Source organism: Streptomyces sp. NPDC059201 (assembly GCF_042754585.1).
Lineage (GTDB): Bacteria > Actinomycetota > Actinomycetes > Streptomycetales > Streptomycetaceae > Streptomyces.
On record NZ_JBHZBB010000004.1, the window covers coordinates 450,020 to 561,561 of the forward strand.

103 protein-coding genes (2 of these 103 running past the window's edge) are annotated in these 111,542 nt (G+C 73.1%); 43 read left to right on the forward strand and 60 right to left on the reverse strand.

What is annotated here, in order from left to right; all coding sequences use genetic code 11:
- The 4 genes from ACFXMG_RS16490 to ACFXMG_RS16505 form a co-directional block, all read left to right on the forward strand.
- Positions 1–2,220 carry the 3' portion of an acetate--CoA ligase family protein gene (locus tag ACFXMG_RS16490; protein WP_383822739.1) on the forward strand. 3 nt of this gene lie to the left of the window's left edge, so only the last 2,220 of its 2,223 coding nucleotides appear in the window; its start codon lies off the left edge, out of view; it ends in the stop codon at positions 2,218–2,220.
- Between the two features lie 9 nt (positions 2,221–2,229).
- Entirely contained in the window at positions 2,230–3,021 is a 792-nt protein-coding gene (locus ACFXMG_RS16495; protein WP_383822742.1) for an enoyl-CoA hydratase/isomerase family protein, read from the forward strand.
- Positions 3,022–3,115: 94 nt separating this feature from the next.
- Positions 3,116–6,775 (forward strand): hypothetical protein, encoded by a 3,660-nt coding sequence (locus tag ACFXMG_RS16500; RefSeq protein ID WP_383822745.1) that lies wholly within the window; start codon positions 3,116–3,118, stop codon positions 6,773–6,775.
- 60 nt (positions 6,776–6,835) lie between these two features.
- A complete protein-coding gene (locus ACFXMG_RS16505) occupies positions 6,836–7,441 on the forward strand; it encodes a flavin reductase family protein (RefSeq protein ID WP_383822747.1) in 606 nt (201 codons plus the stop codon).
- Here ACFXMG_RS16505 and ACFXMG_RS16510 read toward each other — a convergent pair.
- The 3 genes from ACFXMG_RS16510 to ACFXMG_RS16520 all read right to left on the reverse strand — a co-directional run bounded on the left by ACFXMG_RS16510 (position 7,428) and on the right by ACFXMG_RS16520 (position 10,516).
- On the reverse strand, positions 7,428–7,898 hold the full coding sequence (locus tag ACFXMG_RS16510; RefSeq protein ID WP_383822749.1) for a hypothetical protein: 471 nt from the start codon (positions 7,896–7,898) through the stop codon (positions 7,428–7,430). The genes ACFXMG_RS16505 and ACFXMG_RS16510 overlap by 14 nt on opposite strands.
- 7 nt (positions 7,899–7,905) lie before the next feature.
- The gene (locus ACFXMG_RS16515) at positions 7,906–9,186 is read right to left on the reverse strand and encodes an MFS transporter (protein WP_383822752.1); all 1,281 of its coding nucleotides are present in this window, start codon (positions 9,184–9,186) and stop codon (positions 7,906–7,908) included.
- A gap of 79 nt (positions 9,187–9,265) precedes the next feature.
- Positions 9,266–10,516, reverse strand: a complete 1,251-nt coding sequence (locus ACFXMG_RS16520; protein ID WP_383822755.1) for an MFS transporter — start codon at positions 10,514–10,516, stop codon at positions 9,266–9,268.
- 61 nt (positions 10,517–10,577) lie between these two features.
- Here ACFXMG_RS16520 and ACFXMG_RS16525 point away from each other — a divergent pair, with 61 nt between their 5' ends.
- Positions 10,578–11,585: a GlxA family transcriptional regulator gene (locus ACFXMG_RS16525; protein ID WP_383822758.1), complete on the forward strand. Its 1,008-nt coding sequence runs from the start codon at positions 10,578–10,580 to the stop codon at positions 11,583–11,585.
- On the opposite strand, the gene ACFXMG_RS16530 is transcribed toward ACFXMG_RS16525, so the two are convergent.
- From ACFXMG_RS16530 to ACFXMG_RS16545, 4 genes are all read right to left on the reverse strand, one after another.
- Complete coding sequence (locus ACFXMG_RS16530; RefSeq protein WP_383822760.1) at positions 11,522–12,106, reverse strand: hypothetical protein; 585 nt, start codon at positions 12,104–12,106, stop codon at positions 11,522–11,524. The two genes, ACFXMG_RS16525 and ACFXMG_RS16530, sit on opposite strands and share 64 nt — an antisense overlap.
- Positions 12,106–13,335, reverse strand: a complete 1,230-nt coding sequence (locus ACFXMG_RS16535) for an MFS transporter (RefSeq protein ID WP_383822788.1) — start codon at positions 13,333–13,335, stop codon at positions 12,106–12,108. The genes ACFXMG_RS16530 and ACFXMG_RS16535 overlap by 1 nt, the downstream gene beginning before the upstream one ends.
- 78 nt (positions 13,336–13,413) lie before the next feature.
- On the reverse strand, positions 13,414–14,463 hold the full coding sequence (locus tag ACFXMG_RS16540) for a Zn-dependent alcohol dehydrogenase (RefSeq protein WP_383822762.1): 1,050 nt from the start codon (positions 14,461–14,463) through the stop codon (positions 13,414–13,416).
- A 38-nt stretch (positions 14,464–14,501) separates the two neighbouring features.
- The gene (locus ACFXMG_RS16545; RefSeq protein WP_383822764.1) at positions 14,502–15,416 is read right to left on the reverse strand and encodes an SDR family oxidoreductase; all 915 of its coding nucleotides are present in this window, start codon (positions 15,414–15,416) and stop codon (positions 14,502–14,504) included.
- An 84-nt stretch (positions 15,417–15,500) separates the two neighbouring features.
- Between ACFXMG_RS16545 and ACFXMG_RS16550 the strand changes: the two genes are divergently transcribed.
- The gene (locus ACFXMG_RS16550) at positions 15,501–16,427 is read left to right on the forward strand and encodes a cyclase family protein (protein ID WP_383822766.1); all 927 of its coding nucleotides are present in this window, start codon (positions 15,501–15,503) and stop codon (positions 16,425–16,427) included.
- Positions 16,428–16,631: 204 nt separating this feature from the next.
- Here ACFXMG_RS16550 and ACFXMG_RS16555 read toward each other — a convergent pair whose 3' ends face one another.
- From ACFXMG_RS16555 to ACFXMG_RS16570, 4 genes are all read right to left on the reverse strand, one after another.
- On the reverse strand, positions 16,632–17,075 hold the full coding sequence (locus ACFXMG_RS16555) for an ATP-binding protein (protein WP_383822768.1): 444 nt from the start codon (positions 17,073–17,075) through the stop codon (positions 16,632–16,634).
- A 316-nt stretch (positions 17,076–17,391) separates the two neighbouring features.
- Positions 17,392–18,282: an acyl-CoA dehydrogenase family protein gene (locus tag ACFXMG_RS16560; protein WP_383822771.1), complete on the reverse strand. Its 891-nt coding sequence runs from the start codon at positions 18,280–18,282 to the stop codon at positions 17,392–17,394.
- 8 nt (positions 18,283–18,290) lie between these two features.
- Positions 18,291–19,424, reverse strand: a complete 1,134-nt coding sequence (locus tag ACFXMG_RS16565; RefSeq protein ID WP_383822773.1) for an acyl-CoA dehydrogenase family protein — start codon at positions 19,422–19,424, stop codon at positions 18,291–18,293.
- Positions 19,424–20,614, reverse strand: coding sequence for an amidohydrolase family protein (locus ACFXMG_RS16570; protein ID WP_383822776.1), 1,191 nt, complete (start codon positions 20,612–20,614; stop codon positions 19,424–19,426). The genes ACFXMG_RS16565 and ACFXMG_RS16570 overlap by 1 nt, the downstream gene beginning before the upstream one ends.
- A 167-nt stretch (positions 20,615–20,781) precedes the next feature.
- On the opposite strand from ACFXMG_RS16570, the gene ACFXMG_RS16575 reads away from it, so the two are divergent.
- Positions 20,782–22,371, forward strand: coding sequence for a class I adenylate-forming enzyme family protein (locus ACFXMG_RS16575; RefSeq protein WP_383822778.1), 1,590 nt, complete (start codon positions 20,782–20,784; stop codon positions 22,369–22,371).
- Here ACFXMG_RS16575 and ACFXMG_RS16580 read toward each other — a convergent pair.
- Entirely contained in the window at positions 22,295–22,759 is a 465-nt protein-coding gene (locus ACFXMG_RS16580) for an STAS domain-containing protein (RefSeq protein WP_383822780.1), read from the reverse strand. The genes ACFXMG_RS16575 and ACFXMG_RS16580 overlap by 77 nt on opposite strands.
- Positions 22,760–22,984: 225 nt before the next feature.
- On the opposite strand from ACFXMG_RS16580, the gene ACFXMG_RS16585 reads away from it, so the two are divergent.
- Together ACFXMG_RS16585 and ACFXMG_RS16590 are read left to right on the forward strand one after the other, a co-directional pair.
- Positions 22,985–23,563 (forward strand): sigma-70 family RNA polymerase sigma factor, encoded by a 579-nt coding sequence (locus ACFXMG_RS16585; RefSeq protein ID WP_383822782.1) that lies wholly within the window; start codon positions 22,985–22,987, stop codon positions 23,561–23,563.
- Positions 23,560–24,774: a maleylpyruvate isomerase N-terminal domain-containing protein gene (locus ACFXMG_RS16590; RefSeq protein WP_383822784.1), complete on the forward strand. Its 1,215-nt coding sequence runs from the start codon at positions 23,560–23,562 to the stop codon at positions 24,772–24,774. Before ACFXMG_RS16585 ends, ACFXMG_RS16590 begins: the two co-directional genes overlap by 4 nt.
- Before the next feature lie 431 nt (positions 24,775–25,205).
- Here ACFXMG_RS16590 and purU read toward each other — a convergent pair whose 3' ends face one another.
- Complete coding sequence (gene purU, locus ACFXMG_RS16595) at positions 25,206–26,057, reverse strand: formyltetrahydrofolate deformylase (protein WP_383818194.1); 852 nt, start codon at positions 26,055–26,057, stop codon at positions 25,206–25,208.
- 67 nt (positions 26,058–26,124) lie between these two features.
- Positions 26,125–26,628, reverse strand: coding sequence for a hypothetical protein (locus ACFXMG_RS16600; protein WP_383818193.1), 504 nt, complete (start codon positions 26,626–26,628; stop codon positions 26,125–26,127).
- A gap of 143 nt (positions 26,629–26,771) precedes the next feature.
- Here ACFXMG_RS16600 and ACFXMG_RS16605 point away from each other — a divergent pair, with 143 nt between their 5' ends.
- Complete coding sequence (locus ACFXMG_RS16605; RefSeq protein ID WP_383818191.1) at positions 26,772–28,052, forward strand: ABC transporter substrate-binding protein; 1,281 nt, start codon at positions 26,772–26,774, stop codon at positions 28,050–28,052.
- Positions 28,053–28,088: 36 nt separating this feature from the next.
- Here the strand turns inward: ACFXMG_RS16605 and ACFXMG_RS16610 are convergent, their stop codons facing one another.
- Positions 28,089–29,561, reverse strand: a complete 1,473-nt coding sequence (locus ACFXMG_RS16610; protein WP_383818189.1) for a hypothetical protein — start codon at positions 29,559–29,561, stop codon at positions 28,089–28,091.
- A gap of 171 nt (positions 29,562–29,732) precedes the next feature.
- Positions 29,733–31,115, reverse strand: coding sequence for a transcriptional regulator (locus ACFXMG_RS16615; RefSeq protein ID WP_383818188.1), 1,383 nt, complete (start codon positions 31,113–31,115; stop codon positions 29,733–29,735).
- A gap of 292 nt (positions 31,116–31,407) precedes the next feature.
- On the opposite strand from ACFXMG_RS16615, the gene ACFXMG_RS16620 reads away from it, so the two are divergent.
- The 3 genes from ACFXMG_RS16620 (at position 31,408) to ACFXMG_RS16630 (ending at position 34,648) form a co-directional block, all read left to right on the forward strand.
- On the forward strand, positions 31,408–32,088 hold the full coding sequence (locus tag ACFXMG_RS16620; RefSeq protein WP_383818186.1) for a bifunctional DNA primase/polymerase: 681 nt from the start codon (positions 31,408–31,410) through the stop codon (positions 32,086–32,088).
- 86 nt (positions 32,089–32,174) lie between these two features.
- Positions 32,175–33,026, forward strand: a complete 852-nt coding sequence (locus ACFXMG_RS16625; protein WP_383818184.1) for an ABC transporter ATP-binding protein — start codon at positions 32,175–32,177, stop codon at positions 33,024–33,026.
- Positions 33,023–34,648, forward strand: coding sequence for a transporter (locus ACFXMG_RS16630; RefSeq protein WP_383818182.1), 1,626 nt, complete (start codon positions 33,023–33,025; stop codon positions 34,646–34,648). The genes ACFXMG_RS16625 and ACFXMG_RS16630 overlap by 4 nt, the downstream gene beginning before the upstream one ends.
- A gap of 98 nt (positions 34,649–34,746) precedes the next feature.
- Here ACFXMG_RS16630 and ACFXMG_RS16635 read toward each other — a convergent pair whose 3' ends face one another.
- Positions 34,747–35,124, reverse strand: coding sequence for a hypothetical protein (locus ACFXMG_RS16635; protein WP_383818180.1), 378 nt, complete (start codon positions 35,122–35,124; stop codon positions 34,747–34,749).
- A 210-nt stretch (positions 35,125–35,334) separates the two neighbouring features.
- On the opposite strand from ACFXMG_RS16635, the gene ACFXMG_RS16640 reads away from it, so the two are divergent.
- On the forward strand, positions 35,335–36,669 hold the full coding sequence (locus ACFXMG_RS16640) for a hypothetical protein (protein ID WP_383818179.1): 1,335 nt from the start codon (positions 35,335–35,337) through the stop codon (positions 36,667–36,669).
- Between the two features lie 39 nt (positions 36,670–36,708).
- On the opposite strand, the gene ACFXMG_RS16645 is transcribed toward ACFXMG_RS16640, so the two are convergent.
- Together ACFXMG_RS16645 and ACFXMG_RS16650 are read right to left on the reverse strand one after the other, a co-directional pair.
- Positions 36,709–37,200 (reverse strand): hypothetical protein, encoded by a 492-nt coding sequence (locus ACFXMG_RS16645; protein ID WP_383818178.1) that lies wholly within the window; start codon positions 37,198–37,200, stop codon positions 36,709–36,711.
- Between the two features lie 116 nt (positions 37,201–37,316).
- Positions 37,317–37,751 carry a winged helix-turn-helix transcriptional regulator gene (locus tag ACFXMG_RS16650; protein WP_383818176.1) on the reverse strand — a complete coding sequence of 145 codons (435 nt, stop codon included), beginning with the start codon at positions 37,749–37,751 and terminating at the stop codon, positions 37,317–37,319.
- 213 nt (positions 37,752–37,964) lie between these two features.
- On the opposite strand from ACFXMG_RS16650, the gene ACFXMG_RS16655 reads away from it, so the two are divergent.
- The 3 genes from ACFXMG_RS16655 to ACFXMG_RS16665 all read left to right on the forward strand — a co-directional run bounded on the left by ACFXMG_RS16655 (position 37,965) and on the right by ACFXMG_RS16665 (position 40,717).
- A complete protein-coding gene (locus ACFXMG_RS16655) occupies positions 37,965–39,437 on the forward strand; it encodes an MFS transporter (protein WP_383818175.1) in 1,473 nt (490 codons plus the stop codon).
- 77 nt (positions 39,438–39,514) lie between these two features.
- Positions 39,515–40,015: a pyridoxamine 5'-phosphate oxidase family protein gene (locus tag ACFXMG_RS16660; RefSeq protein WP_383818174.1), complete on the forward strand. Its 501-nt coding sequence runs from the start codon at positions 39,515–39,517 to the stop codon at positions 40,013–40,015.
- A gap of 30 nt (positions 40,016–40,045) precedes the next feature.
- Positions 40,046–40,717 carry a ScbR family autoregulator-binding transcription factor gene (locus tag ACFXMG_RS16665; protein WP_383818172.1) on the forward strand — a complete coding sequence of 224 codons (672 nt, stop codon included), beginning with the start codon at positions 40,046–40,048 and terminating at the stop codon, positions 40,715–40,717.
- On the opposite strand, the gene ACFXMG_RS16670 is transcribed toward ACFXMG_RS16665, so the two are convergent.
- Positions 40,657–41,463: a BTAD domain-containing putative transcriptional regulator gene (locus ACFXMG_RS16670; protein ID WP_383818170.1), complete on the reverse strand. Its 807-nt coding sequence runs from the start codon at positions 41,461–41,463 to the stop codon at positions 40,657–40,659. The two genes, ACFXMG_RS16665 and ACFXMG_RS16670, sit on opposite strands and share 61 nt — an antisense overlap.
- 51 nt (positions 41,464–41,514) lie before the next feature.
- Between ACFXMG_RS16670 and ACFXMG_RS16675 the strand changes: the two genes are divergently transcribed.
- On the forward strand, positions 41,515–41,751 hold the full coding sequence (locus tag ACFXMG_RS16675) for a hypothetical protein (RefSeq protein ID WP_383818169.1): 237 nt from the start codon (positions 41,515–41,517) through the stop codon (positions 41,749–41,751).
- Here ACFXMG_RS16675 and ACFXMG_RS16680 read toward each other — a convergent pair.
- The 4 genes from ACFXMG_RS16680 to ACFXMG_RS16695 all read right to left on the reverse strand — a co-directional run bounded on the left by ACFXMG_RS16680 (position 41,723) and on the right by ACFXMG_RS16695 (position 45,748).
- Entirely contained in the window at positions 41,723–42,181 is a 459-nt protein-coding gene (locus ACFXMG_RS16680; protein ID WP_383818168.1) for a glutaredoxin domain-containing protein, read from the reverse strand. The two genes, ACFXMG_RS16675 and ACFXMG_RS16680, sit on opposite strands and share 29 nt — an antisense overlap.
- Before the next feature lie 140 nt (positions 42,182–42,321).
- Positions 42,322–42,531, reverse strand: coding sequence for a hypothetical protein (locus ACFXMG_RS16685; RefSeq protein WP_383818166.1), 210 nt, complete (start codon positions 42,529–42,531; stop codon positions 42,322–42,324).
- Positions 42,532–42,690: 159 nt separating this feature from the next.
- Positions 42,691–43,716 (reverse strand): alpha/beta fold hydrolase, encoded by a 1,026-nt coding sequence (locus ACFXMG_RS16690; protein WP_383818165.1) that lies wholly within the window; start codon positions 43,714–43,716, stop codon positions 42,691–42,693.
- Between the two features lie 1,342 nt (positions 43,717–45,058).
- The gene (locus ACFXMG_RS16695) at positions 45,059–45,748 is read right to left on the reverse strand and encodes a metal-dependent transcriptional regulator (RefSeq protein WP_383818163.1); all 690 of its coding nucleotides are present in this window, start codon (positions 45,746–45,748) and stop codon (positions 45,059–45,061) included.
- A gap of 184 nt (positions 45,749–45,932) precedes the next feature.
- Between ACFXMG_RS16695 and ACFXMG_RS16700 the strand changes: the two genes are divergently transcribed.
- The gene (locus ACFXMG_RS16700) at positions 45,933–46,733 is read left to right on the forward strand and encodes an SIS domain-containing protein (protein WP_383818161.1); all 801 of its coding nucleotides are present in this window, start codon (positions 45,933–45,935) and stop codon (positions 46,731–46,733) included.
- Between the two features lie 39 nt (positions 46,734–46,772).
- On the opposite strand, the gene ACFXMG_RS16705 is transcribed toward ACFXMG_RS16700, so the two are convergent.
- The 3 genes from ACFXMG_RS16705 to ACFXMG_RS16715 all read right to left on the reverse strand — a co-directional run bounded on the left by ACFXMG_RS16705 (position 46,773) and on the right by ACFXMG_RS16715 (position 50,280).
- Positions 46,773–48,098 (reverse strand): PAS domain-containing protein, encoded by a 1,326-nt coding sequence (locus ACFXMG_RS16705; RefSeq protein ID WP_383818160.1) that lies wholly within the window; start codon positions 48,096–48,098, stop codon positions 46,773–46,775.
- Between the two features lie 109 nt (positions 48,099–48,207).
- Entirely contained in the window at positions 48,208–48,870 is a 663-nt protein-coding gene (locus tag ACFXMG_RS16710) for a response regulator (RefSeq protein ID WP_383818159.1), read from the reverse strand.
- Between the two features lie 117 nt (positions 48,871–48,987).
- Entirely contained in the window at positions 48,988–50,280 is a 1,293-nt protein-coding gene (locus ACFXMG_RS16715; RefSeq protein WP_383818157.1) for a sensor histidine kinase, read from the reverse strand.
- A gap of 106 nt (positions 50,281–50,386) precedes the next feature.
- Between ACFXMG_RS16715 and ACFXMG_RS16720 the strand changes: the two genes are divergently transcribed.
- A complete protein-coding gene (locus ACFXMG_RS16720) occupies positions 50,387–51,325 on the forward strand; it encodes an ABC transporter ATP-binding protein (RefSeq protein ID WP_383818155.1) in 939 nt (312 codons plus the stop codon).
- 1 nt (position 51,326) lies between these two features.
- Positions 51,327–52,070: an ABC transporter permease gene (locus ACFXMG_RS16725; RefSeq protein ID WP_383818153.1), complete on the forward strand. Its 744-nt coding sequence runs from the start codon at positions 51,327–51,329 to the stop codon at positions 52,068–52,070.
- A 324-nt stretch (positions 52,071–52,394) separates the two neighbouring features.
- Here ACFXMG_RS16725 and pdxH read toward each other — a convergent pair whose 3' ends face one another.
- On the reverse strand, positions 52,395–53,033 hold the full coding sequence (gene pdxH / locus ACFXMG_RS16730) for a pyridoxamine 5'-phosphate oxidase (protein ID WP_383818198.1): 639 nt from the start codon (positions 53,031–53,033) through the stop codon (positions 52,395–52,397).
- A 224-nt stretch (positions 53,034–53,257) separates the two neighbouring features.
- On the opposite strand from pdxH, the gene ACFXMG_RS16735 reads away from it, so the two are divergent.
- Entirely contained in the window at positions 53,258–54,358 is a 1,101-nt protein-coding gene (locus tag ACFXMG_RS16735; RefSeq protein ID WP_383818152.1) for a citrate synthase 2, read from the forward strand.
- 24 nt (positions 54,359–54,382) lie between these two features.
- On the opposite strand, the gene ACFXMG_RS16740 is transcribed toward ACFXMG_RS16735, so the two are convergent.
- Positions 54,383–55,444, reverse strand: a complete 1,062-nt coding sequence (locus ACFXMG_RS16740; protein ID WP_383818150.1) for an isopenicillin N synthase family dioxygenase — start codon at positions 55,442–55,444, stop codon at positions 54,383–54,385.
- A 304-nt stretch (positions 55,445–55,748) separates the two neighbouring features.
- On the opposite strand from ACFXMG_RS16740, the gene ACFXMG_RS16745 reads away from it, so the two are divergent.
- Positions 55,749–56,708 (forward strand): threonine/serine dehydratase, encoded by a 960-nt coding sequence (locus ACFXMG_RS16745; RefSeq protein WP_383818197.1) that lies wholly within the window; start codon positions 55,749–55,751, stop codon positions 56,706–56,708.
- A gap of 439 nt (positions 56,709–57,147) precedes the next feature.
- Here the strand turns inward: ACFXMG_RS16745 and ACFXMG_RS16750 are convergent, their stop codons facing one another.
- Genes ACFXMG_RS16750 through ACFXMG_RS16760 form a run of 3 tightly spaced genes read right to left on the reverse strand, consistent with a single transcriptional unit; the run spans position 57,148 to position 60,096 of the window.
- On the reverse strand, positions 57,148–57,780 hold the full coding sequence (locus ACFXMG_RS16750; RefSeq protein ID WP_383818149.1) for a TetR/AcrR family transcriptional regulator: 633 nt from the start codon (positions 57,778–57,780) through the stop codon (positions 57,148–57,150).
- Complete coding sequence (locus tag ACFXMG_RS16755) at positions 57,768–58,496, reverse strand: enoyl-CoA hydratase family protein (RefSeq protein WP_383818148.1); 729 nt, start codon at positions 58,494–58,496, stop codon at positions 57,768–57,770. Before ACFXMG_RS16755 ends, ACFXMG_RS16750 begins: the two co-directional genes overlap by 13 nt.
- Positions 58,497–58,506: 10 nt before the next feature.
- A complete protein-coding gene (locus tag ACFXMG_RS16760; protein ID WP_383818146.1) occupies positions 58,507–60,096 on the reverse strand; it encodes an AMP-binding protein in 1,590 nt (529 codons plus the stop codon).
- 926 nt (positions 60,097–61,022) lie between these two features.
- On the opposite strand from ACFXMG_RS16760, the gene ACFXMG_RS16765 reads away from it, so the two are divergent.
- Entirely contained in the window at positions 61,023–61,868 is an 846-nt protein-coding gene (locus ACFXMG_RS16765; RefSeq protein ID WP_384338800.1) for an NmrA family NAD(P)-binding protein, read from the forward strand.
- A 25-nt stretch (positions 61,869–61,893) separates the two neighbouring features.
- Here ACFXMG_RS16765 and ACFXMG_RS16770 read toward each other — a convergent pair whose 3' ends face one another.
- From ACFXMG_RS16770 to ACFXMG_RS16795, 6 genes are all read right to left on the reverse strand, one after another.
- Positions 61,894–62,574 carry an excalibur calcium-binding domain-containing protein gene (locus tag ACFXMG_RS16770; protein ID WP_383818144.1) on the reverse strand — a complete coding sequence of 227 codons (681 nt, stop codon included), beginning with the start codon at positions 62,572–62,574 and terminating at the stop codon, positions 61,894–61,896.
- A gap of 146 nt (positions 62,575–62,720) precedes the next feature.
- Positions 62,721–63,854: an acyl-CoA dehydrogenase family protein gene (locus ACFXMG_RS16775; RefSeq protein WP_383818143.1), complete on the reverse strand. Its 1,134-nt coding sequence runs from the start codon at positions 63,852–63,854 to the stop codon at positions 62,721–62,723.
- Positions 63,851–65,749 (reverse strand): acetyl/propionyl/methylcrotonyl-CoA carboxylase subunit alpha, encoded by a 1,899-nt coding sequence (locus ACFXMG_RS16780; protein ID WP_383818141.1) that lies wholly within the window; start codon positions 65,747–65,749, stop codon positions 63,851–63,853. The genes ACFXMG_RS16775 and ACFXMG_RS16780 overlap by 4 nt, the downstream gene beginning before the upstream one ends.
- A 7-nt stretch (positions 65,750–65,756) precedes the next feature.
- On the reverse strand, positions 65,757–67,361 hold the full coding sequence (locus ACFXMG_RS16785) for an acyl-CoA carboxylase subunit beta (RefSeq protein WP_383818139.1): 1,605 nt from the start codon (positions 67,359–67,361) through the stop codon (positions 65,757–65,759).
- A gap of 31 nt (positions 67,362–67,392) precedes the next feature.
- On the reverse strand, positions 67,393–69,078 hold the full coding sequence (locus ACFXMG_RS16790) for an acyclic terpene utilization AtuA family protein (protein WP_383818137.1): 1,686 nt from the start codon (positions 69,076–69,078) through the stop codon (positions 67,393–67,395).
- A complete protein-coding gene (locus ACFXMG_RS16795; protein ID WP_383818135.1) occupies positions 69,075–69,869 on the reverse strand; it encodes a TIGR03084 family metal-binding protein in 795 nt (264 codons plus the stop codon). The genes ACFXMG_RS16790 and ACFXMG_RS16795 overlap by 4 nt, the downstream gene beginning before the upstream one ends.
- A gap of 273 nt (positions 69,870–70,142) precedes the next feature.
- On the opposite strand from ACFXMG_RS16795, the gene ACFXMG_RS16800 reads away from it, so the two are divergent.
- The gene (locus tag ACFXMG_RS16800; protein ID WP_383818134.1) at positions 70,143–71,546 is read left to right on the forward strand and encodes a VanZ family protein; all 1,404 of its coding nucleotides are present in this window, start codon (positions 70,143–70,145) and stop codon (positions 71,544–71,546) included.
- Positions 71,547–71,663: 117 nt separating this feature from the next.
- Positions 71,664–72,236, forward strand: a complete 573-nt coding sequence (locus ACFXMG_RS16805) for a dihydrofolate reductase family protein (protein WP_383818133.1) — start codon at positions 71,664–71,666, stop codon at positions 72,234–72,236.
- 12 nt (positions 72,237–72,248) lie between these two features.
- On the opposite strand, the gene ACFXMG_RS16810 is transcribed toward ACFXMG_RS16805, so the two are convergent.
- On the reverse strand, positions 72,249–72,425 hold the full coding sequence (locus tag ACFXMG_RS16810) for a DUF1272 domain-containing protein (protein ID WP_383818132.1): 177 nt from the start codon (positions 72,423–72,425) through the stop codon (positions 72,249–72,251).
- An 87-nt stretch (positions 72,426–72,512) separates the two neighbouring features.
- A complete protein-coding gene (locus tag ACFXMG_RS16815; protein ID WP_383818131.1) occupies positions 72,513–73,475 on the reverse strand; it encodes a DMT family transporter in 963 nt (320 codons plus the stop codon).
- 142 nt (positions 73,476–73,617) lie between these two features.
- Between ACFXMG_RS16815 and ACFXMG_RS16820 the strand changes: the two genes are divergently transcribed.
- Positions 73,618–74,520: a LysR family transcriptional regulator gene (locus tag ACFXMG_RS16820; protein ID WP_383818130.1), complete on the forward strand. Its 903-nt coding sequence runs from the start codon at positions 73,618–73,620 to the stop codon at positions 74,518–74,520.
- 4 nt (positions 74,521–74,524) lie between these two features.
- Here the strand turns inward: ACFXMG_RS16820 and ACFXMG_RS16825 are convergent, their stop codons facing one another.
- The 3 genes from ACFXMG_RS16825 to ACFXMG_RS16835 all read right to left on the reverse strand — a co-directional run bounded on the left by ACFXMG_RS16825 (position 74,525) and on the right by ACFXMG_RS16835 (position 78,517).
- Positions 74,525–74,782 carry a DUF397 domain-containing protein gene (locus ACFXMG_RS16825; RefSeq protein WP_383818129.1) on the reverse strand — a complete coding sequence of 86 codons (258 nt, stop codon included), beginning with the start codon at positions 74,780–74,782 and terminating at the stop codon, positions 74,525–74,527.
- Complete coding sequence (locus tag ACFXMG_RS16830; RefSeq protein ID WP_383818128.1) at positions 74,760–75,590, reverse strand: helix-turn-helix domain-containing protein; 831 nt, start codon at positions 75,588–75,590, stop codon at positions 74,760–74,762. The genes ACFXMG_RS16825 and ACFXMG_RS16830 overlap by 23 nt, the downstream gene beginning before the upstream one ends.
- A 140-nt stretch (positions 75,591–75,730) precedes the next feature.
- Positions 75,731–78,517 carry an FAD-binding and (Fe-S)-binding domain-containing protein gene (locus ACFXMG_RS16835; RefSeq protein WP_383818126.1) on the reverse strand — a complete coding sequence of 929 codons (2,787 nt, stop codon included), beginning with the start codon at positions 78,515–78,517 and terminating at the stop codon, positions 75,731–75,733.
- A gap of 51 nt (positions 78,518–78,568) precedes the next feature.
- Here ACFXMG_RS16835 and serC point away from each other — a divergent pair, with 51 nt between their 5' ends.
- Positions 78,569–79,687, forward strand: a complete 1,119-nt coding sequence (serC, locus tag ACFXMG_RS16840) for a phosphoserine transaminase (RefSeq protein WP_383818124.1) — start codon at positions 78,569–78,571, stop codon at positions 79,685–79,687.
- A gap of 75 nt (positions 79,688–79,762) precedes the next feature.
- Here serC and ACFXMG_RS16845 read toward each other — a convergent pair whose 3' ends face one another.
- Positions 79,763–80,587 (reverse strand): ABC transporter permease, encoded by an 825-nt coding sequence (locus ACFXMG_RS16845; RefSeq protein WP_383818122.1) that lies wholly within the window; start codon positions 80,585–80,587, stop codon positions 79,763–79,765.
- Positions 80,584–81,624, reverse strand: coding sequence for an ATP-binding cassette domain-containing protein (locus ACFXMG_RS16850; protein ID WP_383818120.1), 1,041 nt, complete (start codon positions 81,622–81,624; stop codon positions 80,584–80,586). Before ACFXMG_RS16850 ends, ACFXMG_RS16845 begins: the two co-directional genes overlap by 4 nt.
- Before the next feature lie 110 nt (positions 81,625–81,734).
- On the opposite strand from ACFXMG_RS16850, the gene ACFXMG_RS16855 reads away from it, so the two are divergent.
- The gene (locus ACFXMG_RS16855) at positions 81,735–82,484 is read left to right on the forward strand and encodes a TetR/AcrR family transcriptional regulator (RefSeq protein ID WP_383818118.1); all 750 of its coding nucleotides are present in this window, start codon (positions 81,735–81,737) and stop codon (positions 82,482–82,484) included.
- Here the strand turns inward: ACFXMG_RS16855 and ACFXMG_RS16860 are convergent.
- A complete protein-coding gene (locus tag ACFXMG_RS16860) occupies positions 82,459–83,469 on the reverse strand; it encodes a YncE family protein (RefSeq protein ID WP_383818117.1) in 1,011 nt (336 codons plus the stop codon). The genes ACFXMG_RS16855 and ACFXMG_RS16860 overlap by 26 nt on opposite strands.
- 71 nt (positions 83,470–83,540) lie before the next feature.
- Between ACFXMG_RS16860 and ACFXMG_RS16865 the strand changes: the two genes are divergently transcribed.
- A complete protein-coding gene (locus tag ACFXMG_RS16865) occupies positions 83,541–84,380 on the forward strand; it encodes an alpha/beta fold hydrolase (RefSeq protein WP_383818116.1) in 840 nt (279 codons plus the stop codon).
- A gap of 75 nt (positions 84,381–84,455) precedes the next feature.
- Positions 84,456–85,139, forward strand: coding sequence for a GDSL-type esterase/lipase family protein (locus ACFXMG_RS16870; RefSeq protein ID WP_383818114.1), 684 nt, complete (start codon positions 84,456–84,458; stop codon positions 85,137–85,139).
- Here the strand turns inward: ACFXMG_RS16870 and ACFXMG_RS16875 are convergent.
- The 3 genes from ACFXMG_RS16875 to thpR form a co-directional block, all read right to left on the reverse strand.
- Positions 85,124–85,816, reverse strand: a complete 693-nt coding sequence (locus ACFXMG_RS16875; protein ID WP_383818113.1) for a PH domain-containing protein — start codon at positions 85,814–85,816, stop codon at positions 85,124–85,126. The two genes, ACFXMG_RS16870 and ACFXMG_RS16875, sit on opposite strands and share 16 nt — an antisense overlap.
- Positions 85,817–85,938: 122 nt before the next feature.
- The gene (locus ACFXMG_RS16880; RefSeq protein WP_383818111.1) at positions 85,939–86,928 is read right to left on the reverse strand and encodes an aldo/keto reductase; all 990 of its coding nucleotides are present in this window, start codon (positions 86,926–86,928) and stop codon (positions 85,939–85,941) included.
- Between the two features lie 157 nt (positions 86,929–87,085).
- Positions 87,086–87,679 carry an RNA 2',3'-cyclic phosphodiesterase gene (gene thpR, locus ACFXMG_RS16885; RefSeq protein WP_383818110.1) on the reverse strand — a complete coding sequence of 198 codons (594 nt, stop codon included), beginning with the start codon at positions 87,677–87,679 and terminating at the stop codon, positions 87,086–87,088.
- Between the two features lie 34 nt (positions 87,680–87,713).
- Between thpR and ACFXMG_RS16890 the strand changes: the two genes are divergently transcribed.
- A complete protein-coding gene (locus ACFXMG_RS16890; protein ID WP_383818108.1) occupies positions 87,714–88,226 on the forward strand; it encodes a GNAT family N-acetyltransferase in 513 nt (170 codons plus the stop codon).
- A 16-nt stretch (positions 88,227–88,242) separates the two neighbouring features.
- Here the strand turns inward: ACFXMG_RS16890 and ACFXMG_RS16895 are convergent, their stop codons facing one another.
- From ACFXMG_RS16895 to ACFXMG_RS16905, 3 genes are all read right to left on the reverse strand, one after another.
- Positions 88,243–88,746 (reverse strand): lamin tail domain-containing protein, encoded by a 504-nt coding sequence (locus ACFXMG_RS16895; protein WP_383818106.1) that lies wholly within the window; start codon positions 88,744–88,746, stop codon positions 88,243–88,245.
- Between the two features lie 125 nt (positions 88,747–88,871).
- Positions 88,872–90,227, reverse strand: a complete 1,356-nt coding sequence (locus tag ACFXMG_RS16900) for an MFS transporter (RefSeq protein ID WP_383818105.1) — start codon at positions 90,225–90,227, stop codon at positions 88,872–88,874.
- Between the two features lie 26 nt (positions 90,228–90,253).
- On the reverse strand, positions 90,254–90,697 hold the full coding sequence (locus tag ACFXMG_RS16905; RefSeq protein ID WP_043226797.1) for a MarR family winged helix-turn-helix transcriptional regulator: 444 nt from the start codon (positions 90,695–90,697) through the stop codon (positions 90,254–90,256).
- 167 nt (positions 90,698–90,864) lie between these two features.
- On the opposite strand from ACFXMG_RS16905, the gene ACFXMG_RS16910 reads away from it, so the two are divergent.
- On the forward strand, positions 90,865–91,110 hold the full coding sequence (locus tag ACFXMG_RS16910) for a ribbon-helix-helix protein, CopG family (RefSeq protein ID WP_383818103.1): 246 nt from the start codon (positions 90,865–90,867) through the stop codon (positions 91,108–91,110).
- Here ACFXMG_RS16910 and ACFXMG_RS16915 read toward each other — a convergent pair.
- Entirely contained in the window at positions 91,080–92,531 is a 1,452-nt protein-coding gene (locus ACFXMG_RS16915) for an NCS2 family permease (RefSeq protein ID WP_383818101.1), read from the reverse strand. The genes ACFXMG_RS16910 and ACFXMG_RS16915 overlap by 31 nt on opposite strands.
- 156 nt (positions 92,532–92,687) lie before the next feature.
- On the opposite strand from ACFXMG_RS16915, the gene ACFXMG_RS16920 reads away from it, so the two are divergent.
- Together ACFXMG_RS16920 and ACFXMG_RS16925 are read left to right on the forward strand one after the other, a co-directional pair.
- Positions 92,688–92,951 (forward strand): DUF2530 domain-containing protein, encoded by a 264-nt coding sequence (locus tag ACFXMG_RS16920; protein WP_383818100.1) that lies wholly within the window; start codon positions 92,688–92,690, stop codon positions 92,949–92,951.
- 88 nt (positions 92,952–93,039) lie between these two features.
- On the forward strand, positions 93,040–95,463 hold the full coding sequence (locus tag ACFXMG_RS16925) for an HAD-IC family P-type ATPase (protein ID WP_383818098.1): 2,424 nt from the start codon (positions 93,040–93,042) through the stop codon (positions 95,461–95,463).
- A 30-nt stretch (positions 95,464–95,493) separates the two neighbouring features.
- On the opposite strand, the gene ACFXMG_RS16930 is transcribed toward ACFXMG_RS16925, so the two are convergent.
- Together ACFXMG_RS16930 and ACFXMG_RS16935 are read right to left on the reverse strand one after the other, a co-directional pair.
- A complete protein-coding gene (locus ACFXMG_RS16930) occupies positions 95,494–98,628 on the reverse strand; it encodes a sacsin N-terminal ATP-binding-like domain-containing protein (protein ID WP_383818096.1) in 3,135 nt (1,044 codons plus the stop codon).
- Between the two features lie 529 nt (positions 98,629–99,157).
- Positions 99,158–100,093, reverse strand: coding sequence for a DUF3027 domain-containing protein (locus ACFXMG_RS16935; protein WP_383818094.1), 936 nt, complete (start codon positions 100,091–100,093; stop codon positions 99,158–99,160).
- Between the two features lie 440 nt (positions 100,094–100,533).
- On the opposite strand from ACFXMG_RS16935, the gene ACFXMG_RS16940 reads away from it, so the two are divergent.
- The 4 genes from ACFXMG_RS16940 to ACFXMG_RS16955 all read left to right on the forward strand — a co-directional run bounded on the left by ACFXMG_RS16940 (position 100,534) and on the right by ACFXMG_RS16955 (position 104,091).
- Positions 100,534–101,910 carry an MFS transporter gene (locus tag ACFXMG_RS16940; protein WP_383818092.1) on the forward strand — a complete coding sequence of 459 codons (1,377 nt, stop codon included), beginning with the start codon at positions 100,534–100,536 and terminating at the stop codon, positions 101,908–101,910.
- A gap of 102 nt (positions 101,911–102,012) precedes the next feature.
- Positions 102,013–102,501: a DUF2771 domain-containing protein gene (locus tag ACFXMG_RS16945; RefSeq protein WP_383818091.1), complete on the forward strand. Its 489-nt coding sequence runs from the start codon at positions 102,013–102,015 to the stop codon at positions 102,499–102,501.
- Positions 102,502–102,508: 7 nt separating this feature from the next.
- On the forward strand, positions 102,509–103,255 hold the full coding sequence (locus tag ACFXMG_RS16950; protein ID WP_383818089.1) for a futalosine hydrolase: 747 nt from the start codon (positions 102,509–102,511) through the stop codon (positions 103,253–103,255).
- Positions 103,246–104,091, forward strand: a complete 846-nt coding sequence (locus tag ACFXMG_RS16955) for a 1,4-dihydroxy-6-naphthoate synthase (protein WP_383818087.1) — start codon at positions 103,246–103,248, stop codon at positions 104,089–104,091. Before ACFXMG_RS16950 ends, ACFXMG_RS16955 begins: the two co-directional genes overlap by 10 nt.
- A 12-nt stretch (positions 104,092–104,103) precedes the next feature.
- Here ACFXMG_RS16955 and ACFXMG_RS16960 read toward each other — a convergent pair whose 3' ends face one another.
- The 4 genes from ACFXMG_RS16960 to ACFXMG_RS16975 all read right to left on the reverse strand — a co-directional run bounded on the left by ACFXMG_RS16960 (position 104,104) and on the right by ACFXMG_RS16975 (position 108,073).
- A complete protein-coding gene (locus tag ACFXMG_RS16960; RefSeq protein WP_189954685.1) occupies positions 104,104–104,487 on the reverse strand; it encodes a cold-shock protein in 384 nt (127 codons plus the stop codon).
- A gap of 166 nt (positions 104,488–104,653) precedes the next feature.
- A complete protein-coding gene (locus ACFXMG_RS16965; protein WP_383818085.1) occupies positions 104,654–105,037 on the reverse strand; it encodes a DUF6415 family natural product biosynthesis protein in 384 nt (127 codons plus the stop codon).
- A 123-nt stretch (positions 105,038–105,160) separates the two neighbouring features.
- Positions 105,161–106,375 carry a helix-turn-helix domain-containing protein gene (locus ACFXMG_RS16970; RefSeq protein WP_383818083.1) on the reverse strand — a complete coding sequence of 405 codons (1,215 nt, stop codon included), beginning with the start codon at positions 106,373–106,375 and terminating at the stop codon, positions 105,161–105,163.
- An 81-nt stretch (positions 106,376–106,456) separates the two neighbouring features.
- A complete protein-coding gene (locus tag ACFXMG_RS16975) occupies positions 106,457–108,073 on the reverse strand; it encodes a recombinase family protein (RefSeq protein ID WP_383818082.1) in 1,617 nt (538 codons plus the stop codon).
- Between the two features lie 131 nt (positions 108,074–108,204).
- Here ACFXMG_RS16975 and ACFXMG_RS16980 point away from each other — a divergent pair, with 131 nt between their 5' ends.
- The gene (locus ACFXMG_RS16980) at positions 108,205–108,483 is read left to right on the forward strand and encodes a hypothetical protein (protein WP_383818081.1); all 279 of its coding nucleotides are present in this window, start codon (positions 108,205–108,207) and stop codon (positions 108,481–108,483) included.
- Here the strand turns inward: ACFXMG_RS16980 and ACFXMG_RS16985 are convergent.
- Positions 108,480–109,127: an HAD family hydrolase gene (locus ACFXMG_RS16985; protein ID WP_383818079.1), complete on the reverse strand. Its 648-nt coding sequence runs from the start codon at positions 109,125–109,127 to the stop codon at positions 108,480–108,482. The genes ACFXMG_RS16980 and ACFXMG_RS16985 overlap by 4 nt on opposite strands.
- A 126-nt stretch (positions 109,128–109,253) precedes the next feature.
- Between ACFXMG_RS16985 and ACFXMG_RS16990 the strand changes: the two genes are divergently transcribed.
- The 3 genes in view from ACFXMG_RS16990 to ACFXMG_RS17000 are tightly spaced (each overlapping or abutting the next) and all read left to right on the forward strand, a layout consistent with a single transcriptional unit that may run on beyond the window.
- Complete coding sequence (locus tag ACFXMG_RS16990) at positions 109,254–110,258, forward strand: FecCD family ABC transporter permease (RefSeq protein ID WP_383818077.1); 1,005 nt, start codon at positions 109,254–109,256, stop codon at positions 110,256–110,258.
- Entirely contained in the window at positions 110,255–111,364 is a 1,110-nt protein-coding gene (locus ACFXMG_RS16995) for a FecCD family ABC transporter permease (protein ID WP_383818076.1), read from the forward strand. Before ACFXMG_RS16990 ends, ACFXMG_RS16995 begins: the two co-directional genes overlap by 4 nt.
- On the forward strand, positions 111,361–111,542 hold the beginning of the coding sequence (locus ACFXMG_RS17000) for an ABC transporter ATP-binding protein (RefSeq protein ID WP_383818075.1). Its footprint extends 670 nt past the window's final position; the window shows 182 of its 852 coding nt (coding positions 1–182); it begins with the start codon at positions 111,361–111,363; the stop codon falls past the right edge of the window. Before ACFXMG_RS16995 ends, ACFXMG_RS17000 begins: the two co-directional genes overlap by 4 nt.

Consider the following 111,542-nt stretch of genomic DNA (forward strand, 5'->3'; position numbering starts at 1 on the left):
CTTGGATCGACTCACGGCACCTTCACCACCGGTCTGCGCGCCCGGGTGGACGCCTGCGGGGAATCCCCCCGCACGACCGTCCACGGGCACGCCGCCGCGCCCGGCGACCGGGACGTCAGCGGGCGGGCGCTGTACGCCGAGGTCCCCGACCTCGACCGCTTCTTCCGGCCCCGGTCCGTCGCCGTCGTCGGCGCCTCCGACGCCGAGGGGCGGCCCAACACCGGCATCACCAGGCAGCTGCTGGCCTGGGCCGAGCGGGTCGGGGCGGAGCTCGTACCCGTCCATCCGACCCGTACGAGCGTCTTCGGCATCGACTGCGTGCCGTCCGTCAGGGACCTGCCGGGGCCCGTGGACCTCGCCGTCCTCCTGGTCGGCGACCCGCTGCCCGTCATCGAGGAGCTGGGCGAGGCCAAGGTGCGCTTCGCCGTCGCCTTCGCCTCCGGCTTCGCCGAGACCGGCGCCACCGGTGCCGCCGCGCAGGAGCGGCTCGCCGAGGCCGTGCGCCGTACCGGCATCCGCCTCCTCGGCCCCAACACCAACCTCAACGCCTTCGAGCGCTTCCGCGACGACCTCGAAGGCCCCGCCGTCGCCCTCATCACCCAGTCCGGGCACCAGGGCCGGCCCGTCTTCACCCTCCAGGAGCTGGGCGTACGGCTCTCCCACTGGGCACCGACCGGCAACGAGGCGGACCTGGAGACCTCCGACTTCATCTCGTACTTCGCCTCGCTGCCCGAGGTCGGCGCCATCGCCGCGTACGTCGAAGGGCTCAAGGACGGGCGCTCCTTCCTCCTCGCCGCCGACCGCGCCGCCCGCGAAGGCGTGCCCGTGGTGGCCGTGAAGGTCGGCAGGACCGAGACCGGCGCCCGGACGGCCGCCTCCCACACCGGGAAGCTGACCGGCGCGGACCGGGTCGTGGACGCGGCGATGCGGCAGTTCGGGGTGATCCGGGTCGACGGGCTCGACCAGCTCCAGGACACCGCGACCCTGCTCGCCCGCGCCCGCAAGCCGCTCGCGGACGGCGTCGTCGTCTACTCGATCTCCGGCGGTACGGGAGCCCACTTCGCCGACCTCGCGACGGCCGCCGGGCTCACCCTGCCCACGCTCCCGCAGGCGAAGCAGGACGAGCTGCACCAGTGGATCCCGGAGTACCTGAACGTCGCCAACCCCGTCGACAACGGCGGGCACCCGGTGGGCGACTGGCGCGGCCGGAAGATCATCGACGCGATCCTCGCGGACCCGTCGGTCGGCGTCCTGATCTGTCCCATCACCGGCCCCTTCCCTCCCATGAGCGACAAGCTCGCGCAGGACCTGGTGGAGGCGGCCGAGGCCACCGACAAGCTGGTGTGCGTGGTGTGGGGCTCGCCCGTCGGGACGGAGGACGCGTACCGGACGACGCTCCTCGGCTCCTCGCGCGTCGCCACCTTCCGCACCTTCGCCAACTGCATCGGCGCGGTGAAGTCCTATCTCGACCACCACCGCTTCACCGCCGCCTACCGCTCCCCCTTCGACGAGGCCCCCCGCACCCCGTCCCCGTCCTTCCGCAAGGCGCAGGCGCTGATGCGGCCCGGGCAGCGGCTCAGCGAGCACGCGGCCAAGCAACTGCTGCGCGCGTACGGCATCCGCGTCCCGCGCGAGCAGCTGGTGACGAGCGCGGCGGCGGCCGTCCGGGCGGCGGGGCTCGTCGGCTACCCGGTGGTGATGAAGGCGTCCGGCGGGCAGCTCGCCCACAAGACGGAGCTGGGCCTGGTGAAGGTCGGGCTGACGTCGGCGAGCCAGGTCCGCGACGCGTACCGCGACCTCACCGACATCGCCCGCTACGAGCAGATCGACCTCGACGGCATCCTCGTCTGCCAGATGGTGGGCAAGGGCGTCGAGATGGTCGTCGGCGTCACCCGCGACGAGCTGTTCGGCCCGACGGTCACGGTGGGCCTGGGCGGGGTCCTGGTGGAGGTCCTGAACGACACCGCCGTCCGCGTACCGCCCTTCGGCGAGGGCGAGGCCCGCTCGATGCTGGACGAACTCCGCGGCCGGGCCCTCCTCGACGGCGTACGCGGCGCACCGCCGGCCGACATCGACGCGCTCGTGGAGGTCGTGCTGCGGGTCCAGCGGATGGCCCTGGAACTCGACGGCGACCTCGCCGAACTCGACATCAACCCGCTGATGGTGCTGCCGCGCGGCCAGGGCGCGGTGGCCCTGGACGCGCTGGCGGTCTGCCGATAGGAGCCCCCCATGACCGAGGATGTGCTGCACACGGTCGAGAACGGCGTCTCGTGGATCACGCTCAACCGCCCCGAGGCGATGAACGCGGTGACCTGGGACCAGCGGGAGCGCATCATCGCCCTGCTCGCGGAGGCGTCCGCGGACGCGTCGGTACGGGCGGTGGTGGTGACCGGCACGGGCAGGGGCTTCTGCGCGGGGGCGGACCTGCGCGGCGGCCCACCGGCTTCCGCCGACCGGATCGCGGGCGACGTCTCCCGCATGATCCGCCAGGGCGCGCAGCGGTTCATCGCGGCCGTCATGGACTGCGAGAAGCCTGTGATCGCGGCGGTGAACGGCACGGCGGCGGGCATCGGCGCGCACCTCGCCCTCGCGTGCGACCTGGTCATCGCCGCCGAGTCCGCCCGCTTCGTCGAGGTCTTCGCCCGCCGCGGCCTGGTCCCCGACGGCGGCGGCGCGTACCTCCTGCCGCGCCTGATCGGTCCCCAGCGGGCGAAGGAACTGATGTTCTTCGGCGACGCGCTGCCGGCGAGGGAGGCGCAGGCGATGGGCCTGGTCAACCGGGTGGTCCCGCAGGAGGACCTGACCAAGACGGCCCGGGAATGGGCCGAACGCCTCGCCCAAGGCCCCACCCGAGCCCTCTCCCTCACGAAACAACTGATCAACGCCTCCCTGGACACCGACCGCACCACCGCCTTCGCGGCGGAGGCGACGGCCCAGGAACTGAACATGACGACGCGCGACGCCCAGGAGGGCGTGGCGGCGTTCGTGGAGCGGCGGGAGGCGCGGTACGAGGGGCGGTGACGGGGCGTTGGGCGGTTGTCGGGGGCCGCCCTTACAGTGTGTCCGCGCATATGGAGTGCATATGCCGTTCACCTTTCCCGGGGGGGAAATCACGATGTCTCACCCCGCGCGCGCCCGCGCCCGCTCCGGCAGATCCCGAAGAGCCCTCTTCCTGGTCCCTGCCCTGCTCACGGCCCTCCTGGCCCCGGCCCTGCCCACGGCCTACGCGGCCGACCAGCAGCCCCTGTCGACCGCTTCGGCCCCGGCGGAGGCTCCCGAGGCCCCGGCGAGCCCGAAGCCCCAAGAGGCCCCGGCCCAGGCCCCGGCGGAGGCCCCGGCGGAGGCCCCGGCCGAAGACCCGGCTCCGGAGCCCACAGCCACACCCACCCCCACCCCCACCCCCACGCCCACCGGCACCGCCTGCCCCGTCCTCCCGCTGACCCCCCTGGGCGCGACCGGGGACCCCGCCGGAGCGGTGACACTGGCTCCGGAGGAGGAGACCTGCTTCACCGTCACGGCGGAGAAGCAGGGGCTGCACCGCGTGATGCGCGACGGTGAGGCCAACATCCTCATCACCTTCTTCTCGGGCACCACCGAGGTCTCCTGCGAGCGGGACGAAGCCGACGAGCAGCTCTGCCCGCTGAGCCCGGGCACGTACACCGTCCGGGTGCACAACCACGCGTGGGCCGGCTCGCTGCGCTTCGCCGTCGTCCCCCTGATGCCGGGACCCGGCTGCCCCGCGATCCCGGGCACCCGCTACGACGCCGCTCCGGCGACCGGTCCCGGCACCGGCGAGCTGGGCCTCGTCTGCCGGTCGTTCGACGGCTCCGCCGGAGACCGGATCACCACCGAACTGCGCTCCGGTACGTCCTACCTCTTCAGCTGGATCACCGACGACTCCGGCAGGAGGATCTGCCACGCCTGGGAGTACGGCGCCGCCGGCTGCGTCCTGCCCCAGAGCTCCGGCGGCTACCGCGTCCTCGGCGACCTGTCCCAGGCCGCCGACCCCACCGCGGACTACCGGCTCCTGGTCCGTCGGATGTCGAACCCGGCGGGCTGCACCCCGATCACCCCGACCGCCTACGGCACCGCCGCCCTCCCGGCGTCGCCGCCGAGCGGGTGCAGGTCCTTCACGCCGGAGGTGGGCGGGCGCTACGAGCTCCGCGCCGTCGACGCCAACGGCTGGGACCAGGGCCTCGACATCTACCGCCTGGACGGGCGCGAGATCTCCTGCACCGTCATGTACGGCTGCGCTCTCGGGGCCGGCGTCACGTACACGTTCTTCAGCGACGACCTCGTCGAGCTGCGCGACCGTACGTCCACCGAGGGCTGCACCGGGGACCTCGGCCTGTCGGACATGTACCACGGCGGCTTCACCGGCCTGGCCGAGACCGACTGCCTCACGCTGCCGGCCCCGCAGGGCTCCAAGGTCCTCCTCCGTCAGGACGACGCCGTGGACCTGAGCGTGCTGGACGCCACCGGAAAGCAGCTCTGCTCCCACAGGGGGGAAGAGTCGGGCGCGCCCTGCACCCTGTCCGGGACCGGCCCCCACCGGCTGCTCGTCGAGAGAGCGAGGGTCAGCGGCCCGCCCGGCGCGTACCGGGTCCTGGTGGACCGCGTCGACCTGCCGGGCACCTGCCGCGTCCTCCCGTCCGGTGACTTCACGGACGGCACCCCGCGCGGGGAACTGACGACCGGGGACGGCGTCTTCACCGACTGCCTGACGATCCCGGCGGGCGACCACTCCGCGAGGGAGACGATCCAGTTCGGACGGCTCGCGGGAACGCGCGGGGCGGGTCTCGACGTCTTCGACGCGACGGGCAAGTGGGCCTGCGGCATCGAGATCGAGGGGCACTCCTCGAACCGGGGGTGCGCCCTGACGCCGGGCGTGGCGCACACCGTCTTCTTCCAGGGCCATGACGTGCCGGGCACGTACAGCGTGGTCCGCAGGGATGTCACCGCCACCGCCAAGGGCTGTCCGAGCGGCCCCGTGGCCGCCATCGGCGGCCCGTCCCTCGCCGCTCCGGCCGGTCCGGCCGATGCCTTGCGCTGCCACCAGGTGACCGCCGCCGCCGGGGACAGGGTCCACTTCGCCCTCCGGGGCGCCGGGGACACCACCGTGCGGCTCCACGTGTACGACGCGAACGGCGCGGAGGTCTGCGGGATCGACACGACGGCGTGCTTCCCCACCGGTTCCACCCGGTATCAGGTGGTCTCCGTGCCGGAATCGGGGTCGGCCCTGCCCGCCCACCGCGTCGACGCCCTGCGGATCGCCACCGCCGCGGGCCCTCCGCCCGAGTGCGCCCGGCTCTCCGACGTGAGCGACGGCTTCGGTCCTCTCGTCGGCACGCTGAGCGAGGAGAAGTCCGCGCTCTGCGTGGTGCTGCCGACCGCCGCGAACGACGAGTTCACGGTGCGCTTCCCGTCCGCGGGCTCGTCCCCGAACCGGCCCAAGGCGGTGCTGTACGACCCCTTCATCCAGGGGAACGCGTGCGAGCGGTACGCCGAGTACAACACCTCGCAGTACGAGTGCAAGGTGTGGGGCCACGAGCGGGAGTCCCGCCCGACGACCCTCGTGCTCGGGCTGGCCGATCGGCCCTGGACGTCCCCCACCCCGCTCCGGGCGGAGGCCGACTGCACCGTCGGCGAGGGCGTCTGCGGCCTCGTGCCCTGGTCGGTGAGGTCGGTGACCCCGGGCACGGTCGGCGCCGGGAAGATCACGATGACCGTCACCGGCACCTCGCTCAGCAGCCGGACGCAGGTCGTCGTGGGGGCGTACGAGGAGCCGGGCCTCTACTACCAGGGGGCCGAGTCCACCACGGTCTCCGTCGCGGCCGACCGCCGCAGCATGGTCGTGGCGCTGGACCTGACCGGTGCTCCGACGGGGCGCCGGCTGACCCTGCGCGTGGACTCGCGCAGGGGTATGGAGCACCGGGCCGCCCCGATCACCGTCGTGGCCCCGCTCGGCTCGAACGACGCGCCCGCCATCACGGGCACGGTCGCCGTGGGCGCGAAGGTGACGGCCGATCCGGGCCCGTGGTCGGCCACGCCCGAGGGGTACGCGTACCAGTGGAAGGCCGACGGCGTCGCCCTTTCCGGCGCCACGGCCTCCACCTACACGATTCCCGCGGCGCTCCAGGGGAAGCGGCTGACGGTGACGGTGACCGCGCGCAAGGTCGGCCACCCGAACGGGACCGCGACCAGCGGGGCCGTCGTCGTGAAGGGTGTCGCGCCCAAGGTGACGCGGGTGCCCTATCTGTCGGGGAGCGCTCGGGTCGGGGGGCGGGTGCTGGCGATGGCGGGGAGTTGGTCGCCTGTGGCCAGCTCTTACGCCTATCAGTGGCGGGCCAACGGGGTCGCGATCTCCGGGGCGACCGGGTACGCGTACGTGCCGACCGCCGGGGTCCTCGGCAAGAAGCTGACCGTGACCGTCACCGCGCACCGCACCGGGCACCTCAGCGGCGCGGCGACGTCCGCCGCGGCCACCGTCGTGGCGGGGGTCGCGCCGAAGGCGACGAAGGCGCCCGCGCTCAGCGGCACCGTCCGGGTCGGGCGGACGCTCAGCCTGAACCGGGGCGCCTGGACGCCCGCGCCGACCTCGTACACGTACCAGTGGTACGCCAACGGGCGGGCGATCAGCGGCGCGACGCGCGCGACCCTCACGCTCGCCAAGGCGCAGCGCGGGCAGAAGATCACCGTCAAGGTGACGGCCCACCGCACCGGGCACACCTCCGGGTACGCCTGGACCCGCGCGACGGGCGCCGTCGCCGGATAGTCCGCGGTGCCGCCTCCCCGGGTGTTCCCATCTGACGCTGCGTCAGTTTCAATGCTTCGCATGATGGGACACGCGGGGATGGCGGCCACCGCCGTCCGACACCTGAGAGCGGCCGGAGCGCCCACGGCCGTCGAACCCCTCTCCCGGCCCGCCCTGCGGGCCGTGCGCGAGGACGAACGGGCGCCCCTCGACCCGGCGGAGTTCCGCCGCGTGCTCGGCCACTTCGCGAGCGGCGTCACCCTCGTCACGACCACCGACACGACCGGCCCGACCGGCTTCGCCTGCCAGTCCTTCGCCTCGCTGTCGCTCGACCCCCCACTGGTCGCCTTCATGGTCGCCCGCACCTCGACCACCTGGCCCCGCATCGCCGCCGCCGGCACCTTCTGCGTCAACATCCTCGGCGCCGAGCAGGGCCCCCTCTGCCGCGCCTTCGCCGTCAGCGGCGCCGACAAGTTCGCGGGCGTCGCATGGACCCCCACCCCCGTCACCGGCGCCCCCCGGCTCACCGGCGTACCCGCCTGGATCGACTGCACGATCACCACCGTCCACACCGGGGGTGACCATCTGATCGTGGTGGGGCGGGTGGAGGCGCTGGGCGCCGTGGAGGAGGGCGGCGAGCCGCTGCTCTTCCACCGGGGGCGGTTCGGGGGGTTCAGCGGCGGGTGAGGACGCGGCGGCTGTCGGAGGAGCCGGGGTCGGACGTCCAGTAGACGATCTCCGGGGCGGACGGGGTGCCGATCACGTCCCACTGCATCCAGTTCATCCCGACGCCGCAGTCGGTCCCGATGCTCACCACATGGCTCCAGCGCGGACGGGACTCGGTGAACGCCCAGTTCGCGTCCTGGTCATGGCACCGCTTCGGGAAACCGTATCCGGAACCGTCCTCCTTCGTGACCTCGAACATGTACTTGACGCCCGACAGCGCCACCTTGCCGTCCGCCTTCAGCGTCACCACACCCCCGTCCCCGTCCTCGTACCGCCCCACCAGGTCCGCCCGCGACGGCCTCGGCGCGTCCTCAGGGCCCAAGACCCGCGTGTACGTGCCCATTCCGGCGATCGTCGCCGCCGCCGGCACCATCAGGGCCGCCCACAGCAGCCACGGCTTGTTCCGCCAACTCCCCATGCGTCCATCATGCCTGGCGGCGGCGGATGACGAGGGACATGAGGGCGGCGGCCGCGCAGAGGGCGCCCGAGGCGTACCAGACGATGTCGTAGGTGCCGAAGACGTCTCGGGCGACTCCGCCGGCGAAGGCGACCACGGCCGCGCCTATCTGGTGGGAGGCGAGGACCCAGCCGAAGACGATCGCGGAGTCCTCGCCGTAGTGCTCGCGGCAGAGGGCGATCGTGGGCGGGACGGTCGCGACCCAGTCGAGGCCGTAGAAGACGATGAAGAAGATCATCGGCGGGTGGACGGCCGGGGCCAGGAGCAGCGGGAGGAAGAGGAGCGAGACGCCGCGCAGGGCGTAGTAGACGGCGAGCAGGCGGCGGGCCTCGAAGCGGTCGGTGAACCAGCCGGAGGCGATCGTGCCGACGACGTCGAAGACGCCGATGACGGCGAGGAGTCCCGCGGCGGCCGTGACCGGCATGCCGTGGTCGTGCGCGGCGGGCACGAAGTGGGTCTTCACCAGGCCGTTCGTGGAGGCGCCGCAGATCGCGAAGGTGCCCGCGAGGAGCCAGAAGGGGCCGGTGCGGGCCGCCTTGAGGAGGACGGTGACCGCGCGGCGGGCCGCGCCCCGCACGGGGGCGGGCTTCTCGGCGTACTCCCCGCCGTACGGGGCGAGTCCGACGTCCGCCGGGTGGTCGCGGAGCAGCAGCCAGACGAACGGGACGACGGCGAGCGCCGAGAGGGCGACGGTCACGGCGGCCGGGCGCCAGCCGTGGTCCTCGACCAGCCAGGCGAGGAGCGGCAGGAAGACGAGCTGCCCGGAGGCGCCGGCGGCCGTGAGGACGCCGGTGACGAGGCCGCGGCGGGCGGTGAACCAGCGGTTGGTGACGGTCGCGGCGAAGGCGAGTGCCATGGAGCCGCTGCCGAGGCCGACGAGGACGCCCCACAGGAGCACGAGCTGCCAGGCCGCCGTCATCCAGACCGTGAGCACGGAGCCGAGCGCGATGACCGAGAGGGCGACCGCGACGACCCTGCGGATGCCGAAGCGGTCCATCAGCGCGGCGGCGAAGGGCGCCGTCAGGCCGTACAGGGCGAGGTTGACGGAGACCGCGAAGCCGATCGTGCCGCGCGACCAGTCGAACTCGGTGTGGAGCGGCTCGATGAGCAGGCCCGGCAGGGAGGCGAAGGCGGCCGCGCCGATGATCGTGACGAAGGTGACCGCGGCGACGGACCAGGCACGGTGGAAGCGTGGCGTGCGGGGGGTGCGGGCGGGGGTGGAGGGGCGGTGCTCCGTTGTCTGGGCCATGCCATCGAGCATGCTGGCCGGAACCCCGCCCCCACCATTGGCCCGAGTGCCAGCTTTCCAACGGATCGGGCCAAGCCCGCTACACGAGCCGGGGCAGGTTCCTGATCGGCCGGACCGCCAGCAGCGCCGCCACCACCAGCACCGCGATCCCCGCCCCCGTGAGCAGGACCGCCTCCGTGCCCACCAGCCCCGCGACCGGCCCGGACAGCGCGCGCCCGACGCCCATCATCAGCAGGGATCCGGCCACGTCGTAGGCGTGCATCCGGTTCAGCGCCTCCTGCGGCACATGCGTCTGGACGGCCGTCGACCACATGACGAGCCAGTACGCGAACGCCGTACCCGCCACGAACTGCCCCGCCCCCAGCACCGCGACCGGCGCGCCGAGGCCGAGGAGCGCCAGGTTCACCGGGAGCCCGAGGAGGGCGACGGCGCCGGAGGCGAGGGGGCGGCGGGGGCGGATCCGCAGGGCGAGGAGGCCGCCGAGGGCGCTGCCCGCGCCGTTGACCGCCATCAGCACGCCGTACACCGCCGAGCCGTGCTCACCGGTGACCAGGCTCGCGGTCAGCGGCACCATCGGCCCCGCCACGGTCAGCCCGTACACCGTCCAGATGGAGATGACCCCCCACAGCCAGCTCCGCGAGCGGAACTCCCGCCACCCGAGCGCCAGTTCCGCACCGAACGAACCCCGCACCCGCTCGTCGGCGGGGGCGGCCGGGAGCCGCATCAGCAGGAAGCAGACGGCGCTGACGGCGAAGGTCGCGGCGTTGGCGGCGAAGGCCGCGCCCGCGTTCCAGAGCGCGACGAGGAGGCCCGCGAGCGCCGGCCCCGCCATCGTCATCAGCGCCTCCACCACCCGCAGGACCGCGTTGGCGCGCTGCACGTCGGGGGCGATGCGCGGGATGGTCGAGGCGACGCCCGGCTGGAAGAGCGCGGCGCCGACACCGGCCACGACCGAGAGCGTGTACACCGCCCACAGCGGCGGACTGCCGACCGCGAAGGCGACCGCGAGCAGCGCGGCACCGGGCAGCCGCAGCAGATCGGCCGTGATCATCATGCGGCGCGCGGTGAAGCGGTCGGCGAGGACGCCGCCGAAGAGGACGAAGACGGCGAACGCGGCGGTCCACAGACCGAGCGCGTAGCCGACGGAGGAGCCGGGACGGCCCGCGCCGAGGAGTCCCGCGGCGAAGGCGACGGGGACCATCCCCTCGCCGAGCACGGCGGCGGCACGGGCGGTGAAGAAGAGCCGGAAGTTACGGTTCCAGAGTGCGGGCGGCTCGACCGGCAGGGGAATCAGCGCGTCGGCCGCAGACTTGTACGTGTTGTCCGTCACGGACAGTCAGTCGTACCACCGAGTGGTCTGGACCACCACTGCTTTTTCCAGAGGAATGCCCATGCCGCCACCGCCGCACCGCGTCGTCGTCCTCGCCCTGCCCGGGCTGCTCCCCTTCGAGCTGGGCATCCCGCACCGCATCTTCGGCCGTGCCAAGGACCCCCAGGGGCGGCCGCTGTACGAGATCGTGACCTGCGCGGTGACCGCCGGACCGGTGCCGACCGACGCCGACTTCGCCGTGCACGTGGAGCACGGACCGGAGGCGCTGGCCACGGCGGACACGGTCGTGATCCCCGCCTCGTACGAACTGGGCCCGGTCTACGAGGAGGGCAGGCTCACCGCCGACCTGGCCGCCGCCCTCGCGCACGTCCGGCCCGGCACCCGGCTCGTCGCGATCTGCACGGGCGGTTACGTGCTCGCCGCCGCCGGCTGGCTCGACGGACGCCCGGCCACCACCCACTGGGCGTCCGCCGACCACTTCCAGCGGCTCTTCCCGACCGTACGGGTCGACGCCGACGTCCTCTTCGTCGACGACGGCGACGTGCTCACCTCGGCGGGCGTCGCCGCCGGACTCGACCTGTGCCTGCACATCGTCCGCCGCGACCACGGCACGGCGGTCGCCAACGACGTGGCCCGCCGCACGGTCGTCCCGCCGCACCGGGACGGCGGCCAGGCCCAGTACATCGCCCGCCCCCTCCCGGAGACCGGCACCCACACCACGACCGCCGCCCGCGCGTGGGCGCTCGCCCACCTCCACGAGCCGATCCAGCTGCGGGACCTGGCCGAGCGGGAGGCGATGAGCGTCCGCACCTTCACCCGCCGCTTCCGCGACGAGGTCGGCGTCAGCCCCGGCCAGTGGCTCACCCAGCAGCGCGTCGAGCGGGCCCGTCACCTCCTGGAGACCAGCGACCTCCCGGTCGACCGGGTGGCCCAGGACTCCGGCTTCGGCACCGCCCAGTCCCTCCGGGTCCACCTCATGACGGCCATCGGCGTCACGCCGACCGCCTACCGGCGCACCTTCCGCTTGGGCGTCTCCGCGTCGTCACCGTCGTCACCGCCGTCGCCCTGAGCGGTCCGGTCCGTACCGTCGGCGGACGGGACGGAGTCGATCTGCCAGGCGACCATGCCGGTCGCCCCGGCGGCGCCGGTGACCGTGACCCGCAGCCGCGCCGGGGCGTCCCGGATGTGCCGCCGGTCGGCGACCCCGTCGCACTTCACGGTCTCCGGGGCCAGGTCCGCGACGGTCAGCTTCACCGCCCCCGTCCCGACGCAGGCCACCGAGAGCCGGTACGTCCTCCCCCGGACCAGCGCGGCACGGACGTGCCCGCCCTCCGCGACCGGAGCGACCCCGGCCTCAAGGAAGTCCGGGTCCTCCCAGGAGCCGACGGCCTCCCGCGCCCGGTCGCCCTGCTCCTTCTGCACCTTCTGCTTCTCCTGCTTCTTCTCCGCCGGCGCTCCCGTGGCGGACCCCGACGAGGCGGACACCGACGGGGTGGCCGACGGCTTCGGGTCGCCGCCGCTGCACCCGGACACCAGCAGGGACGCCAGGGCGAGGGGCGCGAGCAGGACGGACGGCCTGCGGAGTTCCATCAGGGGTTCCTCACGTCGAGAGCGCGCACGGACTTCTCCTCCTCCGGACGCGGCGCCTCGCGCCGCCGGTTCCGCACGAGGCGCCGCTCGCCGAGGGCCGCGACGGCGACGAGCAGCAGCGTCAGGCCCACCCCGCACAGGATCGCCGTCGACGGCGCCACCACCTTCAGCAGCCCGCCCGCGAGGGTGCCGCTCGCCGCGTAACCGGCGCCCACGGCCGCGTACATCATCGAGTACCCGGCGGCCAGCGCGGACGGCGGCAGCACCCGCCGCAGCGCCAGGTTCCGGGTCAGCATGGCCGGCGCCTGGAGCAGCCCCGCCGCGATCAGCGCGGCGCCGATGACGAGGGCCCCCGGCAGCAGCGCCACCAGCGCGACCCCGGCGGTCACCCCGAGGACGAGCAGGAGCGATTGCACCGCGAGCGGTCCGGGCCAGTCGGAGCGGAGCCCGTACAAGAAGGATCCGGCGACCGAGCCGATCGAGAAGCCGGCGAGCAGGGGGCCCGCCCAGCCGATGCCGATCCCGCGCTGTTCGAGGAGGGCGGGCAGGATCAGCTCGGCGAGCGCGAGCAGCGTCAGCGACGCGGCGCCCAGCACGTACACCGGCCACGCGGCGAGCAGCGCCCGCCGGGCCGCCGGGTCCTTCGCCTGCGCCTGGGCCGCCCACCCGGCGGGCAGCAGCCACATCCCGGCCAGCCCGAGCGCCATCAGCCCGCCCTGGAGCAGCAGCGGCACGGCGGGCCCCGCGCCGAGCGCGAGCCCGGTGGTGAGCGCGGGCGCGGCGGCCCAGATCCCGAAGGTCAGCATGGATTCGAGGCTCAGCGCCTGGGTGACGGACCGTTCCCGCACCATGCTGGTGAGCAGGGCCCGCAGCCCGGCGGAGACGGCCACGGGCCCGGCCCCGGCGAGGAACGCGAGCCCGCCGAGGACCACCGGGTGCGCGCCGGGCAGGAGCCCGAGCGCGACGAACCCCGCCGCGCCCACCGCGAGTCCGGCCGCCATCTGCGGCCGCGCCCGCTCGGCCCGCATCCGCAGGCCGAGCACCGGCGCGGCGACGATCTCCCCGACCACGTACACGGCGGCCAGCACCGCCCCGAGGCTGTAGCCCCCGGGCCCCTCCCGCACCAGGAAGACCAGGGCCAGCGGCGCCATGGCCACCGGCATCCGGGCCGCGGTGGTGACGGCGCACCAGGTGAGGACGGGACGGGTGGCCAGCTCGCGGTACGACATGCCGGTGACCGTACTGATCGACACCGGCCGGTCGCACCCGGAATACGCGGAGTGTGTGAAGAACTCGAAGAAGCGATCTCAGAAGACGAGGACGCCCCGGGCCACCTTCCCGGCCTCCGCGTCCTCGCGGGCGCGGTCGAACTCCTCCACCGGGTAGGAGGCGGTGACGAGTTCGTCGAGGAGGAGGGCGCCGGTGCGGTAGAGCTCGGCGTAGAGCGGGATGTCCTTCTGGGGGCGGGAGGAGCCGTACCGGCAGCCGAGGATCGACTTGTCGAGGAACATCGCGGCCGGCGGGAAGCTCGCCTCTGCCTTGGGTGAGGTCATGCCGAGCAGCACCGCCTGTCCGTGCCGGTCGAGGAGGTCGATCGCGGTGCGGACGAGCCCGGTGTGGCCGACGCACTCGAAGACGTGGTCGGCGCCGGTCGGCAGCACGTCCTTCACGCCGTCCGCCGAGGGCAGGAAGTGCGTGGCCCCGAAGCGCCGGGCCGCCTCCTCCTTGGCCGGGTTGGTGTCGACGGCGACGATCGTGAGCGCGCCGGCGATCCGGGCGCCCTGGATGACGTTGAGGCCGATGCCGCCGGTGCCGATGACGACGACGGTGTCGCCGCGCGCCACCTTCGCCCGGTTGAGTACGGCTCCGACGCCGGTGAGCACGCCGCAGCCGAGCAGGGCGGCGGACGGGAACGGCACGTCCCGGGGGATCTTCACGGCCTGCACCGCCTTCACGACCGTCCGCTCGGCGAAGGACGAGTTCGAGGCGAACTGGAAGAGCGGCCTGCCCTGGCGCGAGAACGGCTCTCCGGGCATCCCGATCGCCTTCCGGCACATGGTGGGCCGGCCGGCGTCGCAGTCGGGGCAGGCGCCGCAGTTGGCGAGCGTGGACAGCGCCACGTGGTCCCCGGCGGCCACGTGCGTCACTCCCTCCCCGACCGCCTCGACGACCCCGGCGCCCTCGTGCCCGAGCACGACGGGCGGCGGGAAGGGGATCGTCCCGTCGATGACGGACAGATCGCTGTGGCAGAGCCCGGCGGCCCTGATCCCCACCAGCACCTCGCCGGGACCGGGGTCCCGCACCTCCAGATCCGTGACGACCTCGACGCTCTTCCCGTCGAACACCACACCGCGCACGCCGATCCCTCCCTCTCCCTCTCCTGAGTGCCGTGGACTTACTGGTTCGGGCGGGAGCCCTCCGCCGCCGCGCGGGCCATCTCCTCCAGCCGCGCCAGCATCGGCATCGGGTCCGTCCCGACCGTCCCCGGCAGGAAGTCCGCGATGCGCTCGGGCGTCCAGGCGCCCCCCTCCGCGTATCCGGCCCGCAGCTCCCGGGGCTGCGCCCAGACCGCGATCTTGGGGCCGGCGATCGTGTAGACCTGGCCGGTGATGGACTCGGCGCGGGCCCGCTCGCTGAGCAGGTAGACGACGAGCGCGGCGACGTCCTCCGGCTCGCCGATCTCCTTGAGCTCCATGGGCACGTTGGCGGACATCCGGGTCCGGGCGACGGGCGCGACCGCGTTCGCGGTGACCCCGTACTTGTGCAGCCCGAGCGCCGCGCTCCGTACGAGCGAGATGATCCCGCCCTTGGCCGCCGAGTAGTTGGCCTGCGCCACGGAGCCCTGGTGGTTGCCGCTCGTGAAGCCGATCAGCGCCCCCGACCCCTGCTTGCGCATCACCGCCGCCGCCGCGCGGAAGACGGTGAAGGTGCCCTTGAGGTGGGTGGCGACCACCGGGTCCCACTCCTCCTCCGTCATGTTGAAGAGCATCCGCTCGCGCAGGATGCCCGCGACGCACACGACCCCGTCGATCCGCCCGTACTCCGCGAGCGCCACGTCCACGAGCCGCTGTCCGCCCGCCATCGTGGAGATGTCGTCGGCGACGGCGACCGCCGTGCCCCCCGCCGCCTCGATCTCCTTGACGACGGAGACGGCCACGTCGCTCGTCGGCTCGGCGCCCTCGATGGAGACGCCGTAGTCGTTGACGACGACCTTCGCCCCCTCGGCGGCGCACGCGAGGGCGACCGCGCGGCCGATGCCGCGCCCCGCTCCGGTCACGGCGACGACCTTGCCCGCCAAGAAGTTCCCCATCTCCGGCCCCTTCCCGCAGTTTCTGACGGTCCGTTAGATTCTATGGGTCGTCAGATACCGGAAAACAAGACCCCGGAGGCCCCGATGTCCCTCCCCGCCGCTTTCCACGAGATCGCCAAGCGCGTGAACAACTGGGGCCGTTGGGGCCAGGACGACGAGATCGGGACACTGAACCTGATCTCCGACGCGGTGGTCCGCGAGGCCGCCGCGACCGTCCGCACCGGCCGCCGCGTCCCCCTCGCCGTGGAGCTGCGGCAGGACGGCGTGCAGACCGGGATGATCCCGGGCCGGGTCAACCCGCTCCACGTCATGGTCCAGGTCAACCAGGAGCTCTTCGGCCCCGGCACGGTCGCCACCAGCGACGACGCGGCGACCCTGGGCCTCCAGGCCGGCACCCACTGGGACGCCCTCACCCACGCCTCGCACTCGGGCCGGATCTACAACGGCCGCCCCGCCGACACCATCACCCCGCACGGGCGCGCCGCCTACAGCGGCATCCACACGGCCCGGCACGTCGTCAGCCGCGGGGTCCTGCTCGACGTGGCGGCGGCGAAGGGCGTGGACCGGCTGCCCGGCGACCACGCGGTGACGCCGGAGGACCTGGACGAGGCGGCGGAGTTCGGGCGGGTGACCGTACGGGCCGGCGACCTCGTCCTCGTACGGACGGGGCAGATCCAGCTGTACCTGGCCGGGGACAGGCACGGGTACGCGTTCCCCTCGCCCGGGCTCTCGATCCGTACGCCCGAGTGGTTCCACGCGCGGGACGTCGCCGCCGTCGCGAACGACACGCTCACCTTCGAGATCTTCCCGCCGGAGATCGAGGACCTGTGGCTGGGCGTGCACGCGCTGGACCTGGTCGAGATGGGGATGCTCCAGGGGCAGAACTGGAACCTGGAAGAGTTGTCCACAGCCTGTGCACAAGAAGAGCGCTACGCCTTCCTGCTCTCCGCGATGCCGGAACCTTTCGTCGGCGGCACGGGAACGCCGGTGGCGCCGGTCGCGCTGTTCTGAGGGCGCCCAGGAAGGTCCGGAGAGGTCCGGGAAGGTTCAGGAAGCTTCAGGGAGGCTCACGGGTGGCGGCGCGCTCGCGCGCGCCCCGAGCACGGCACGGACCGCCGCCACCCGGCCGCGACCCGCACATGCCGAGGGCCCACGGCCCTCGGCTCCCCTCGCCACGAATCGCTCACCCCAGGGTGGGCAAAACGGAACGAACCGTCAACAGCGCACCCGTCCGGGTGAGCTGACGCCCTCCCCGGGCGCGGGCGCGGCGGGCGTGCGGTCGACCTCGCACCAGATGCTCTTCCCGGCGCCCTCCGGCTGCCAGCCCCACCGGTCGGCGAGGCCGTCCACCAGCTCCAGACCGCGCCCGTTGGTGTCCTCTCCGGCGGCGTGCCGGGGCCGGGGCGGCATCCCGCTCCGGTCGGCGACCTCGACCCGCACCCCGCCCTCCGCCGCGAAGAGCATCCGCAGCACGGCCGGACAGCCCGTGTGCACCACCGCGTTGGTCACGAGCTCGGAGATGAGCAGCACCAGCGTCTCCGCCAGCGGCTCGTCCTCCCCTATCCCGGAGCCGGCCAGCCGTCTCCGGGCCCACCTGCGCGCACGCCCCACCTCCGCCGGGTCGGGCCCGACTTCCAACTGCACCTGAAGCACCTGCACCGTTCACACCATCCGAACCGGCGGACACACCTTTACGGAACGTGATTCCCTTGTGAGACAGCATGGTTGACGTACAGTCACCGCAACAAGCGCTTCGGGCATATTCCAGCGCGAAGGAGTACGCGTGGTCCATACTGTGCGACGCACGCGGCGGGGAGTCGAACGCGGGGCGCCAGCCGGGCTCACAAGCACTCGCATCCCACGGAGAGTACCGGAGCGGGACCCCGAGTCCGGCCCGTGACGACCCCCCGAAGGACACAACCCGATATCGACGCTCCCCGTCGATTCGAACACGCTCCGTCACCAGTTCGGGCGTTCAGAGTGCGGCGGCCACCTCCTCCGCCGCCCGGTCCCCCGGCAGCACCAGCGCGGCCCGCACCCACGCCCGCTTCAGGTGCAGATGCACGTCCGCCTCCCAGGTGAAGCCCATCCCGCCGTGCACCTGGAGGCAGTCCCGGGCGTTCGCCACGGCCGCCTCGTCCGCGAGCAGCTTGGCGCCGGCGATCTCGACCGGGTCGGCGGTGACGGCGGCGGCGTGCACGGCGGCCCGCGCCAGCTCGGTCCGCACCAGCATCCCCGCGCAGAGGTGCTTCACGGCCTGGAACCCCCCGATCACCTGCCCGAACTGCTCCCGCTGCGTGGCGTACGCGACGGCGGCGTCGGTACACCAGGCGGCGGTGCCGACCTGCTCGGCGGCGAGGAGCAGCACCGTTGTGGGCAGGCGTTCCGCAGGGCGGAACGGGTGGGCACAACCCCCGGTGCCGGGCACCCGATGCAGGGGCGTAAGCGGATCCACCGACCGCAGCGGTACGGCGCCCTCGACAGGACCCCGCACCACGTCCGCAGCCTCCAGCCAAGGAACCAGCCCCTCGGCCGAGACCTCCGTGACGACCACCGTCCCGTCCGCGGCGCCCGCCACATCCCCCGCCGCCACATGCGTCGCCACCAACGGCCCCGGCACCAGCGCCCGCCCCGCCTCCTCGAAGACCAGCACCGCCTCCGGCAGCCCGAGCCCCACCCCGCCCTCGGCCTCGGGCAGCCGCAGGGCGAAGAACCCGGCGTCGCCGAGCTCCTTCCACAGGCCCCGGTCGAGCGTCCCGTCCGCATCGACCGCGGCCCGCAGCGCGTCCCGTCCGAAGCGGCCCGCGAGCAGGTCCCGTACGCCTCGCCCGAGGTCCTTCTGGTCCTGGCTCAGTCGGAAGTCCACGGCCCGGCTCACCGCCCCTTCGGCAGGCCGAGGATCCGCTCGGCGACGATGTTGCGCTGGATCTGGCTGGTGCCCGCGGCGATCGTGTACGAGAGGGAGGAGAGCCGGTCGAGGTTCCACTCCCGGTCGAGGTCGAGCGCGTCGGGGCCGAGGACTTCGGCGGCGGTGTCGTACAGCTCCTGGCGCGCGTGCGAGTAGTGCAGCTTGAAGACGGAGCCGCCGACGCCGGGGACCCCGCCGGTGGCCTCCGCCTCGCTGACGTTCCGCTGCGTGAGCCGCCACAGCGCCTGGAACCCGGCGGAGAGCCGGCCGAGGCGGCGGCGGAGCGCCACGTCGTCCCAGCGGCCGTTCTCCCGCGCGGTACGGGCGAGTTCGCCGAGGAGGCGGCGGCAGGCGACGACCTCGCCGACGAAGGCGGTGCCGCGTTCGAACGACAGGGTCACCATGGTGACCCGCCAGCCGTCGTTCTCCTCCCCGACCCGGTGGTCGACCGGCACCCGCACCTCGTCGAGGAAGAGCTCCGCGAACTCGGTGGACCCGGCGAGGGTCCGCAGCGGCCGCACGGTGACGCCCGGCGCGTCCATGGGCAGCGCGAGCCAGGTGATCCCCCGGTGCTTGGGCCCCTCGGTGTCCGTCCGGACGAGCAGTTCGCACCAGTCGGCGACCTCGGCGTGCGAGGTCCAGATCTTCTGCCCGGTGACGACGTACGCGTCCCCGTCCCGTACGGCCCTGGTCCGCAGCGACGCCAGGTCGGACCCGGCGCCGGGCTCGCTGAAGCCCTGGCACCAGACCTCGTCGCCGCGCAGGACGGGCTCCAGCCACCGGGCCCGCTGTTCGGGCGTGCCCTCGGCGGCGATGGTGGGCCCGGCGTGGAGGAGGCCGACGAAGTTGGCGCCGACGTAGGGCGCGCCGGCCCGCTCGGTCTCCTCCAGGAAGATCAGCCGCTGGGTCGGCGAGGCGTCCCAGTGCACGTGCCCGTACCCGGCGTCGTAGAGCCGCCGCTGCCAGCCGCAGTCGTACGCCCTGCGGCCCGGCCAGTCGAGCGGGTCGGGCCGGGCGGGCAGTCCGGGCAGCTCGGCGGCGAGCCATGCCCGCAGCCCGGCCCGGAACTCCTCCTCCTCTTCCGTGTAGGAGAGGTCCATCAGACGATGCCGAGGTCGAGCATGCGGATGGCGTTGCCGCGCATCAGCTTGTAGACCGTCTCGTCGTCGAGGCCCTGGACGTGGTCGAGGGCGACCTCCTTGGTGTGCGGGAAGGTCGAGTCGACGTGCGGGTAGTCGGTCTCGAAGGTGGCGTTGTCGCGGCCGACCACGTCCAGGGACGCGATGCCGTGCTTGTCGCGGAAGAAGCAGCAGAAGATCTGCCGGTAGTAGTACGTGGACGGCGGCTCGGGGATGAGGTCGCGGACCCCGCCCCAGGCGCGGTGCTCCTCCCACACGTCGTCGGCGCGTTCGAGGGCGTACGGGATCCACCCCATCTGGCCCTCGCTGTAGGCGAGCTTGAGGCGGGGGAACTTCACGAGGACGCCGCTGAAGAGGAAGTCCATCATCGAGGCCATCGCGTTGTTGAAGCTGAGGCTGGCCTGGACGGCGGGCGGGGCGTCGGGGGACGCGGCGGGCATCTGGCTACTGGATCCGATATGCATGTTCACCACCGTCCCGGTCTCCTGGCAGACCGCGAAGAACGGATCCCAGTAGCCGGAGTGGATCGACGGCAGCCCGAGGTGGGTGGGGATCTCGGAGAAGGTCACGGCCTTCACCCCACGGGCGGCGTTGCGCCGGATCTCGGCGACGGCGAGGTCGATGTCCCAGAGCGGGATGATGCAGAGCGGGATGAGCCGGCCGCCGCTGTCGCCGCACCACTCCTCGACCATCCAGTCGTTGTACGCGCGCACGCACGCGAGGGCGACCTCCTTGTCGTGCGCCTCGGCGAAGGTCTGGCCGCAGAAGCGCGGGAAGGTCGGGAAGCAGAGCGACGCCTCGACGTGGTTCAGGTCCATGTCGGCGAGGCGCGCCTTGGGGTCCCAGCAGCCGCGCCGCATCTCCTCGCGGGTGATGCCCTCCAGGGTCATGTCGTCCCGGTCGAAGCCCACGGCCGCGATGTTCCGCTTGTACGGGAACCTGAGGTCCTCGTAGATCCACCAGTCGGTGGGGGGCCCGTCCGGGTCCATGGTGATCTGGTACTTCCCCGCGACGTAGGCGAGCTCCCCGATCCCGGCGGTGAGGGCCTTGGGGCCCCGGTCGCGGTACTTCGCGGGCAGCCAGGTGTCGAAGAGGTGGGCGGGCTCGATCACGTGGTCGTCGACGCTGATGATGCGGGGCAGTTCGGTCATGACCCCTCCAGTTATCTGATGGATCGTCAGATCCCGATGAGGTCAGGCTAACCCCGGGGGTCTGGACCGACAAGGACCGGCCCCTTACGCTCTCCGCACGAACTGACACTCCGTCAGGAATCCCGTCGGAAAGTCCGACGGGAACTCCGACGGGAACTCCGCCAGGAATGGAGGCCCCGGTGACGACCGCGACCGCGACCGCACAGGCCCTGGCGCTGGGCGAGTCCCGCACCCTCTGGGAACTCGTCGAGCGCCGGGCCGACCTCAGCCCCGACCGGGCCGTCCTCCTCCAGGGCGACCGCGTCCTCACCTTCGGCGCCCTGCGCGAGCGCGCCGAGCGCTGCGCCGCCGGGCTGTACGCCATGGGCGTCCGGCCCGGCACCGTCGTCGCCTGGCAGCTGCCGACCCGCCTGGAGACCGCCGTGCTCTCCTTCGCGCTCGCCAGGCTCGGAGCCGTACAGACCCCCGTCATCCCCTTCTACCGGGACAAGGAGGTCGGCTTCGCGCTCCGCGAGTCCCGCGCCGAGTACGTCGCCGTGCCCGGCGTCTGGCGCGGCTTCGACCACACCGCGATGGCCCGCCGGCTCGGCGCGCGCGGGATCTTCCAGGCGTACGCCCCCGAGGACCTCCCCGACGGCGACCCCGCCACGCTCCCCCCGCCGCCCTCCTCCGGCACCGACGTCCGCTGGATCTACTGGACCTCCGGCACCACCTCGGACCCCAAGGGCGTGCTGCACACCGACCGCTCGCTCCTCGCCGGCGGCGCCTGCCTCGCCCACGCGCTGCGCCTCACCGCCGAGGACGTCGGCTCGATGGCCTTCCCGTACGCGCACATCGCCGGGCCCGACTACACGGTGATGCTGCTGCTCTACGGCTTCCCCGCCGTGATGCTCGAACAGTTCGCGCTGCCCGACTCGCTGGCCGAGTACCGCAGGCACGGCGTCACCGTCGCCGGCGGCTCCACCGCCTTCTACTCGATGTTCCTCGCCGAGCAGCGCAAGAACCCCGGCGAGCCCGTCATCCCCACCCTGCGGCTGCTCGCCGGCGGCGGGGCGCCCAAGCCGCCCGAGGTCTACCACGCGGTGCGCAAGGAGCTGGGCTGCCAGCTCACCCACGGCTACGGCATGACCGAGGTCCCCATGATCACCATGGGCGACCCCGAGGACACCACCGACAACCTCGCCACCACCGAGGGCCGGCCGCCCGCCGCCATGGAGATCCGCGTCACCGGCTCCGGCGAGATACGGCTGCGCGGCGAGGCCGTCTGCCGCGGCTACCTCGACCCGGCGCAGAACGCCGCCGCCTTCGACGAGGACGGCTTCCTCATCACCGGCGACGTCGGGCACCTGACCCCGAGCGGCCACCTCGTCCTCACGGGGCGGATCAAGGACATCATCATCCGCAAAGGCGAGAACATCTCGGCCAAGGAGATCGAGGACCTGCTCCACGAGCACCCGGCCGTCGGCGACGCCGCCGTCATCGGCCTCCCCGACGCCGAACGCGGCGAACGGGTCTGCGCGGTCGTCGAGCAGCCCGAGGGCGCCCCGCCGCTCACCCTGGAGGGGCTGACCGCCTTCCTGCGCGCGGCCGGGCTGTCCGTCCACAAGCTGCCGGAGCAGCTGGAGGTGGTGGACGCCCTGCCACGCAACGAGACCCTGCGGAAGGTCCTGAAGTACAAGCTCAGGGAGCGGTTCGGGGCAGCAGACCGGGAGTGGCCCGGGGCGGCAGCGGGTCCGCGGGGGGCGGGGCCGGCCTGAACCGGGGCTCCGGGACCCGTACGACGGTGGACTCCTCACCCGCCAGGGCCCCCGCCACGTCCTCGTACACCTCGAAGAGGCGGGTCACGCCGAGCGCGGCGAAGACCTTGGCGACATGGCTCTGGCCCTCCTCCGCCTCGGGAAGGACCAGCCGCAGCCGCCCGCCGCAGGAGCGCAGCAGCCGACGGACTCCGACCAGCACGCCGATCCCGCTGGAGTCGCAGAACAGCACCCCGGACAGGTCGACGACGAGGTCGTGCCGCCCGGCGGCGACGGCGTCGTGCACCCGCCGCCGTATCAGCGGCGAGGTCACCAGATCCAGCTCGCCGCGCAGGCTCAGCACCGTCCATCCACCGCGGTCGTTCTCGTGGGCCTCGATCGTCGTCACGGTCGGGCGCCTGCCCCGGGGGCCCTGGCCGAAACCCCTTGAGCCGGGTATGACGCTTTCCTTACCATCCGCTCCTGCGTGAAGGCCGCACTTGCGGCAAACAGGCATGCGTTGTCGGCCCCTCGCACTAGTTTGGGGTGACGGACAGGACAGGGACCGACGGCGGGCGAGGCGCGGAAGCGGCGAAGCGGAAGCGGAAGCGGAAGCGGAAGGTGGAGGGCTCGGATGGCGAACGACACACCACCGCGCTGGGACCGCAGGATGCAGCAGCGGCTCGCGCGCGGTGAGGCCGCGGCCCTCGGCGAGCTGTACGACCGCTTCGCCTCCCTCGTCCACAGCCTCGCCCACCGCGTCCTCGACGACGACCAGGCCGCCGACCAGGTCACCCGGGAGGTCTTCGGCTACATCTGGGAGAACCCCGACGCGTACGACCCCCGCCAGGGCAACCTGCGCTCGTGGGTGGCCCGGCTGACCCAGCGGCAGGCCGTGCACCGGCTGCGCCAGACCGAGACGACGGCGTACGCGGAGACCGGCGTCGGCTCGGCGGAGGAGCTGGAGGCCAAGGTGCGCCGGGCCTCCGTCGCGGCCCGCGCCGACTACATCGTGACCTCCATGCCGGCCCCGCTCCGCAAGGCGCTCGAACTGGCGTACTTCCAGCGGCGGGACTACCGCCAGACCGCCGCCGACCTCTCCATCAGCCACGAGGAGGCCCGCCGCCGGCTGCGGCTCGGCCTCCAGCTCCTCTCCACGGCGAACACCCGCCCGGTCGACGGGCCGCCGGGCGGCTACGGACGGGCGCTGTGACGGGGGCGAACGGCGAGGGCGACGACCTCGCACGCGCCCCCTGGATACCGGGCCCGCGGGCGGCCGCCGACGACCACGCGGACCTGACGGAGCCGGTGGCTCCGCCCCTGGTGCTCTCCCACACGGTGCTCAAGTCCCTGCTCGGGGCCTGGGCGCTTTCGGCGTGCTCCGGCGCGGAGACGCGGGCGGTCGAGGAGCACCTGACCGCGTGCGCGCCGTGCGCGGAGGAGGCGCTGCGGCTGCGGGACGCGGTGACGCTGCTGCACGAGGACCGGGACCTGGACCTCGACCCGCTGCTGCGGTCGCGGGTCCTGGAGAACTGTCTGGGCCGCCGCCCGGCCCGCATCCCCGTGCCCGCGTGGGCGACGCCGTACGACGCGGAGACCGCGCGGCTCGACGCGCTGCTGCGGGACATCGGCGAGTCGGAGTGGCACACGCCGGTACGGCTCAAGTGGTACGAGGAGGACCGCCAGGTGCGGCGGAAGTCGACCGTCGCCGGGGTGATCGGGCACCTCCTCGCGGTCGACGGCCTGGTGTCGGGCGCGCTCGGGCTCGACGACCCGCTGGGGCCCGACGTGCCCGAGCTGTCGCCGACGGAGCGGACCGAGGCGTTCTGGGAGGCGCTGGACCGGCCGCCGAACCGGGCGCTGCGGGCGCCGTGGCGGGACCAGAGCCACACCCTGATCCGGACGGTGTCGTTCGCGGGCCGCGGCGTCTCGGACCTCACGGTCACCTACGGCGACTTCGCCCTCCCCATGAAGGACGCGCTGCTGGAGCGGGCCTTCGAGTGCTGGGTCCACGCGGACGACATCGCGAACGCGGTGGCCTACCCCTACGACCCGCCCAGCGGCCCGCACCTGCACGGCATGATCGACCTCGCGGCCCGCCTCCTCCCCGCCGCCGTCGCCCACCGCCGCCGCGCGGGCCTCGCGGCCCCGCCGACCCACCTGGTGGCCGCGGGCGCCCCCGGCCGCTCGCTCCACTTGGAGGTCGAAGGCGCGGGCGGCGGCCACTGGTACATCCCCCTGGACTCCCCCGCCGCCCTAGGCTCCCCCGACCACACCGTCGCCCAGGTAGCCATGGACGGCGTCGAATTCTGCCAGTTGGTAGCCGGCCACATCTCCCCCGAAGAAGCAGCCGCCGGCCAAGACGGCGACCGCCAAGCCATCCAGGACATCCTGAAGGCAGCAGCATCTTTGAGCCGCTTGTAACACGGGGGCGGGGCGGGACCCTCCGTCACACCCCCCTGCGAGGGCGCCCTGGGGTCGCACCCCTCGCGTGCGCCCGCGCCCGCAGGACGGCGCCCTCCGCCGCACCCCCGTGTGGGCATGCGCCCGGAGACCCACCCCCGCCCCCACCCCCGTGTGGGCATGCGTCCCGCTAGGGGCGGGACGGGTGGGCACACGGGACGGCGCCCCCTGCCGGGCCTAGGCTTTCCGCGCCTGAACCCGCACCTGCTGTACGACGCCGTACCGGTGCGGGTCAGGGACGTGTGCGGAGGCACCCGCGCAGGGTGCCGTTCCGTTGTGCCCACCCGTTCCGCCCCAGCGGAACGATTGCCCACAACGGAGCGGCGGCGGGCGCTCGGGCCCCGGGCGGGGGCAGCGCGCTGGGGAGCTAGCCGGCTACAACGGTGCTGCGGCTACGCGAAGACGACCGTGCGGCGGCCGTTGAGGAGGATGCGGCGTTCCGCATGCCACTTCACCGCCCGCGCCAGCGCCTGACACTCCACGTCCCGCCCGACCGCCACCAGCTGATCGGGCGTCACCTCGTGCCCCACCCGCTCCACCTCCTGCTCGATGATCGGCCCCTCATCCAGATCCGCCGTCACATAGTGCGCCGTCGCCCCGATCAGCTTCACGCCCCGCGCATGCGCCTGGTGGTACGGCTTCGCGCCCTTGAAGCTCGGCAGGAAGGAGTGGTGGATGTTGATGATCCGCCCGGAGAGCCGCTTGCAGAGCTCGTCGGAGAGCACCTGCATGTACCGCGCGAGAACGACCAGCTCGACGTTCTCCTCCTCCACCAGCGCCAGCAGCTCCGCCTCCGCCGCCGGCTTGGTGTCCTTCGTGACGGGGATGTGCCGGAACGGCAGGTCGTAGGAGGCGACGAGCTCCGCGAAGTCCGTGTGGTTGGAGACGACGGCGACGATCTCCACCGGCAGCGCCCCGATCGACGACCGGAAGAGCAGGTCGTTCAGGCAGTGCCCGAACTTCGAGACCATCAGCACGATCCGCATGCGCTCCTCGGCGCGGTGGATCTGCCAGTCCATCTGGAAGGAGTCGCCCACCGCCGCGAAGCTCGCCCGCAGCTTCTCCACATTCACCGGCGCCTCGGCCGTGAAGTGGACCCGCATGAAGAAGAGACCCGTGTCCCGGTCTCCGAACTGCTGACTGTCCTCGATGTTGCATCCGGTGATGAACAGATAGCTCGACACGGCGTGCACGATGCCCTTTTTGTCCGGGCACGAGAGGGTGAGGACATACTGGTCGGTCATCCGGACAGCGTGCCACAACACGCCGTCCGGTCCACACCGCAGTCCGTCCACCGGACCCCACCGGAGGCTACGCGCGCGTCAGTATCCGCAGCACGTCCAGGGACCGCGGCGGCGCGTCCGGGTCGTCCCCGTCGGCCGTCGCGAGCCGGACGTGCGCCTCGCGCGCCGCGCGGACGGCCTCGGGCCACCCGGGGTGCTCCTGATAGGCGGTGACGGGCGCGTCGGGACCGACCTGGTGCAGGATCCGCAGCACCCGCAGGACGGCGACGTCGACGAGCTGCGCCTCGGCGGAGTCGCGGAAGATCGCGCCGACGTACTTCTCGGCGGACCAGCTGTCGAGCCAGGTGTCCTCGACGAGGCGGTAGACGGCGTCGGTGACGTCGCCGTACCCCTCCTGGCCGGCGAGCCAGACGGACTGGTGGAACCCGGGGTCGGAGAGCATGTGCAGCGCCGAGCGCACATTGGTGCGCCAGCGCCACCACGGCATGTCGTTGAGCGGCATGCCGCCCATGGTGGAGGAGCGACGGCCGCGACGGGAAGAGTTAACCGAACCGGGGACGGTACTGGACATCGCTCGATCGTACGGTTCCCCACCGACAAGCGGATTCACCCCCTCCCCTTAGAGCCCCCGACCCCCGTAATTCACCTCGACGTCACCATCCGTTGAACGGTGCACACTCCCGCGTTACCCATGAGGCGGAATCGTGCGTGCTCATGACCGGTAGGCGACTGTCCTCACTCCTCGCGTCCCTCACCGCCGCGGCGGCCGGCGCGTCGCTCCTCACCGGGTGTGGCGTGCTCCCTGGTGCCACGGGGGGCTCCAGGGAGCCCGTCACCGTGATGACCTGGGCCCCCGACCAGACCCGAGCCACCAACATGCCCGGCATGCCCGCCATGGCCCAGACGTACGCCCGCTGGGTGAACTCCCAGGGCGGCATCGACGGGCACGAACTGCGCGTCCTCACCTGCAACGAACAGAACACCCCGTCCGGCGCCGCCACCTGCGCCCGCCGCGCCGTCCAGGAGAAGGCCGTCGCCGTCGTGGGCTCGTACAGCCAGAACGGCCGCGCCTTCATGGCCCCGCTCGAAGCGGCGGGCATCCCGTACATCGGCGGCTACGGCATCACGGAGGACGAGTTCACCAGCCACCTCTCGTACCCCGTCAACGGCGGCCTCGCCTCGCTCATCGCCGGGCACGGCATCCAGCTCGCCGAGTCCTGCCACAAGGTCTCCCTGGTCCGCCCCGACACCCTCGCCGGCGACCGGCTGCCCAAGCTCCTCGACGCCGGGCTGAAGCACGAGAGCAAGCGCGGCGCCGTCGACATCCCGGCCGTCGAGGACGCCGACGAGTACACCGCCCAGGCCGCCCGCGCCCGGGAGAAGGCGGGCACGGAGGACGGCTGCGTCGCCGCCGTCCTCGGCGAGCGGACCCAGACCTTCTTCGACTCCTTCCGCCGGCTCCCGAAGGCGACCGGCGGCGCCCAGGAGGACTCCGACGACGGGGACGCCGTACGGATCTCCTCCGTCCTCGGCAGCGTCGGCCAGCCCGTCATCGACCGCACCGGCGGCGCCCGCAGCCCCTTCGAGGGCGCCTTCGTCACCGGCTGGTACCCCGAGGCGGACGACAAGAGCTGGGAGCCGATGCGGAAGGTCATCCGGGAACACGCCTTCGCCGACAACCGGGTCGACCCGACCGACACCGGCGTCCAGACGACCTGGATCGCCTACACCGTCCTCAAGAAGGTCGTCGAGTCCCTCGACACCGACACCATCACCGCCTCGCGCATCGCCGGCGCCCTCGACCAGGGCACCCGCGTGGACACCGGCGGCCTCACCCCGCCGCTGCGCTGGATGTACGAGGACCTGCTCGCCGCCCCCGACTTCCCCAGGATCGTCAACCACGAGGTGACGTTCCAGGTGGTCAGGAAGGGCCGGCTCGTCGCGCAGAAGCCCGGCTTCGTCGACGTCGGCCCCACCGTCACCAACCGGGGCTGACCACCCGGCCCGCCCCGGCCCTCCCCTGCCCGCCCCCTACAGCTGGGTGGCGGACCGCTTCGACAGTCCGAACTTCTCGGCGGTCGGGTTCCACAGCCCGGCCGCCTCCTTCTTGGCCTTGGTCGCCTCGGCGCTCTTGTCGTTGGCCGCCTTGAGCCGGTTGGTGTTCTTGGCGTTCCCGCCCTTGCAGGCGTTCTTGGCCTTCATCTGGTCGGCCCAGCCCGCGTAGTGGTCGTCGGCCGCCGCCGACGCCTGCCACGCGCGCGTGAGGGACGCCGTCAGCCTCCCGTGGTCCGGAAGCTTGTCGACGCCGATCGTCTGGAGCTTGGTCACCAGGCTCCGGCGCTGCTCGGCCGCGCCGCGCAGGTCGGCGGCCGCCTTGTCGAGGTTCTTGCACTGCTTGATCGCCTCGACGGAGCTGATCACCGCGTCCCGGCTGTCGTTGCTGGTGGCGAGCAGCTTGTCCAGCTCCTTCGCCTGCGGCTCGGCCGGATCGGCCTGCTTCTCCGGCGCCTCGGACGCGCCGCCGCTCGGCGCCGGTGCCTGCGAGCTCGGGACGGTACTCGGCCCGGCCTTCGGGTCCTTCTCCTCGTCGCCCCCGCTGAGCAGGGCGCCCACGCCGAGACCGACGACCGCGCAGCCCACCACCACGGCCGCGATCAGCGCGACCGGCGACTTCCGGCGCGGCGGCTCGGGCTCGTCGTCGTAGTAGTACGCCTCCTGCTGCCCACCGGGCGCCTGGTAACCGCCCCCGCCCTGGTAGCCGTACTGCTGCTGCGGAGGCTGCGGCGGCTGGTGGTGCTGCTGTTGCTGGTACGGAGCCGGGGCCGGCTGCTGGTACGCCGGAGGCGCGGGCTGCGCGGGCGCCGAGTCCCGGAACAGACTGTCGAACTCGGCAGGCGGCTGCGAAGGCCCAGGCCCACCGGGCACGGGCCCACCCGGAACAGGCCCACCGGGCACGGGTCCACCCGGCACGGGCCCGCTCGCGACAGGGGCGATGAACTGCGTCGCGTCGGCGGAACCGCCCGGAGCGGGCGGCTGCGGCAGCCTGCCGGTCCCCAGGAACTGCGTGTGGGCACCGCCACCGGGACCGGCCTGCGGCGGCACGGGCGCGATGTGCTGCGTGGCCTGCATGTCGGCGACCGGAGCGGCGGCCGGCGGCGGGTAGCCGTACCCGGCGGGCGGCCCCACCGGCGGCACGCCACCCGGCACGGGCGCGATGTGCTGGGTCGCCTGCATGTCGGCGCCGTGCGCGGCGACCGGCGGCGGGTAGCCGTACCCGGCCGGCGGACCGGCCGGCGGCATCCCGGGCGGACCCTGCGGCTGCGGCGGAACCGGGGCTATGTACTGCGTGGCCTGGAGATCACCGGCGGCCGGCGCCTCCGGGGGCAGCGGCTGCGCGGGCGGCAGCGGCTGCCCGCCCGGCTGGGACTGGGCGCCCCCGGGCCCCCAGGCACCTCCCCACGCCTGCGCGCCCCCCTGCTCCGGACCCTGTCCGTTCTGCGTCACCGGGACTCCTACTGATGGACCTACGGAATCGTCGGCCCACGCTACCGGCTACATCCACGGCTCCGCACACACGTGTGAGCCCGCTAACACCCTTCCCACGGAACCCCTCCACCGAGAAGACCATCCACCCCCACTTGGTCCAGTCCACAGGCACGAACTCCCGGACCGGCCCTACGCCGCGTGCACCTCCAGCCGCGCCTCGAACTCCCGCACCACCGGCTCGGCCGCGAAGGGTTCCAGGCGGTCCCTCAGGTCCTCCAGGTACTCCGCGCCGCGCGACGACCGCAGAGTGCCGAGGAGTTCCAGCGCGCGCGTGCCGGTGCGGCACGCCTCCTCGATCTCCCGCTGCTGCACGCGCGCGTGCGCCAGCAGGGCCAGGCCGATCGCGCGCCGCCGCGCCCGCCCCTCCGGGTGCCCGGCCAGCGACTCCTCCGCCGCCCTGGCCGCCGCCTCCGCGCGCCCCAGGTCCCGGTAGCAGTGCGCCAGTTCGTCCGCGAGGTACGCCTGGTCGAAGTGGGCGATCCACGCCGGATCGTCGCCGGAATCCGGATCGGCCGCCTCCAGCGCGCGTACGGCACGCCCCGCCGCCGACTCGAAGGCCCGCGCGTCCCCCATCAGCGCGTGCCCGCGTGCCTCCGCCGCCAGGAACATCGCCTCCGCGCGCGGCGGCACCCCGCCGCGCGTCCCCTCCTGCGCGGCGCGCGCCAACTGGGCGATCTCCCGCGGGTTCCCGAGCTCCGCCGCCAGGTGGCTCATCGACGCGGCCAGCACGTACCCGCCGTAGGCCCGGTCCCCGGCCGCCTGCGCGAGCCGCAGCGCCTGGATGTAGTACCGCTGCGCCAGACCCGGTTCGCCCGTGTCCACGGCCATGTACCCGGCCAGCTCGGTCAGTCGGGCGACCGCGCCGAACAGCTCCCGGCCCACCGCCTCCCGGTAGGCGCCCGACAGCATCCCCGACACCACGCTGTCCAGGTAGTGCACCACCACCGGGCGGACGTGCCCGCTGCCGAAGCGCCGGTCCAGGTCGACGAGCGCCGCCGTCATCTCCCGTACCGCCGCCACGTCCGAGCGGCCGACCCGCGCCCCGGCCGAGCGCGCCACCTGCGCGTCCGTGCCGGTGATCAGCCAGTCCCTGCTGGGCTCCACGAGCGCGGACGCGGCCACCGCGGAACCGGTCAGGAAGTCGCGGCGGCCCACATCGCTGCGGTACAGCTCACAGACCTGCTCGATCGCGCCCAGCACGGTCGGCGCGAACTGGAGGCCGACGCCCGCCGCGAGGTTCCGGCCGTTGGCCATCCCCACCTCGTCGATCGTCACCGTCCGCCCCAGCTTGCGGCCGATCGCCTCCGCGATGATCCCGGGCGCCCGGCCGCGCGGCTGCTGCCCGCGCAGCCACCGCGCCACCGACGTCTTGTCGTACCGCAGGTCGAGACCGCGCTCCGCGCCGACCATGTTGACCCTGCGGGCGAGACCGGCGTTGGAGCACGCGGCCTCCTGGATGAGCGCCTGGAGCCGTTCGTTGGGCTGTCGTGGCACGAGTGGCCTGGCTGCCATGGGTGGAACCCCCAGACGGGACGGGTACGGACACGGAATGATCACTGCCCTGCGGATATCCGGTCAATGCCGATGTGAACACGCGAAACCGGACACGTCGTCCGACGGCCACCGGCACCCCTCCCGGCCCCCGCCCGTGTCCGTCCCCGCCCTCTTCCCTACCCCTCACCCGCTCCCCGGTCCCCCGCGCGCCCCCGCGCGTGCACCCATGCGCCCCGCATGCAGGATCGATGCCTCACCCCCGGCGCCGCCCCGCCCGTAACCCCAGGTGACGGGCGCAGTTGTCTTCGACGTGGATGAGAGCATCGGAGTCACGACGGAAGCGGCACAGATCCCCAAGCAGCGCGGCGAGCAGCTGCTCGACAGCGCCGTGCGGTATGCGGAGGAGCGGCACTGGGACGTGTTCCCGGGGACCTGGCTGGAAGCCGCCGACGGCCGGGAGCGCTGCTCCTGTGGCGCCGCCGACTGCCCCCTGCCGGGCGGCCACGCCGTGAAACCCGACTGGTCGACACTGGCGACCGGGAGCGGGGTGGGCGCCCGGCGCATGTGGTCGAAGCAGCCGAAGTCGTCGATCCTCCTCCCCACCGGACGCACCTTCGACGCGATCGAGGTCCCCGAGGCGGCCGGTTTCCTCGCGCTCGCGCGCATGGAGCGGATGGAGCTGACGCTGGGTCCCGTGACCTGCACCCCGGACCGGCGGATGTTCTTCTTCGTGCTGCCCGGCGCCTCGGCCAAGGTGCCCGACCTGATCCGCAAGCTCGGCTGGACCCCTGGCTCGCTCGACCTCACCACGCGCGGGGAGGGCCATTACGTGGCGGCGCCGCCCACCCGGATCGGCGGGCGGGGCGCGGTGCAGTGGGCGCGGCGCCCCACTCCGGCCAACCGCTGGCTGCCGGACGCGGAGGAGCTGATCAGCGCCCTCGCGTACGCGTGCGGGCGCGAGGCGGCGGAATCGCGGGCCCGACGCCAGTGACCTGTGGTTTTCCGTCACAGGGCCTTTAGGGTGGCCGGTAAGGCGCGAACAGCGTCGTACGGGGACGACCGAAGGGCTGACGGAACATGCCTGACCAGGCATTTGACGGAGCGTTCGAACCGACGGGCGCCGTACCGGAGACATCCGGTGCGGCGCCCGCGGTGCAGGTGGAGGGGGTGTGGAAGCGGTTCGGGCAGCAGATCGCGGTCCACGGGATCGATCTGGTGCTGCCCGCGGGGAAGTTCATCGGGCTCGTCGGGCCGAACGGCGCCGGCAAGACCACCACCCTCTCCATGATCACCGGCCTGCTGCGGCCGGACGCGGGCCGGATCCGCGTGGCCGGCCACGACGTGTGGCGCGACCCGGAATCCGTCGCGCGGGTGAAGGCGCGGATCGGGATCCTGCCGGAGGGGCTGCGGCTCTTCGAGCGGCTCTCGGGCCGTGAACTCCTGGCGTACAGCGGGCGGCTGCGGGGGCTGCCCGGCGCCGAGGTCGACCAGCGGGCCACCCAGCTGCTCGACGTGCTGGACCTGGCCGGTTCGCAGCACAAGCTGGTCGTCGACTACTCGACGGGCATGCGGAAGAAGATCGGTCTCGCGGCGGCGCTGCTGCACAACCCGGACGTGCTCTTCCTCGACGAGCCCTTCGAGGGCGTCGACCCGGTGTCGGCGCAGACCATCCGGGGCGTCCTGGAGCGGTACACGTCCTCCGGCGCGACCGTCGTCTTCTCCAGCCATGTGATGGAGCTGGTGGAATCGCTGTGCGACTGGGTCGCGGTGATGGCCGGGGGCCGGATCCGGGCGCAGGGTCCGCTGGCCGAGGTGAAGGGCTCGGCGGCCACCCTCCAGGAGGCGTTCCTGGAGCTGGTCGGCGCCCATGACCGGGCGGCGGCGGGGGACTCGCTGGACTGGCTGGGCGGCAAGGGCGAGGCCCGGTGACGGCGCCGACGACGCGTGACGCCGCGGCTTCGGTGGCGCTCACCCCGATCTTCGTACGCCTCAAGCTGTCGCTGATGCGGAACGGGCTGCGGCAGTCCGGCGGGCGTACGGCCGCGTTCGTGGCCTCCCTGGTGGTGGTGCTGCTGATCGCCGCCTTCATGGTGCTGGGTTTCCTGCTGCTGCGGGGGAACGCGGCGGCCGGGGCGGTCGCGGTGCTGACGGTCGGGGTCTTCGGGCTCGGCTGGGCGGTGATGCCGCTGTTCCTGCCGAGCGGGGACGAGACGCTGGACCCGTCGCGGCTGGTGATGCTGCCGCTGCGGCCGCAGCCGCTGGTCAGGGCCCTGCTGGTGGCCTCCCTCGTGGGCATCGGCCCGCTGTTCACGCTCTGCCTCGCCGTCGGGGCCGTCGCCGCCGTGGCGCACGGGGCCGCGGCGACGGTGACGGCGGTGCTCGCGGTGCCGCTGGTGCTGCTGGTGTGCGTGGCGCTGTCGCGGGCCATCGCGACGGCGAACGTACGGCTGCTGACCTCCCGCAAGGGGCGGGACATGGCGCTGCTGAGCGGTCTGGTGATCGCCCTGGGCATCCAGGCGGTCAACTTCGGCGCGCAGGCGCTGGGCCGCGCGAAGGACCTGTCGGTGCTCGACACGGTGGCGTCCGTGGTGGGCTGGCTGCCGCCCGCCTCCGCGGTGGCGGCGGTCCGGTCCGCGGCGGACGGGGATCCCGTCGGCGCCGTCTCCCGGCTGCTGCCCGCGGTGCTGGCGCTCGTTGCGCTGTTGTGGTGGTGGCGGCGGAGCCTGGTACGCCTGATGGTCGAGCCGGACGGTTCGACGATCGGCGCCGCCCCGGACACCGTCCGCGATCCGGCGGAGGGGCGCGGGCTGCTGGCGCGGCTGCTGCCCGGAGGCCGTACGGGCGCGGTGATGGAACGTTGCTTCCGCTACATCTGGCGCGACCCGAAGACGAAGGCGGCGTGGGTGACGGCGCTGGCCATCGGCGCGCTCGTCCCGCTGTTCAACGCCTTCCAGGAGGCCGGCTCGGTCTACTGGGCGTGCTTCGCGTCCGGGATGCTCGGCATGCAGATGTTCAACCAGTTCGGGCAGGACTCGTCGGCGTTCTGGATGGTGGCGCAGACCATCGCGACCCCGGCGGACGCGTACGCGGAGCTGCGCGACCGGGCGTACGTGATGATCGCGATCACCGTCCCCTTCACGGTCCTCGTGGCCGTGGCGACGGCCCTGGTGACAGGCGGCTGGACCCAGCTCCCCGAAGTCTTCGGCCTCGCCTTCGCCCTGCTCGGCGCGATGGTGGCACTGGGCGTCGTCGCCTCGGTGAGGTACCCGTACGGCATCCCCCAGGACGCGCGCCGCAACGTCGCGCCCGGCCAGGGCGGCATGGCGGTCGCCGCGATCTTCGGCGGCATGTTCGCCGGCCCCCTCCTGTGCGCCCCCCTGATCGCCCTCCTGGTCTGGCTCCGCGTCACCGACCACCACGGCATGCTCTGGCTCCTCCTCCCCCTGGGCGTCACCTACGGAGCCCTGCTCACCTGGACCGCCCTGAAGCTCATGTCGGGCCGCATGCTGAAGCGGCTGCCGGAGATCCTGGCGGCGGTCAGCAAGGGCTGACGGGGGAACACGGGGGTCGAGGGCCGCTCGGCGCGCACTGGATGCGCGCCGAGCGGCTCTTGCGTTCCTGCGTTCCCGCGTTCCCTGCGTTCCTGCGGTCAGTGGAACTCGTGGGTGACGGTGATCGGGCCGACGATGTGGGCGTTGAACTCGTCGAGGTCCTCGGCGGGGACCCAGAGCTCCAGGATCGTGCGGCCGCCGGCCTGCTGGACGGGGTAGCGGGCGAGGAAGGCGGAGTCGACCTCGAAGCGGGTGACGTAGCCGGAGCCGTCGTGCTTCACGTTCCAGTCGCGGGCGATGCGGATCGCGTAGTCCTCGTTGAGCACCGGGTAGAAGATCGGCTGCTCGGGGAGGCGGGGCGGCCAGGCGCGCCAGTCCAGCTCGCGGACGAGCGCGAGCTCCTCGGGGCCCGTGGGGCGCCAGAGGGTCGTCGTCGGCTGAGGGTGGGGGTGGGGCTGGGGCTGGCGGCTGTTCATGGCGGTGACCGTATCCGGGTGGGGATCGCGGCTGCGAAGGGTTTTCCACAGGGCGTTGTCCACAGGGGTGTCGGGGGTGGGGGGTGCGGGACATGATGCTGGGGAGGGGTTCGGGCGGCGACGGGGGAGGTTCGCGTGGGGTTCTTCGGGCGGCGGAAGAGGAAGGGCGTCGAGGGGACGCCGGTGGGTGGGGTGTCGGATGGTCGGGGTGTGGGGGCGGCGGAGGCGGGCGGGCGGCTGACGGCTGAGGAGACGGAGCGGCTCAAGGGGCTCACTCAGGAGGCGTACGAGCAGGGGATCGCGCACCAGGTGCTGCCGAGCCGGGCGCGGGCGGCGGTCGACGCGTTCGACCGGTCGGCGGGGTATCTGGACGAGCTGTTCCGGGCGAAGCCGGACGACCCGGAGTTGTGGCACATGCGGGGCGCGCTGCTCTACTCGCGGGCCTCCAGCCGGCTCGCGCTCCGGGACGCGGACGCGGCGGTGGCGGACCTGGGCGGGTGCGTGGACGCCTACGGGAGGAGCGGCCTGCCGAACGCGGCGCTGCTGGCGGCGGACGCGCTGATACGGCGGGCCCGGGCGTACGGGGAGGCGGGCCGCCCGATGGCGGCGCTCGCCGACGTGGACCGGGCGATCGGCGCCTATGTGGAGGCGGGGGCGTACGAGTCGCCGCATCCGCTGCTCCCGGACTTCGCGCGGGTCCTGGCGCTGGCGGCGACCGTGCAGTTGAAGGTCGGGGACACGGACCAGGCGCTGGCCTGTGCCCAGCAGTCGCTGGCCCGATACAAGGACCTGACGCGGCAGCAGGGCGGTCTGGACCGGGAGCAGGCCGGCTACATGGCGGACGCCGCCGGGGAGACGGCCTCCCGGCTGGAGGCGGCACGGGGCAGCTGGGACGCGGCGCTCGCGGTGAACCTGGTGGTACGGGAGGCGGCCGAGGCGGGCCTCGGCGGGCTCGGGCAGGCGCTGGCCCGCGAGGGCCTGCACCTGCGGCTGGCCGGCCGGGAGCGGCAGGCCGAGCCGGTACTGGCCCGGGCCGAGGAGATACAGCCGGGTTCGGTGGCCCGGGAGGAGGAGGTGGCCGCGCGCATGCTGCCGCCGTCGCTGGCGGAGGCGCTCACGGCGGGCGAGTCGCTGTTGCGGGAACGGAAGGGCGTACCGCTGCCGCTGGACGAGATGGTGCGCCTGAGGCACGAGTTGACCGACCACGAGTCGTACTCGGCGTCGGTCAGGGTGCGGATGGGTTCCACCTTCGCCCCGAAGGCCGCCGCGCTGGCGGCGATGGCGGAGCTGCTGCTCCAGGAGGAGCGCGTGGCGGAGGCGTGGCGGGTCGCCCTGGAGACCCACCTCATATGCGACTCGATCATCCGCCGCGCCGCCGCCGCGGCACCGTCCCTCCTGCCGAGCCTCGCCACCCCCTGGCGCGACGCCCTGGACGTGGCGTCCCGCGCGGCGCGAACGGCGGGCCGGGACACGTTCACGACGGACGTGGAGGCGGCCTCGGCGGCGCTGCGCACAGCCCTCGCGGAGAGCCCGCAGGCGGGCTGAGACTGGCTGGGCCCCTCGCGCTCGACCGCCTTGGCCTCCCTACAACTCCTCCCCCCTCCTGGGTTGTTCCGGAGGATGCGTCCCGCCACCGTCCTTCATGTCCGCTTCACAGGTGCGTCCGTAGTAAGACTGGTCATTGGGGATCAACAACACTCCGGCGACCTGCTCAGGATGCTGGACGCCGAGCCAATCGTCGCCCGTGAGGGGATCGTCGGCCGGCCCGAACGCCTGGGACGAGTAGACCGTCTTACACCCCAGCACCACACGCTTCTTGTCGACCGCGCAGGCGTCCACCGCAGCGTCGGAATAGCCGTTGGCGTTGTCGAAGCGGAAGCGGAAGCGGAAGCGGACCTGGTCGCCTTTGGAGGGCTCCTGCGGGTGGGGCTCAAGGCGCCAGTCGACGACCGCGGCGGTGACACCCAGAGGCCGTCCGTCCATGCCCACGACCTGCACCCTGACGCCGGCCTCACCGCGCTCCGCCGTCGTGTCGTTGCAGATCCAGGAAGAGCAGCCGGACAGGGCGAGAATCACCAGAGCCAGCGGGGCGACTGCGAATATCCGTGCAGGTGACACTGAAACGGCCTTCGGTCGGGGTGGGGCGGGGCGGGGTCGGGGGCCCCGCCTCAGTGCCTGGGGTGCGGCCCGCCCTAGGAGGTGAGGGCTTGCTCCTGGCGGGTGTCGAAGGTGGCGCGGGCTTGGGCGATCTCTTGCTGGTGGGTCTCGGTCCAGTCGACGAGGGCCTGGATCGTGGTGTGCAGGGTGGCGCCGAGCGGGGTGAGGGCGTACTCGACGCGGGGTGGGACGACGGGGTGGACGGTGCGGAGGACGAGGCCGTCGCGTTCGAGCTGGCGGAGGGTCACGGTCAGCATCCGCTGGCTGATGCCCTCGATGCGGCGGCGGAGTTCGGAGAAGCGGAGCGACTGGCGCTCCAGGTGGGCGATGGTCAGGAGTGACCACTTGTCGGCGACGCGGTCGAGGATCTGGCGCACCTCGCACCCCTCGCGGGCGTCCCACTGAAGAACCTCGTACGCCTGTTCGGTTCCTTCGCAGTGACCAGGTGACGTGAAAGTGCGTTCTTCCATGCTTCCCGAGGCTGCCTGATGATTCGAAGGGTCACAAGCGAAATCCGGACTCGCTTTCCGTGACCCGCCGTCAGCCCGCATGCCTCACGTGGACTTCAAGGGAACTCCACGCGCGCGGACCAAGAATGCGGCTCGTCCCGCACCACCATTCCTTCGCCGACAGGGGGCCTTTCCATGTCCACATCTCCATCCCTTCCGGGCAGCACCGACCGGATGAGCGGGCGCACGTGGGGCGTGCTCTTCGTGCTGTGCGGCGCGATCTTCCTCGAAGGCATCGACGTCGCCATGCTCAACGTGGCGCTGCCGGCGATCCGCGAGGACCTGGACATGTCCACCGGCATGCTCCAGTGGGTGATGAGCGCCTACGTGCTGGGCTACGGCGGGTTCATGCTGCTGGGCGGCCGGGCCGCCGACCTCTTCGGGCGCCGCCGGATGTTCGTCCTCTGGCTCGTGGTCTTCCTGCTCTTCTCCGGTCTCGGCGGCTTCGCCACCGAGGGCTGGATGCTGATCGTCGCCCGCTTCGTGACCGGTGTCGCCGCCGCCTTCATGACCCCGGCGGGCCTCTCGATCATCACCACGAGCTTCGCGGAGGGCCCGCAGCGCAACAAGGCCCTGCTCGTCTACTCCGGCACCGCGGCCGGCGGCTTCTCCATCGGCCTCGTCGTCGGCGGTCTGCTGTCCGCGATCGACTGGCGCTGGGTGTTCTTCGCGCCCGTCATCCTCTCCCTGATCATCCTCATCGCCGCCGTCGCGCTCATCCCCACGTCGCCGCGCCCGGACCGCACGGGCCAGGGCGTCGACCTGGCGGGCGCGTTCACCGTCACCGCCGCCATCCTGCTCCTCGTCTTCGGCGTCGAGCGCGCCACGCACGCGTCCGCCGCCTGGACCGCCGTCACGATCGGCGCGAGCCTCGCCCTCTTCCTCGCCTTCGCCGCGATCGAGCGCCGGTCCGCCTCGCCGCTGGTCCGCCTGGGCATCTTCCGCACCGGCAGCCTCGTCCGCGCCAACCTGGCGGGCATGCTCTTCGCCGCGGGCTTCTTCGGCTTCCAGTTCATCGCCGTGCTCTACCTCCAGGAGCTGCGCGGCTGGTCGAGCCTCCAGACGAGCTTCGCCCTGATCGTCATCGGCGTCGACGCGGTGCTCTCGCCGACCCTGACGCCCCGGCTGGTGGCCCGGTTCGGCAACGCGCGGGTCATCTTCGGCGGACTGCTCCTCGCCGCGCTCTCGTACGCGCTCTTCCTGCCGGTCGGCGCGGACTGGACCTACATGGCGATGTTCCCCAGCCTGATCATCCTGGGCCTGGCCTTCTCCCTCGCGTACGGGCCCCTCACGATCGTCGCGACGGAGGGCATCGCGGAGGAGGAGCAGGGCGTGGCCGGCGGTCTGCTGTACACGTCCTTCCAGTTCGGCGCGGCGCTCGGCCTGTCCTCCGTGACCGCCGTCAACATCGCGGCGACCGACGGCACCTCGCCCTCGGCCCTGCTCGACGGCTACCAGGCGGCTCTCGTCGTCCCGCTGGTCGCCGCCCTCGTCGCCGCCGTCATCAGCGCCTTCGGACTGCGGAGCCGGTCGGGCGCGAACGGTACGACCGGTACGAACGGCGCGACCGGCGCGACCGGCGCGGAGCCCGTCGCCTCGGGGGCTCCCGACGCCCCGGTGCCCGTCGAGTCGGTGCCGGTGCGATAGCCGCCGGCGTAGGAAGTGTTATTCCCCCGGATCGGATTTATTCCTTCCGAGCCGCCCCGGATAAAGGAGGAAAGAACATGGCCGCGCTTCAGGTGGATTCCTTCGCGGAGATCGAGCAGCAGTTCTTCGGATACATCCAGTCCATCGCCTACTGCACGATGGTCACGGTGGACAAGGAATCGCGGCCGCGCGCCCGTGTCCTCCTGCCCGTATGGGAATCGGTCGACGGAAGGCCCGTCGGCTGGCTGGCGGTCCACCGGACGCCGGTCAAGGTCGCCCACCTGGCGCGCAACCCGCACACCACCTACGCCTACTGGAGCCCCCGCCAGAACGCGGTCTTCGTCGACAGCGTCACGACCTGGGCGGAGGATCCCGAGGTCAGACGGTACACGTGGGACCTGTACCGGAAGGGCAGCCCGGAGGGGGTCGGGTACGACCCCGTCCGGTACTGGCCGGGCGGGCCCGAGGATCCCGCGTACCACGTCCTGCGCATCGACCCCTGGCGCGTGCAGGTGGTGCGCGGGACGGACCTCCAGAGCCGGATCTGGACCGGTGAGCCCGCCCGGAGCGCGGGATAGGGTACGGACGAGTTCGAGGGAGGCAGGACCGTGGCGCAGCAGGAACGGGCGATCCGCACCCGGAGGATCATCCTGGAGGCGGCGGCGGCGATCTTCGACGAGCGCGGCTACAAGGCGACGACGATCGCCGAGGTCCTAGAGCGGGCCGAGGTGACGAAGGGCGCGCTGTACTTCCACTTCCCGTCCAAGGGCGACCTGGCGCGCGGGGTCCTGGAGGGCGCCGTGACCACCGACGGCGTACGCCCGCAGGAGGTGAAGCTCCAGGAGATCGTCGACATCCTGCTCCTGCTGTCGTACCGGCTGCCCCGCGAGCCGATGCTCAGCGCGGCGCTGCGGATGGCGGTCGACCTGCACTCCCGGCGCGAGTTCGGCACCGCCTGGCCCGACTGGATCGCGCTGCTCACGGCGACGCTCCAGGACGCGCGGGGGCGCGGGGAGCTCCTTCCGCACGTCGTCGAGGCCGACATCGCCCGCATGCTGGTGTCCACCTGGACCGGTGTGCAGGTGGTGACGGAGGGGCTGCCGGACCGGCACGACCTGGCCGACGAGATCACCGGCCTGCTCCGGCTCCTGCTGCCCGCCGTCGCGCGGCCGGACGTCCTGTCCGCTCTGGAGGTCTCGCCGGACCGGGCCGCGCGCCTCTACGAGGAGATGACGGCCCGTCGTGACGGCCAGGAGACGGCGCCCGGCGCCAGCGGCTGACCCAGCAGCCGCTGGTGCAGGCGCTGGACGTCCGGTGACGGTTCGAGCCCGAGCTCGTCGCGCAGGACGCGGCGGAGCGCCCGGTACGCGTCCAGCGCCTCGGCCCGGCGGCCCGCCAGCCGGAGGGCGTCGATCAGCTGGGTGTGGAACCACTCGTTGAGCGGGTGGTCGTGGACCAACGACCGCAGGGCGGGAACGAGTTCGCGGAGCCGGCCAAGCCGCCGCATCGCGTCGACCCGCAGTTCGAGCGCCCCGATCCGCAGCTCCTCCAGGTGCACGACCCTCCCGGCGAGGACGGGCCCCACGGGTACGCCGGAGAGCACGGGCCCACGCCAAAGGGCGAGCGCCCGGTCGAGCGTCGCGGCGGCCTCCTCGTCGTACCCGGCGTGAAGTTCGTCCCGCCCCCGGGCGACGAGCCGCTCGAAGACCATGACGTCGACGGCGCTCTCGTCGGCGTGCAGGGTGTAGCCACCGAAGCGGGTGGCGAGGGAGGCGGCACCACCCTCCACCCCCTGACCCTCCGTCAAGATTCTCCGCGCATGGTGGACATAGGTCTGCACGGTGTTGAGGGCGGAGCGGGGCGGGTCGTAGCCCCACAGCTCACGCATGAGGGTGTCGGGCGGGACGAGATCACCGGCGGGCGTGAGGAGCACGGCGAGGACCTGGGAGACCTTGGGCGACGCCGACGGGAGGACCCGGCCGTCGTCGGTGACGATCCGGAACGGCCCGATGAGGTGGAACCTCATGACGCACTCCCCTTCTGACGGCTTCCCCAAAAATAAAACCACATATGTGGTTTGTTTTGGAGGGAGACAGAGCCCCGATCCGCGAGACTGGTCCGGGACGCCTTCCAGCCCCGGGCCGAGAAGCTGCGCGCCGGCCGCCCCGGTGGGCTGCGCGCCGCCATCGCCCGTACGACCACGGCCGCACAGGCGGTCTGGAGGCGCGACGCGCTCACCGCCGCCGACTACGCCATGCTGACGGGCGTCTTCCCGCCCCACGGCGTCACTGTGCCGGACCGGAACCCTGGCTGAGGCCGTCGATCCGGGCGCGGAGCCAGGCCGGATCGGGGTTGGTGTGGTGCCGGCCGGCGAGGAGCACGGTGGGCACGGTCTCGTTCCCGTCGTTCACCGCGCGCACGGCCGCCGCGCCCTCCGGGTCGCGCCAGATGTTCACCCAGTACGCCCTCCGGCCCCGGGCGCCGAGCCGCGCACGCAGCCGCATGCAGAACGTGCAGCCCGGCCGCCAGTACACGACGGGCCGCCCGTCCGCCTCGCTGCGCCGCAGAGCCTCGGCCGCACCGACCGACTTCGGAAAGACCAGCGGCGAGTTGACGGCGGCGAGCAGCAGAAACGGCACCAGCAGAGCCAGCCCGCCCACCGGACTCCCGCTCGCCACCCGACTGCCCGCGGCGAGCACCCCGGTGAGAGCCAGCAGAGTCGGCAACAACCAGGCACGCATCACGAGGCCAGGCTAGCCGCCCCGCCACGGGGGCGCGGGACGCGGGGCGGGCAGCGCCAGGACTGCGGAAGCGGAGCGGCCACGGGCAGCGAACACCGCTCCGGACAGGTCGAGTTCGTCACGTCCCCTGTCGACACCGCGCGTTAGCCGCCGGACGGTTCGGGCCCGGCCGCTCGGTCGAGTGCGTCCCAGGCGAGTCCTGGGCGTTCGGCGAACGCCTCGGCCACGCGCCCCGGGCCCCTCGGCGGGGGGCGGTCGGTCGGCGCGGGCCCGCTCGGCGGGAGGCCGTCAGGGGGTACGGCGGCCCGCGCGGCGAGCGCCAAGCCGGTGCCGGGGACCCGCTCGGTGGGCATCGGTCGGTTGGTGCGGCGGGCCGCTCGGCGGGGGCCGGTTAGGCGGTGCGGTGCTCTGCTCGGCGGGTGTTCGTTGGTTGGTGCGGGGGCGCTCGGTGGGGGCTGTTGGTTGGTGTGGCGGGGTGCTCGGTGGGGTGGTGGGGGCTGGGGTGGTGGGGGTCAGGGGGTCAGGACGCCTGTTAGGAAGGGGTTTAGTGCTTCGGCCCAGGCTTGGGGGTGGGTGTAGTGGAGGAGGTGGCCGGCGTCGGGGATCTCGGCGTAGGCGCCGTGGGGGAGGACGCGGACCATTTCCTGGGCCTCGGCGCGGCCCAGTTCGCCGTCGAGGCCGCGGACGACGAGGGTGGGGCAGCGGACCTGGGCGAGGGAGTCCCAGTGGGCGTCGTGGACCCAGGTCTCGCGGGAGGTGAGCATCTGGTCCGGGTCGAAGACCGGGTGCCAGCCGTCGGGCCGCTCGGCCATCACCTCGGCGAAGAACGCGCCCCGCGCCGGGTTCGGGGTCTCGACCCACGGGTCGTCCGCGCCGAACCAGCGGTGCACCGCCTCCAGCGTCGGGAAGGGCGCCGGCCAGCCCCGGAACCAGTCCTGCCAGGCGCGCTGCGAGGCCGCGCCGAGCGCGGAGGCGCGCATGTCGCAGATGACCAGGGCGCGGACCAGGTCCGGGCGCTCGGCGGCGAGCTGCCAGGCCGTCAGCGCGCCCATGGAGTGGCCGACGAGGGTGACGGGGGCGAGTCCGAGCCGTTCGATGACGGCCGCCGCGTCCGCCACGTACGCCTCGCGTGTGAAGGGGCCCGCGGGCGGCTTCTCGCTCGCGCCGTGGCCGCGCTGGTCGAGCGCGAGGGTGCGGTGGCCGCCGGCGAGGAGGGCGGCGGCCGGGGCCCAGTGGGCCGCGTGGCCCATCAGGCCGTGGAGCAGTAAGACGGGGGCGGGCGCCGTGGACGGTTCGGGGGGCCCGGGGGGTGTCGGGGGCCCGGGGGGCGTCGGGGGTGCGGGGGGTGTGGGGGGTGTGGCGCGGTCCTCCGGGCCGGAGGGCTGGCGGGCGATGCTCACGGCGGTGGCGCGCGGCGTGGGCGGGCGCGCGGCCGTCCGGGCCTCGGGGGCGGTAGCCGTACCGCCGCCCTCGGCCGTGAACTCCCAGGCCGCCAGCCGGATGCCGTCGGCTCCGGTGACGTCGAGTCGTCGCGCCATGTTCTGGCACCCCCTCTTTCCCGTCGAACCCCGCCAGACTATCGAACTCGCATTCGAAAATGCGCTTCTGCCGCCCAACACCCCTCGTTCGAGTGACGGGCCTCAAGGATTGGCGCGCGCGGCCGAGGGGAGATCTTCAACGGGAGGCGGGCCGCTCGGGGAAAACGGTCCGGCGGGACCGACCTAGGGAGCTCGGGGCTCCAGGTCGGAACAGGGGAGGACAGGCCCCGGCGCCGCGAGGCGCCGGGGCCCTCTGCCGTCCGAGCCAGGCCACCCGGCGGAAGCCCGGGGGCGGGCGGCAGCAGGCGTCGGCGTACGGCCCCTGTCGGTCGCATGACCCCACCCTTCCGCGCATCACGCAGCGCACGCAGCTCGCTCCAGCCTGGCACGCCGAAGCCACGCGCGTGGCCATTCCGGCGTAAAGGGGGCGCGCGGCGCCCCGAAGCCAGCCGGATCGATGCCCGTTCGTAACCGAGCGCGAGCGCACGCGCCCCCGCGCGCGGGCGCCACCGAGCCCCCTCACGCGGGGCCTCGGCGAGGTACGAGCCCCGCACTGCGAAGGAGGCGTGCGCTGCTGGGCCCGCTCACGCGGAGAGCTACGCTGCGAAGCCCGGCGCTGCTGGGCCCGCTCGCGCCTAGACCCGGCGTGGCGAGCCCGCCCACGCGGGACCCGGCACAGCACGAGCCCGCTCACGCGGAGCCCCGCGCGCAACGAGCCCCGCTCTGCGGAGCCCCGCTCTGCGGAGCCCCGCACTGCTGGGCCGCTCACACCTAGACCCGGCGTAGCGAACCCGCCCACGCGGGACCCGGCACAGCACAAACCCGCTCACACGGAGAGCCCCGCGCGCAACGAGCCCCGCTCTGCGGATCCCCGCACTGCTGGGCCCGCTCACGCCTAGACCCGGCACAGTACGAGCCCGCTCACGCGGGACCCCGGCGCGGTACGAGCCCCGCACTCGGAGCCTCGCGCTGCTGGGCCTCGTACCGCCTGGCCCGGCGGCGTCGAGACCCGTACCAGCGGGCCCGTACCGCCTGGCCCGGCGGCGCCCAGCCCAGCCGCGCCGAGCTCAGCAGAACCGAGCCCGCTCACGCCGAGCCCGGCCACGCCGAAACCCGGCAACGCCGAGCCGGCCACTCACGCCAACCCCGGCCACGCCGAGACCCGGCAACGCCGTGCCGGCTCGGTCACGCCAGCCCAGCCACGCCAGCCCAGCCACGCCCGGCACAGCCTCGCCGAGCCCGGCAGCGCCGAACCGGGCCTCCCAGCCTCGCCGAGCCCGGCAGCGCCGGGACCCGGCGGCAGCGCCGGACCGACCCGCTCCCGCCCGGCGCAGCCGGCTGCTCAGCGCTTTGCGACGAAGACGTGGGCTGCTACTTCTGCGTCTAGTTCTGCTGCTTCGCCGCTGCTGCCTACCAGGACGCCGCCTGCGGACTCCGAGACGGAGACTACGGAGCCGGGCTGGACGCCGGCTCGGCGGAGGGTGTACATGAGTTGGGCGTCGGTCTGGATGGGTTCGCCGATGCGGCGGACCACTACCGTCTTGCCGCCGGTCGCGTCCAGGTCCGCCAGGGAGACCATGGAGTCGTCCAGGAAGGACTCGGCCTCGGCCTTCTCGCCCAGTTCCTCCAGGCCCGGGATGGGGTTGCCGTACGGCGACTCCGTCGGGTGGCGCAGGAGCTCCAGGACGCGGCGCTCGACGGCCTCGCTCATGACGTGCTCCCAGCGGCACGCCTCCGCGTGGACCTGCTCCCACTCCAGGCCGATCACGTCGACGAGCAGGCACTCGGCGAGACGGTGCTTGCGCATGACGCGCGTCGCGAGACGGCGGCCCTCCTCGGTCAGCTCCAGGTGGCGGTCGCTCGCCACGGCGACCAGTCCGTCCCGCTCCATGCGCGCGACCGTCTGGCTCACCGTGGGGCCGCTCTGGTCGAGCCGCTCGGCGATCCGGGCACGCATGGGGACCACACCTTCCTCCTCAAGCTCGAGGATGGTGCGGAGATACATCTCCGTTGTGTCGATCAGTCCGGACATTCGTGCCCCTCGATGAGTCGTGCGCTGGCCCTGCACCAATTCTTGCGCATCGGGCCGACAAGCGGGCGGCCCCCGCCCCGGAGCGGGAGAACTGGGGACAACGGGGCGGTGGAGGCAGTATTGACAGAGCAATGGTCCAGACCGCACCGTGATCGGCGACCTCGACGAGAAGGAGCTTCCTCACATGGGCGAGTACGCGGGCGGAAACACCGGGGACGCAGCCGCGAGCACGGCGGAGAGCAAGCTGGCGGGACGGTTCTTCGACGCGGCGATCGGCCTGCTCCAGCAGGTCCGCGACGAGGACGCGGCCGACATCGCCGCCGCCGGAGCCGCCGTCGCCGAGGCCGTCGCCAACGGCAACCGCCTCTTCACCTTCGGCGCCGGGCACTCCTCGCTGCCCGCCCAGGACGTCGTCTACCGGGCCGGCGGCCTCGCCCTGATGAACCTCCTCGTCGTCCCCGGCGTCGTCGGCGTCGACGTCATGCCGGCGACGCTCGGCTCCGCGCTGGAGCGCGTCGACGGGCTCGCCGGAGCCGTCCTCGACTCCTCCCCCGCCGCCGCGGGCGACGTGCTCTTCATCATCTCCCTCTCCGGCCGCAACGCCCTCCCCGTCGAGATGGCCATGAACGCCCGCGCCCTCGGCCTCACCGTCATCGGCGTCACCTCCGTGGCCTACGGCACCGAGACGAAGTCCCGGCACGTCTCGGGGTCGTACCTGAAGGACCACTGCGACATCGTCCTCGACTCGAAGATCGCGGTCGGCGACGCGGAGCTCACCCACGAGGGCATCGACGCGCCCTTCGCCCCCGCCTCCACCGTCGTCACCAGCGCCCTCATGCAGGCCACCATGGCCGCCGCCGTCGAGGAGCTCGTCCGGCGCGGGATCGAGCCGCCGATGCTGCGCTCGGGGAACGTCGACGGCGGGCACGAGTGGAACGGGCGCGTGATGACCGAGTACGCGGATCGGATCTTCTACAAGCACTGAGTCCGTACGGAGTCTCCCTGTCTCCCTGTCTCCCTGCGCTCAGCCGAGCGGCGGTACGTCCAGTGCCGCCGCCACCCGGGCCGCTACCGTCTCCGCGTAGAGCGCGTCCTGGCGGTCGAAGCCGCCCCGTGCGGGCGTACGGAGGAAGGTGAGGACGCCGACGGTACGGCCCCGGGAGCGCAGCGCCGTGCACAGCGCGTGCGCCGTGTCCGGGGGCCAGTGGCGGTCCGCCGCCCACGCCGCCGCGTCCCGGCCCGCGCTCACCCGCACCGAACCCGCCCGGTCCCACGCCTGGAGGGCCGGGTGCTCGGGGCCGTACCGCTGCGGGAAACCGCCGCCGAGGCCGTCACCGTCCGGGGCGCCCGCCGGGGACGCCACCGCGCGGGTCAGCCGCCGGTCGCCCGCCACCCGGTCCACCACGCCGTGGTCCGCGAACCCGGCCAGCGCGAAGTCCAGCAGCACGGCGACCGCCTCCGCCGGATCCGCGTACTCCGCCGCCGCCACGCCCGCCCGGTGCAGCTGGCTCCAGCGGAACCGGGTCCGGTCCGCCTCCCGCGCCGCGAGCCGCTCCTCCGTCACGTCCTGGAAGAGCCACGCCACGCCCAGCGGCACCGGCTCCTCCGTCATCGGCGAGGACAGGCGCACGAAACCGCTGCGCCAGCACCGGCGCCGCTCCCCCGCGCCCGAGGCGGACGCGAGCGTCACCCACAGGTCCGCCGGGGCCGGCGGGCCGCCCTCCGCGAGGACGTACTGGAGCGCGCCCTCCAGCTCCTCCACGCCCCGCGCCACGACATCGCCCAGGGGGCGGCCCAGCAGGGTCGTACGGCCGGCGCCGATCGCCTTCGCCGCGTAGCCGTTGACGACCGCCGGACGCAGGTCCGCGTCGATGAGGACGACGCCCCAGGGCGCGTCGTCGAACAGCGCCTCGCTCAGCGCGATCGACCGCTCCAGGTCGATCTGCACGTGCACCTCGCTGAAGGCGCAGTACACGCCCGCGGGCCGCCCGTCGGCGCCGCGCACCCCCGCCGACTGGCTGCGCACCAGGACCCGGCCGCCGTCCTTGCGGAGCAGCGCCAGCTCGTGGACCTGCCGGCCCGGCGTCCGCATCGCCCCCATGAGGCGGGCGAGCGTCTCCTCCGCGTCGGCGCTGCGCGCCGCCCAGCCGTCGAACCCGCGCCGGCCCACGGCTTCCGCCGCCGGCCAGCCCAGGATCCGCTCGGCCTCGCGGTTCCAGTGCGTCACCGTCCCGCCCGCGTCCAGCGCGCACAGCGCCGCGTCCATCCCGTCGAGCAGCGCGGCGAGCAGATCGCCGCCCGCCCCCGGCACGGAAGCGGTGTCCCGCGTGGACCCCGTGAAGGCACTCACCTGGCACTCCCCCCGGTAACCCCCCTGATGCAGGCCATTCAACTGGAACGTGACCCAGAACACACCTGGTTCGGCGAAACGGATTTACCCGGAGGCGGGTTGGCGGGGGTCAGGTCGGGGAAACGAAGCCCGACTCGTACGCGGCGATGACGGCCTGAGTGCGGTCGCGGGCGCCCAGTTTGGCGAGGACGGCGCTCACATGGGACTTGACCGTCTCCGTGCCGACGACGAGGCGGGCGGCGATCTCCGCGTTGGACAGGCCCCGGGCCATGAGGCGCAGCACGTCTTCCTCCCGGTCCGTCAGGTGCGCGCGGGCCAGGGCCTCGTGGGCCTCGTTGACGGGCCGGTCCTGCGCGTAGGAGGCGGCCAGGTCGCGTACGGCCGCCGGGAAGAGCAGCGAGTCGCCCTCGGCGACCAGGCGGACGGCGTGCACGATCTCGGCGGGCCGGGCCCGCTTGAGGAGAAACCCGTCGGCGCCGGCGCGCAGGGCCCCGTACACGTACTCGTCGTTCTCGAACGTCGTCACCACGAGGATCTTCGGCGGCGCGTCGACCGTGCGGAGGACGGCCCGGGTCGCCTCGATCCCGTCCATGAGAGGCATCCGCACGTCCATCGCGACGACATCGGGCCGCAGACTCCGCACGAGCGGAATCACAGCGGCCCCGTCCGCGGCCTCCCCCACCACCTCGATATCCGGCTGAGCCTCCAGAACGACCCGCAGACCGGCCCGCACGAGAGGTTCGTCATCGACGAGGAGGACCTTGATCACCATCCGGCGAGCGTAGCGAGCGCGGCGGGGGCCGCGTCAGTGCGGCGGGGGCGCTTCCGCGCGGCACGGGGGCCGCGTCGGCGCGGCGGGGGCCGCGTCGGCGCGGCGTGGGGGGGTGGGTCAGCGGAGGGGGAGGTGGATCGTTACGTGCCATTCGCCGGCCGTCACGCCGGTTTTGGCTTCGCCGCCCAGGAGGGCGGCTCGTTCGCGGATGCCTCGGAGGCCGGTGCCTGAGCCGGGGGCGGCGGGGGGACGGGCGGGCGGGAGGGGGTTGGTGACCTGGAGGCGGAGGCGGGAGTCGTCGGCTGTCACGTGGACGGTGACGGGGACCGGGCCCGCGTGGCGCAGGGCGTTCGTGAGGGCCTCCTGGAGCATGCGGTACGCCTCCCGGGAGACGGGGCCGGGGAGTTCGGCGACGGGGCCGGTGATCTCGGCGTCCACGCGCGCGCCCGAGGAGCGGGCCGAGTCGAGGAGGCGGGCGGCCTCGTCGAGGCCGGGGCCCGCGCCGGACGGGCGGCGGCGGCCGGTCTCGCGCAGGAGCAGCAGGACGCGTTCGAGGTCCTCCAGGGCGGCCCGGCCGGTCTCCTCGATGGTGGCGAGCGCCCGGTCGGTGAACTCGGGGTCCTTCGCCGCCCGCGCGGCGCCCGCCTGCACCACGGCGAGGGTGAGGGCGTGGCCGAGGGAGTCGTGGAGTTCGCGGGCGATCCGGTTGCGTTCGAGGAGGCGTTCCGTACGGTCCTCCAGGGCCGCCATGCGCTCCTTGACCGACGGGCCGAGGAGGCGGCGGGCGACCCGCGTGTCCAGCCGGCCGCCGGCGACGACCAGGGCGAGGAGGACGAGGAGGGGGAGCGGGGTGAGCGCCGCGGAGCCCTCTGGCGGGGTCAGCGACACCACCACCGGCTCCTCCACCGACACCCCCGACATGACCAGCGCGACCTGGACCAGCCAGATCGACAGCAGCCAGGCCGCGAGCCCCGCCTCCATCCGGAACACCAGCCACAGCGCCGTCCTGCCCCGGTCCGTCCAGGACGCGGACGGGGCCGTCGAGATGCCCGTGTCGGCACCGCCCGTGTCGGCCTCGCTGCCGGTCGCCCCGTCGCCGGCCGCGCCCTCGCGCTCGTTTCCGCCTCGCACGCGCGCGTGCTTGCCGGGGAAGAGCATCAGGCGCGCCTGGAGGCCCTCGGCGCGGCGCGCGGTGGGGAGCAGGGCGACGGCCGCGACCAGCGGGACGGGCAGGGCCGCCGCGATTAGCCAGTCGACGACACCCGGGTCGGACAGGCCCGGGTAGATCAGCCCGCCGGCGAGCGGCACGATCGCGCCGATCAGCAGGTGCAGCCAGCGCGTGTACGTGACCGCGCGGACCAGCGGTCGTACGAGAGTGCGGAGGAGCGACAGCGGTGCGGGTGCGGGCATTCGGTGATCTTCTCAAGCGGCGGGCCCGGGCGGCTCCCCCGCGCGGGGGAGGCGGTCCCCTCCGGCAGGGGATGGCCCGGGGGCGTCCGGCCGCGAGGCTGGACCCATGACCAGCATCGACGTCAAGAACCTCACCAAGGAGTACGGCGGCAGGCGCGCGACCCGGGCCGTGGACGGGCTGACGTTCCGCGTCGAACCGGGGCGCGTCACCGGCTTCCTGGGACCCAACGGGGCCGGGAAGTCGACCACCATGCGGCTCGTCCTCGGCCTCGACCGGCCGACCTCCGGCTCCGCCACGATCGGCGGACGCCCGTACGCGACGCTCGACGAGCCGCTGCGCACGGTCGGCGCCCTCCTCGACGCGCAGGCCGCGCACCCGTCCCGGACCGGCCGCGACCACCTCCGCCTCCTCGCCGCGAGCAACGGCATCCCGGCCCGCCGGGTCGACGAGGTGCTGGCGGAGACGGGCCTGGAGTCCGCCGCCCGCCGCCGGATCCGGGGCTACTCGCTGGGCATGCGGCAGCGGCTCGGCATCGCCGCCGCGCTCCTCGGCGACCCGGGGGTGCTGATGCTGGACGAGCCGGCGAACGGCCTGGACCCGGAGGGCATCGTCTGGATCCGGGGGCTGCTGCGCCGGCTCGCGAGCGAGGGCCGCGCGGTCCTGGTCTCCAGCCACCTCATGAACGAGACGGCGACCTTCGCCGACCACCTCGTGGTGCTGGGCCGGGGCCGGCTCCTGGCGGACGTGCCGATGCGGGACTTCATCGACGCCCACAGCCACGCGCGCGTGCGGGTGCGGACCGGCGATCCGGTACGGCTGCGGGCCACGCTCCTGGCGAAGGGGTGGGCGGTCGGGGACGCGGCGGACGGGGACGGCCGGTGGCTGGTGGAGGGCGCCTCCGCCGAGGAGATCGGCGCGGTCGCCGCCCGCGAGGGCATCCCCGTCTTCGAGCTCGCCGACGAGCGCGCCTCGCTGGAGCAGGCGTATCTCGCTCTCACCTCGGACGCCGCCGAGTTCACCGCCCGTACCCCTCAGGAGGTCTGACGTGTCCGCGCTCTCCCCCACCGCCGTCCTGCGCTCGGAGTGGATCAAGGTGCGGTCGGTCCGGTCGAGCTTCGGCTCGCTGGTCGCCGTCTTCGCCGTCGCCCTCGGGATGAACCTGCTGCTGTACGTGAGCGTGGGCGGGCCCGAGCCGGACGGCAAGGGCGACCCGGTCTTCCGGGCCCTGTTCCACACCAACTTCGCGCAGATCGCGGCCATCGCCTTCGGCGCGACCGCCGTCTCCTCCGAGTACCTGAACGGCGCCCTGCGGAACTCGCTGGCCGCCGTGCCGCGCCGGGGCCTGCTGTACGGGGCGAAGGCGGCGGTCGTCGGCGGCGCGGCGCTCGCGGTGGGCGTGGTGACGTCGTTCGTGACGTTCTTCGCGGGCCAGGCGTTCGCGGGCGAGTACGCGATCGGCATCGGGGAGCCGGGGGCCCTGCGGGGCTGCTTCGGCGCCGGGATCTACCTCGCGCTGATGGCGCTGCTCGCCTTCGGCCTGACGTTCCTGCTGCGCAGCGCGGTCGGGTCGCTGAGCATCCTCGTCCCGGCGCTGCTGATGCTGCCGTTCGTCATCGGCGACGTCTCGGCCGGTGCCGCCGACTACCTGCCGGACCGGGCCGGCGGCGCGGTCCTCTACCAGACCCCGATCGGCGCGCTGGGCCCCTGGACGGGCCTGGGCGTGGCCGCCCTGTGGACGGCGGCGGCGCTCGGCGCGGGCTGGTGGGCCCTGCGACGGCGGGACGCCTGAGAACGCGGAGACGGCGGGGCGCCTGAACACCGGGACCACAGGCGCCTGAGAACGCAGACGACCCGTGGGCCTTTGGTCCCGTCCGCCTAGGTTCGGACGGGAGCCGGCCGGACTTACCGGCGGCCCACGGGTCGGGTGACTGCTTGGGTTTCGGCAGCTGGCCTGCCGAGGTGCACATCGTGCGACGGCAGGCCCTAGCCCGCAGTCACCTCACGAGTCCGAAAAGAAATCATGTTTCCGGATCACCTCCTTTCGCGTGTACCCACACCCTACGAACGCCCCGGGAGGCCCACAAGCGATTTACGCGAGCACCCGCGGCCGTGCCTACGGCGCCAGCCGCTCGACCTGCCAGCCCTCGCCCTGGGCCTCGCCCTCGCGGAAATACCGCAGCCGGTCGTGCAGGCGGTTCTCGTGGCCCTGCCAGAACTCGACCGTCTCCGGGACGACGCGGAAGCCGCCCCACTGGGGCGGCACCGGGACCTGCTCCGAGTCCGGGTGGCGGGCGGCCAGTTCCTCGTAGCGGGCCAGCAGTTCCTCGCGGGAGGCGATGACCGAGGACTGCTCGCTCGCCCAGGCGCCCAGCTGGGAGCCGTGCGGGCGGGTGCGGAAGTAGGCGGCGGTCTCGTCGCGGCCGGTGCGGGCGGCGCGGCCGGTGACGATGACCTGGCGGGCCAGCGGGTGCCAGGGGAAGAGCAGCGAGACGTACGGGTTGGCGGCCAGTTCGGTGCCCTTGCGGGAGCCGTAGTTGGTGAAAAAGACGAAGCCGGCGTCGTCGTAGTGCTTGAGCAGGACCGTGCGGGAGGAGGGGCGCCCGTCGGGCGTCGCGGTCGAGACGACCATCGCGTTCGGCTCGTGGATCGCCGGGCTGGCGGCGGTCTCCTTGAACCACGACGCGAACTGCCGGATCGGATCGGGAGCGAGATCGGCCGCGATCAGCTCCTTGGTGCGGTACTGCTCGCGCATGTCGGCGGGGTCCAGGGCGTCGGTCACGGGGCCATCCTGCCGCAGCACCCCAGTCTGCCCGCCACGGCGGGGCGTCAATCCTTCGTCCCCGGTTCGGCGCAGTGTGCCGGATGTCACGCTTCCCCGCATCATCGGAACCGTACAGACTCAACCGCTGGATGACTGTTCAGTCCCACCAGCGACCGCCGTTAGGTTGATCGATCATCGATAGAAGGAGCCGCCTGATGTCCGACTTCGTACCGGGCCTCGAAGGAGTCGTCGCGTTCGAGACCGAGATCGCCGAACCCGACAAGGAAGGCGGCGCGCTGCGCTACCGCGGGGTCGACATCGAGGACCTCGTCGGGCACGTCTCCTTCGGCAACGTGTGGGGTCTGCTCGTCGACGGCGCCTTCAACCCCGGCCTGCCGGCCGCCGAGCCCTTCCCGATCCCGGTGCACTCCGGCGACATCCGGGTCGACGTGCAGTCCGCGCTCGCCATGCTCGCGCCGGTCTGGGGCCTCAAACCGCTCCTCGACATCTCCGCCGAGCAGGCCCGCGACGACCTCGCCCGCGCCGCCGTCATGGCCCTCTCGTACGTCGCCCAGTCGGCGCGCGGCCAGGGGCTGCCGATGGTGCCGCAGAGCGAGATCGACAAGGCCGAGTCGGTCGTCGAGCGCTTCATGATCCGCTGGCGCGGCGAGCCGGACCCGAAGCACGTCAAGGCCGTCGACGCGTACTGGACCTCGGCCGCCGAGCACGGCATGAACGCCTCCACCTTCACCGCCCGCGTCATCGCCTCCACCGGCGCCGACGTGGCCGCCTCGCTCTCCGGCGCGGTCGGCGCCATGTCCGGCCCGCTGCACGGCGGCGCGCCCTCCCGCGTCCTCGGCATGATCGAGGAGATCGAGCGGACCGGCGACGCGACGGCGTACGTGAAGCAGGCCCTCGACAAGGGCGAGCGCCTGATGGGCTTCGGCCACCGCGTCTACCGCGCCGAGGACCCGCGCGCCCGCGTGCTGCGCCGCACGGCCAAGGAGCTGGACGCCCCGCGCTACGAGGTGGCCGCGGCGCTGGAGAAGGCGGCCCTGGAGGAGCTGCACAGCCGCCGTCCGGACCGCGTCCTCGCGACGAACGTCGAGTTCTGGGCGGCCATCGTCCTGGACTTCGCCGAGGTCCCGGCGCACATGTTCACGTCGATGTTCACCTGTGCCCGCACGGCCGGCTGGTCGGCGCACATCCTGGAGCAGAAGCGCACCGGCCGCCTCGTCCGCCCCTCGGCCCGCTACACGGGCCCCGGCCAGCGGGACCCGCGCGCGATCGAGGGCTACGCCGACATCGCGGGCTGACGCCTGGCGGCTGGCGCCTTGCGGCTAGGCCGGAATGTCCTGGTGGAGGAGGAGGTCCGTGTGGTGGCGTGCCGCTACGAGCGGGTGCGCGCGGACCTTTCCTTTTAGTTCGTTGCGGCCGTACTCGGCGAAGAGCGGGTTCGCCGGGTCGGTCGTCACGCCCGGTGCCCGCCCCGCGTACGGGAAGTCGAGTGGGGCGATGCGGGCGTCGAGCCGGGGGTTGTAGAAGAACGGGACGGAGTACCGTTCCGTCGCGCCGGGCGGGGAGACCACCCGGTGGTTGGTGGCGAGCAGATAGCCGTTCGTCGCGACTTCGAGGAGTTCGCCGAGGTTGACGACGAAGGCACCGGGCAGCGGCGGCACGTCGTGGAACCGCCCGTCCTCCCGCTGCACCTGGAGCCCGCCCACCTGGTCCTGGAGCAGCAGGGTCAGGAAGCCGTAGTCCTTGTGCGCGCCGACGCCCTGGTCGTCGCCGTCGCCGCTGCTGCCGGGGTAGCGCACCAGCTTGAGGTGCGGGTGGGCGCGGGGCCCGAAGCTGTCGGCGTAGAAGTCCTCGCGGGCGCCGATCGAGGCGAGCAGCTCGCGCAGCAGCTTCTCGGCGACGCCGCTGAGCCGGTCGATCCAGTGCAGGGCCGCCGTGCGCAGCCCCGGCAGCGCCTCGGGCCACTGGTTGGGGCCCTCCAGCCACCAGTACGGGGGCTCCCAGGGCGCGGGGACGCGGGCGGGCCGCTCGGCGCCGATGTCGAGCTGGTCGCGCCAGTCGCGGGCGCCCTGGGTGCGCTCGTCGCCGACGCGGGTGTAGCCGCGGAAGTGCGGGGAGTTGAGGTTGTCGACGGCGCGCCGGTCCGCCTCGGGCAGCGCGAAGAAGGCGTGCATGGCGTCGGTGAGGGCCCGGGTCTCGGCCGCGGTCACGCCGTGCCCGACGAGCTGGAAGAAGCCGACGTCGTGGGCGGCGGAGTGCAGCTGGGCGTGGAGCAGCCGACGGGCGTCGGGGCCGCGGTCGGCGGCGGAGAGGTCGACGATCGGGAGCTGCGAGGCGTAGGAGAGAGTCGAGGTGGCTGAGCGGGTGGGTGCGCTGAGGCTCATGGATGCGTCCGCGGGTGTACGGGTCCCGGGGCGGCCGCCGGGGTGGGGCGGGGGCCGCGGGTGCCGGTCGACGGGGGTCGGTGGAGGGACCCCGCGGGGCAGACAGGTGGGTGCCCCTGGGGTCAGGCGGCGCGGCGACAGCTCATGCTCGTGACGCGGACGAAGTCCACGTGACGGCGGCGAACGAGCAGAGGCATGCGACCAGCGTACTGCGGGCGGCCCGCTTCGCCTGTGGCCCGCGTCACGTCCGCCTCGGCCCGTACGGCATAGTGGGAGGCGTGCGTGCGGCACAGTGGGTGGCGTGCTGATCACCGTCGCGGATGTCGAAGCCGCAGCCGAAAGCCTCACCGGACACGTCGTACGGACTCCGACCCTGCCCAGCCCCGGACTGACCGCGCTCCTCGGCGCGGACGTCACGGTGAAGCTGGAACTGCTCCAGCGCACCGGCTCGTTCAAGGCGCGCGGGGCGGCCGCCAAGCTGCTCTCCCTGACGCCCGCGGAGCGCGCCGCGGGGGTCGTCGCGGTCAGCGGCGGCAACCACGGCATCGGCCTCGCGGTCATGGCCGGGGCGCTCGGGGTCCGGGCGACCGTCGTCATGCCGCGGTCGGCGCCGTCGCGGGCCGTGGACACGGCGAAGGGCGCGGGGGCGGAGGTCGTCCTGGCGGACACGATGCACGGCGCGTTCGCGCGCATGGAGGAGCTGCGGGCGGGTGGGCTCACGGCCGTGCACCCCTTCGACGACCCGGTCGTCGTCGCGGCGCAGGGCACGGTGGGTCTGGAGTTCGCCGAGGACGCGGGCGAGCTGACGGACGTCCTCGTCAGCATCGGGGGCGGCGGGCTGATCGCGGGCGTCGCCACGGCGCTGCGCGCGCGCCGCCCCGGCGTCCGCGTCTGGGGCGTCGAGACGGAGGGCGCCCACGCCATGAGGGCGGCGCTGGACGCGGGCGGCCCGGTGCCGGTCGAGCTCTCCTCGATCGTGTCGACGCTGAGCGCGCCCAGCGTCTCCGCGCTCACCCACGCGCACGCCGAGGCGCTGGTGGAGGACGTCCTGACGGTCACCGACGCGGAGGCCGTCCAGGGCACCCTGGACCTGGCCGAACACGCCAAGGTCTGGGCCGAACCCGCCGCCGGCTGCCTCCTCCCCGCCGCCCGCCGCATCCTCGACCGCACAGGCCCCGACACCCGCCTGGGCCTGATCATCTGCGGCGGCAACACCACGACGACGGACGTCGCCGCCTGGGCGTCCCGCTTCGGCCTGCGCTGATCCGCGGTGCGGGGCTGGGGCGGGGGGGTGTTCCGCGCGCACGACCACGCCGAGGGCCGGGGCCGGCGCCGCCCTCGAAGAGCCCGCGGACGTACCGGCCGCACGACGCGGGACACGCCCCGTGCCGGAAGGGCTACGGGGAGGGCGCGCCGGGCGGGGCCGGATCCGCGCGTCTCCCGTGCCCGCAGGGCTGCCGGGAGGGCGGGTGCCGGGCGGGCCGGGGCCCGGCAGGGCCGCCGGGAGCGGGTCCCGGGCGGGCCAGGGTCCGGAAGGGCGCGGCACGCGCGTCTCCCGTGCCCGCAGGGCCGCCGGGAGGGCGGGTCCCGGGCGGGCCGGGGCCCGGAAGGGCGCGGCACGCGCGTCTCGCGTGCCCGCAGGGCCGCCGGGAGAGCGGGTTCCGGGCGGGCCGGGGCCCGGCGGGGCGCGCCCCGGGGCGGGGCTAGTCGGTGGTCAGGGCCTCGTCGATGAGGTGGGACCACTGAGCCACGACGCGGTCGCGGCGGGTGGTGTCGTCGGTGAGGAGGGTGGCGAGGCCCAGGCCGCGGGCCATGTCCAGGAGGCCCTGGACGGTCTCGCGGACGCCGGGGCGGGACTCGTCGGCGCCGAGGAGTTCGACGGCGATCCGGTGCGACTCGCGGCCGACGCGGGCCTCCAGTTCGGTGACCCGGTCACGGAGCTGCTCCTCGTTTGAGGCCGCCACCCACAACTGGAGGGCGGCCCGGAACAGCGGGCCGGTGTAGAGGCCCACGAGCGCGGTGACCGTCTGCGCCCGGTCGTCCGTCGGCAGCGCCCGCAGCGCCTGCGAGCGCTCCTCCGCCACGTACTCGACCGCCGCCGTGAACAGGTCCTCCCGGGTCGGGAAGTGGTGCTGCGCGGCGCCCCGCGACACCCCCGCCCGCTCGGCGACCACGGCCACCGTGGACCCCGCCCAGCCGTACTCGGCCAGACACGCCACAGCCGCCTCCAGAAGCCGCTGCCGCGTAGCCCGACTCCGATCCTGCTTGGGACTGCGGTCTGCCGCCGCCTGCCCAGGCGTGGGGCCGTCGGATCGGGGTGCGGTCACAGCCGCCATTCGGGGTCCCGTCGTTCGAGGAAGGCTGTCATGCCTTCGCGTGCTTCGGGGGAGGCGAAGAGTGTGGCGGAACGCTGCACCAGTTCCTCCGCGTCGCGCTCGAAGGTTTCCAGGACTCTAGCGGTGACCAGCCGTTTCGACTCGCGCAGGCCCTGCGGCGAGGCGGCGCGCAGGCCGTCGAGGATCGGTTCGAGCGCGTCGTCGCCGGCCGTGACGAGGCCCATCGCGCGGGCCTCCGGGACGCCGAAGCGCTCGCCGGTGAGGTAGTAGCGGGCGGCCGCGCGCGGCTCCAGCCTGGGCAGCAGGGTCAGGGAGATCACCGCGGGCGCCACCCCGATGCGTACCTCCGTGAGCGCGAAGTCCGCCCCCTCCCCCGCCACCACCACGTCGCACGCGCCCAGCAGGCCGAGGCCGCCCGCGCGCGCCCGGCCGCCGGGCATGACGTGCCCGACGACCGGCTTCGGCAGCTCCACGACCTGCCGGAGCAGGTCGACGAAGACGTACGGGCTCGGCGGCGCCTTCAGGTCCGCGCCCGCGCTGAACGTGGAGCCGGTGTGGGTGAGCACCACCGCCCGTACCGACGGGTCCTTCCCGGCCGCCGTCAGCGCCTCGCCGAGTTCGGTGACGAGCGCCGCCGAGAGGGCGTTGCGGGTGTCCGGGGAGTCGAGGGCGAGGGTGGTGATCCCCCGCTCCTCGGTGACGGCGACCAGGGTCATGTGCGGTTCCTCAGCTCTCTCTCGCAGCGCTTGCCCGCAGCTCGCGGCGCAGGATCTTTCCGGACGCTGCCCGTGGCACCGCGTCGACGAACTCGACGGCCCGGACCTTCTTGTACGGGGCGACCCGGGCGGCCACGTGCGCCATGACCTCCTCGGCGGTGAGCCCCGGCGCGGCCGGCTGGCGCACCACGAACGCCTTCGGCAGCTCCGTGCCCTCCGCGTCCGTCACCCCGATCACGGCGGCGTCGGCGACGCCCTCGTGGGTGAGGAGCAGCGCCTCCAGCTCGGCCGGGGCGACCTGGAAGCCCTTGTACTTGATCAGTTCCTTCACGCGGTCGACGACGTACAGCCAGCCGTCGGCGTCGACCCGCCCGATGTCGCCGGTGTGCACCCACCCGTCCGCGTCGATCATCTCGGCGGTGGCCTCCGGCCGCCCCAGGTACCCCTTCATCACCTGCGGCCCCCGGATGGCGATCTCGCCGTCCTCCCCCGGCGCCGCGTCCTTCGACGGGTCGTCGAGCGAGAGGATCCGCAGCTCGGTCGAGGGCAGCATCTTCCCGACGGTTCCGGGCGGCGGGTTCGCGGCGGAGAGCGGGGTGACGTGGGTTGCCGGGGACAGCTCGGTCATCCCGTACGCCTGCCGGACCGGCGGCAGCCCGAGCCGCGCCGAACACGCCTCCGCGAGCGCCGCGTCGAGCGGGGCGGCGGCGGAGACGATGTACTCCAGCGAGGAGAGGTCGTACGCGGCCACCGCCGGGTGCTTCGCGAGCGCGAGTACGATCGGCGGAGCCACGTACAGGCCGTTGATGCGGTGCTTCTGGATCGCGCCGAGGAAGGTGTCGAGGTCGAAGCGCGGGAGCACGACGACGGTGGCGCCCTGGCGGAGGGGCGCGTTCATGAGGGCGGTGAGCCCGTATATGTGAAAAAAGGGCAAAACGGCGAGGATCCGGTCCCCCGGGGCCATCGGGATGACCGGCTCCAGCTGCGCGAGGTTCGTCGCGATGGAGGCGTGGGTGAGCATCACGCCCTTGGGGACGCCGGTGGTGCCGGAGGAGTAGGGGAGGGCGGCGACGTCCTCGGCGGGGTCGAAGGCGGGGGCGGGAGCTGGGCCGGTGGATCCGAGGAACCCCTGCAACGACCGTACGCCTTCCCCTTCCGGCGCCGTGTCGCAGACGAAGATCTCCTCGATGCCGCCCGCGAGTTCGGCGGCGGCCCGTGCGGCCGGCAGGAGCGGCGAGACGGTGACGATCCAGCGCGCCGCCGAGTCGCGGAGCTGCTTGGCGAACTCCTCGGGCGTGGCGAGGGGGTGGACGGTGGTGACGGAGGCGCCGGCGCGGGTGGCGGCGTAGAACGCGACCGGGAACAGGACGGTGTTGGGGCTGTGCAGCGCGAGCACGTCGCCCTTCCGCACGCCCGCCTCCGCGAGCCCCGCGGCGACCCGGCGGTGGAAGGCGTCCACCTGCGCGTACGACAACGACAGCTCCCCCGCCCCGTCGACCAGCGCGGGCGTGTCCCCGAACTCGGCGGCGCGGCCGAGGACGGCGTCGTGGATGGGGAGGGAGAGGGTGCTAACGGGCTCGTACTCGCTGTGGAACGCCATGCGTGGCCCCCTGGAGAGGTGAAAGGTGGTCGCCAGGATCGCTGCTGGGGGTACCGCTTAGGGAGACCCTGTCAGCCCCCTTCAAAACAATCAAGCACGCCTGCATGGTTTATAGCGGGGCGCTTACGCCTCGGGCGCCCGCCGCATTCCCCTGCGGGCCCCGCCCCCGGGAGGGCGCGAGGCGCACCGGCCGCCGCGACCCGCCGGGGCCCGCGCCTCCGGCACCCCGGGCGCGAGGCGCACCGCCCGCTACCCCGCGCGGGCATGCCTTCCGCCGCCGCGGGCTCCGCCCGGCCTGTCCACCACCGCACGGGCCTCGGCCGCGCCCGTACGGGCCCACGCCCGCGCCCGTGCGGGCCTCCACCCCCGTGCGGGCCTCCACCCGCGCGCGCCCTGTCCGTCACCCCCGTGCGGGGCCCGCCCGCTTGGTCCGCTACCGCGCGGGCTTCACGCCCGCGCCCGTGCGGGCTGCGCCGGCCTCGCCCACCACCCCCACCACCGTGTGGGCAGGTGTTCCGCAGGGCGGAACGGGTGGGCACACCCCCGGTGCGGCCGCACATGTGCGGGGCGTTCAGGCGCGGGAACCTAGGCCCGGTAAGGGGCGCCGTTCCGTTGTGCCCACCCGTTCCGCCCCAGCGGAACGATTGCCCACAACGGGGTGCGGGGGGGCGCAGCCCGCAACGGGGGTGGGTGTCGCTCCAGCGGAACGAGTGCCCACAACGAAACGGCGGGGCGCAGCCCGTAGCGGGGGTGGGCGCCGGCCCAGCGGAACGATTGCCCACAACGGGGTGCGGGGGGCGTCGGCCCGGCGGAACGGTTGCCCGCAGCGGAGCGGGGTGCGGCGGGGGTGGGGTGAGACGGTTGCGTATGGGGGTGAGTGTTGCGGGCATTCCTGGGGGGCGGGGGGTGGGGGTTGGGTGGGGGGTATGACTGAGTATCGCGGCGGTAGGCCGTTTCTTGTGGTGGGTGGGACCGGGAAGACCGGGCGGCGGGTGGTGTCGCGGTTGCGGCGGGGTGGGTACGACGTGCGGGTTGCCGCGCGGAAGGGGGCCGTGCGGTTCGACTGGAACGACCGGAGCACCTGGGAGCCCGCGCTCGACGGGGTGGGCGGCGCCTACCTGGTCGACTCGATGACCGCCGACGCCGGCGAGCTGATGCGGGAGTTCGCGAAGCTCGCGGCGGCGCGGGGGGCCGAGCGGCTCGTGCTGCTGTCGCATCGCGACTGGGTGGCCCGTGAGGGCGAGGAGAAGCTGCCCTGCGAGCGGGCCGTACGCGAGTCCGGCGCCGCCTGGACGATCCTCAAGCCCTCCTGGTTCGCCCAGAACTTCAGCGAGGACGCCCTCTTCCGCGCCCAGATCCTCGGCGGCGAGGTGGCGTGGGCGACCGGGCAGGGCGTCGAGCCCTTCGTCGACGCCCGGGACATCGCCGACGTCGCCGTGGCCGCCCTCACCGAGGACGGCCACGCCGGGGAGGAGTACCTGCTCACCGGGCCGCGCGCGCTGACCCTGGGCCAGGTGGCGGAGGAGCTGGCCCGCGCCACCGGCCGGGAGATCGTCTACCGCCCCGACTCCCCCGAGGAGTTCGCCGCACGCGCCGCCCGCGCGGGCGTGCCGGACCACATCACCGCCGTCCTGAACCTGCTCTTCGGCTGGATCGCCGACAGCCGCTTCGGGGAGCCCGCGGACGGCGTCCAGCGGGCCCTCGGACGCGAGCCCCGCGACTTCGCGGACTACGTCAGGTCCACGGCCGAGACGGGGGTCTGGCACCCCTGACCCCCGTCTCGGCCGGGACCGCGCGTCACTCGCAGGCCACGCCGTCGCCGTCCCGGTCCAGGTGGCTGCCGTAGCCCGGCTGGCCCGCGTAGATCGGGTCCGCGCCGGCGTCCCGGACGGCGGTGCAGTTGCGGTAGTAGACGTCCGAGCCGGCGTCCTCGGTCGGCTCGGGCTCCGGCTCGGCCGTCTCGGCCGGGCGGGTCGTCGGGGCCGGCGGCTTCGGCTTCGGCTTGGGGGCCTGGGTGGTCGGCGCCTTCGTCGTCGGGGCGGGCGCCCGCGTCGTCGGGGCCTCGGTCGTCGGCTCCGGCGTCGGCTCGGGGGCTTCCGTCGTCGGGGCCGCCGAGGTCGTCGGCGGCGCCGTCGTCGGCTCCGGCGTGGGCGTCTCGGTCGTCGGCTCCGGGGTCGGCTCCGTCGTCGGCGGCTCCGTCGTCGGGGTCGCCGGGGCCGTGGACGTCACCGCCGGCTTCGGGTCCTCCGTGACCTGCTCCTTCTGCGGGTCGCTGACCAGCGCGTAGAGGAACCACAGCGCTGACAGGACCGTCGCCACGATCTTCGTACGGTTGGTCCACTGGCCGAGCCACGCCAGGGTGATGCCCGCCGGCGGGAAGATCACGAGCAGCGTGATGATCACGGCCGGGTGCTGCCACCACCGGCGGCGGGGTCTCCAGTTCGGGGCGGGCTGGTACGGGTTCGACTGCGGATACACGCGCGGCTCCTGGGACGTGACGGGGAGGACGGCACCGAGCGGAGTGCCGTGGCCGTGGGATCGTACACAGGACCTTCACAACCGGTGGCCCGTATCCACGGATCAGGCCACCGACCACCCCGCCCGTCCTTCCCACCCGTGCCGCCTCAGTACGACTTGGGCAGCCCCAGCGTGTGCGCCGAGACGTAGTTCAGGATCATCTCCCGGCTGACCGGGGCGATCCGGGCCACCCGGGAGGCCGTGACCAGGCGCGCGAGGCCGAACTCCTTCGTGAGGCCGTTGCCGCCGAGGGTGTGGACGGCGGTGTCGACCGCCTTCACGCACGCCTCCGCCGCCGCGTACTTCGCCATGTTGGCCGCCTCGCCCGCGCCGACATCGTCGCCCGCGTCGTACAGCTTCGCCGCCTTCTGCATCATCAGACGGGCCAGTTCGAGCTCGATGTGGGCCTGCGCGAGCGGGTGCGCGATGGCCTGGTGGGCGCCGATGGGCGCCTTCCAGACCTGCCGCTCCTTCGCGTAGCCGACCGCCCGGCCGAGGGCGTACCGGCCCATGCCGATCGCGAACGCGGCCGTCATGATCCGCTCCGGGTTGAGGCCCGCGAAGAGCTGGAGCAGCCCCGCGTCCTCGTCGCCGACGAGCGCGTCCGCCGGCAGGTGCACGTCGTCTAGGGTCAGCTCGAACTGCTTCTCGTCCGCGTCGAGTTCCATCTCGATGTGGCGCCGCCCGAAGCCGGGGGTGTCGCGCGGGACGATGAAGAGACACGCCTTCAGGTTGCCCGTGCGGGCGTCGGAGGTGCGGCCGACGATGAGGGTCGCGTCCGCGATGTCGACGCCCGAGACGAAGACCTTCCGGCCGTTGAGGACCCAGCCCTCCTCGGTGCGGGTGGCGGTCGTGGTGATGCGGTGGGAGTTGGACCCGGCGTCGGGCTCGGTGATGCCGAACGCCATCGTCCGCGAGCCGTCGGCGAGACCGGGCAGCCACGCCGCCTTCTGCCCGTCGGTGCCGAAGCGGGAGATGACCGTGCCGCAGATCGCGGGCGACACCACCATCATCAGGAGCGGGGCACCGGCCGCGCCCGCCTCCTCCAGGACGATGGACAGCTCGGCCATGCCGCCGCCCCCGCCGCCGTACTCCTCCGGCAGGTTCACGCCCAGGTAGCCGAGCTTGCCGGCCTCCGCCCACAGCGCCGCCCGGTCGAAGCCGGGGCCGTGGCGGCGGCCGAGCGCGGAGACGGCGGCACGGAGCTCGGTGTGCTCCTGGGGCTCTATGTCGGTGCTCATGCTGTCTTGTCCTCCCGGTCTTCGGTCTGTACGTCTTCTGCCTGTACGACGGCGAGCAGGGCGCCGACCTCGACCTGGCGGCCGGGGGCGGCGTGGAGCGCGGTGAGCGTGCCGGAGGCGGGAGCGGTGACGCGGTGCTCCATCTTCATCGCCTCCAGCCAGAGCAGGGGCTGCCCCGCCTCGACCCGGTCGCCGACGGCGAGACCGTCCGCGACCCGGACGACGGTGCCGGGCATGGGCGCGAGGAGGGACCCGGGGAGGGTCCGCTCACGCGGGTCGGTGAAGCGGGGCTCGACGGCGAGCCGGTGCGGCCCGGCGTGGACAGTGCCAGGCTCCGAGGCGTACGACGCCACCTCGAAGTCCCGTACGACCCCGCTGACTTCGAGCCGTACGCGACCGGGCGCGGCGCTCACGACCCGTACCCCCTCGGGGGCGGTGACCTCGTACCCCCCGTCCCGCGTGGGCCGGTAGCGGACCTCGTGCCCCTCGTACGTCTTCACCTCCTCCCCCGACCGCACGTTCCGCCAACCACCCCCGAACCGACCGGAGTTACGCGCCGCGTCCGCCAGCGCGGCGGCGACGGCCGCGTACTCCCCGCCACCGCGCGGCTCCGTGAGCCCGTCCAGGTTCCGCCCGTAGAAGCCGGTGTCGAGCGCCCGCTCGTCCCCGAAGTCGGGGTGCCGCAACGAGGCGACGAGGAGGTCCCGGTTGGTGGCGGGCCCGTGGATCACGGCCCGTTCGAGGGCGCCGGCGAGCTTGCGGACGGCCTCGGCGCGCGTAGGCGCGTAGGCGATGACCTTGGCGAGCATGGCGTCGTAGTGCACGGGCACGGTGTCCCCGGAGCCGTACCCCGTATCGACCCGGACACCGGTCGGCACCCCAAACGCATGCAACCGCCCCGCCTGCGGCGCCCACCCCGCCCCCGGGTCCTCCGCGTAGAGCCGCGCCTCCACCGCGTGCCCCCGCCCGGCAGGCGGCTCCGGCGGCAGCGGGGCGCCCTCGGCGACAGCCAACTGGAGAGCGACGAGGTCGACCCCGTGCACCTCCTCCGTCACCGGGTGCTCGACCTGGAGGCGCGTGTTCATCTCCAGGAAGTGCGCCCGCCCGTCCGCGACGAGGAACTCCACCGTCCCCGCCCCGACATAGCCCACGGCCTTCGCCGCCGCCGCCGACCGCTCGTACAGCTCGGCGGTCAGCGCGGCCGGCAGCCAGGGCGCCGGGGACTCCTCGATCACCTTCTGGTGCCGGCGCTGGAGGGAGCAGTCGCGGGTGCCGAGCGTCCAGACCGTGCCGTGGGCGTCGGCGAGCACCTGCACCTCGACGTGGCGCCCGTCCTCCACGTACGGCTCGACGAACACCTCCCCGTCCCCGAAGGCGCTCGCCGCCTCGGCGGACGCCGCCTTCAACGCGCTTTCCAACTCCGCGAGTTCGCGGACGAGCCGCATGCCGCGCCCGCCGCCGCCCGCCGCCGCCTTCACCAGGACGGGCAGGTCGGCCTCGGTGACGTCGGTGAGCGGGGCGACCCCGAGGAGTTCCTTGGCGCGGGTCTTGGACGCCATCGCCTCGATGGCCTCCGGAGGCGGGCCGATCCACCGCAGCCCCGCCCCGGTCACCGCCCGCGCGAAGTCCGCGTTCTCGGAGAGGAAGCCGTAGCCGGGGTGGACCGCGTCCGCGCCGGCGGCGAGCGCCGCCGCGACGACGAGATCCCCGCGCAGGTACGTCTCCGAGGGCGCGGCGCCCGGCAGGCGTACGGCCGCGTCCGCCTCCCTCACGTGCAGGGCGTCCGCGTCGGCGTCGGAGTACACGGCGACGGTCGCGATGCCCAGCTCACGGCAGGTGCGGAAGACCCGGCAGGCGATCTCACCACGGTTCGCGACCAGTACGGTCGAAATCATCAGGGCCTCACATTCGGAAGACGCCGAAGCCGCCGCGCGCGCCCTCGACCGGTGCCGTGTGGATCGCGGACAGGCACAGTCCGAGGACCGTGCGGGTGTCGCGGGGGTCGATGACCCCGTCGTCGTAGAGCAGGCCGGAGAGGAAGACCGGCAGCGACTCGGACTCGATCTGCGCCTCGACCAGCGCGCGCAGACCGGCGTCGGCCTCCTCGTCGTACGGCTGCCCCTTCGCCGCCGCCGACGCGCGCGCCACGATCGACAGCACGCCCGCGAGCTGCTGCGGCCCCATGACGGCGGACTTGGCGCTCGGCCAGGCGAAGAGGAACCGGGGGTCGTACGCCCGCCCGCACATGCCGTAGTGCCCGGCGCCGTAGCTCGCGCCCATGAGGACGGACAGGTGGGGGACGCGGGAGTTCGACACCGCGTTGATCATCATCGCGCCGTGCTTGATGATGCCGCCCTGCTCGTACTCCCTGCCGACCATGTAGCCGGTGGTGTTGTGGAGGAAGAGGAGCGGGATGTCCCGCTGGTTCGCGAGCTGGATGAACTGCGCGGCCTTCTGCGACTCGGCGGAGAAGAGCACGCCCTGCGCGTTGGCGAGGATCCCGACCGGGTAGCCGTGCAGCCGCGCCCACCCCGTGACCAGCGAGGATCCGTACAGCGCCTTGAACTCGTCGAAGTCGGAGCCGTCGACGAGCCGGGCGATCACCTCGCGCGGGTCGAACGGCGTCTTGAGGTCGCCGGGAACGATCCCGAGCAGCTCCTCGGCGTCGTACTTCGGCGGCTCCACGCCCACCGGGTCCGGATCCCGGTGCGCCTTGCGGTGGTTGAGGCGAGCGACGATCCGGCGGGCCTGCCGGATCGCGTCCGCCTCGTCGACGGCGTAGTGGTCGGCGAGCCCGGAGACCCGGGCGTGCATCGCCGCGCCGCCGAGCGACTCGTCGTCGCTCTCCTCGCCGGTCGCCATCTTCACCAGCGGCGGACCGCCGAGGAAGACCTTCGACCGCTCCTCGATCATCACCGTGTGGTCGGACATCCCGGGGACGTACGCCCCGCCGGCCGTCGAGTTGCCGAAGACGACCGCGACCGTCGGGATCCCGGCGGCGGACAGCCGCGTGAGGTCGCGGAAGAGCGCGCCGCCCGGGATGAAGATCTCCTTCTGGGACGGCAGGTCGGCGCCGCCGGACTCGACCAGGGAGATCACCGGGAGCCGGTTGGCGTACGCGATCTCGTTGGCACGCAGCGCCTTCTTCAGGGTCCACGGGTTGGAGGCGCCGCCGCGCACGGTCGGGTCATTGGCGGTGATCAGGCACTCGACGCCCTCGACGACGCCGATGCCGGTGACCAGGGACGCGCCCACGGGGTACGAGCTCCCCCAGGCGGCGAGCGGGGACAGCTCCAGGAACGGCGAGTCCTGGTCGACGAGCAGCTCGATCCGCTCCCTGGCCAGCAGCTTCCCGCGCGCCCGGTGCCGGGCGGTGTACTTCTCGCCGCCGCCGGCGAGCGCCTTGGCGTGCTCGGTGTCGAGGGCGGCGAGCTTGTCGAGCATCGCGGCCCGGTGGGTCTCGTAGTCGGGTCCGCCGGTGTCGAGGGCGGAGGCGAGGACGGTCACGGAAGCTCCTCCGGAGGGACGGGACGGGCGGTCACAGCAGCTCCTCGGGGATGTCCGCGTGTCGGGAGCGGAGCCATTCGCCGAGGGCCTTGGCCTGGGGGTCGAAGCGCGCCTGGGAGGCGACACCCTCGCCGAGGATCCCGGCGACGGTGAAGTTCAGCGCCCGCAGGTGGGGCAGCACGTGCCGGACGACGTCCAAGTCGGCCGTCTCCGGCAGGAGTTCACGGAACAGGTCCACGGTCAGCGTGTGGACGAGCCACCGCCACTCCGCCTCCGTCCGCACCCACACCCCGACGTTGGCGTCCCCGCCCTTGTCGCCGCTGCGGGCCCCCGCGATCCGCCCGAGCGGCGTCCGCGCGGCGGGCCCCGGCGGCAGCGGCGCGGGAAGGTCCGGTTCGGGTACGGGTTCCAGGACGCGGGTCGCGGTCGGTACGGGCACGGCGACGCGGGTCCCGTCGGGGAGCACGGCCGTGTGCGGGACGTCGGCGGCGGGCACGGACGCGGTCTCGAAGACCCCGTAGGGGGCGCCCCTGCCGGGCGGGGCGGTGACGTGGAAGCCGGGGTAGCTGGCGAGGGCCAGCTCGATCACCGCGCCCGTCAGCCCCCTGCCCACCTTCTCGGGGTCCTGGTCGCGGACGACGAGCCGGAGCAGCGCGCTCGCGGTCTCCTCGGTGCCGGCGTCCTCCCGGTCGGTGCGGGCGAGCTCCCAGCGGACGTCGGCGGGCGCGTTCTCCGCCAGGGCGGCGTGGACCTGCTCCCGGACCAGCGCGGCCTTGGCGTCGACGTCGAGGCCGGTGAGGACGAAGACGACCTCGTTGCGGTGCCCGCCGAGCCGGCAGCGGCCCGCCTTCAGGGTGGGCGGCGGCGCCTCGCCCCGCACCCCGTCGATCCGCACCCGGTCCGGCCCGTCCTGCGTGAGCCGTACGGAGTCCAGCCGGGCGGTCACGTCGGGCCCCGCGTACCGGGCGCCGGAGGTCTCGTACAGCAACTGGGCGGTGACGGTGCCGACGTCGACGATTCCGCCGGTGCCGGGGTGCTTGGTGACGACGGCCGACCCGTCCTCGTACAGCTCGGCGAGCGGGAAACCGGGCCGCAGCAGGAGGTTCGGGTCGTGCGCGCGGAAGAAGGCGTAGTTGCCGCCGGTGGCCTGGGTGCCGCACTCCAGGACGTGCCCGGCGACGACGGCCCCGGCGAGCCGGTCGTACTCCTCGGGGCCCCAGCCGAAGTGCCACTGCGCGGGCCCGGTGACGAGCGCCGCGTCCGTGACCCGCCCGGTGACGACGACATCGGCGCCGGCCGCGAGACAGGCGGCGATCCCGCCGCCGCCGAGATAGGCGTTGGCCGTCAGGACACCCGGCCCGGACGGCAGCCGGTCCCCCTCCACGTGCGCGACCCGGACCGGCAGCCCGAGCTTCGCGGCGAGCTCCCGCAGCGCGTCGGCGAGCCCCGCCGGGTTGAGTCCCCCGGCGTTGGCCACGATCCGCGTGCCCCGCTCGTGGGCGAGCCCCAGCCCCTCCTCCATCTGCCGCAGAAAGGTCTTCGCGTATCCGGCGGAGGGGTCCTTCAGCAGATCCCGCCCGAGGATGAGCATGGTCAGCTCGGCGAGGTAGTCCCCGGTGAGCACGTCGACATGACCGTCCGTCAGCATCTCGCGGACGGCGGAGAACCGGTCGCCGTAGAAGCCGGAGGCGTTCCCGATCCGCAGGGGCGCCGTCACCGCGCCTCCCCCCGCACGGAGCGCCCGGCCCCCGCGGGCCCGGCGAACGCCTGGGCGATGCCCAGCCAGCGCTCGGCGTCGGCGCCCTCGGCGCGGAGCCCGGTGTCGTCACGGTGCACCCGCTGGGTGACGAGCAGACAGAAGTCGAGCGCGTCCCCGGTGACCCCCTGAGCGGCCCCCTCGGGCCCGTACGCCCACAACTCCCCACCAGGAGCTACGAGTTCCACCCGGAACGGCTCGGCCGGCGGCTGCTCCCCGCGCACGACGTACGCGTAGTCCCGGGCGCGGTGCCCGATCCAGGCCACGTGCCGAAGCCGCGCCGTCGGCTCCCGTACGACCCCGAGGGCGTCGGCCACGTCCTGCCCGTGCGCCCACGTCTCCATCAGGCGCGCCGTAGCCATCGCCGGGGCGCTCATCGGCGGCCCGTACCAGGGGAACCGCCCGCCCGCCGGCACCGCGACCAGCGCCTCGCGCAGCAGCTCCCGCCCCTCCCGCCAGCGCGCCAGCAGCACCCCGGACGGCAGCGCCGCCCCCTCCTCCGCCCCGTCGTCGACGAACCGCTCAGGCGCGGCCAGCGCCTTCTCCACCTCCCCCGCGAACCCCTCCGCGTCGGTAACGGCGAGCACCGCAGCCCGATCGGTCCACGCGAGATGCGCCACCTGATGCGCCACACTCCACCCAGCCGCAGGAGTCCCCCGCCGCCACTGCTCCTCACTCAACTCCCCGACGATCGCGTCGAGTTCCCCACTCTCGGCAACCAGATCAGCAAGGACGTCCGCGAGTCCGGACACGGTGCGCTCCCCTCGGGAGGACGGGCCTGAGGAGTCGGAGCATGGCAGCGATGAGGGAAACAATCAAGCATGCTTGCTTGGATTGGGGGGTGAGGGCCGGCCCGTGGCGGGGCCGGGATCCGGTACGGGTCCCAGCCGGATCCGGCCCGAAAGGCACCCGGATCCGGCCAGTCCGGCCCACAGCCGCCTCCGCCCGCCGATCTTCGGCGTGACACACCTACGGGCCCCTGCCCCTGCCCTCGCCACTTCTCCCGCCCCGCAAGGACCGCACCCGTGCTGACCGCGATATTCCAGGACCGTCTCGCCTATCTGGCCGCCTGCGTGGCGGTCGCCCTCCTCCTCGGAGGAGCTGCCTGGTGGACGGCCCGCCGCCTGGGGAACCCCCGGGGCCCGTGGTGGGCCGGGCTCGCCGCCACCCTCACGGGAATCCTCGGCGTCACGTTCATGGGAAGCCGCGCCGCCACCGGCACCTGCGTGGTCAACCACGACGTGCTCGAACCGTTCCACACCACCCAGGGCCTGTGGAACCTGGCGATGACCGTCCCGCTCGGCTTCTTCGCCCTGGCGGCGGTCCGCCGCCCGCTGCCGGTCCTCGTCGGCGTCGTCGCCTTTCCGCCCGCCCTCGAATTCGTCCAGGGCTCCGTGGACGGCCTCGGCCGGATCTGCGACAGCTCGGACGCCCAGATGAACGTCCTCGGCGGACTCGCCGGACTCGCCCTGGCGGCCCTGGTGTTCGGGCGCGCCCCGTCCTTCGGGTGGCGGGCCGGGGCCAAGGGCGCGGGCGTCGCCGCCGCCGTCCTCCTGGTGTCCGGGATGGTCCTCGCCCGGACCGCGATCCTCTTCACCCACCTGGACGGCACGGGCCTGTCGCCCGCCGACGCGGACCAGCGGAGGGCCGCGGAAGCGGCGGTGCGGGAGGCGTTCGGCGACGGGTACGCCGTCCGGAACGCCTACCACCAGCCGTGCCTGGACGTGCTCTGCGCCCACATCACCTTCGCCGTCGCGCCCACCGGCGCGGCCCCCGAGGCCCCGACCGGCATGGGCACGCTCTCCTGGCCGGACGGCAAGCGCCTGACCCTGGAACTGGAGAGCGCCGGCCTCGGCTTCCCCGTACCGGGCGCAGGCGCGGGCACGGGTTCAGGCCGGGCTCCCGTCGACGAGAAGCAGGCATACGACACCGCCCGCCGGTACATGGCCGCGCACTACCCCTGGGCGGAGAGCGCCGCCGACCACACGACGTACCCGGTCGGGAAGGGTGCGGCGCGCGGGTGGGCGACGGAATGGCGGTGGGTGGACGGCGGGATCGTCATGCCGCGCACCCTCCAGGTCCTCGTCGACCGGACCGGCCGGGTCGCCCGCGTCGACGTGGTCCTGGCCCCCACCCGCCTCGAACTGCCCGACCCGGTACTGGACCCGGACGAGGCGGCCGGGGCCGTACGCCGCTGGATGGACGAGGGGTCCCCCCGGAGCCTCCCGCCGGGCCTGCGCTTCGAGGCGTACAGCCTCCAGGCGGTCGAGCGGGACGGCACCTGGCGCCCGGAGTGGCTGGTCCACATGGTGTCCGACGAGCAGCCCCCGGACACCGACCCGCACGTCGCCGGCACGGGTGACCGGTGGTGGGTGGACGCGGTGACGGGCGCGATCTACAGCAACCCCTTCGCCACGGCTCCGCGCTGACGCCGGAGAAATCCGGGCGGGGACCGATGAGTTTCGTTCCGCCCCACGGTCCTAGATCATGAAAAGCAACACCGCGTACACCGCGCCCCGTGACAGCAGAGAAGCCGAGGACTCGACATGCGTACTCTCATCAGCTCCGCCTTCGTCTCTCTCGACGGTGTCGTCGAGGCTCCTGGGGGCGAGGAGGGGTACCGGAACGCCGGGTGGACGTTCAAGGGGATCGAGTTTCTGCCGGAGGCGTACGAGCTCAAGGGGCGGGAGCAGCAGGAGGCGGGGGCGATGCTGCTGGGGCGCGCGAGTTACGAGGCGTTCAGTCCTGTGTGGCCTGGGATGGCGGACTTCGCCGACTACAAGGAGATGCCGAAGTACGTCGTCTCCACCACCCTCACCGACGACGACCTCGTCTCCGACTGGGGGCCGACCACGATCCTCCGCACCCTCGACGAGGTCGCCGCGCTCAAGGAGACCGAGGGCGGGCCGATCATCGTGCACGGCAGCGCGGCCCTGAACCGCGCCCTCTCCGACGCCGGCCTGATCGACCGCTACCACCTGCTGGTCTTCCCCGTCCTCCTCGGCGCCGGCAAGCGCCTCTTCAGCACCACCGACAAGGACGCCCAGCACCTGAAGGTCGTCGAGCACGAGACGTACGCCAACGGCATCCAGAAGCAGATCCTGGACGTCGTCCGCTGACGGACGGGTCCGTCAGCCCCGGCGCGGGCGGGGGACGAGTTCGCCGCCGCAGTTGGGGCAGGTGCCGGACATCTCCTCCGCGCAGGGCACGCAGAAGGTGCATTCGTACGAGCAGATCCTCGCCGGGCCGTCGGCCGGCAGGGCCGCCGTCTCGCAGCGTTCGCAGCGGTCGCGCATCTCAAGAGCCATGGGTCCATGATCAGCGGACTGGCCGCCGCCCGAAAACAGGGCGGCGGCCAGAGACCGTCAGGATCGGGCCAGGAAGCCCCCCGCCCCTCACCTCTTCTTCAGGGCCGCCGTCTGCGTCCGCACCGCGCCCATGCTCGCCGCGATGACGAGCGCGATCGCGAGCCCGTCCGTGACGGAGAGCGCCTGGTGCAGGACGAGGAAGCCCGCGGTCGCCGCGATGGCCGGTTCCAGGCTCATCAGGACCGCGAAGGTGGGGGCGGGCAGACGGCGCAGGGCGAGGAGTTCGAGGGTGTACGGCAGCACCGACGAGAGCAGCGCGACGCCGAGGCCCAGCGCGATCGTCGTCGGGACGAGCAGGCGGTCGCCCGCCTCGACGATGCCGAACGGCAGGCTGAGCACCGCGCCGAACGCCATCGCGAGCGCCAGCCCGTCCGCCTGCGGGAAGCGGCGGCCCGTCCGGGCGCTGAACACGATGTACGCCGCCCACATCGCGCCCGCCGCGAGCGCGAAGCCCGCACCGAGCGGATCGAGCCCGTCGAAGCCGCCTCCACCGAGCAGCACGACACCACCGAAGGCGAGTCCGGCCCAGAGCAGGTTGACGAGCCGGCGGGAGGCGATCACGGAGAGGGCCAGCGGGCCGAGCACCTCAAGCGTGACGGCCGCACCCAGCGGGATCCGGTCGATGGACTGGTAGAAGAGGATGTTCATGCCCGCCATGGCGGTACCGAAGGCGACGACCGTCCCCCAGTCGGCCCGGCTGTAGCCGCGCACCTTCGGCCGGCAGATCAGCAGCAGGACGAGCGCGGCGAGCACCAGCCGCAGCGTGACGACACCGAGCGCCCCGGCGCGGGGCATCAGCAGAACGGCCACGGCCGACCCGAACTGCACGGACAGCCCACCCGCGACGACGAGCGCGACGGGCCCGAAGCGACGGGGGGCGGGGGTGCCGGTGGCCGGGGCGGCGACCGGTCCCGTGTCCACCGCCAGGCCCGTGCCCGCCACCACGGGGGCCGAGGCCACTCCCGTCGACCCCGTCACCTGGCTGTCCACGACCACCACTCCTCCCCGGCCTTCCATCAGGCCGGACCGTAAGTCCACTCCACTAAACTCTCAGTCCAGAGTAGTGCACCCCCCTGCACCCTGACGACCGGATTCCGCTTCCACCGTACGAACCCCCGGCGCGGCAACGGAAATGCCGATCGGCCTGCGGTTATGCTCCAGAGACATGACCGTGAGCATCGAGCTGCGCCACCTGCGCTGCTTCCTCGCCATCGCCGAGGAGGAGAACCTCACCCGGGCCGCCGCCCGCCTCCACCTCACCCAGCCCGCCGTCTCCCGCACCCTCGCCGCCCTCGAACGGCACCTCGGCGCCCGGCTCGTCGACCGCTCCACCCACCACCTCGCCCTCACCCCCGAGGGCCGCGCCTTCCTCGAACGCGCCACGGCGGCACTCGCCGCCTTCGACGCGGCCGTCGACCCCGCGCGGCTGCGCCACCGCCCCCTGCGCCTCGGCCACGCGTGGTCGGCCTTCGGCCCGTACACGACGCCCCTGCTACGCCGCTGGCAGCGCGAGCACCCGGAGACCCCGCTGGAACTCCTCCGCATCGACGACCGCACGGCCGGTCTCGCCCGAGGTCAGGTCGACGCGGCGCTGCTGCGGGGCGCGGTGGAGGCCCCCGGCCTGGTCACGGCGGAACTCACGACGGAACCCAGGGTCGCGGCCCTCCCCGCCGACAGCCCCCTCGCGGACCGCCCGGGCGACCTCACGCTCCTGGACCTGGCGGACGAGACGGTCGTCCTCAACACGGTCTCCGGCACGACCACCCTCACCCTGTGGCCCCTGCCGGCGCGCCCCACCCGCACCCTCACCGTCGCCAACACCGACGACTGGCTCACCGCCATCGCGGCAGCCCGAGGCGTAGGCGTCTCCTCCGCCTCCACGACGTCCCTCCACCCCCACCCGGGCGTCACGTACCGCGCACTGGCGGACGCCCCGCCGCTGCCGGTCCTCCTGGCGTGGCGGGACGCGTTCCCGCACCCGGCGACGGAGGCGCTGGTGGCGATGGCGCGGGAGATCGTGAGGGGCGGGGACTAACGGATCAGATGCGCCCCTGCGCGGCGGCCTCGACGAAGACCGCGAAGGCGGCGGGGGTGGCAGTGAGGTGCGGGCGGGAGGTGTCCTTGGAGTCGCGGACGGCGATGTGGGGGGCGAGGTCGGCGACCTCGACGCAGTCTCCGCCGGTGTTGCCGCTGTAGGAAGACTTACGCCAGGCGGCGGGGCCGAGGGGGGCGCACTCGATGCACTCGCCGCCGCTGGAACCGCTGTACGACGACTTACGCCACTGCACCGTGCCCATACCGTTCCTCCATGACGCGAGCGATCAGCTCAGCCGAGTCCTCCACAGAGAGGGCCGTGGCCTGGAGGCGAGAGTAACCGACACAACGCTCTTTGATCACTTGCGGATTGGCGGTCATATGCCCGGAGTCGTAACTCTCGGTGTAGAAGATGTCCGGGTCCTTCTCGAACCGCAGGAGGGTGAACGACCCCATCACCCCCGAGTGCTCACCCACCCCGAACGGCAGCACCTGAAGCTGCACCCACGGCTCAGCCGTGAAGGTCAGCAGGTGTTCCAGCTGCGCCCGCATGACCTCCGAGCCGCCGATCTTCCGGTGCAGGGTGGCCTCGTCCAGCACGACCCAGAGCACGGGCGGATTCGTGCGCTGGAGAATCCGCTGCCGGTCCATGCGCCCGGCGAGCGTCTCCTCCAGACGGTCCGTGTAGTCGATGCTCAACACGGCGCGGGCGTACGCCTCCGTCTGGAGCAGGCCGTAGACGAGCTGGCACTGGTACGTCGAGATGTACTCCGCGTTCGCCTCCATCTCCGCGTACGCCTGGAACCAGGAGGGAAGCTGGCTCCGCAGGACCAGGCCCACGAGGCGCGAGAAGAAGCCGTCCGTCATCAGCGCCGCGTCGATCCGTTCCGAGAACTCCCGGGTCGGGACCTTCCGCGCGTTCTCGATCTGGCCGACGAGGGAACCCGTACAGAACACGATGTCGCCCAGATCCGCCTGGCTGAGGCCGGAGTTCTCTCTGAGGCGGCGAAGTTCGGATCCGTAGTAGTCCAGCGGCGAGGCGGACGGGTCCAGGCTGCGGATGTTGACCACGAGAGGCACCCCCAAGTGTCGGCTCGCCGACGAGGCTAGCCTCAGCCCCGGCACGAAGGGGCGAAAACTGAACAACCGCCGCCCTTTCGAGGGAAGTTGGCCCATGAGACGCATGAAAGCACGGAAACGCGACCTCGCCCCTAACCCGCCACCCCCTCCAGCCCCTCCGCCAGGACCTCCGCCAAGTGCCGCCCCCTCCTGCCCGGGGCCACGTGGCTGATCTGCGTCCGGCAGGAGAAGCCGTCGGCCAGGACTTCGGCTGTCGGGTCGGCCTGGCCCAGGGCCGGGAGGAGTTGGTCCTCCGCGCAGGCCCTGGAGACCTCCTCGTGGCCTGGTTCAAAGCCGAAGTTGCCTGCCAGGCCGCAGCAGGCGCCTGCCAGGGTGCCGGTGAGGCCGGCTTTGGCGCGGAGTCTGCGGTCCGGGGCGTCGCCGAGGACCGCGTGCTGGTGGCAGTGGGTCTGGCCCGTGACCGCGCGGTCCAGGCGGGGCGGGGTCCAGTCGGGGGCCAGGGTCTCCAGGGCTTCCGCGAAGGTGAGGACGGACGCCGCCAGGCGGGCCGCTCTCGGGTCGTCGGGGAGGAGTTCGGGGAGGTCGGTGCGGAGGGTCGCCGCGCAGGAGGGCTCCAGGACGACCACCGGACCCTCCACCCCCTCCATTTCGTCCAGCGTCCTCCCCATCACCCTCCTCGCCGCCGCCAGGCGGCCCGTCGACACATACGTCAGCCCGCAGCACACCCTCCCCTCCGGCACGCCCACGCCGAGGCCCGCCGCCTCCAGGACCCGTACCGCCGCCGTGCCCACCTGCGGCGCCAGGTGGTCGGTGAACGTGTCGGGCCACAGCGTGAGGGCCGAAGGACGGCCGGACGGGGCGCGCTCGGCGAACCAGGAGGTGAAGGTGCGGGCGGCCACCCGGGGCAGGGGGCGGGTCGGCGTCACGCCCGCCAGGCGCGCCGCGAAGGGGAGCCGCGTCAGCGCGTTCGTCCCGCGCCCGAACAGGTCCAGCCAGCGCGGCAGCCCGCCCATCGTCCAGTGCGAGCGCGGACGGCGCAGCAGGCCGCGCGGCCCGGCGTAGTGCCGGGACAGGAACTCCGCCTTGTACGCGGCCATGTCGACGCCCACCGGACAGTCGCTGCGGCAGCCCTTGCAGGACAGGCAGAGGTCCAGCGCCTCGCGCACCTCCTCCGATCGCCAGCCGTCCGTGATCACCTCGCCCAGCGCCATCTCGTGGAGGAGACGGGCCCGCCCCCGCGTGGAGTGCCGCTCCTCGCCGGTCGCGCGGAACGACGGGCACATCACCGACTCGGACGGCACCTGCCCCGCCCCCTTCCCCGGCACCCGGCACTTCGCCACGCCCACGCACCGCGCCGCCTCCCGCCCGACGCCCACCAGGGGCAGACCCTCGAAGCGCAGGCCCGTGTCGAGCGGCTCGGGGCGGACCAGGATCCCGGGGTTGAGGCCGCCGTCGGGGTCCCACAGGTCCTTCACCGCGCCGAAGAGGCCGACGAGCTCCTGCCCGTACATCCTCGGCAGGAGTTCCGCCCGCGCCTTGCCGTCGCCGTGCTCGCCGGAGAGGGAGCCGCCGTGGGCGACCACGAGGTCGGCCACGGCCTCCGAGAAGCGGCGGAAGTCGCGTACCCCCTTCCCCGTCCACAGGTCGAAGTCGATGCGGACGTGCACGCAGCCGTCGCCGAAGTGCCCGTACGGGATCCCCCGGAGGCCGAAGTCGGCCAGCAGCGCCCGGAACTCCCTCAGGTACGCGCCCAGCCGGGCGGGCGGCACCGCGCAGTCCTCCCAGCCGGGCCAGGCGTCCCCGCCTCCGGGCATGCGGGTCGCCGTCCCGGCCGCGTCCTCGCGGATCCGCCACAGGGCCCGCTGCCCGGCCGGGTCGCGTACCACCGCCGCGTCGACCGCGTCCGCCGCGCGGACGAGCGCGCGGGCCGGGCCCTCCCCGTCCATCTCGCAGAACAGCCACGCGCCGCCCCGGGGAAGGCCCGTCGCACCGCCCACCAGGTCCGCCGCCATCCCCTCCACCGTCAGCGGGGCGTACGCGAGGAGTCCCGCCGCCGCGTCGGCCGCCGCGGTCTCGTCGGCGTACCCGAGGACGACGAGGACGGGGTCGGCGGGGAGCGGCACCAGCCGTACGGTCGCCTCCGTCACCACGCCGAGGGTGCCCTCGCTGCCGACGAAGGAGCGGACGACGTCCCGGCCCCGCTCGGGGAGCAGCGCGTCGAGGGCGTAGCCGGAGATGCGGCGCGGCAGCCCGGCGGGGTAACCGGTCCGCAGCAGGCCGAGGTTCCGGTCGACGAGCTCCGCCAGCCCCGATGGCGCACCCGCCCCGCCTTCTCCACCCCGCCCCAGCGTCAACCGCTCGCCCCGGTAGGTCACCACTTCGAGTGAGCGGACGTTGTCCGCGGTCGTGCCCCAGGCGACCGAGTGGGCCCCGCACGCGTTGTTGCCGATCATGCCGCCGAGGGTGCAGCGGCTGTGGGTGGAGGGGTCGGGGCCGAAGGTGAGGCCGTGGGGGCGGGCCGCCTCCCGCAGGCGGTCCAGGACCAGGCCCGGCCGGACGACGGCGGTGCCGGCCACCGGGTCCAGCGACACGATGCCGTCCATGTGGCGTGTGAGGTCGAGCACGACGCCGGTGCCGGTGGCCTGGCCTCCGATGGACGTGCCGGCGCCGCGCGCGACGACGGGGACGCCATGCGCCCGGCAGACCTCCAGGGCCGCGGCGACGTCGGCGGCGTCGCGGGGCGCGACCGTACCGGCGGGCACGCGGCGGTAGTTGGAGGCGTCCATGGTGGCGAGCGCCCGTGCGGTGGCGGTGAAGTCGACCTCGCCGGCGAGCGCGGACCTCAGGTCGGCGGCGAGTGTTCCGGGTGTTCCCTCGTCTGTTCCCACAACGCAAGGATGTCTCGTTCCTCGTCTCATCCGGCGGACATCCGGCCCTCCCGGGCTTGCCGACCCGATACTCTCCGGCTCGTGGCCGATATCCAGATTCCCGCTGACATCAAGCCCGCAGACGGTCGTTTCGGCGCGGGCCCCTCCAAGGTGCGGACGGAGGCGCTGGACGCCCTGGCCGCCACCGGCACCTCCCTCCTGGGCACGTCCCACCGCCAGGCTCCGGTCAAGAACCTGGTCGGCGAGGTGCGTACCGGCATCCGTGACCTCTTCTCGCTGCCCGAGGGCTACGAGGTGATCCTGGGCAACGGCGGCTCGACCGCCTTCTGGGACGTCGCGACCCACGGTCTGATCGAGAACAAGTCGCAGCACCTCACCTTCGGCGAGTTCTCCTCCAAGTTCGCGAAGGCCGCGAAGCTGGCCCCGTGGCTGGCCGAGCCGACCGTGATCTCCTCCGACCCGGGCACGCACCCGGAGCCGGTGGCCGAGGCGGGCGTCGACGTCTACGCGTACACCCACAACGAGACCTCGACCGGTGTCGCCGCCCCGCTGAAGCGGGTCGCGGGTGCCGACGAGGGCGCGCTCGTGCTGGTCGACGCGACGTCGGGCGCGGGCGGTCTGCCCGTCGACATCACCGAGACGGACGTCTACTACTTCGCGCCGCAGAAGTCCTTCGCGGCCGAGGGCGGCCTGTGGCTGGCGGCGTTCTCGCCGGCCGCGCTTGAGCGCGCCGCCCGGATCCACGCGTCCGGCCGGCACATCCCGGAGTTCTTCTCGCTGCCGACGGCGATCGACAACTCGCTCAAGAACCAGACGTACAACACCCCGGCGCTGTCGACCCTCTTCCTGCTGAACGAGCAGCTGAAGTGGATCAACGGCCAGGGCGGTCTGGACTGGGCGGTGGCCCGTACGAAGGAGTCCTCGGACGCCCTGTACACGTGGGCCCAGGAGTCGAAGTACGCGACGCCGTTCGTGACGGACGCGGCGAAGCGCTCGCAGGTCATCGGCACGATCGACTTCGCGGACGAGATCGACGCGGCGGCGGTCGCGAAGGTGCTGCGCGCGAACGGGATCGTGGACACGGAGCCGTACCGCAAGCTGGGCCGCAACCAGCTGCGCATCGCGATGTTCCCGGCGGTCGACCCGGCGGACGTGCGGGCCCTGACGGCCTGCATCGACTACGTCATCGGGCAGCTCTGATCCCTGCTCGTACGGAAGGGCCCGCACCGGTCGTGACCGGTGCGGGCCCTTCCGCGTCGGCGGGACCCTGCCGCTTCAGCGGCTGAGGCGCTGGAAGCGGCGGACCGCCAGCGGCAGGAAGATCGCGGTGAGCACCAGCGGCCAGACGACGGCCATGAGCACGGCGTTCTGCTCCACCCAGGTGGCGCCGCCGGCGCCGGGGTTGCCGAAGAGTTCGCGGGTGGCGGCGACCGTCGAGGAGATGGGGTTCCAGGCCGCCACGGGCGCCAGCCAGTCCGGCATGAGCGAGGGGGCGACGTACACGCTGGAGATCATGGTGACGGGGAAGATCACGGCGTAGAGCGCGCCGGCCGACTCGGCGTTCGGGACGACGAGTCCGCACCACACGCCGACCCAGATGAGGCTGAAGCGCAGGAGCAGGAGGAGGCCGAAGCCGAAGAGGGTGCCGCCGACGCCGCCGTCGGAGCTCCAGCCGATGGCGAGGGCGGTGGCGGTGAGGATGGCGAGTTCGGCGGCGGCGATGATCAGGTCGGAGAGGCCGCGGCCGGTGGTGACGGCCGAAGGGGCCATCGGCATGGAGCGGAACCGGTCCATGACGCCCTTGCCGGAGTCGTTGACGACGGCGGTGGCGGTGTTCATGAGGCCGAAGGTCATCGTCATGGCGAACATGCCGGGCATGAGGAAGTCCTTGTAGTCCCCGCCGCCGGGGACGCGCATGGCGCTGCCGAAGACGAAGCCGTAGAGCAGGACGGAGACGATGGGGAAGCCGAGCTGCCAGAGGATGGCGACGGGCTGGCGGCGGTAGTTGAGCAGGGTGCGGCGGACGAGCGTGAGGCAGTCGGTGACGGCCCAGTAGGCGCGGCCGCGGGAGGACGCGAGGGCGGGGGTCGCGGTGGTCATGCGGCGACGGCTCCTTCGGTGGTGTGGTCGCTCTGGCCGGGCGCGCCGTCGGCGTCCTTGCTGTCGTGGCCGGTCAGGGTCAGGAAGACGTCGTCGAGGCTGGGGCGGCGCAGGCCGATGTCCTCGACGGGGATCCGCTCGTCCCGGAGGGTGCGGGCGGCCTCGGTCAGGGCGGCGACGCGGTCGCTGACGGGGGCGTGGACGCGCCGTCCGGCCTCGTCGGTGGTCGGTTCGGCGGCGGCCACCCGGGCGAGGATCTTGTGGGCGGCGGGGAGGTCGGCGGGGTCGGCGACGACGACCTCGACGCGGTCGCCGCCGACGCGGTTCTTGAGGCCGTCGGGGGTGTCGTCGGCGATGGCGCGGCCCCGGTCCATGACGGTGATGCGGGCGGCGAGCCGGTCCGCCTCCTCCAGGTACTGGGTGGTGAGGAGGACGGTGGTGCCCTCCGCGACGAGGGCCCGTACGGCGTCCCAGACCTCGCCCCGGCTGCGCGGGTCGAGCCCGGTGGTGGGCTCGTCGAGGAAGAGGACCTCGGGGGCGAGGATCAGCGAGGCCGCCAGGTCGAGGCGGCGGCGCATGCCGCCGCTGTACTGGCCCGCGCCCTTGTCGGCGGCGTCGGCGAGGCCGAAGCGGTCGAGGAGTTCGCCGGCGCGGGCGCGGGCGCGGCGGGGGTCGAGGTGGAAGAGCCGGCCGAAGAGTTCGAGGTTCTGGCGGCCGGTGAGGACCTCGTCGACGGCGGCGTACTGGCCCGCCAGGCCGATCCGGGCGCGGACGGCGCGGGGGTCGCGGGCGACGTCGAGTCCGGCGACCTCGGCGCGGCCGCCGTCGGCCTTGAGGAGGGTGGCGAGGATGCGGACGGCGGTGGTCTTGCCGGCGCCGTTGGGGCCGAGGAGGCCGTGCACGGTGCCCCGGCGGACGGTGAGGTCGAAGCCGTCGAGCGCGTACGGCTCCGGGGTGGCGGATCCCTTGCGGGAGCCGGCGCCCTTGGGCTTGTACCGCTTGCGCAGGCCCTCGGCGAGGACCGGGTGTTCATGCATGGCTGCCTCCACTCGCACGCGCTGAACGGCTCGCTCAGCGGCGCCGGACTACGAACTGAGTACACCGTACCCCATTACGGGTACGGTGTACTCAGTTTTAAAGTGAGGGCATGACGGACCAGACGAGCAGCAGCCTCGACCTCCTGTGGGGCACGGGCGAGCGCCCCAGCCGGGGCCCCAAGCCGGGCCTCACCCTCGACCGGATCGTCGGGGCGGCGGTCGCGCTGGCGGACGCGGAGGGACTGGACGCCGTCTCGATGCGGCGGGTCTCGGCCGAGCTCGGTGTGGGGACGATGTCGCTGTACCGGTACGTCCCCGGCAAGAACGAGCTGCTCGACCTGATGCTCGACAAGGTGCAGGGCGAGGCCCTGCCGGACGGGCCCGTGGAACCGCCCGCGCATTGGCGCGAGGCCGTCGAGGCGCTGGCCCGCGGCCACCTCGCCCTCTACCGGACGCACCCCTGGCTGCTCAAGGTCAACGAGGCCCGCTCCCTGCTCGGCCCGAACACCCTGCGCGGCTTCGACCTCTGCCTGGCCGGGCTCACCGGGCCGCACGGCATGGGCCTGGGCGACGCCGAGACCGTCTCCGCCATCGTCACCGTACAGAGCTTCGTCGCCGGGATCGCGCGGATGGAGCTCCAGACCACGGAGGCGGCGAAGGAGACCGGCGTCAGCGACGAGGAGTTCTGGCGCGCACAGACCCCGTACCTGGAACGGGCCATGGCCACGGGCGAGTTCCCCTCCGTGGCCGCCCTCGCCGAGGACACCTTCACGCGCCAGATCGACCAGTTCGCCTTCGGTCTGGAGCGGATCCTGGACGGCTTCGAGGTGCTGGTCAGCCGCGCCGCAGCAGGCGCTTGATCCCGAGGACGAGGACGGTGGCGCCGGCCAGCACGAGGAAGCCCTTGGTGGCGCTGCCCTGGGGGCCGTCGTCGGCGGGGGTGGCACCGGTGCCGGTGCCGGGGCCGGTGCCGGGCGCGGGGGTTCCGGGGGACGCGTTCCCGCCCTCGGGCCGGTCCGGCTGGTCCTCCCGGTCCACGCGGACCACGCGACTGTTCTGACCCTCCGAGCCGAACATGAGGCCGGAGCCGTCGAGGGTGTACGTGACCGATTCCGCCTGGCCCTGGAAGGGGGCGCCGGGGGAGGTGCCGTCGCCCTCGATGCGGCCGTCCTTCCAGACGTACTCGCGGGCGCTGAAGTAGCTGCGCAGCAGGAGCCGTTCGCCGTCGGGCGAGAAGGCGCCGTCGGTCACCCAGGGGACCTCCCCGATACGGCGGAAGGTGTTGGTGCCGGAGGTGCTGAGGCGTTCGGGGCCGGCGTACAGGCCGCCGCCGTCCTCGTTCTTGCTGGCGATGTAGACCCGGCCGGTCCCGGGGTGGACCATCAGCGCCTCGGCGTTGCGGGGGCCGTCGGCGTACTTCACGTCGTACTGCTGCGCCTGGACGGTCTGGTCCTTCAGGACCTTCGGCTCGGGGAAGCGGTAGATCCAGACGTGGTCCCAGGAGCCGTCGAGGTTGTCGCCGATGTCGCCGACGTAGATGTCGCCGTCCGGGCCGACGGCGATTGCCTCCATGTCCCGGGGGGTGCCGACCCCGGCCATGGTCAGGGTCGCGACGGTCTTTCCCGTACGGGAGTCGATACCGAAGATCCGGGGCTCGTCCTGGTCGTTGTGCGTCCAGTAGACGCCGGGGTGGGCGCGGCTGGCGGCGAGGCCGCTGGACTCGGTGATCCGGGCGTCCTCGATCGTGAAGTCCCGGTCGGGTTCCTGCCCTTCGGCACGGGCATGACCGGCCGGGAGCAGCGCCAGGGCGGCGGCCGCGCCGAGGGCGCACAGAGCAGATCGCATGGGATCAAGCCTGCCACGGCGGCGGGGAAACCCGCTTGACCTGCGGAGGGGCCGCTGTCATGGTCGCGCCCATGCCTTCCTTCCCCGCTCCCGACGGCACCCTGCTCGCGTACCACGCGTCCGGTTCCGGCGATCCGCTGCTGTGCCTCCCCGGCGGCCCCCTCCAGGACTCCGCCTACCTCGGCGATCTGGGCGGTCTCACCGCCCGCCGGACGCTGATCCGGCTCGACCTGCGCGGTACGGGCGCCTCCGCGGTGCCGGAGGACCCGGCCTCGTACCGCTGCGACCGGCTCGTCGAGGACGTGGAGGCGCTGCGCGCGCACCTCGGGCTCGACACGGTCGACCTCCTCGGGCACTCGGCGGGCGCGAACCTCGCGGCGCTGTACGTGACGCGGTACCCGGAGCGGGTCGGCCGGCTGGTCCTCGTCACGCCGGGCGCGGCGGCGGCCGGGATCGACACGGCGCCGGAGGAGCGGCTGGAGGCCGCGCGGCTGCGGGCCGGGGAGACGTGGTTCGCGGAGGCGTACGCGGCGCTGGAGGAGGTGACGGCCGGGCGCGGGACCGGCGAGTCGTTCGGCAAGGTCGCGCCGTTCTTCCACGGCACCTGGGACGAGGCGGCCCGCGAACGCCACGCGGCCTCGCACCGGGAGCGGAACGCGGAGGGCGCCGCCGTCTTCGGCAGCGAGGGCGCCTACGACCCGCCGGCCACCCGCGCGGCCTTCGCGGCCTTCGACCACCCGGTCCTGGTCGTCGCCGGCGCCCGCGACGCCAACACCCCGCCCCCCACGGCCGCCGCGTACGCCGCCCTGTTCCCGAAGTCCGACCTGTCGGTCCTCCCGACCGGCGGGCACTACCCGTGGCACGACGACGCGGCCTGGTTCACGGGGACGGTCGACGGCTTCCTGGGCTGAGGCGGGCCCGTCGCGGGACGGCGGCGTGGGCGGGGTCACGTCGTCCCGGGGCGAGGGGTCCGGAATGATGGGGGCATGCGTTTTCTGTTCGTCGGCGACAGCATGACCATCGGGCGCGTCGGCGACTGGACCTGGCGGTACCGGATGTGGCGGCACCTGGAGGCGGTGCTGCCGGGTGGGTACGCGATCGTGGGGCCCCGGGACGGGCTGTACGTGCCCGAGGGGGAGGCGGGGGATCCGCGGGCGTACGCCGATGCCGGGTTCCCGGCGGACGCCCGGCGGCACCTGGCCGGGTGGGGCGAGGGGTGGCTGCACATGGCGCCGGTCATCGGCGAGACCGTGGCCGCCACCCGCGCCGACGTGCTGCTGATCTCGCTCGGGCTGATCGACCTCGGCTTCTACACCAACAGCGACCAGACCGAGGAGAACGTGCGCGCGTTCGTGGCGGCCGCGCGGGCCGCCCGCCCCGGCGTACGGGCCGTGCTGCTGCCGGTGATCCCCAACGTCCGGGCCACCTACGACGCCCCCTTCGCCGCCGAGTGCGCCCGCTTCAACGAACTCCTCGCGAAGGCGGTCGCCGACCTCGACACCGCCGCCTCGCCGCTGCTGCTGGCGTCGGTGCCGGAGTCGTACGACCTGGCGACGGACACGTACGACGGGACGCACCCGGGTCCGGCCGGCGAGCACAAGCTGGCCGCCGCCTTCGCGGACGCGATGCACCAGGCGTGGGGGCTCGGCGGGCCCTACCGGGAGCGGTAGCGGCCGCCCAGCCAGACGCCGAGGAAGACCAGCACCGGGCCGATGAGGATCCACTCGGGGCCGAGGAAGACGCTGTTCGTGAGCAGGAGGACGACGAAGAGGACGGTGAGGGCGACGACCGACATCATCGCCCAGCTCAGCGCCTTGAACGCGGTGCCCTCGCGGGCCGCCCGCCGGTCGATCAGCCGCGCCGCCCCGGCGTCCTCGGTCCAGCCGTCGCCGCGCAGCTCCTCCCAGGCGGCGCGCAGGACGCCGATCTCGCGCTCGACCGAAACGTGGACGTCGTCGACGTAGAAGAGCTGGAGGCGGCTGCCGTCGCGCCCGTAGACGTACGAGATCGTCCGCGGCTGGCCCTGGCCCATGGCGGCCGAGGGGTTGGGCACGGCGCGGATGTCCTGGATGTCCTCCCAGGCGATCCGCCGGTTCCTGACGAAGCCGCGGACGTGGATGCCCTTGAGGTCGGCGGAGGTGGAGAGCTTCCTGGCGGCGTGGACGATCCAGCCGAGGAACGCGAGGACGAGGAGGGTGACGAGCCACTTCACCCAGCCCGACACGAACTCCTCGGTGTAGAGCGGGATCATCGCGGCCGGCAGGCCGATCCCGGCCGCGACGTACAGCGCGGTCATCCGGCCGGGCTTGATCCGGTAGGTGCGGGGCAGGGCTGAACTCCCGGTCATGGCTTCCCCGTTCGATCGCTGAACGATCCGACGAGCAGGAGCGCAGAGCTCAACTCGCGCGCAAGGGAAGGCACTTCGACCGTAGGCTCAGCCCCGCCCCGCACCGCTGGCCGTTCCCGGAACTACCAGGCGAACGCCTCCGGGGAGGGGCCCGGGCCCGGGAAGATCTCGTCAAGCCCTGCCAGCACCTCGTCCGAGAGTTCCAGCTCCAGCGCGCGCAGGGCGCCCGCCAGCTGCTCCGGGGTGCGCGGGCCGACGATCGGGCCGGTCACGCCGGGGCGGGTGAGGAGCCAGGCGAGGCCCACCTCGCCGGGGGCGAGCCCGTGCTTGTCGAGCAGGTCCTCGTACGCCTGGAACTGCGCCCGCTTCACCGGGTCCGCCAGCGTCTCCGCCGCGCGGCCCTCGGTGCGGCGCTTGCCCTCGGTCTCCTTCTTGAGGACGCCGCCGAGCAGCCCGCCGTGCAGCGGCGACCAGGGGATGACCCCGAGGCCGTACTCCTGGGCCGCCGGGATGACCTCCATCTCGGCGCGGCGCTCGAAGAGGTTGTAGAGGCACTGCTCGCTGACGAGGCCGACCATCCCGCGCCGGGCGGCGGCCTCGTTCGCCTGGGCGATCTTGTAGCCGGGGAAGTTGGACGAGCCGGCGTAGAGGATCTTGCCCTGCCCGATCAGGACGTCGATCGCCTGCCAGACCTCGTCGAAGGGGGTGGCGCGGTCCACGTGGTGGAACTGGTAGACGTCAATGTAGTCAGTCCCGAGCCGCTTGAGGCTGGCGTCCACCGCGCGGCGGATGTTGAGCGCGGAGATCTTGTCGTGGTTCGGCCACGCCTCGCCTTCGGTGCCCATGTTCCCGTACACCTTGGTGGCGAGAACCGTCCGGTCGCGGCGGCCGTCGCCCTGCGCGAACCAGGAGCCGATGATCTCCTCGGTACGGCCCTTGTTCACGCCCCAGCCGTAGACGTTGGCCGTGTCGAAGAAGTTCAGACCGGCGTCCAGCGCCGAGTCCATGATGGTGTGGCTGGTGGCCTCGTCGGTCTGCGGACCGAAGTTCATCGTGCCGAGGACGAGGCGGCTGACCTTGAGTCCGGTGCGTCCGAGCTGCGTGTACTCCATGGGATACAAGCCAACTAGCTGGAGCACGCTCTAAGCAAGGGTTTACCGGCGCACGGCGTTACTGGCCGACCACAGATGCCACCGCAATGATCGCGAACATCAGTACGAGCACACCGGCCATGATCTGGTTACGAGTCTTCGGATCCACCCTTCGAGGTTAACCCGAGCCCTCCGCTCCCCCGCCTCCCCCCTCCAGCGGCCAGGCGTCGACCGTCTCGTAGCGGGGCTGCTCGCCCGTGACGCCGCTCACCGGGAGGTTCGAGCGGAACAGGGTCAGGTCGGCGACCTTCCAGCGGGTGCCTTCGAAGGCTTCGAGGGCGGTCAGGAAGGGGGTCAGGGAGGCGCCCTCGCCGCGGGCGCGGGCGAGGGTGAGGTGGGCCTGGTAGCGGCGGTGCTCCTCCATCGGGATCCCGGCCCGGCGGGCCGCCGCGTCGGCGCGCTCGGCCAGCCGCCGCAGGGCGTCCAGGTCGCCGGCGGCGCCCGTCCACAGGGCGCGGCGGCCGAAGTGGCCGCCGCCGTGGAGGCGCAGGGTGAAGGGCGGGGTGCGGTGGGCGGCGCGGGCCAGCCGGGCGCGGAGCTCCGGCAGCAGGGCGTCGTCGACCTCGCCCATGAAGGCGAGCGTGAAGTGCCAGCCGGGGCGGGAGGTCCAGCGCAGGGCGTCCGCGCCGGGCAGGGCGTGGAGTCCGTCGGCGACCGCGGCCAGCTCGGCGAGCGGCCCGGCGGGCGGCAGGACCGCGGCGAAAAGCCTCATGACCGCCAGTGTGGCAGCGGATAGCCTCGGCCGGATGGAGAACGTGATCAGGATCAGGCCGGGCGGCCCGGCGGACGTGCCGGCCGTCCTCGGGATACTCGACAGCGCCGTGGTCTGGCTCAACGGCAAGGGCATCACCGCCCAGTGGGGCACCGACCCCTTCACCGCGCGGCCGAAGACGGTGGAGCACGTCGGGCAGGTGATGGGCGAGGGCAGCCCGTGGATCGCGGAGGTGGACGGCGTCCCGGCCGGCACCCTCACGCTGACCCCGCACCCCGGCGCGTACGTGCCGCCCGCCGGGGAGCCGGAGCGGTACGTCCGCTACCTCGCCACCCACGGACGCTTCCACGGCCTCGGGGTCGGCGCGGCGCTGCTCGCCCACGCGGCGGAGGAGACCCGCCGCGCGGGCGTCTCGCTGCTCCGCGTGGACTGCTTCGCGGGCAGCGAGGGGCGGCTCGTGGCGTACTACGAGCGTCAGGGCTTCACCCGCACCGATCCGTTCACGGTCGGCGAGTGGCCGGGCCAGGTCCTGGAGATGCGGGTGTGAGCCCCGGGGGCTTCTCTCAGCCGTGGAAGGTGATGTAGCCGTTGCCGTCGCGGTCGTTCGCGCGCTTGGTGTAGGCGTGCGTGTCCGCGGGGGCGCCGCCCGGCTTGATCAGCTTGATCGTGTCCTTGTCGTTGTTCCACATGAAGTTGCAGTTGTTGCGGTAGGCGACGTTGCCCGCGTCGGACTCCGTGCCCCGGCCGCCGCGCAGCTTCACGTGGTCGCCGGCCTCCAGGTAGTGGTTGACGCGGAAGGTGTAGCTGTTGCCGGCCGCGTCCCTGACCACGTACCCCTTGAGGTTGGTGGTGGTGCGCGAGTAGTTCTTGATGACCAGGTACTCGTTCTTGGTGTTGCCGCTGGTGCAGCTGTTGCTGTCGCGGCCCGGGGCGTCGTACTGGATGCCGAAGAGCTTCAGCGTCGAGGAGTACTCGGCGGCGTGGGCCGGGGTGGCGACGAGGGCGCCGGTCAGCGCGCCGGCGGCGAGGGCCGCGGCTATGACGGGTCGAACGGTGCGCGTGCGCAAGGGAAACCCCCCCTTGTGGTGCCTGTGATTGACGGCTCAACATACACAGGATCCCCACACGCCTGTGCCCGGGCGTTCAGTTCCGGACAGTAACGGGCGGGAGCCGATGACTCCCGCCCGCCCGCTCAGGCCGCCGTCGCCAGCCGTTCCCGCGCGACGCGCGGCACGAACCGTACGCTCGGGTGCCCGCGGCGCCAGCCCATCGCGACCTTCAGGTTGCCGATCCGGGCCAGCACGAGACCGATCACGGCGGCCGCGGCGAGCGAGACGAGCCCGCCGGTCGCGAAGCCGACGCGGGCCCCGTAGGTGTCGGTGACCCAGCCGAGGAGCGGCGCGCCGATCGGCGTACCGCCCGCGAAGACCATCATGTAGAGGCTCATCACCCGGCCCCGCATGACCGGGTCCGTCGCCATCTGGACGGCCGAGTTCGCGGTGATGTTCACCGTGAGGCCGATCATGCCGATCGGGACGAGCAGCAGCGCGAAGAGCCAGAACGACGGCGAGAAGGCCGCCGCGATCTCCAGGGCGCCGAAGACGCCCGCGGCGATCACCAGCATCCGCAGCCGGGTCGTGCCGCGGCGGGCCGCGAGCAGGGCGCCCGCGAGGGAGCCGGCCGCCATCAGGGTGTTGAGGAAGCCGTAGGTGCCGGCGCCGACGTGGAAGACCTCCTCGGAGAAGGCCGTCAGCCAGATCGGGAAGTTGAACCCGAAGGTGCCGATGAAGCCGACCAGGGCGATCGGCCAGATCAGGTCCGGCCGGCCCGCCACGTACCGCAGGCCCTCCCGGAGCTGGCCCTTGCCGCGCGGGGCGCGCTCCACCTTGTGGAGCTCGCTCGTGCGCATCAGCCAGAGGGCGGTCAGCGGCGCGAGGAAGGAGAGGCCGTTGATGAGGAAGGCCCAGCCGCTGCCGACGCCGGCGATCAGCACGCCGGCGACGGCGGGGCCGACGAGCCGGGCGGACTGGAAGTTGGCCGAGTTGAGCGAGACCGCGTTGCGGAGCTGGTCGGGGCCGACCATCTCGGAGACGAAGGACTGCCGGGCCGGGTTGTCGACGACCGTCACCATGCCGAGGAGGAAGGCGATCAGGTAGACGTGCCAGACCTGCACCTGTCCGGTGAGGGTGAGCGCGGCGAGCGCGAGTCCGCACAGGCCGAGGGCGGCCTGGCTGACGAGCAGCAGGCGCCGCTTGGGGTAGCGGTCGGCGATGACCCCGCCGTACAGGCCGAAGAGGAGCATCGGCAGGAATTGCAGGGCCGTGGTGATGCCGACGGCGGCGGCCGAGCCGGTGAGGCTCAGGACCAGCCAGTCCTGGGTGATCCGGGCCATCCACGTACCGGTGTTGGAGACGATGGCTCCGCTGAAGAACAGCCGGTAGTTCCGGATCGAGAGCGAGGAGAAGGTTCCCTTGGGGGACCCTCCGCCGCGCGGGGTAGTCGCGGGTTCATGGACGGGGGCGGAGTCTGCTCCGGGTCCCGTGCTCAAAGTGCGTCGCCTCCTTGGCGCTCGGTTCACAGATGGGCGAGCTTCTCCAGGACAGGGGCGGCCGCGCGCAGTACCGCCCACTCGTCCTCGTCCAGGCCCTCGGCGAGCGAGGCCAGCCAGGCGTTCCGCTTGCGGCGGGCGTCCTCGAGCATGGCCTCGGCCCGCTCGGTCTGGCTGACCACCTTCTGCCGGCGGTCGTCGGGGTGCGGCTCCAGCCGGACCAGTCCCTTGGCTTCGAGCAGTGCGACGATGCGGGTCATCGACGGCGGCTGTACGTGCTCCTTGCGGGCCAGCTCACCGGGGGTGGCCGAGCCGCAGAGGGCCAGGGTGCCGAGCACCGACATCTCGGTCGGGCTCAGCGATTCGTCGACGCGCTGGTGCTTGAGGCGCCGGCTCAGCCGCATGACGGACGAGCGGATCGCGTTCACGGCCGCGGCGTCGTCGGCGGTGCCGTGGGACAGATCAGGCATGTAGTTAGGCTATCTCATTACTCTCGCTAAAGACCAACCGGTTTCCCGTGTGTCGCAGGGATCACTCCGCCCCAGGTCACGGGTCGGTATCCATGTATCACCCAAATGAGTGAGCCGGATCCGGAAAGTGACGCAAAGGGGCCCCGGCAGCCCCGACCCTGAACGGCATGGGATCGACAGTGCTCAGCCTGCGCATCGACAGTGAGCTGCTCGACCGGCTCAAGCGTCACGCCGCGAAAAGAGGAATGAGCGTCCAGGACTATGTCGTCCGGACGCTCATTCGAGAGGACTTCGACGAGCGGTTCAAGACCGCCGTCGAGGAGACGGAGAAGTTCTACGGGGCGGAGCCGGAGCCTCCCGGCACCGGCGCCGCCCCGCTCGATCAGGTCAGGCCCAGCGCCGGCATCGCGTAGTAGAAGACGAAGACCGCCGACACGATGTACATGGCCACCGGGACCTCACGGCCCCGACCGGCCGCCAGACGCAGCACGCTGAAGCTGATGAAGCCGATGCCGATGCCGTTCGTGATCGAGTACGTGAACGGCATCATCGTCATGGCCAGGAACGCCGGCACCGCGATGGTGTAGTCGGCCCAGTCGATGTCCTTGATCGACCCGGCCAGGATCAGGAAGCCCACCGCGAGCAGCGCGGGGGTCGCCGCCTGCGACGGCACCATGGTCGCGAGCGGCGTGAGGAACAGCGCCACCGAGAACAGACCGCCCGTGACGACCGAGGCGAGGCCCGTACGGGCGCCCTCGCCGACGCCCGCCGTGGACTCCACGAAGCAGGTGGTGGCCGACGAGGAGGTCGCGCCGCCGGAGGCGACGGCGAGGCCGTCCACGAGCAGGACCTTGTTGATGCCCGGGAAGTTGCCGTCCTTGTCGATCAGCTTGGCCTCGTCGCCGACGCCCAGGATCGTGCCCATGGCGTCGAAGAAGCAGGACAGCAGGACGGTGAAGACGAAGAGGACGCCGGTGAGGAGGCCGACCTTCTCGAAGCCGCCGAAGATGCTGACCTCGCCGACCAGGCCGAAGTCCGGCGAGGCGACCGGGTTGCCGGGCCACTCCGGGGTGGTCAGGCCCCAGGACGGGATGTCGGCGACCGCGTTGATGACCATCGCCGCGATCGTCATGACGACGATCGAGATGAGGATCGCGCCCGGCACCTTGCGGATGATCAGGGCGAGGGTGAGCAGGGTGCCCAGCACGAAGATCAGGACGGGCCAGCCGCTGAGGTGGCCGCCGGTGCCGAGCTGGAGCGGGACGGTGGTGTGCGCGGCGTCGGGGATGCGGGAGACGAAGCCCGAGTCGACGAGGCCGATCAGCATGATGAAGAGGCCGATGCCGATCGCGATGCCCTTGCGCAGGCCGACCGGGACGGCGTTCATGACGCGCTCGCGCAGACCGGTCGCGACGAGCAGCATCACGACGATGCCGGCGAGGACGACCATGCCCATGGCGTCCGGCCAGGACATCCGGGGCGCGAGCTGGAGGGCGACGACCGTGTTGACGCCGAGGCCGGCGGCGAGGGCGATCGGGACGTTGCCGATGACGCCCATGAGGAGCGTCGAGAAGGCCGCCGTCAGCACGGTGGCGGTGACGAGCTGGCCGCCGTCGAGCTGGTGCCCGTACATGTCCTTGGCGCTGCCGAGGATGATCGGGTTCAGCACGATGATGTAGGCCATCGCGAAGAAGGTGGCGAAACCGCCCCGGACCTCGCGGGCGACGGTGGAGCCGCGCTCGGAGATCCTGAAGTAGCGGTCGAGGGCCGAGGCGGGTTCCTGCGGGACCCCCGGCTCGGGGGCGGGGGCCTTGGCGGCGGCCGTGGTGCTCATGGAAGTGGGTTCCTCTTCGGGAAAGTCCAGAAGTCCTCTTGGCGGTTCATACGAAGGAAACCCGCCATAGGCAAACCGTTTCAGTATGAACACATGAACGAGGACGAGTCCATCTCCGCGCGTAGATAAGAAATCCCCGCGCCTAGACTGAGACCCATGGCGAAGTGGACACCCAAGCACGAGGCACCCGAACCCCTGGAGGGGCCCGTCGTCGGCACGATCACCGGCGGCACGGTCCTCTGGTTCGTCCTCTTCCTCGTCCAGCTCCCCTTCTACGGCTGGTTCGACGACCGGGACCTCACCTGGTGGGTGTGGACCTGCCTGGCCGGCGCGGGCCTCGGCCTGATCGGCATCTGGTACGTCCGCAAGCGCGACGCCGCCATCAAGCGGCACCGCGCGGCGCAGGCGTCTGCCTCGTAGCACCACAGGACGATTCCGGTCCTCCCACGGTCGGATATCGCCCCTTCTCGGCAGGTGAACGGCCGAATCCGGCCGTACCGTCGGAACCATGACTCAGCGGGCGAAGATCGACACGGGCGGCGGCGGCAACCGGGACACCCCGGCGGAGGTCGCCGAACCGCCCGTCGTCCACCGCCCCGCAGGACTCACCGCCGCCGAGGTCGCCGAGCACGTCGCGCGCGGCGAGGTCAACGACGTACCCGTCCGCAGCTCGCGCTCCACCACGGACATCGTCCGGGCCAACGTCTTCACCCGCTTCAACGCGATCATCGGCGTCCTCTGGGTGATCATGCTGATCGTCGCCCCGATCCAGGACAGCCTCTTCGGCTTCGTGATCGTCGCCAACACCGGCATCGGCATCATCCAGGAGCTCCGCGCCAAGAAGACCCTCGACGGGCTCGCCGTCATCGGCGAGGCGAAACCCACCGTCCGCCGCGACGGACGCGCCGCCGAGATCTCCACCTCCGAGATCGTCCTCGGCGACCTCATCGAGCTCGGGCCCGGCGACAAGGTCGTCGTCGACGGCGTCGTGGCCGAGGCCGACAGCATGGAGATCGACGAGTCCCTGCTCACCGGCGAGGCCGACCCGGTCGTCAAGCGCCCCGGGGACCCCGTCATGTCCGGCTCCTTCGTCGTCGCCGGCGGCGGCGCCTTCACCGCCACCAAGGTCGGCCGGGAGGCGTACGCCGCACAGCTCGCCGAGGAGGCGTCCCGCTTCACGCTCGTCCACTCCGAGCTGCGCTCCGGCATCTCCACGATCCTCAAGTACGTGACGTGGATGATGGTGCCGACCGCGATCGGCCTGATCATCAGCCAGCTCGTCGTGAAGGACAACGACCTCAAGAACTCGATCGCCCGGACGGTCGGCGGCATCGTCCCGATGATCCCCGAGGGCCTCGTCCTGCTCACCTCGGTCGCCTTCGCGATCGGCGTCATCCGGCTTGGCCGAAAACAGTGCCTGGTGCAGGAGCTGCCCGCGATCGAGGGGCTCGCGCGGGTCGACGTCGTCTGCCTCGACAAGACCGGCACGCTCACCGAGGGCGGCATGGACGTCACCGAGGTCCGCGTCCTGAACGGCGCGGACGAGACGTACGTGGGCAAGGTGCTGGGCGCGCTCGGCGAGTCCGACCCGAGGCCCAACGCCTCCCTCCAGGCGATCATCGCCGCCTACCCCGACGCGGAGGAGTGGCGCTGCACCGAGTCGCTGCCCTTCTCCTCGGCCCGCAAGTACAGCGGCGCCGCGTTCAGCGAGGGCGACGGCGCGGACTCCACGTGGCTGCTCGGCGCGCCCGACGTCCTGCTGCCGGCCGGCGATCCGTCGCTCGCGGAGGTCGACCGGCTGAACGAGCAGGGCCTGCGGGTCCTCCTGCTCGCCCGTACCGTCCACGAGCTCGACTCCCCCGACGTCGCGAGGGACGCGCGCGCCACCGCCCTCGTCGTCCTCGAACAGCGGCTGCGGCCCGACGCGGCCGACACGCTCGCCTACTTCGCCGACCAGAACGTGGCGGCGAAGGTCATCTCCGGCGACAACGCGGTCTCGGTCGGCGCGGTCGCCGGGAAGCTCGGCCTGCCCGGCGCGGAGGCCACGGTCGACGCCCGGGCGCTGCCGGCCGACCGGGAGGAGATGGCGAAGGTCCTCGACGAGAACGCGGTCTTCGGCCGGGTCACCCCGCAGCAGAAGCGGGACATGGTCGCCGCGCTCCAGTCCCACGGGCACACGGTCGCCATGACCGGCGACGGCGTCAACGACGTCCTCGCGCTCAAGGACGCGGACATCGGCGTCTCCATGGGCTCCGGCTCGGAGGCGACCCGGGCCGTCGCCCAGATCGTCCTCCTCAACAACTCCTTCGCGACCCTCCCCTCGGTGGTCGCGGAGGGCCGCCGGGTCATCGGCAACATCACCCGCGTGGCGACCCTCTTCCTCACGAAGACGGTCTACTCGGTCCTGCTGGCGATCCTGGTGGTGGTCTCCCAGATCGAGTACCCCTTCCTCCCGAGGCACCTGACCCTGCTGTCCACCCTGACGATCGGCGTCCCGGCCTTCTTCCTCGCGCTCGCGCCCAACAAGGAACGCGCCAAGCCGAACTTCGTCCGGCGGGTCATGCGGTACGCGATCCCCGGCGGCGTCGTCGCGGCGGCGGCCACCTTCACCACGTACCTCCTCGCCCGCCACCACTACACGGGCCCGGACGCGCTCGGTGCCGAGACCAGCGCCGCGACCCTCACCCTCTTCCTGGTCTCCATGTGGGTCCTGGCGATCATCGCCCGCCCCTACACCCTCTGGCGCCTGGCCCTGGTCGCCGCCATGAGCGGCGCCTTCCTCCTCGTCCTGGTCGTCCCCTGGCTCCAGGACTTCTTCGCCCTGAAACTCGTCGGCACGACGATGCCCTGGGCCGCCGTGGCCATCGCGGCGGTCGCCGCCACCGTCCTGGAGATCACCTGGCGCTGGGTCGACCGGCGCTTCCCGGCGTAACGGGGGGGGCACGGACCCCTGGGGGCTCGGTCAGTCGAACCAGCGGTCTCGGGCCAGTTCCGTGGTGCGGGTGGGGTCCTCCAGGAGGGCCGCCACCTCGAAGCGGCGGGGCCACTGGCCCGTGGACCAGGCCAGGGCGGCGGCCACGCCTTCCAGGGTGGAGGCGTGGACGGTGCCGTCGGGGGTCCGGCGCCAGTCGAGTTCGACGTCGGCGGCGCGGAGCTCCTCGTGTTCGAGGTAGGTGGCGGGGGTGGAGGGGCCGAGGAGGGCGTGGACCGAGGGCGGGACCTCGTGCTCCTCGCCTTCCGTGGTGACCTCCGCCTCGACCGCCTCGCTGAGGCGGCGGACCTGGAGGAGGTCCGCCAGGTCGGCGGCGCGGGACGGGGAGACCGGGAGCAGCGGGAGGCCCGTCGTGAGCGGGAGGAGGTCGGGGGCGTCGGCCACCAGGGCCTCCGCCGCGTCGACCACCACCAGCTCGCCGTCCACCACCGCCCGGAGCTCGTCGGGGAGGGTGACCTGCTCGGGGTCGAGGTCGGCAAGCGCCGTGTACAGGGCGTGCAGCTGCGCGCCGGTCACCTCGCGCTCCGGGTCCGCCAGGCGGGACAGCAGCTCCGCCGCGCCGCCCGGCTCGTCGAGGAGCGCCGCGACCAAGGTGCGGACGCCGAGGGCCCGCAGGACCTGCTCGTCCTCGAAGCCGGTCGCGTCGGCGGGGTCGTACAGGCCGGCGAGGAGCGGGTCGGTGCCGGCCGCGCGCAGGCCCGCCGGGCGGCGGCCGCCGATGACCGGGTGGTCGCGCAGCCACCAGGCCGTGTACGAGCGGACCGTCTCCGTCGTGCCGTCCGGGAGGAGGACGCGTACGGGCTGGATCAGGGCGTCCCGCAGCGGCGGCTGGGCCAGCAGGGCCAGCGCGCGGGGCCAGGCGTCGTCGTCGACCAGGTCCAGGTCCCGTACCGCCACGATCTCCGTCGCCACCGGCGGCACCACGGCCTCCGGCAGCCGGTCCAGGACGTCCTCGCACCACACGTCGACCGCGTCCAGCAGACCCGCGTCGTCCGGCTCCGGGAAGTCGCCCTCGCGGGGCTCCAGGTCGTCGGGGTCGAGGACGAGGTCGGCGGCGCGCACGAGCGCGAAGTTCGCGAGGACGCCGCAGGCGGCGAGCGGGGCCTCGCCCCAGCGGGCGGCCAGCTCGGCGTCGACGTACGCGAGCTCGTCCTCGCGCATCACCGCGGCGAACGCCGAGCCGGGCAGCACCAGTTCGCCCGCCGGGGCGAGCTCGCCGTCCTCGTCGGGGAGGGCGAGCCCGCCGAGCCACGGCTCGTCGCCGGGCTCCAGATGAGCATCCCGTACGAGCCCGAGCACCGTCTCGGCGAGTTCGTCCGCGTCCAGCGCCTGCTCGTCCTCGTCCCAGATCTCGCCCGCGTCGAGCGAGCCCGCGACCGCCGCCCGCACCTGCGGGGTCGTCAGCACGGCGCGCGGCGTGGCCGGGAGGGCCCCCAGCTTCTCCAGGAGCGGGTGCGCGGCCTCCGCGTGCGCCACCTTCAGGCCGAGCCGGGCCAGCTCCGCCGGGGTGCCCTCCTGCGGCAGGAGGACCTGCCGGGGGCCGATCGCCGTCCGGCCCGAGTCCAGCGGCACCGGCAGGCCGGTCAGCCGGTCCGGGTCCACGCCCGCGAGGGAGTCGTAGAGCCGCCGCCACCAGCTCGGCGCCCGCTCCACGCCCGCGAGCCGGTCCACCGCCTCCGTCAGCGGCACCCGGCCCACGCCGAGCGTGCGCAGCTCGGGGCGGCGCTCCAGGCCCGCCGGGATGAGGGTCGGGAACACCTCGGCGAGGACCGCGACCGTCTCCGCGCCCGCGCCCTCGACGACCTCCGCCTCGATCGGGCGGAGCGCGGGGACCTCCTCGGAGGCGACGGCCGGGGCGAGGAACGCGACGCGCGGCAGCCGGTCGAGGATCGCCTCGCGCAGCGCCCCGTCGAGCGGGCCCTTGCCGAGCGGGCCCGGCACGAGGTCGAGCGCGCCGCTCGTCACCGGCCGCCAGTCGGCGAGGAGTTCGGCGTACGCGTCGGCCGCGCGCTGCACCAGGAAGTCCGTCAGCGGCCCGGGGGCCGGGTGGCGGCGGGCGGTGTCCAGCGGCAGGGAGGCGATGAGCAGGGCGGGGATGCCGAGGGGTTCGTCGGTGGGCGTCGGCGCGTGCACGACGGGCTGGGTGCGCGGGTAGCGGGGGGCGCCGGCGTCGTCGACCGGCACGGCCCAGGTGACCGACCAGTGCGGGCGCAGCCGCTCCTCGACGGGGCGGTCCGCGAGGAGGCCGGCGTCGAGGGGGCCGGCGTGGGTGACGGTCCGCCAGCGGTGCGGGCCCTCGGCGGCGGAGTCCTCGACGCGGACGTATCCGTCCGTGTCGGAGCGGGTCAGGGTGCGGACCCCGTCCGGCGTCTCCACGACGATCTCGGAGAGACCCGGAAGAGTGAGCAGCAGTGCGTCGTCGACGGCCGCGAGGAGCCGTTCGGCGAGGCCGTGCGCGGCGGCGTCGCGGAGCGGGAGGACGACGACGGTGTCGTACCCGTCGGGCGCGGTGCCCTCGGCGGGCAGCGGCAGCCTCAGAAGGGGTACGTGGCCGTCCCTGCGGCGCAGTTCGTCGCCGAGGCCCGGGCTGTGGCGGGCCACGTCCGCGGCGAGCTCGCGGGCCTCCGCGAGGGACCATCGGACGCCGCCGTGCCGGCCCAGGACGGCGGGCTCGTCGGAGACGGCGAGGACGGCGGCGAAACCGACGCCGAAGCGGCCGACGGCGGCGGCGGTGTCCTGCTCGGTGCGCTTCGCGGAGGCGCGGAGCGTGGAGAGGGACTCGACGCCGGTCGCGTCGAGCGGGGCGCCGGTGTTGGCGGCGGCCAGCACGGCGGGGCTGTCCGCGTCGGCCGGGTGCAGGGTGAGGCGGAGACGGCCGGTGACGGCGGTGCGGGCGGCGGCGTCGGCGGCGTTCTGCGCCAGCTCGACGACGAGGCGGTCACGGTAGCCGCCGAGCGCCAGGTCCTCCTCGGCGTTCGCGTCCTCGCGGAAGCGGGCGGGGGAGGCGGTCCAGGCGTCCAGAACGCCTCTGCGGAGACGGGCGGTGCCGAAGGGGTCGCTTCCGTCCGTCGTCGTCCTGACGGTGACGCTCACGTCTGACTCCACTCTGCCGTGCCGATCCTTCGGTCCCGCGCCGAAGTTACCGCGCCGCGGCCCAATTCCACGCGGCGACCACGAGCCACCTCCGGCGGGCGGTGCGGGGCGGGGCTGCCCGGCGGGACGTACGGACCCGCGCCGGTGCCGGCGCCCGCGCCACCCGGCGCGGGTGCGACCCGGTGCCCGCGCTACCCGATGCCCGCGCCGGTGCGGCCCGGTGCCCGTACGGGCCGCGCCCGGCCTGTCCGTGCGGGCCTCCGCGTCCGCCACCCACCGTGTGGGCAGGTGTTCCGCAGGGCGGAACGGGTGGGCACACCCCCGGTGCGGCCTCGCGTGTGCGGGGCGTTCAGGCGCGGGAACCTAGGCCCGGTGAAGGGCGCCGTTTCGTTGTGCCCACCCGTTCCGCCCCAGCGGAACGATTGCCCACAACGAAACGGCGGGGCGCAGCCCGTAGCGGGGGTGGGCGCCGCCCCAGCGGAACGGCGGGGCGCAGCCCGCAGCGGGGCGGCTGGGGCGCAGCCCTCAGGGGGGCCTGGCGTCAGGAGTGGCCCAGGTCGGAGGTGGTGGTGTCTTCGGGGAGGGTGCTGCCGGAGTCGGTGGGGGGGCGGAGGGGGAAGGGGTCCACCGCCGTGGAGTCGAGGACCGGTTCGGCCGGGCGGGGAGGTGTCGGCATGACGGCCGCTTCCGAGTGGCCGCCGCAGCCGTACGCGAGGGAGACCACACGCCCGTCCGCCGGGGACAGTTCGTTGGCGCAGAGGCCGAAGGACTGGCCCAGGGAGCCGGCCAGGGGGATCAGGAAGGCACAGGACTGGCACGTGGCGGGCGCGGCCTGCGCCATGGGCGTGCGGGGGCCGAACGAGTCGTCCCAGCGGTCGGCCGCCAGCCGGAGGCCGTACCGCGAGAGGACCCGCGCCCGCCCCATGCCGAGCTCGTCCGCGACCGACGCGATCGCCCCGCGCGTCGGCGTGCGGCCGGTGATCTCGGCGTCCTCGACGTCGAGGTGGTCCACCAGGTCCTCGGAGACCGCGGAGTTCGGCGGCGGCGCGTCCTCCCCCGTGTAGCCGGGCTCCAGGCGCGGGTCGTCCTGCTCGGTGGGCAGGAGGTCGCCGGGGCCGAGGTCGCCGGGGCGCAGCCGCTCGCTCCACGGCACCCATTCGGGCGCGAGGAGGGCGTCGGAGCCCGGCAGCAGGACGGTTTCGTCAAGCGTGACGTTCTTGGCCCGGGAGGCGCGGGTGACGGTGACCGCCCAGCGCCAGCCGCGGTAGCCGGGCTCCTTGCACTCGAAGAAGTGCGTGACGACCCGGTCGCCCTCCGCGACGACACCGGAGTGCTCGCCGACGACGCCGGGGGCGGCGGCCTCCTCGGCGGCCTCCCGCGCGAGGTCCACGGCCTCGGCGCAGAGGCGGTCGGGGGCCGGGGTACGCGTGGCTCGCGGGGTACGCGGGGCACGGTCTCGCGTCGTCGCAGCACTCACTGGTATCGCTTCTCTCCTACGCCGTCTCACGGGTGCGCCGGCCGAGGTTCGGGAGCGAGGCTCCGGGAGTGGGGCGGGCGGAGCGGACCTGAGGGCCGCATCGACGTCCGCACCCGACCGGTCTCACACGTCTCGGGCACACCTATTCGTCATCCATTCTGCGGGATGCCGAAGGGGCGCGCGGCCGAGAGGAACCGCCGGTGGCGCGCTACGCACGCTACCCCGTTCGCGGGCCTGGGCCCACCTGCGCGCCCCAAGTGACCCGGATCGAGCCCCGGAGCACGCGCCGAGGCGCCCTCCTTCCGGCGTGTCCCGCCGCCCTCCCGGGCCCCCGCAGAACCCCCACAAGACCTCCGCCCGCGCCCGTTTCCCGGCCGTCCGACACCCCCGGGGCCCGCCCGCTCGGTTCGGGCGGGGTGCGGGTGGGGCACTATGAGGTGGTGGCAGCCGCACGGTCCTCTGGTCGATCCCACGATCGCCCCGGGCCGCTCCGCCGAGCGGGCCGGGCGGTGGGGCGTGCTCTCCATCTGCCGTTCACGGGCACCGCGAAGGGGATCCGGCGGGCGACGCACGCGCACGGCGCGGGCGAGTCGGGGCTCGGGAAGCTGATCGAGCTGCACGCGGTGAACGGCGCCGGCGACGTGATGATCACCGTGGCGCTCGCGTCGACCGTGTTCTTCTCGGTGCCGACCGACGAGGCCCGCGGCCGGGTCGCGCTCTACCTGGCCATCACCATGGCCCCCTTCACCCTCCTCGCGCCCGTCATCGGGCCGCTGCTCGACCGGCTGCCGCACGGGCGGCGGGCGGCGATGGCGGCGGCGATGGGCGCCCGCGCGGTGCTGGCCGTCGTGATGTCGGGGCTGGTCGTGACGGGCGGGATCGAGCTCTATCCGGCGGCGCTCGGCGTGCTGGTCGCGTCGAAGGCGTACGGGGTGGTGCGCAGCGCCGTCGTACCCCGGCTGCTGCCACCGGGCTTCTCGCTGGTGAAGGCGAACTCGCGGGTGACGCTCGCGGGGCTGCTCGCGACGGGCGTCGCCGCGCCGATCGGGGCGGGGCTCCAGCTCGTCGGGCCGCGCTGGCCGCTGTTCGGGGCGTGCGCGCTGTTCGTGCTGGGCGCGTACTGGGCGGTGCGGATGCCGCACAAGGTGGACTCGGCGAAGGGCGAGCGGCGGGCGCACCTGCTGACGCACGGCGAGAAGCGGCCGAGCCTGCGGACGGTGGGGCCCGCGGTGCTGCACGGCCTCCAGGCGAACGCGGCGCAGCGGATGCTCTCCGGGTTCCTGATCTTCTTCCTGGCGTTCCTGCTGCGCGAGCACCCGCTGTCGGGGCAGTCGGCGGCGGTGTCGCTGGGCATCGTGGGCGTCGCGGCGGGGGTGGGGAACGCGTGCGGGACGGCGGCCGGGTCGCTGCTGAGAGACCGGGGGCACCGACCCGAGGTGATCATCGCCGTGATGATCACGACGGTGACGACGGCGGCGGTCTGCGCCGCCGTCTTCTTCGGCGGGGTGATGGTCGCGGTGCTCGGCGCGGTCGCCGGGCTCACGCAGGCCCTGTCGAAGCTGTCCCTGGACGCCCTGATCCAGCGGGACGTGCCGGAGGTCGTACGGACCTCGGCGTTCGCCCGCTCGGAGACGGCGCTCCAGATGGCGTGGGTGGTGGGCGGCGGGCTCGGGATCGTGATGCCGCTGAACGGGACGGTGGGGATGGCGGCGGCCGCCTGCTTCCTGGGGATCGGCGCGCTCCTCGCCGTACGGGGGCTGCTGTCGACGCGCGGACCGGGCGCGTCCGACCGCCCGCGCCCCGCGAAGGTGGCCTGAGCCGCCCCCGGCCGCCCCTGGCCGCCCCCGTACCGGCGGCCCGTGCGCGGCACGCCGTACCCCCGCGTGGCAGCGGCGCGGCGGCCCGATAGCCTTCGGCTCATGACCGTTGCGTTCTTCTCCGGCTCGCGCCGCCGGGCCGCCGTCGCCCTCGGGGCCGTCTCCGCCGGGCTCCTCGTCCTCACCGCCTGCGAAAAGCCGACTCCGATCGCGACCGTCACGGTCGGGTCCGAATCGATCAACTCCGAGGCCGCCTGCTACAACGACGGCGACCCCATCAAGGAGTCCGACGTCCAGAAGTGCCTGAACCAGAAGGCCGAGAAGTCGATCACCGTCGCCATGGACGACAAGGTCCGCTTCGGCGTGGACCCGGAGATCGCCGACAACGGCTGGACGATCTTCCTCGGCGGCCAGCAGGCCGAGCCGGAGCCGTACAAGAAGACGTACCGGACCATCCCGGCCAGCGCGTTCTTCTCCAGCCAGCAGAGCCCGACCGGCGAGGCGCCGGACGAGACGCAGGTGACGATCGTCGAGAACACCGGCAAGACGCTCACCGGCATCTGGCACTTCAAGCTGAAGAAGGAATCCTGATCCTCCGGTGTCCCACCGGATCCTGATCGTGACGGCCGTGGCGGCGGAGGCGGACTCCGTCGCCGGTGGTCTCACCGCCCTCGCCCGCCCGGGCGGGGAGCTTCCCGTGCCGGGCGGCCTCGTGCTGCGCCGGTACGCGGCGGAGCGGGGCACCGCCGACGTCCTCGTGGGCGGGGTGGGGCCCGCCGCCGTCGCCGCCTCGACCGGCGCCGCGCTGACCCGTGCCGCGCTCGCCGGGGAGCCGTACGGGCTCGTCGTCTCCGCCGGGATCGCCGGCGGTTTCCCGGGCCGCGCCCCGCTCGGCTCGCTCGTCGTCTCGGACGCGATCGTCGCCGCCGATCTGGGCGCCGACACGCCCGACGGGTTCCTCCCCGTCGAGGAGCTGGGCTTCGGCCGCGCCGTGCACCGCGTGCCGGACGCCCTCACCGGGCCCGTCGCCGCCGCCCTCGCGGCCGCCGGGCTCCCGCACACCACCGGCGCCGTGCTGACCGTCTCCACCGTCACCGGCAGCGCCGCCCGCGCCGGCGAGCTCGCCGCCCGCCACCCGGGGGCCGCCGCCGAGGCCATGGAGGGCTTCGGGGTCGCCGAGGCGGCCGCCGCGCACGGAACCGCCGTCCTGGAGCTGCGGGCCGTGTCGAACGCGGTCGGGCCCCGCGACCGCGCCGCCTGGCGCATCGGCGACGCCCTGGACGCCCTGCGGCGGGCCGTCGCCGCACTCGACACCACCTTCCCGGAGGCACGGCCGTGCAGCTGAAGATCGCCTACTCGCCCTGCCCGAACGACACCTTCGTCTTCGACGCCTGGGCCCACGGCCGCGTCCCCGGCGCCCCGCGCCTCGACGTCACCTTCGCCGACATCGACGTCACCAACGGCTGGGCGGAGAGCGGCACCGACACCCACGACGTCCTGAAGGTCTCGTACGCCGTCCTGCCGTGGATCCTCGACGAGTACGCGCTGCTGCCCTGCGGCGGGGCGCTCGGCCGGGGCTGCGGCCCCCTCGTCCTCACCCGCGAGCCCGGCCTCGACCTGCGGGGCAGGACCGTCGCGGTGCCGAGCGAGCGCTCGACCGCGTACCTCCTCTTCCGGCTGTGGGCGGCCGAGACCGTGCCGGGAGGGGTCGGCGAGGTCGTCGTGATGCCGTTCCACGAGATCATGCCCGCCGTCCGCGACGGCAAGGTCGACGCGGGGCTCGTCATCCACGAGGCCCGCTTCACCTACAAGTCGTACGGGCTCCACTGCCTCGCCGACATGGGCGAGCACTGGGAGTCCACCACCGGGCTGCCGATCCCGCTCGGCGCGATCGTCGCCCGCCGCTCGCTCGGCGAGGAGACCCTGCGGCAGCTGGCCGACGCGGCCCGGCGCTCGGTGCGGATGGCGTGGGACGACCCGGCCGCCTCACGGCCGTACGTCATGGAGCACGCGCAGGAGATGGACCCGAAGGTCGCCGACCAGCACATCGGGCTCTACGTGAACGAGTTCACCGCCGACCTCGGCGAGGCCGGTTACGCGGCGGTCCGGGGGCTGCTCACCCGGGCCGCGGCCGAGGGGCTGGTGCCGCCCCTCGGCCCGGACGCGCTGTCGTTCCCCTGAGGGGGACGGGCGTCAGACGTCGAGCTGGTCCGCGACGGCCCGCAGGAGGCCCGCGATCTTCTTGCCGGCCGCCTTGTCGGGGTACCGGCCGCGCTCCAGCATCGGCGTGATGTTCTCCAGGACCGTCGTCAGGTCCTGCACGATCGAGGCCAGCTCGTCCGGCTTGCGGCGCTGCGCCGCGGCCACCGAAGGCGTCGGGTCGAGCACCGTCACCGAGAGCGCCTGGTCACCCCGCTGTCCCGCGACGACCCCGAACTCCACCCGCTGGCCCGGCTTCAGTGCGTCGACTCCGTCGGGGAGCACCGACGAGTGCACGAAGACGTCACCGCCGTCGTCGCGGGAGAGAAAGCCGAAGCCCTTCTCGCTGTTGAACCATTTGACCTTGCCAGTCGGCAAAGCACACTCTCCCTCTGTCGGTCCCGGACACTCCTGGGCGCCCGTAGAAATGCCCTGGAACACCTTACTGGGGCTGTCCCCAGCGGCGGGGAGGGTTAACCCCGCACCCGAATGAGGGAAGTCCCTGTCCACACCTGTGAGTAAGGGCATGGCGGTAGCGTCTGGCTCATCCCCGACCCCCGAGGTTCACGTAGTGGCCGGCGAGCGCCATGACGGAGCGTGCGAGCCTCTGAGCCTGCCGCAGAGCCCACGGGGAAGCGGCCGGCACGTGACGGTTCCTGAGGCGCCGTGAGGCTTCCTCGATGCCCGCCAGGGCGCAGACGCGGGGCAGGTCTCCCTTGGGGTGCCTGTCAGCCGCCGCGGTGACCTCGGGGAGGAGCAGCATCAGCATCCCCCGGAGCGCCTGGATCAGGCTCTCCACGTCGTTCTCAGAGAGATCGTCCGCCCCTTCCCCAAGCGCTCTGAGGGCCGTCTCCCGCATCGTCTGGAGGTCGAGCGGGATGGTCTGCTCCGGGACCTGTTCCGCTGCGCCGTGCGCGGTAGCGTTCACGTGTCGACTCCTTGCGGTCGGCCAAGCTCCGGGGCCGTTCGCGCGGTCGCCGGAGCGCTGACCTCTCATGCAATCGACTTGGCGTGATCGCTTACAGGGACGCGACGTCCTAGTTCTGATCGCTTAGCTGACGACTCCCAGGAACTCGGCCAGCGACCGCAGCCCTGGGGGGTGGTTGGGGAGCGACCACAGGTCACGGACGATCGCGACAGCCAGCGTGTGGTGTTGCATCCACGTCGGCGCCACCTTCCGCAGGGACTCAAGCGTCTTGACCGCCCCGGCAGCGTCTCCGGTGTCCGTGTGGGCACGGGCAACGTCCAGGAGCAGCCACGTACGCCAGGACGGCGGAGTGTCCTTCCTGAGCCGCATTCCCTTGGCCAGTGCCAACGCGTCGTGAGGGTGGCCGTACTGGACGGCGAGACGTACCCGCTCGATGCGTACGGACGACGGACTGAACACGCTCACCATGCGGCTGTCGCCGCCCTCAGGAAGCTTGGCGACGCGTGCGGCTTCCTTCTCCGCCCGTTCCATGAGGTCCGCTGCGCGGCCATAGTCACCGCTCCTCGCCGCCGACGTAGCGGCGCTCATCGTCAGTCCGCCCCAGACCTTGAGTCCGTCCGCTGTCTCGGTGAGACCCGCGCTCTTCATGTCGTCCGCAGCCCTCAGGGCGATAGCCAGAGCGTCTTCCAGGCGTCCCTGCCGCTGGTACGTCCACGCAGTGGAGTTCACGAGCATGGGCAGGAGCAGAGGGTTAGAGGACTGGGCAGCAGCGTCTATCGCCCGTTCCAGGCTGATGAGCGCCAGGTCTGTCTTCCCCATGCGTACGGCAACGTGTCCGGCGAGTTGCAGCGCCTTCCCCAGAGCTGCGAACCCTTCCCCTCGCTGTCCCTTGTCGGCTGAGGCCGAGACAGAGCGAGCGTCCGCGATCAGGGCAGGCAGAGCGTCCATCACAGAGTCGAACTCAGCCGCGTGATAGCGCGTCCACCCCTCTGCGATCTGTTCCCGCAGGGAGTCCAGGGAGAAGTCGGACGCCGGCGGTTGCGGCTCAGATCCCCAGAGCGCGGGCATGACCGCCCGGCGCATCGCCACGAACTTGGGGCCGTCCGTCTCCCCCTGGGACGAGACCGCAGGGGGGTCACCCAGGAGCGTCGTCAGCTCTACCCCGAGCCCGTTCGCCAGGGCATGGAGCGTAGGAAGCCGGGCAGAGTGCTTGCGCTGCTGCTCAAGCTGTCTGATCACGTCCACGGACACGTTGGAGCGCTCTGACAGCTCTTCCTGTGTCAGTCCAGCCAGACGGCGCAGACGGCGCAGGGTCTTCCCCAGGTCTTCGGTCGTCACGCCGACACCGTACGCCGACCACTCCCCCGCCCATCGGGGTTCCGGGCTGCTGCCCTGCCCCCGGCCACTCGGCTCACTCTATTATGTGGCAAATGCCAGCGCTTTCCGGCGGTACTCTTCGGGGACGTTGTGACTGATGACCATCCGAGCCGTTCCCTCCTTGCTTCCCGGGCGAGAAAGGGCAAGCTCATTGGCCATGGTCTCAATATCCCCCAGATCCATTACCATTCCCCTTTCGCTCCCTTCCACTCCCTTGCCCCACGCCCAGAGCTTCACGCCATAGGTGCGCAAGAATTCCCTGCGATCCCCCTGATCCTTACTCTGCCAGACTTCCCCGTACTTCTTACCCGTAGCCTTGACAGCAGGGTTGGCCCTCTCCGCTTCCTGCTTTTCCAGGAGAGCCACCTTCGCCGACAGCCCCCTGTGAATACGGCGGTACGACTCTTCCTGCCCCTCTCCGTCGTACTCTCCTGCGATGTACTGAGCCTCCAGGCTCCCCAGGCGCGCCTTGGCGGACTGGAGTTCCCGAGCCTGAGAGGGCCCTACGCCTGCCCTCTCGTACATGTCCCAGGTGCCGACGCTCCCCAGAATCTCCTGGTCGACCCACATGTCGAGCACATCGGCACGGACGTAGAGACCCGTGGAGCAGGTCCCGCCCTTGAACTTGTTGGAGCAGCGGTAATACCTGTGTCCGGGGACCTTGGTTCCGTCTTTCCTGGTGTGTCCAGAGCCCACAAGAGAAGTCACCGGAGAATTGCATTCCCCGCATCGCGCGACACCGGAAAGGAGACTCTTCGCGCCGGTACGGCTTTCCGCTCCTTCCACCTTCGGGGCGGGTTTAATCCGGTCCATCAGATCTGTCCACTCATCCATCGTCGCCAACGGCTCTTCCGGGAGAATGACCATCTCTCCGTCGTCACCCAAGATGGCTTCACCCTTGTAGGTATAGATTCCCGGGACCCAGGAAGACCGGATGAATTTATTGATGATGGTGGACTGCCACTGCGTTCCCTTGGTTTTCTCCCCCTTCACCTTTCGCAGGTGATCACCCCAGGTGAGTACGCCACGGGAATTGAAGTCACGGGCGATGCGGTGAGTGGACTGTCCCTCACGGACGCGCCGGAAGATCTCTTCAACGTAGGGGTGGAACTCCTGGTCGATCTCCAGAACCTTCCGTTTGCCGCCCTCTACGGCCTTGATGCTGTAGCCGGTAGGCGGAGCACCTGTCAGCCAGGAACGGTTCTCCAGGCGGCTCTGTACGCCGTTGAGGATGCGTGCCTGGATCATGTCCCACTCGGCCTCAGCGAAGACGGCCGTCATCCGGGCCATCATCTTCCCCTGAGGGGTCGAGAGGTCGAACCCCTCTTCCACGCAGACGATGTACTTCCCGTGCCGCTGCGCCCACTCCAGCAGTTCGTTGAAGTGCGTGGAGCGACGGGTGAGCCGGTCCATCTTCGCCGCGATGATCACGTCGAACTCATCGGCTCGTGACGTGAGCCAGCGTCCGAGCTTGGGGCGCTTGAAGGGGCTCATGGAGCCTGAGACATCGGTGTCCTCCGCTTCCCCGACCAGAGCGCCGGCCAGGTGGGGAGAGCTGACGTGGTGACGGATGACGCCACGCTGCCACTCCATGGATGTGGACCCATCGGAGTCGGCAGACAGGCGGAGACAGGAGAGGTAGCGCAGCCCAGGTGTCACGGCAGGAGCGTAGCGATTCTGCGTGCCTAGGTGACCCGTTGTGTACAGCCGGTAGGCACGTCTAGTGGTCCGGGAGCCGGTGACAAGACGCCGCCGAAGTGTTCCCGTGGGCAGGGAACTACCCTGGCGGGATGCGCAGTGAAACCCCCGCGGGAGCGGTGAGCGAATCCGTGGACGACTCCGCCCCGGGCGACGGGCTCGTCAAGGCGGGCGTCGTCGTCTTCGCCGTCGGCGCGCTCGCGACCCTGGTCACGGTGGCTCCGCTCTTCCTCGGGACCGATCCCTTCCCGACCGTCGCCTACCTGGTGTCGATGCTGATGGGCGTCGGTTTCGCCCTCGCCGGCGCCGGGGTGCTCCGCTCCGTCGCGGCCCAGCGGCGGCAGGCCCGCCAGGGGCGGCCCGCCGCCTAGGCGGCGCGGCGGGAGTGGTACGCCTCCCACCAGGCACGGAAGTCCGTCAGGTCCTTGAGGACCACGTCGGCGCCGGCCGCGCGCAGCTCCTCGGGGGCGCAGGGGCCGGTCGCGACGCCGACCGCGTACGCGCCGGCGGCGGCCGCGCCGCGCACGTCGCCGACGTGGTCGCCGACGTACACCGAGGCGCCGTGGGCGCGCAGGGCCTCCGCCTTGGCCTCGGCGAAGAGGCGGCCGACGACCGCGTCGGGCTCGATGCCCAGGTGGGCGAAGTGGCGGTGGGCGTCGGGGGCGTTCTTGGCGGTGACGACGACGGTCCGGCCGCCGGCCTCGCGGACGGCGTCGAGGGCGTCCCGGGCGCCCGGCATGGGCACGGTGGGCTCGATCGCGTACTCGGGGTAGAGGGCGCGGTAGCGGGCGGTCATCTCGGTGACCTGCCCGGCGGGCACCCAGTGGGCCATCTCCTGCTCCAGCGGCGGGCCGAGACGGGTGACGACGAGGTCGGCGTCGACGGCGACGCCGTACTTCTCCGAGAACGCCTCGAAGGCGGCCTTGATGCCGGGGCGGGTGTCGAGCAGGGTCAGGTCGAGGTCGAAACCGACGGTGAGCGGGGCCTCGGAGGTGTTCGTCGTCATGGGTGACATTGTGCCCGGGTGTTCGAATACGGCGGTTGCTTAGACTGAGCGACTGAGGCAAGCCAAGCCAAGCCTTACCGAACCTCCTCCCCCCTCCTCCACCTCCTCCGCCTCCTTCTCGCCCGATGGGTGCACATGACAGCCGCTTTCCGTTCCAGACGGGTCCTCGCGACCTCGGCGGCCGTCGTCGCCCTGCTCCTCGCCGTCCTCCTCAGCCTCGCCGTCGGCGCCCGGCCCATCGCGCCCGGCACCGTCTTCGACGCCCTCCTGCACGGCGGGACCGGCGACGACGCCGAGGTGGTGCGGCAGCTGCGGGTCCCCCGTACCGTCATCGGGCTGATGGTCGGCGCCGCCCTCGCGCTCGCCGGCACCGCCCTCCAGGGCATCACCCGCAACCCCATCGCCGACCCCGGCATCCTCGGCATCAGCCAGGGCTCCTCGGTCGCCGTCGTCCTCGCCATCGCCTTCCTCGGCGTGCACAGCCTCTCCGGGTACGTGTGGTTCGCCTTCCTCGGCGCCGCGCTCGCCTCGGTCGCCGTGTACGCCATCGCCTCCAGCGGCCGCGGCGGCGCCACGCCCGTGAAGCTGGCCCTCGGCGGCGCGGCGATCAACGCGCTGCTGCTGTCGGTGACGACCGGCGTCCTGACGACGCAGGCGGCGGCGCTGGACGAGTTCCGGTTCTGGCAGACCGGCTCCCTCGACGGGCGGGACGCGGCCACCATCGGGCAGATCTGGCCGTTCCTGCTGCTCGGCGCCGTCCTGGTGCTGTCGGTGGCCCGCGGTCTGGACGCCCTCGCGCTCGGCGAGGACGTCGCCAAGGGGCTCGGGCAGAAGGTCGCGACCGTCCGCGTCGTCGGCGGGCTCGGCGCGACGGTCCTCACCGGCGCGGCCGTCGCCGCCGCCGGTCCCCTCGCCTTCGTCGGCCTCGCCGTCCCCCACATCGCCCGCGCCGTCGTCGGCTCCGACCACCGGTGGGTGCTGCCGATGGCCGCGCTCCTCGGGCCCGTGATGGTGCTGGTCGCGGACGTCGCCGGACGGATCGTCTTCCCGCCCGGCGAGATCCCCGCCGGGGTCATGACGGCGCTCATCGGCGTGCCCTTCCTGGTGACGCTGGTCCGCCGCAAGGCGGTCCCGGCATGAGCCTCACGAAGACCCCGGGCAGCCCGGGGAGCCCGGAGACCGCTGCGACCAAGGCGAGGCGCGCCGGGGCCCGGCCCGCCGGATACGGGCTCGTCCGCACCGGACCCGCCTCCTTCCTCGTCCACCGGCGCTCGGTACTCGCCGCCACGGTGCTGCTCCTGCTGCTGGCCGCGCTGTCGGTCGCGTACCTCTGCGTCGGTGAGAAGACCATCTCCCCGGGCGAGGTCCTGACCGTCCTCACCGGCGGCGACTCCCCCGCCGCGTTCGTCGTCGAGGAGCTGCGCGCGCCGCGGCTCGTCACCGCGCTCGCCGTCGGCGCCGCCTTCGGGATCGCCGGCGCGCTCATCCAGACCGTCGCCCGCAACCCGCTCGCCTCGCCCGACATCATCGGCATCAGCCAGGGCGCCGGCGCCCTCACCGTCGCCGCGATGACCTTCGGCCTCGCCTCGTACACGGTCCTGCCCTACCTGTCGATCGCCGGCGGTGTCCTCGCCGCCGCCCTCGTGTACGCCTTCGCCTGGCGCGGCGGGCTGCACGCGACCCGCTTCGTCCTCATCGGCATCGGCATCGCCATCGCGCTCCGCTCCCTCATCACCCTCTTCATGACCAAGGGCGACTACCTCGTCGCCCAGCAGGCGCAGATCTGGATGACCGGCTCGCTCAACGGACGCGGCTGGGAGGAGTCCGCGCCCGTCCGCTGGACGCTGCTGCTGATGCTGCCCGCCGTGCTGTGGGCGGCCCGCGCCCAGCGGACCGTCGCCCTCGACGACTCCACCGCGACCGCCCTCGGCGTCCGGCTCGGGCGGGTGCGGCTCGGGCTCGTCGCGGTGGGCGTGATCCTGGCCTCCGTCGCCACCGGCGTCGCCGGTCCCGTCGACTTCGTGGCCCTCCTCGCCCCGCAGATCGCCCGCCGGGTGACGCGCACGGCGCAGATCCCGCTGCTCTGCTCGGCGCTCCTCGGCGCGCTGATCGTCACCGCCGCCGACCTCGTCGGACGGCGCCTGTTCTCACCGGTGGAACTGCCGGTGGGCGTCCTCACGGCGGCGGTCGGCGCCCCGTATCTGATCTGGCTCATCGTCCGGAGCCGCACGGGAGAGAAGGCATGAGCAGACTGACGGCCCGCGGGCTGACCCTCGCCTACGAGAGCCGGGTCGTCGTCGAGGACCTCGACCTGGCGGTCCCCGACGGCAAGGTGACCGTCATCGTCGGCCCCAACGCGTGCGGCAAGTCGACCACGCTGCGGGCCCTCGGACGGCTCCTCAAGCCCGCGGGCGGCGCCGTGCT

Bases quoted from the DNA above. Each gene is read 5' to 3' on its own strand.
- ACFXMG_RS16880 (WP_383818111.1), bottom strand. From the start codon at position 86,928: ATGGAGTACACGCAGCTCGGACGCACCGGACTCAAGGTCAGCCGCCTC.
- ACFXMG_RS16805 (WP_383818133.1), top strand. From the start codon at position 71,664: ATGCGTACTCTCATCAGCTCCGCCTTCGTCTCTCTCGACGGTGTCGTC.
- ACFXMG_RS16925 (WP_383818098.1), top strand. From the start codon at position 93,040: ATGACTCAGCGGGCGAAGATCGACACGGGCGGCGGCGGCAACCGGGAC.
- ACFXMG_RS16655 (WP_383818175.1), top strand. From the start codon at position 37,965: ATGAGCGGGCGCACGTGGGGCGTGCTCTTCGTGCTGTGCGGCGCGATC.
- ACFXMG_RS16525 (WP_383822758.1), top strand. From the start codon at position 10,578: ATGCCGCCACCGCCGCACCGCGTCGTCGTCCTCGCCCTGCCCGGGCTG.
- ACFXMG_RS16780 (WP_383818141.1), bottom strand. From the start codon at position 65,749: ATGATTTCGACCGTACTGGTCGCGAACCGTGGTGAGATCGCCTGCCGG.
- ACFXMG_RS16820 (WP_383818130.1), top strand. From the start codon at position 73,618: ATGCCGATCGGCCTGCGGTTATGCTCCAGAGACATGACCGTGAGCATC.
- ACFXMG_RS16530 (WP_383822760.1), bottom strand. From the start codon at position 12,106: ATGGAACTCCGCAGGCCGTCCGTCCTGCTCGCGCCCCTCGCCCTGGCG.
- ACFXMG_RS16845 (WP_383818122.1), bottom strand. From the start codon at position 80,587: ATGACCACCGCGACCCCCGCCCTCGCGTCCTCCCGCGGCCGCGCCTAC.
- ACFXMG_RS16605 (WP_383818191.1), top strand. From the start codon at position 26,772: ATGACCGGTAGGCGACTGTCCTCACTCCTCGCGTCCCTCACCGCCGCG.
- ACFXMG_RS16920 (WP_383818100.1), top strand. From the start codon at position 92,688: ATGGCGAAGTGGACACCCAAGCACGAGGCACCCGAACCCCTGGAGGGG.
- ACFXMG_RS16775 (WP_383818143.1), bottom strand. From the start codon at position 63,854: ATGAGCACCGACATAGAGCCCCAGGAGCACACCGAGCTCCGTGCCGCC.
- ACFXMG_RS16615 (WP_383818188.1), bottom strand. From the start codon at position 31,115: ATGGCAGCCAGGCCACTCGTGCCACGACAGCCCAACGAACGGCTCCAG.
- ACFXMG_RS16600 (WP_383818193.1), bottom strand. From the start codon at position 26,628: ATGTCCAGTACCGTCCCCGGTTCGGTTAACTCTTCCCGTCGCGGCCGT.
- ACFXMG_RS16510 (WP_383822749.1), bottom strand. From the start codon at position 7,898: ATGGGGAGTTGGCGGAACAAGCCGTGGCTGCTGTGGGCGGCCCTGATG.
- ACFXMG_RS16570 (WP_383822776.1), bottom strand. From the start codon at position 20,614: ATGACCGAACTGCCCCGCATCATCAGCGTCGACGACCACGTGATCGAG.
- ACFXMG_RS16545 (WP_383822764.1), bottom strand. From the start codon at position 15,416: ATGGGGAACTTCTTGGCGGGCAAGGTCGTCGCCGTGACCGGAGCGGGG.
- ACFXMG_RS16740 (WP_383818150.1), bottom strand. From the start codon at position 55,444: ATGAGCCTCAGCGCACCCACCCGCTCAGCCACCTCGACTCTCTCCTAC.
- ACFXMG_RS16910 (WP_383818103.1), top strand. From the start codon at position 90,865: ATGGGATCGACAGTGCTCAGCCTGCGCATCGACAGTGAGCTGCTCGAC.
- thpR (WP_383818110.1), bottom strand. From the start codon at position 87,679: ATGAGGCTTTTCGCCGCGGTCCTGCCGCCCGCCGGGCCGCTCGCCGAG.
- ACFXMG_RS16990 (WP_383818077.1), top strand. From the start codon at position 109,254: ATGACAGCCGCTTTCCGTTCCAGACGGGTCCTCGCGACCTCGGCGGCC.
- ACFXMG_RS16945 (WP_383818091.1), top strand. From the start codon at position 102,013: ATGACCGTTGCGTTCTTCTCCGGCTCGCGCCGCCGGGCCGCCGTCGCC.
- ACFXMG_RS16685 (WP_383818166.1), bottom strand. From the start codon at position 42,531: ATGCCCACCGAGCGGGTCCCCGGCACCGGCTTGGCGCTCGCCGCGCGG.
- ACFXMG_RS16635 (WP_383818180.1), bottom strand. From the start codon at position 35,124: ATGAACAGCCGCCAGCCCCAGCCCCACCCCCACCCTCAGCCGACGACG.
- ACFXMG_RS16855 (WP_383818118.1), top strand. From the start codon at position 81,735: ATGACGGACCAGACGAGCAGCAGCCTCGACCTCCTGTGGGGCACGGGC.
- ACFXMG_RS16860 (WP_383818117.1), bottom strand. From the start codon at position 83,469: ATGCGATCTGCTCTGTGCGCCCTCGGCGCGGCCGCCGCCCTGGCGCTG.
- ACFXMG_RS16875 (WP_383818113.1), bottom strand. From the start codon at position 85,816: ATGACCGGGAGTTCAGCCCTGCCCCGCACCTACCGGATCAAGCCCGGC.
- ACFXMG_RS16660 (WP_383818174.1), top strand. From the start codon at position 39,515: ATGGCCGCGCTTCAGGTGGATTCCTTCGCGGAGATCGAGCAGCAGTTC.
- ACFXMG_RS16810 (WP_383818132.1), bottom strand. From the start codon at position 72,425: ATGGCTCTTGAGATGCGCGACCGCTGCGAACGCTGCGAGACGGCGGCC.
- ACFXMG_RS16850 (WP_383818120.1), bottom strand. From the start codon at position 81,624: ATGCATGAACACCCGGTCCTCGCCGAGGGCCTGCGCAAGCGGTACAAG.
- ACFXMG_RS16690 (WP_383818165.1), bottom strand. From the start codon at position 43,716: ATGGCGCGACGACTCGACGTCACCGGAGCCGACGGCATCCGGCTGGCG.
- ACFXMG_RS16760 (WP_383818146.1), bottom strand. From the start codon at position 60,096: ATGGCGTTCCACAGCGAGTACGAGCCCGTTAGCACCCTCTCCCTCCCC.
- ACFXMG_RS16515 (WP_383822752.1), bottom strand. From the start codon at position 9,186: ATGGCCCAGACAACGGAGCACCGCCCCTCCACCCCCGCCCGCACCCCC.
- ACFXMG_RS16710 (WP_383818159.1), bottom strand. From the start codon at position 48,870: ATGGTGATCAAGGTCCTCCTCGTCGATGACGAACCTCTCGTGCGGGCC.
- ACFXMG_RS16915 (WP_383818101.1), bottom strand. From the start codon at position 92,531: ATGAGCACCACGGCCGCCGCCAAGGCCCCCGCCCCCGAGCCGGGGGTC.
- ACFXMG_RS16700 (WP_383818161.1), top strand. From the start codon at position 45,933: ATGGGCGAGTACGCGGGCGGAAACACCGGGGACGCAGCCGCGAGCACG.
- ACFXMG_RS16870 (WP_383818114.1), top strand. From the start codon at position 84,456: ATGCGTTTTCTGTTCGTCGGCGACAGCATGACCATCGGGCGCGTCGGC.
- ACFXMG_RS16650 (WP_383818176.1), bottom strand. From the start codon at position 37,751: ATGGAAGAACGCACTTTCACGTCACCTGGTCACTGCGAAGGAACCGAA.
- ACFXMG_RS16765 (WP_384338800.1), top strand. From the start codon at position 61,023: ATGACTGAGTATCGCGGCGGTAGGCCGTTTCTTGTGGTGGGTGGGACC.
- ACFXMG_RS16695 (WP_383818163.1), bottom strand. From the start codon at position 45,748: ATGTCCGGACTGATCGACACAACGGAGATGTATCTCCGCACCATCCTC.
- ACFXMG_RS16670 (WP_383818170.1), bottom strand. From the start codon at position 41,463: ATGAGGTTCCACCTCATCGGGCCGTTCCGGATCGTCACCGACGACGGC.
- ACFXMG_RS16890 (WP_383818108.1), top strand. From the start codon at position 87,714: ATGGAGAACGTGATCAGGATCAGGCCGGGCGGCCCGGCGGACGTGCCG.
- ACFXMG_RS16825 (WP_383818129.1), bottom strand. From the start codon at position 74,782: ATGGGCACGGTGCAGTGGCGTAAGTCGTCGTACAGCGGTTCCAGCGGC.
- ACFXMG_RS16980 (WP_383818081.1), top strand. From the start codon at position 108,205: ATGCGCAGTGAAACCCCCGCGGGAGCGGTGAGCGAATCCGTGGACGAC.
- ACFXMG_RS16565 (WP_383822773.1), bottom strand. From the start codon at position 19,424: ATGGACCTCTCCTACACGGAAGAGGAGGAGGAGTTCCGGGCCGGGCTG.
- ACFXMG_RS16575 (WP_383822778.1), top strand. From the start codon at position 20,782: ATGGAGGCCCCGGTGACGACCGCGACCGCGACCGCACAGGCCCTGGCG.
- ACFXMG_RS16495 (WP_383822742.1), top strand. From the start codon at position 2,230: ATGACCGAGGATGTGCTGCACACGGTCGAGAACGGCGTCTCGTGGATC.
- ACFXMG_RS16585 (WP_383822782.1), top strand. From the start codon at position 22,985: ATGGCGAACGACACACCACCGCGCTGGGACCGCAGGATGCAGCAGCGG.
- pdxH (WP_383818198.1), bottom strand. From the start codon at position 53,033: ATGCGCGAGCAGTACCGCACCAAGGAGCTGATCGCGGCCGATCTCGCT.
- ACFXMG_RS16755 (WP_383818148.1), bottom strand. From the start codon at position 58,496: ATGACCCTGGTCGCCGTCACCGAGGAGCGGGGGATCACCACCCTCGCC.
- ACFXMG_RS16985 (WP_383818079.1), bottom strand. From the start codon at position 109,127: ATGTCACCCATGACGACGAACACCTCCGAGGCCCCGCTCACCGTCGGT.
- ACFXMG_RS16995 (WP_383818076.1), top strand. From the start codon at position 110,255: ATGAGCCTCACGAAGACCCCGGGCAGCCCGGGGAGCCCGGAGACCGCT.
- ACFXMG_RS16535 (WP_383822788.1), bottom strand. From the start codon at position 13,335: ATGTCGTACCGCGAGCTGGCCACCCGTCCCGTCCTCACCTGGTGCGCC.
- ACFXMG_RS16550 (WP_383822766.1), top strand. From the start codon at position 15,501: ATGTCCCTCCCCGCCGCTTTCCACGAGATCGCCAAGCGCGTGAACAAC.
- ACFXMG_RS16720 (WP_383818155.1), top strand. From the start codon at position 50,387: ATGACCAGCATCGACGTCAAGAACCTCACCAAGGAGTACGGCGGCAGG.
- ACFXMG_RS16750 (WP_383818149.1), bottom strand. From the start codon at position 57,780: ATGGCGGCTGTGACCGCACCCCGATCCGACGGCCCCACGCCTGGGCAG.
- ACFXMG_RS16905 (WP_043226797.1), bottom strand. From the start codon at position 90,697: ATGCCTGATCTGTCCCACGGCACCGCCGACGACGCCGCGGCCGTGAAC.
- ACFXMG_RS16500 (WP_383822745.1), top strand. From the start codon at position 3,116: ATGTCTCACCCCGCGCGCGCCCGCGCCCGCTCCGGCAGATCCCGAAGA.
- purU (WP_383818194.1), bottom strand. From the start codon at position 26,057: ATGACCGACCAGTATGTCCTCACCCTCTCGTGCCCGGACAAAAAGGGC.
- ACFXMG_RS16715 (WP_383818157.1), bottom strand. From the start codon at position 50,280: ATGCCCGCACCCGCACCGCTGTCGCTCCTCCGCACTCTCGTACGACCG.
- ACFXMG_RS16505 (WP_383822747.1), top strand. From the start codon at position 6,836: ATGATGGGACACGCGGGGATGGCGGCCACCGCCGTCCGACACCTGAGA.
- ACFXMG_RS16625 (WP_383818184.1), top strand. From the start codon at position 32,175: ATGCCTGACCAGGCATTTGACGGAGCGTTCGAACCGACGGGCGCCGTA.
- ACFXMG_RS16865 (WP_383818116.1), top strand. From the start codon at position 83,541: ATGCCTTCCTTCCCCGCTCCCGACGGCACCCTGCTCGCGTACCACGCG.
- ACFXMG_RS16735 (WP_383818152.1), top strand. From the start codon at position 53,258: ATGTCCGACTTCGTACCGGGCCTCGAAGGAGTCGTCGCGTTCGAGACC.
- ACFXMG_RS16835 (WP_383818126.1), bottom strand. From the start codon at position 78,517: ATGAGACGAGGAACGAGACATCCTTGCGTTGTGGGAACAGACGAGGGA.